The 115,343-nt window shown below is 40.4% G+C and carries 105 protein-coding genes and 2 pseudogenes (2 of these 107 running past the window's edge); 42 read left to right on the forward strand and 65 right to left on the reverse strand.

The window, feature by feature from the left end; translation table 11 throughout:
• The 8 genes from EHQ64_RS17330 to EHQ64_RS17365 all read left to right on the forward strand — a co-directional run.
• On the forward strand, positions 1-172 hold the end of the coding sequence (locus EHQ64_RS17330) for a TonB-dependent receptor plug domain-containing protein (protein ID WP_135651055.1). 2,366 nt of this gene lie to the left of the window's left edge; the window shows 172 of its 2,538 coding nt (coding positions 2,367-2,538); its start codon lies beyond the left edge, outside the window; it ends in the stop codon at positions 170-172.
• On the forward strand, positions 172-669 hold the full coding sequence (locus EHQ64_RS17335; protein WP_135651056.1) for a hypothetical protein: 498 nt from the start codon (positions 172-174) through the stop codon (positions 667-669). The genes EHQ64_RS17330 and EHQ64_RS17335 overlap by 1 nt, the downstream gene beginning before the upstream one ends.
• 79 nt (positions 670-748) lie before the next feature.
• Entirely contained in the window at positions 749-1,366 is a 618-nt protein-coding gene (locus EHQ64_RS17340; RefSeq protein ID WP_135651057.1) for a MotA/TolQ/ExbB proton channel family protein, read from the forward strand.
• 27 nt (positions 1,367-1,393) lie between these two features.
• On the forward strand, positions 1,394-1,798 hold the full coding sequence (locus EHQ64_RS17345) for an ExbD/TolR family protein (RefSeq protein ID WP_135651058.1): 405 nt from the start codon (positions 1,394-1,396) through the stop codon (positions 1,796-1,798).
• 9 nt (positions 1,799-1,807) lie between these two features.
• Positions 1,808-2,464 (forward strand): energy transducer TonB, encoded by a 657-nt coding sequence (locus EHQ64_RS17350; RefSeq protein ID WP_135651059.1) that lies wholly within the window; start codon positions 1,808-1,810, stop codon positions 2,462-2,464.
• A gap of 143 nt (positions 2,465-2,607) precedes the next feature.
• Complete coding sequence (locus tag EHQ64_RS17355; protein WP_135651060.1) at positions 2,608-3,183, forward strand: SCO family protein; 576 nt, start codon at positions 2,608-2,610, stop codon at positions 3,181-3,183.
• 158 nt (positions 3,184-3,341) lie between these two features.
• Positions 3,342-3,794, forward strand: a complete 453-nt coding sequence (locus EHQ64_RS17360; RefSeq protein ID WP_135651061.1) for an LIC_20196 family exoprotein — start codon at positions 3,342-3,344, stop codon at positions 3,792-3,794.
• Between the two features lie 14 nt (positions 3,795-3,808).
• Positions 3,809-6,235 (forward strand): C1 family peptidase, encoded by a 2,427-nt coding sequence (locus EHQ64_RS17365; protein WP_135651062.1) that lies wholly within the window; start codon positions 3,809-3,811, stop codon positions 6,233-6,235.
• 226 nt (positions 6,236-6,461) lie between these two features.
• Here the strand turns inward: EHQ64_RS17365 and EHQ64_RS17370 are convergent, their stop codons facing one another.
• From EHQ64_RS17370 to EHQ64_RS17395, 6 genes and pseudogenes are all read right to left on the reverse strand, one after another.
• Positions 6,462-7,811 carry an EAL domain-containing protein gene (locus EHQ64_RS17370; protein WP_135651237.1) on the reverse strand — a complete coding sequence of 450 codons (1,350 nt, stop codon included), beginning with the start codon at positions 7,809-7,811 and terminating at the stop codon, positions 6,462-6,464.
• 80 nt (positions 7,812-7,891) lie between these two features.
• Positions 7,892-9,322, reverse strand: coding sequence for a UTP--glucose-1-phosphate uridylyltransferase (locus EHQ64_RS17375; RefSeq protein WP_135651063.1), 1,431 nt, complete (start codon positions 9,320-9,322; stop codon positions 7,892-7,894).
• Complete coding sequence (locus tag EHQ64_RS17380) at positions 9,310-9,714, reverse strand: hypothetical protein (protein WP_135651064.1); 405 nt, start codon at positions 9,712-9,714, stop codon at positions 9,310-9,312. Before EHQ64_RS17380 ends, EHQ64_RS17375 begins: the two co-directional genes overlap by 13 nt.
• A gap of 91 nt (positions 9,715-9,805) precedes the next feature.
• Entirely contained in the window at positions 9,806-10,354 is a 549-nt protein-coding gene (locus EHQ64_RS17385) for a CsgG/HfaB family protein (protein ID WP_246048826.1), read from the reverse strand.
• A 14-nt stretch (positions 10,355-10,368) separates the two neighbouring features.
• Positions 10,369-12,510, reverse strand: a pseudogene (locus EHQ64_RS20540) (7TM diverse intracellular signaling domain-containing protein).
• Positions 12,511-12,535: 25 nt separating this feature from the next.
• A complete protein-coding gene (locus EHQ64_RS17395; RefSeq protein ID WP_246048827.1) occupies positions 12,536-13,741 on the reverse strand; it encodes a TraB/GumN family protein in 1,206 nt (401 codons plus the stop codon).
• 287 nt (positions 13,742-14,028) lie between these two features.
• Between EHQ64_RS17395 and EHQ64_RS17400 the strand changes: the two genes are divergently transcribed.
• The 4 genes from EHQ64_RS17400 to EHQ64_RS17415 all read left to right on the forward strand — a co-directional run bounded on the left by EHQ64_RS17400 (position 14,029) and on the right by EHQ64_RS17415 (position 17,063).
• The gene (locus EHQ64_RS17400; RefSeq protein ID WP_135651065.1) at positions 14,029-14,535 is read left to right on the forward strand and encodes a chemotaxis protein CheD; all 507 of its coding nucleotides are present in this window, start codon (positions 14,029-14,031) and stop codon (positions 14,533-14,535) included.
• A 6-nt stretch (positions 14,536-14,541) separates the two neighbouring features.
• Positions 14,542-15,393: an HDOD domain-containing protein gene (locus EHQ64_RS17405; RefSeq protein WP_135651066.1), complete on the forward strand. Its 852-nt coding sequence runs from the start codon at positions 14,542-14,544 to the stop codon at positions 15,391-15,393.
• Entirely contained in the window at positions 15,390-15,929 is a 540-nt protein-coding gene (locus EHQ64_RS17410; RefSeq protein ID WP_135651067.1) for a shikimate kinase, read from the forward strand. Before EHQ64_RS17405 ends, EHQ64_RS17410 begins: the two co-directional genes overlap by 4 nt.
• 240 nt (positions 15,930-16,169) lie before the next feature.
• Positions 16,170-17,063 (forward strand): tyrosine-type recombinase/integrase, encoded by an 894-nt coding sequence (locus EHQ64_RS17415; RefSeq protein WP_135651068.1) that lies wholly within the window; start codon positions 16,170-16,172, stop codon positions 17,061-17,063.
• Positions 17,064-17,073: 10 nt separating this feature from the next.
• Here the strand turns inward: EHQ64_RS17415 and EHQ64_RS17420 are convergent, their stop codons facing one another.
• The 7 genes from EHQ64_RS17420 to EHQ64_RS17450 all read right to left on the reverse strand — a co-directional run bounded on the left by EHQ64_RS17420 (position 17,074) and on the right by EHQ64_RS17450 (position 25,212).
• The gene (locus tag EHQ64_RS17420) at positions 17,074-18,489 is read right to left on the reverse strand and encodes an MFS transporter (RefSeq protein WP_246048828.1); all 1,416 of its coding nucleotides are present in this window, start codon (positions 18,487-18,489) and stop codon (positions 17,074-17,076) included.
• Between the two features lie 87 nt (positions 18,490-18,576).
• Positions 18,577-19,866 carry an alanine racemase gene (locus EHQ64_RS17425; protein ID WP_135651069.1) on the reverse strand — a complete coding sequence of 430 codons (1,290 nt, stop codon included), beginning with the start codon at positions 19,864-19,866 and terminating at the stop codon, positions 18,577-18,579.
• A 45-nt stretch (positions 19,867-19,911) separates the two neighbouring features.
• A complete protein-coding gene (locus EHQ64_RS17430) occupies positions 19,912-20,532 on the reverse strand; it encodes a trimeric intracellular cation channel family protein (RefSeq protein WP_135651070.1) in 621 nt (206 codons plus the stop codon).
• A 1-nt stretch (position 20,533) separates the two neighbouring features.
• The gene (locus tag EHQ64_RS17435; RefSeq protein ID WP_135651071.1) at positions 20,534-21,340 is read right to left on the reverse strand and encodes an SDR family oxidoreductase; all 807 of its coding nucleotides are present in this window, start codon (positions 21,338-21,340) and stop codon (positions 20,534-20,536) included.
• An 8-nt stretch (positions 21,341-21,348) separates the two neighbouring features.
• Positions 21,349-22,455 (reverse strand): MBL fold metallo-hydrolase, encoded by a 1,107-nt coding sequence (locus EHQ64_RS17440; protein WP_135651072.1) that lies wholly within the window; start codon positions 22,453-22,455, stop codon positions 21,349-21,351.
• A gap of 71 nt (positions 22,456-22,526) precedes the next feature.
• Positions 22,527-22,895 (reverse strand): hypothetical protein, encoded by a 369-nt coding sequence (locus tag EHQ64_RS17445; protein ID WP_135651073.1) that lies wholly within the window; start codon positions 22,893-22,895, stop codon positions 22,527-22,529.
• Positions 22,896-22,947: 52 nt separating this feature from the next.
• Complete coding sequence (locus EHQ64_RS17450; RefSeq protein ID WP_135651074.1) at positions 22,948-25,212, reverse strand: adenylate/guanylate cyclase domain-containing protein; 2,265 nt, start codon at positions 25,210-25,212, stop codon at positions 22,948-22,950.
• A 208-nt stretch (positions 25,213-25,420) separates the two neighbouring features.
• Between EHQ64_RS17450 and EHQ64_RS17455 the strand changes: the two genes are divergently transcribed.
• Positions 25,421-25,900 carry a peroxiredoxin gene (locus tag EHQ64_RS17455; RefSeq protein WP_135651075.1) on the forward strand — a complete coding sequence of 160 codons (480 nt, stop codon included), beginning with the start codon at positions 25,421-25,423 and terminating at the stop codon, positions 25,898-25,900.
• Between the two features lie 3 nt (positions 25,901-25,903).
• Positions 25,904-27,676 carry a M61 family metallopeptidase gene (locus EHQ64_RS17460; RefSeq protein WP_135651076.1) on the forward strand — a complete coding sequence of 591 codons (1,773 nt, stop codon included), beginning with the start codon at positions 25,904-25,906 and terminating at the stop codon, positions 27,674-27,676.
• On the opposite strand, the gene EHQ64_RS17465 is transcribed toward EHQ64_RS17460, so the two are convergent.
• Positions 27,663-28,421: an SDR family NAD(P)-dependent oxidoreductase gene (locus tag EHQ64_RS17465; protein ID WP_135651077.1), complete on the reverse strand. Its 759-nt coding sequence runs from the start codon at positions 28,419-28,421 to the stop codon at positions 27,663-27,665. The genes EHQ64_RS17460 and EHQ64_RS17465 overlap by 14 nt on opposite strands.
• 76 nt (positions 28,422-28,497) lie before the next feature.
• On the opposite strand from EHQ64_RS17465, the gene argB reads away from it, so the two are divergent.
• Both argB and EHQ64_RS17475 read left to right on the forward strand, forming a co-directional pair.
• Positions 28,498-29,370: an acetylglutamate kinase gene (gene argB / locus EHQ64_RS17470; protein WP_135651078.1), complete on the forward strand. Its 873-nt coding sequence runs from the start codon at positions 28,498-28,500 to the stop codon at positions 29,368-29,370.
• A 119-nt stretch (positions 29,371-29,489) separates the two neighbouring features.
• On the forward strand, positions 29,490-31,238 hold the full coding sequence (locus EHQ64_RS17475; protein ID WP_135651079.1) for a GAF domain-containing SpoIIE family protein phosphatase: 1,749 nt from the start codon (positions 29,490-29,492) through the stop codon (positions 31,236-31,238).
• A 9-nt stretch (positions 31,239-31,247) separates the two neighbouring features.
• Here EHQ64_RS17475 and EHQ64_RS17480 read toward each other — a convergent pair whose 3' ends face one another.
• Positions 31,248-32,543 carry an ATP-dependent 6-phosphofructokinase gene (locus EHQ64_RS17480; protein ID WP_135651080.1) on the reverse strand — a complete coding sequence of 432 codons (1,296 nt, stop codon included), beginning with the start codon at positions 32,541-32,543 and terminating at the stop codon, positions 31,248-31,250.
• A gap of 120 nt (positions 32,544-32,663) precedes the next feature.
• Here EHQ64_RS17480 and EHQ64_RS17485 point away from each other — a divergent pair, with 120 nt between their 5' ends.
• Both EHQ64_RS17485 and EHQ64_RS17490 read left to right on the forward strand, forming a co-directional pair.
• A complete protein-coding gene (locus EHQ64_RS17485; RefSeq protein WP_135651081.1) occupies positions 32,664-33,695 on the forward strand; it encodes an LIC_20087 family outer membrane protein in 1,032 nt (343 codons plus the stop codon).
• Positions 33,696-33,745: 50 nt separating this feature from the next.
• A complete protein-coding gene (locus EHQ64_RS17490) occupies positions 33,746-34,369 on the forward strand; it encodes a DUF3157 family protein (RefSeq protein ID WP_135651082.1) in 624 nt (207 codons plus the stop codon).
• Between the two features lie 68 nt (positions 34,370-34,437).
• On the opposite strand, the gene EHQ64_RS17495 is transcribed toward EHQ64_RS17490, so the two are convergent.
• The 11 genes from EHQ64_RS17495 to EHQ64_RS17545 form a co-directional block, all read right to left on the reverse strand.
• Positions 34,438-34,752, reverse strand: coding sequence for a hypothetical protein (locus EHQ64_RS17495; RefSeq protein WP_135651083.1), 315 nt, complete (start codon positions 34,750-34,752; stop codon positions 34,438-34,440).
• Between the two features lie 6 nt (positions 34,753-34,758).
• Positions 34,759-38,496 (reverse strand): methionine synthase, encoded by a 3,738-nt coding sequence (gene metH / locus EHQ64_RS17500; RefSeq protein ID WP_135651084.1) that lies wholly within the window; start codon positions 38,494-38,496, stop codon positions 34,759-34,761.
• The gene (locus EHQ64_RS17505) at positions 38,493-38,792 is read right to left on the reverse strand and encodes a DUF362 domain-containing protein (RefSeq protein ID WP_135651085.1); all 300 of its coding nucleotides are present in this window, start codon (positions 38,790-38,792) and stop codon (positions 38,493-38,495) included. The genes metH and EHQ64_RS17505 overlap by 4 nt, the downstream gene beginning before the upstream one ends.
• Before the next feature lie 17 nt (positions 38,793-38,809).
• On the reverse strand, positions 38,810-40,123 hold the full coding sequence (ahcY, locus tag EHQ64_RS17510; protein WP_135651086.1) for an adenosylhomocysteinase: 1,314 nt from the start codon (positions 40,121-40,123) through the stop codon (positions 38,810-38,812).
• Positions 40,123-41,157, reverse strand: a complete 1,035-nt coding sequence (locus EHQ64_RS17515) for an ArsR/SmtB family transcription factor (RefSeq protein WP_135651087.1) — start codon at positions 41,155-41,157, stop codon at positions 40,123-40,125. The genes ahcY and EHQ64_RS17515 overlap by 1 nt, the downstream gene beginning before the upstream one ends.
• Positions 41,158-41,254: 97 nt before the next feature.
• The gene (locus EHQ64_RS17520) at positions 41,255-41,785 is read right to left on the reverse strand and encodes a DUF1564 family protein (protein WP_135651088.1); all 531 of its coding nucleotides are present in this window, start codon (positions 41,783-41,785) and stop codon (positions 41,255-41,257) included.
• Positions 41,786-41,870: 85 nt separating this feature from the next.
• Complete coding sequence (locus EHQ64_RS17525) at positions 41,871-42,605, reverse strand: FecR family protein (RefSeq protein WP_135651089.1); 735 nt, start codon at positions 42,603-42,605, stop codon at positions 41,871-41,873.
• A gap of 104 nt (positions 42,606-42,709) precedes the next feature.
• Complete coding sequence (locus EHQ64_RS17530; RefSeq protein ID WP_135651090.1) at positions 42,710-43,774, reverse strand: DNA-methyltransferase; 1,065 nt, start codon at positions 43,772-43,774, stop codon at positions 42,710-42,712.
• Between the two features lie 109 nt (positions 43,775-43,883).
• Positions 43,884-44,447, reverse strand: coding sequence for a hypothetical protein (locus tag EHQ64_RS17535; RefSeq protein ID WP_135651091.1), 564 nt, complete (start codon positions 44,445-44,447; stop codon positions 43,884-43,886).
• Between the two features lie 63 nt (positions 44,448-44,510).
• Positions 44,511-45,536, reverse strand: coding sequence for a FecR domain-containing protein (locus EHQ64_RS17540; RefSeq protein ID WP_135651092.1), 1,026 nt, complete (start codon positions 45,534-45,536; stop codon positions 44,511-44,513).
• 35 nt (positions 45,537-45,571) lie between these two features.
• A complete protein-coding gene (locus tag EHQ64_RS17545; protein WP_135651093.1) occupies positions 45,572-46,096 on the reverse strand; it encodes an RNA polymerase sigma factor in 525 nt (174 codons plus the stop codon).
• Positions 46,097-46,518: 422 nt separating this feature from the next.
• Here EHQ64_RS17545 and EHQ64_RS17550 point away from each other — a divergent pair, with 422 nt between their 5' ends.
• Complete coding sequence (locus EHQ64_RS17550; RefSeq protein WP_135651094.1) at positions 46,519-46,827, forward strand: hypothetical protein; 309 nt, start codon at positions 46,519-46,521, stop codon at positions 46,825-46,827.
• Between the two features lie 46 nt (positions 46,828-46,873).
• On the opposite strand, the gene EHQ64_RS17555 is transcribed toward EHQ64_RS17550, so the two are convergent.
• From EHQ64_RS17555 to EHQ64_RS17570, 4 genes are all read right to left on the reverse strand, one after another.
• A complete protein-coding gene (locus tag EHQ64_RS17555) occupies positions 46,874-47,152 on the reverse strand; it encodes a TIGR04454 family lipoprotein (protein WP_135651095.1) in 279 nt (92 codons plus the stop codon).
• A gap of 151 nt (positions 47,153-47,303) precedes the next feature.
• Positions 47,304-49,205 (reverse strand): glycoside hydrolase family 5 protein, encoded by a 1,902-nt coding sequence (locus EHQ64_RS17560; RefSeq protein WP_135651096.1) that lies wholly within the window; start codon positions 49,203-49,205, stop codon positions 47,304-47,306.
• Between the two features lie 6 nt (positions 49,206-49,211).
• Entirely contained in the window at positions 49,212-50,093 is an 882-nt protein-coding gene (locus tag EHQ64_RS17565) for a patatin-like phospholipase family protein (RefSeq protein WP_135651097.1), read from the reverse strand.
• A 510-nt stretch (positions 50,094-50,603) separates the two neighbouring features.
• Positions 50,604-51,821 (reverse strand): MFS transporter, encoded by a 1,218-nt coding sequence (locus EHQ64_RS17570; protein ID WP_135651098.1) that lies wholly within the window; start codon positions 51,819-51,821, stop codon positions 50,604-50,606.
• A gap of 309 nt (positions 51,822-52,130) precedes the next feature.
• Between EHQ64_RS17570 and EHQ64_RS17575 the strand changes: the two genes are divergently transcribed.
• The gene (locus EHQ64_RS17575) at positions 52,131-53,246 is read left to right on the forward strand and encodes a GGDEF domain-containing protein (RefSeq protein ID WP_135651099.1); all 1,116 of its coding nucleotides are present in this window, start codon (positions 52,131-52,133) and stop codon (positions 53,244-53,246) included.
• On the opposite strand, the pseudogene EHQ64_RS17580 reads toward EHQ64_RS17575, so the two are convergent.
• The 4 genes and pseudogenes from EHQ64_RS17580 to EHQ64_RS17595 all read right to left on the reverse strand — a co-directional run bounded on the left by EHQ64_RS17580 (position 53,211) and on the right by EHQ64_RS17595 (position 61,860).
• A pseudogene (locus EHQ64_RS17580) lies at positions 53,211-54,630 on the reverse strand (high affinity choline transporter 1). The gene EHQ64_RS17575 and the pseudogene EHQ64_RS17580 sit on opposite strands and share 36 nt — an antisense overlap.
• A gap of 85 nt (positions 54,631-54,715) precedes the next feature.
• Positions 54,716-59,983: a trifunctional serine/threonine-protein kinase/ATP-binding protein/SpoIIE family protein phosphatase gene (locus EHQ64_RS17585; RefSeq protein WP_210410881.1), complete on the reverse strand. Its 5,268-nt coding sequence runs from the start codon at positions 59,981-59,983 to the stop codon at positions 54,716-54,718.
• A gap of 68 nt (positions 59,984-60,051) precedes the next feature.
• Complete coding sequence (locus tag EHQ64_RS17590) at positions 60,052-60,732, reverse strand: transmembrane-type terpene cyclase (RefSeq protein WP_135651101.1); 681 nt, start codon at positions 60,730-60,732, stop codon at positions 60,052-60,054.
• A 3-nt stretch (positions 60,733-60,735) separates the two neighbouring features.
• Entirely contained in the window at positions 60,736-61,860 is a 1,125-nt protein-coding gene (locus tag EHQ64_RS17595; RefSeq protein ID WP_135651102.1) for an oxygenase MpaB family protein, read from the reverse strand.
• 99 nt (positions 61,861-61,959) lie between these two features.
• Here EHQ64_RS17595 and EHQ64_RS17600 point away from each other — a divergent pair, with 99 nt between their 5' ends.
• Positions 61,960-63,342 (forward strand): OmpP1/FadL family transporter, encoded by a 1,383-nt coding sequence (locus EHQ64_RS17600; protein WP_135651103.1) that lies wholly within the window; start codon positions 61,960-61,962, stop codon positions 63,340-63,342.
• On the opposite strand, the gene EHQ64_RS17605 is transcribed toward EHQ64_RS17600, so the two are convergent.
• A complete protein-coding gene (locus tag EHQ64_RS17605) occupies positions 63,339-63,809 on the reverse strand; it encodes a hypothetical protein (RefSeq protein WP_135651104.1) in 471 nt (156 codons plus the stop codon). The two genes, EHQ64_RS17600 and EHQ64_RS17605, sit on opposite strands and share 4 nt — an antisense overlap.
• Positions 63,810-63,944: 135 nt before the next feature.
• On the opposite strand from EHQ64_RS17605, the gene EHQ64_RS17610 reads away from it, so the two are divergent.
• The gene (locus EHQ64_RS17610; protein ID WP_135651105.1) at positions 63,945-64,697 is read left to right on the forward strand and encodes an enoyl-CoA hydratase/isomerase family protein; all 753 of its coding nucleotides are present in this window, start codon (positions 63,945-63,947) and stop codon (positions 64,695-64,697) included.
• On the opposite strand, the gene EHQ64_RS17615 is transcribed toward EHQ64_RS17610, so the two are convergent.
• Positions 64,694-65,596 (reverse strand): haloalkane dehalogenase, encoded by a 903-nt coding sequence (locus EHQ64_RS17615; protein WP_135651106.1) that lies wholly within the window; start codon positions 65,594-65,596, stop codon positions 64,694-64,696. The genes EHQ64_RS17610 and EHQ64_RS17615 overlap by 4 nt on opposite strands.
• A gap of 161 nt (positions 65,597-65,757) precedes the next feature.
• Between EHQ64_RS17615 and EHQ64_RS17620 the strand changes: the two genes are divergently transcribed.
• Positions 65,758-66,882 carry an MBL fold metallo-hydrolase gene (locus EHQ64_RS17620; protein WP_135651107.1) on the forward strand — a complete coding sequence of 375 codons (1,125 nt, stop codon included), beginning with the start codon at positions 65,758-65,760 and terminating at the stop codon, positions 66,880-66,882.
• Positions 66,883-67,041: 159 nt separating this feature from the next.
• Here EHQ64_RS17620 and EHQ64_RS17625 read toward each other — a convergent pair whose 3' ends face one another.
• A complete protein-coding gene (locus EHQ64_RS17625; protein WP_135651108.1) occupies positions 67,042-67,653 on the reverse strand; it encodes a LuxR C-terminal-related transcriptional regulator in 612 nt (203 codons plus the stop codon).
• A gap of 3 nt (positions 67,654-67,656) precedes the next feature.
• Positions 67,657-68,850: a sensor histidine kinase gene (locus tag EHQ64_RS17630; protein ID WP_135651109.1), complete on the reverse strand. Its 1,194-nt coding sequence runs from the start codon at positions 68,848-68,850 to the stop codon at positions 67,657-67,659.
• Positions 68,851-69,329: 479 nt separating this feature from the next.
• Here EHQ64_RS17630 and EHQ64_RS17635 point away from each other — a divergent pair, with 479 nt between their 5' ends.
• The 3 genes from EHQ64_RS17635 to EHQ64_RS17645 are packed head-to-tail and all read left to right on the forward strand — an operon-like array spanning position 69,330 to position 70,123.
• Positions 69,330-69,668 carry a hypothetical protein gene (locus tag EHQ64_RS17635; protein ID WP_246048829.1) on the forward strand — a complete coding sequence of 113 codons (339 nt, stop codon included), beginning with the start codon at positions 69,330-69,332 and terminating at the stop codon, positions 69,666-69,668.
• 10 nt (positions 69,669-69,678) lie between these two features.
• Positions 69,679-69,903, forward strand: a complete 225-nt coding sequence (locus tag EHQ64_RS17640) for a VOC family protein (protein ID WP_135651111.1) — start codon at positions 69,679-69,681, stop codon at positions 69,901-69,903.
• A complete protein-coding gene (locus EHQ64_RS17645) occupies positions 69,893-70,123 on the forward strand; it encodes a hypothetical protein (protein ID WP_135651112.1) in 231 nt (76 codons plus the stop codon). Before EHQ64_RS17640 ends, EHQ64_RS17645 begins: the two co-directional genes overlap by 11 nt.
• Before the next feature lie 10 nt (positions 70,124-70,133).
• Here the strand turns inward: EHQ64_RS17645 and EHQ64_RS17650 are convergent, their stop codons facing one another.
• The 3 genes from EHQ64_RS17650 to EHQ64_RS17660 all read right to left on the reverse strand — a co-directional run bounded on the left by EHQ64_RS17650 (position 70,134) and on the right by EHQ64_RS17660 (position 72,745).
• Entirely contained in the window at positions 70,134-70,652 is a 519-nt protein-coding gene (locus EHQ64_RS17650; RefSeq protein ID WP_135651113.1) for a hypothetical protein, read from the reverse strand.
• An 84-nt stretch (positions 70,653-70,736) separates the two neighbouring features.
• Positions 70,737-71,417 carry a class I SAM-dependent methyltransferase gene (locus tag EHQ64_RS17655; RefSeq protein WP_135651114.1) on the reverse strand — a complete coding sequence of 227 codons (681 nt, stop codon included), beginning with the start codon at positions 71,415-71,417 and terminating at the stop codon, positions 70,737-70,739.
• Positions 71,414-72,745 (reverse strand): hypothetical protein, encoded by a 1,332-nt coding sequence (locus tag EHQ64_RS17660; protein ID WP_135651115.1) that lies wholly within the window; start codon positions 72,743-72,745, stop codon positions 71,414-71,416. Before EHQ64_RS17660 ends, EHQ64_RS17655 begins: the two co-directional genes overlap by 4 nt.
• 108 nt (positions 72,746-72,853) lie before the next feature.
• Here EHQ64_RS17660 and EHQ64_RS17665 point away from each other — a divergent pair, with 108 nt between their 5' ends.
• The 5 genes from EHQ64_RS17665 (at position 72,854) to EHQ64_RS17685 (ending at position 79,942) form a co-directional block, all read left to right on the forward strand.
• Positions 72,854-74,869 (forward strand): protein meaA, encoded by a 2,016-nt coding sequence (locus EHQ64_RS17665; protein ID WP_135651116.1) that lies wholly within the window; start codon positions 72,854-72,856, stop codon positions 74,867-74,869.
• A gap of 3 nt (positions 74,870-74,872) precedes the next feature.
• Positions 74,873-75,826 (forward strand): P-loop NTPase family protein, encoded by a 954-nt coding sequence (locus EHQ64_RS17670; protein ID WP_135651117.1) that lies wholly within the window; start codon positions 74,873-74,875, stop codon positions 75,824-75,826.
• A gap of 84 nt (positions 75,827-75,910) precedes the next feature.
• Entirely contained in the window at positions 75,911-77,620 is a 1,710-nt protein-coding gene (locus tag EHQ64_RS17675) for a hypothetical protein (RefSeq protein ID WP_135651118.1), read from the forward strand.
• 69 nt (positions 77,621-77,689) lie between these two features.
• A complete protein-coding gene (locus EHQ64_RS17680) occupies positions 77,690-78,922 on the forward strand; it encodes an ankyrin repeat domain-containing protein (RefSeq protein WP_135651119.1) in 1,233 nt (410 codons plus the stop codon).
• 213 nt (positions 78,923-79,135) lie between these two features.
• A complete protein-coding gene (locus tag EHQ64_RS17685) occupies positions 79,136-79,942 on the forward strand; it encodes an acyl-CoA desaturase (protein ID WP_135651120.1) in 807 nt (268 codons plus the stop codon).
• Positions 79,943-79,993: 51 nt separating this feature from the next.
• Here the strand turns inward: EHQ64_RS17685 and EHQ64_RS17690 are convergent, their stop codons facing one another.
• A complete protein-coding gene (locus EHQ64_RS17690; RefSeq protein ID WP_135651121.1) occupies positions 79,994-80,473 on the reverse strand; it encodes a hypothetical protein in 480 nt (159 codons plus the stop codon).
• A gap of 391 nt (positions 80,474-80,864) precedes the next feature.
• On the opposite strand from EHQ64_RS17690, the gene EHQ64_RS17695 reads away from it, so the two are divergent.
• The 3 genes from EHQ64_RS17695 to EHQ64_RS17705 are packed head-to-tail and all read left to right on the forward strand — an operon-like array spanning position 80,865 to position 84,536.
• Positions 80,865-83,246, forward strand: a complete 2,382-nt coding sequence (locus EHQ64_RS17695; protein ID WP_135651122.1) for a SpoIIE family protein phosphatase — start codon at positions 80,865-80,867, stop codon at positions 83,244-83,246.
• Between the two features lie 47 nt (positions 83,247-83,293).
• Positions 83,294-84,196 carry a diacylglycerol kinase catalytic domain-containing protein gene (locus EHQ64_RS17700; protein WP_135651123.1) on the forward strand — a complete coding sequence of 301 codons (903 nt, stop codon included), beginning with the start codon at positions 83,294-83,296 and terminating at the stop codon, positions 84,194-84,196.
• Positions 84,189-84,536, forward strand: a complete 348-nt coding sequence (locus EHQ64_RS17705) for an STAS domain-containing protein (RefSeq protein WP_135651124.1) — start codon at positions 84,189-84,191, stop codon at positions 84,534-84,536. Before EHQ64_RS17700 ends, EHQ64_RS17705 begins: the two co-directional genes overlap by 8 nt.
• Before the next feature lie 150 nt (positions 84,537-84,686).
• Here EHQ64_RS17705 and EHQ64_RS17710 read toward each other — a convergent pair whose 3' ends face one another.
• The gene (locus tag EHQ64_RS17710) at positions 84,687-86,354 is read right to left on the reverse strand and encodes a PhoX family protein (protein WP_135651125.1); all 1,668 of its coding nucleotides are present in this window, start codon (positions 86,352-86,354) and stop codon (positions 84,687-84,689) included.
• 112 nt (positions 86,355-86,466) lie between these two features.
• On the opposite strand from EHQ64_RS17710, the gene EHQ64_RS17715 reads away from it, so the two are divergent.
• Positions 86,467-86,961: a hypothetical protein gene (locus EHQ64_RS17715; protein WP_135651126.1), complete on the forward strand. Its 495-nt coding sequence runs from the start codon at positions 86,467-86,469 to the stop codon at positions 86,959-86,961.
• Here the strand turns inward: EHQ64_RS17715 and EHQ64_RS17720 are convergent.
• From EHQ64_RS17720 to EHQ64_RS17800, 17 genes are all read right to left on the reverse strand, one after another.
• Positions 86,942-87,463, reverse strand: coding sequence for a hypothetical protein (locus EHQ64_RS17720; RefSeq protein WP_135651127.1), 522 nt, complete (start codon positions 87,461-87,463; stop codon positions 86,942-86,944). The two genes, EHQ64_RS17715 and EHQ64_RS17720, sit on opposite strands and share 20 nt — an antisense overlap.
• A 56-nt stretch (positions 87,464-87,519) precedes the next feature.
• Complete coding sequence (gene htpG / locus EHQ64_RS17725; RefSeq protein ID WP_135651128.1) at positions 87,520-89,349, reverse strand: molecular chaperone HtpG; 1,830 nt, start codon at positions 89,347-89,349, stop codon at positions 87,520-87,522.
• The gene (locus EHQ64_RS17730; protein WP_135651129.1) at positions 89,346-90,944 is read right to left on the reverse strand and encodes a BatD family protein; all 1,599 of its coding nucleotides are present in this window, start codon (positions 90,942-90,944) and stop codon (positions 89,346-89,348) included. Before EHQ64_RS17730 ends, htpG begins: the two co-directional genes overlap by 4 nt.
• On the reverse strand, positions 90,941-92,647 hold the full coding sequence (gene batB, locus EHQ64_RS17735) for a VWA domain-containing protein BatB (RefSeq protein ID WP_135651130.1): 1,707 nt from the start codon (positions 92,645-92,647) through the stop codon (positions 90,941-90,943). Before batB ends, EHQ64_RS17730 begins: the two co-directional genes overlap by 4 nt.
• On the reverse strand, positions 92,644-93,588 hold the full coding sequence (gene batA / locus EHQ64_RS17740; RefSeq protein WP_135651131.1) for a VWA domain-containing protein BatA: 945 nt from the start codon (positions 93,586-93,588) through the stop codon (positions 92,644-92,646). The genes batB and batA overlap by 4 nt, the downstream gene beginning before the upstream one ends.
• Positions 93,585-94,487, reverse strand: coding sequence for an LB_053 family protein (locus EHQ64_RS17745; protein ID WP_135651132.1), 903 nt, complete (start codon positions 94,485-94,487; stop codon positions 93,585-93,587). Before EHQ64_RS17745 ends, batA begins: the two co-directional genes overlap by 4 nt.
• Complete coding sequence (locus EHQ64_RS17750; RefSeq protein WP_135651133.1) at positions 94,484-95,308, reverse strand: DUF58 domain-containing protein; 825 nt, start codon at positions 95,306-95,308, stop codon at positions 94,484-94,486. Before EHQ64_RS17750 ends, EHQ64_RS17745 begins: the two co-directional genes overlap by 4 nt.
• Positions 95,309-95,323: 15 nt before the next feature.
• Entirely contained in the window at positions 95,324-96,334 is a 1,011-nt protein-coding gene (locus EHQ64_RS17755) for an AAA family ATPase (protein ID WP_135651134.1), read from the reverse strand.
• Between the two features lie 11 nt (positions 96,335-96,345).
• Positions 96,346-96,951, reverse strand: coding sequence for an LIC20036 family protein (locus EHQ64_RS17760; protein ID WP_425460445.1), 606 nt, complete (start codon positions 96,949-96,951; stop codon positions 96,346-96,348).
• A gap of 144 nt (positions 96,952-97,095) precedes the next feature.
• Positions 97,096-98,382 (reverse strand): LIC20035 family adhesin, encoded by a 1,287-nt coding sequence (locus EHQ64_RS17765; protein ID WP_135651136.1) that lies wholly within the window; start codon positions 98,380-98,382, stop codon positions 97,096-97,098.
• A gap of 512 nt (positions 98,383-98,894) precedes the next feature.
• Positions 98,895-99,983, reverse strand: coding sequence for a DUF1574 domain-containing protein (locus EHQ64_RS17770; RefSeq protein WP_135651137.1), 1,089 nt, complete (start codon positions 99,981-99,983; stop codon positions 98,895-98,897).
• A 45-nt stretch (positions 99,984-100,028) separates the two neighbouring features.
• Positions 100,029-100,394 (reverse strand): PLU-1-like domain protein, encoded by a 366-nt coding sequence (locus EHQ64_RS17775; RefSeq protein WP_135651138.1) that lies wholly within the window; start codon positions 100,392-100,394, stop codon positions 100,029-100,031.
• Between the two features lie 154 nt (positions 100,395-100,548).
• Positions 100,549-100,968 carry an SRPBCC family protein gene (locus tag EHQ64_RS17780; RefSeq protein WP_135651139.1) on the reverse strand — a complete coding sequence of 140 codons (420 nt, stop codon included), beginning with the start codon at positions 100,966-100,968 and terminating at the stop codon, positions 100,549-100,551.
• A gap of 14 nt (positions 100,969-100,982) precedes the next feature.
• Complete coding sequence (locus tag EHQ64_RS17785) at positions 100,983-101,795, reverse strand: SDR family NAD(P)-dependent oxidoreductase (protein ID WP_135651140.1); 813 nt, start codon at positions 101,793-101,795, stop codon at positions 100,983-100,985.
• A gap of 48 nt (positions 101,796-101,843) precedes the next feature.
• Positions 101,844-103,127, reverse strand: coding sequence for an NAD(P)/FAD-dependent oxidoreductase (locus tag EHQ64_RS17790; protein WP_135651141.1), 1,284 nt, complete (start codon positions 103,125-103,127; stop codon positions 101,844-101,846).
• Positions 103,120-103,635, reverse strand: coding sequence for a low molecular weight protein-tyrosine-phosphatase (locus EHQ64_RS17795; protein WP_135651142.1), 516 nt, complete (start codon positions 103,633-103,635; stop codon positions 103,120-103,122). Before EHQ64_RS17795 ends, EHQ64_RS17790 begins: the two co-directional genes overlap by 8 nt.
• A gap of 10 nt (positions 103,636-103,645) precedes the next feature.
• On the reverse strand, positions 103,646-104,410 hold the full coding sequence (locus EHQ64_RS17800; protein ID WP_167882428.1) for an SDR family NAD(P)-dependent oxidoreductase: 765 nt from the start codon (positions 104,408-104,410) through the stop codon (positions 103,646-103,648).
• Between the two features lie 137 nt (positions 104,411-104,547).
• Here EHQ64_RS17800 and EHQ64_RS17805 point away from each other — a divergent pair, with 137 nt between their 5' ends.
• The gene (locus EHQ64_RS17805) at positions 104,548-105,561 is read left to right on the forward strand and encodes a GGDEF domain-containing protein (protein WP_135651144.1); all 1,014 of its coding nucleotides are present in this window, start codon (positions 104,548-104,550) and stop codon (positions 105,559-105,561) included.
• Here EHQ64_RS17805 and EHQ64_RS17810 read toward each other — a convergent pair whose 3' ends face one another.
• From EHQ64_RS17810 to EHQ64_RS17825, 4 genes are all read right to left on the reverse strand, one after another.
• On the reverse strand, positions 105,562-105,960 hold the full coding sequence (locus EHQ64_RS17810; protein WP_135651145.1) for a Crp/Fnr family transcriptional regulator: 399 nt from the start codon (positions 105,958-105,960) through the stop codon (positions 105,562-105,564).
• A 286-nt stretch (positions 105,961-106,246) separates the two neighbouring features.
• Positions 106,247-106,852 (reverse strand): NADPH-dependent FMN reductase, encoded by a 606-nt coding sequence (locus tag EHQ64_RS17815; RefSeq protein ID WP_135651146.1) that lies wholly within the window; start codon positions 106,850-106,852, stop codon positions 106,247-106,249.
• A gap of 98 nt (positions 106,853-106,950) precedes the next feature.
• Complete coding sequence (locus EHQ64_RS17820; RefSeq protein ID WP_135651147.1) at positions 106,951-107,652, reverse strand: ParB/RepB/Spo0J family partition protein; 702 nt, start codon at positions 107,650-107,652, stop codon at positions 106,951-106,953.
• Entirely contained in the window at positions 107,636-108,562 is a 927-nt protein-coding gene (locus EHQ64_RS17825; protein ID WP_135651241.1) for a ParA family protein, read from the reverse strand. The genes EHQ64_RS17820 and EHQ64_RS17825 overlap by 17 nt, the downstream gene beginning before the upstream one ends.
• A 188-nt stretch (positions 108,563-108,750) precedes the next feature.
• Between EHQ64_RS17825 and EHQ64_RS17830 the strand changes: the two genes are divergently transcribed.
• From EHQ64_RS17830 to EHQ64_RS17855, 6 genes are all read left to right on the forward strand, one after another.
• Positions 108,751-109,845, forward strand: a complete 1,095-nt coding sequence (locus EHQ64_RS17830; protein WP_135651148.1) for a putative porin — start codon at positions 108,751-108,753, stop codon at positions 109,843-109,845.
• Between the two features lie 104 nt (positions 109,846-109,949).
• Positions 109,950-111,047, forward strand: coding sequence for a ferrochelatase (gene hemH, locus EHQ64_RS17835; protein WP_135651149.1), 1,098 nt, complete (start codon positions 109,950-109,952; stop codon positions 111,045-111,047).
• A 91-nt stretch (positions 111,048-111,138) separates the two neighbouring features.
• Positions 111,139-111,498 carry a YciI family protein gene (locus EHQ64_RS17840; protein WP_135651150.1) on the forward strand — a complete coding sequence of 120 codons (360 nt, stop codon included), beginning with the start codon at positions 111,139-111,141 and terminating at the stop codon, positions 111,496-111,498.
• Between the two features lie 31 nt (positions 111,499-111,529).
• On the forward strand, positions 111,530-112,753 hold the full coding sequence (locus EHQ64_RS17845; RefSeq protein WP_135651151.1) for an RNA polymerase sigma factor: 1,224 nt from the start codon (positions 111,530-111,532) through the stop codon (positions 112,751-112,753).
• An 18-nt stretch (positions 112,754-112,771) separates the two neighbouring features.
• A complete protein-coding gene (locus EHQ64_RS17850) occupies positions 112,772-113,689 on the forward strand; it encodes an alpha/beta hydrolase (protein WP_135651152.1) in 918 nt (305 codons plus the stop codon).
• A complete protein-coding gene (locus tag EHQ64_RS17855) occupies positions 113,670-114,074 on the forward strand; it encodes an SRPBCC family protein (RefSeq protein WP_135651153.1) in 405 nt (134 codons plus the stop codon). Before EHQ64_RS17850 ends, EHQ64_RS17855 begins: the two co-directional genes overlap by 20 nt.
• Here EHQ64_RS17855 and EHQ64_RS17860 read toward each other — a convergent pair.
• Positions 114,071-115,343, reverse strand: partial view of a protoporphyrinogen/coproporphyrinogen oxidase gene (locus EHQ64_RS17860; protein WP_135651154.1) — the 3' portion only. Its footprint extends 29 nt past the window's final position; the window shows 1,273 of its 1,302 coding nt (coding positions 30-1,302); the start codon falls outside the window, past its right edge; its stop codon occupies positions 114,071-114,073. The two genes, EHQ64_RS17855 and EHQ64_RS17860, sit on opposite strands and share 4 nt — an antisense overlap.

Here is a 115,343-nt window from a genome sequence, read left to right on the forward strand (position 1 = left end):
CTTGGAGATAGTAAACGTATACCTAAGAGAGAACGTGGGGGGAGAAGATTTCGATAATACGAAACCTTATTCCAAAACGAACCCAAGTCCTAGCCCGACTTTCGGAACCATTCCTTTACCGGGCGGAGTTGTGATCCCATTCTTCAACGTAGGTATCGAGGTGAAGTTCTAATGACCGCCCGGAGTTTAAGAAAATCGTCTGCACATTGGCTGGGTTTGATCTCCGGCCTAGTTGTGTTTTCGTATTGTTCTTCTTATTCTCCGGAACCGAGTGGAGAAGCTTCTATTGTTCTACAATCTTTACTCAATTATTCGGCGAATCCTTCCTCTGCTTGTAAATCATCTATGCAAGAGGCAGAAGATTGTTTGAAAAATTCCCAAGATCTACAAGGAAGCGGAGAAACTGAAATTTCCGGTATATTCTCCGGAGGAACTTCCCAAAATTACGAATCCTATTGTAGCAAAGTCCTAGAACAGGATAAAATAGGCGGGTTAAATACGAAGACCCAAGAATGTATTTTTAATTGCAATGAGGCATACTGGTCCAAGGTCCAATCCGAAACAGATTGTAGCGGAGAAGGTTCCGAACTCATCTCGAATTCCGGAATAGAGACCTTGAATTGTGTGAGAAACTGCAAAGAACTTTATTCACCTGAACCAGAATTTTAAGTCCGAAAATTCGGAACAAAAACAGAATGACTGGGATCGTATCAGGCAAAAAAACAGAAATTAAGAAGGATATACTGAAATGAGTTTTGAAATCGCGATTGGGTACATGGAAACCGCCATCTTCGTAATCATGGGGATCGCGAGTATTCTTGCAGTTGCCGTAGTTGTAGAAAGAGCAATCATATTCGTAAAAAATACTAGAGACTCCTCCTTTGTGCTTCCTGAGATCATCAAAACCGCAAGAAACGGAGGACTTTCCGGAGCTCCTAAATTTTCGGAAACTTATCCTGAAAATGTATATGCTCGTTTCGCGGATTTTTCTTCCGAACATTCCAAAGGTGGAAAAGAAAGTTTAGAAGAGCTTATGGATGGCCAAATGATCGGAGAGAGAGTCGCTTTCGAGACCAGACTTTCCATCCTGAATACTTTAGGGAACAATGCTCCATTTATCGGATTATTAGGAACAGTATTCGGTGTGATCAGCGCCTTCTATAAATTAGGAACTCTTGGAAATGCAGCTGGAGAAGTTGTAATGAGAACTATCTCCCAAGCGCTTTTAGCAACTGCAGTAGGTTTGGCGGTCGCGATCCCAGTGGTAATGGCAAATAACTATTTCACAAGAAAACTAAAGATCATCCAAGCTAATCTGGAAATTCTATCCAAAGAATTTTTAGCAAGCCTGTCTCGGAAAAACTAAAACCGGGATTTCTATAAAGGAGATAGCATGGCAGGACAAAGTTCTTCCGGAGACGGCGAAGAAATAGGGAGTATAAATATCACTCCTATGGTGGACGTCATTTTGGTTCTTCTGGTGATCTTTATGGTTACCGCGAACTTTCTAAAAAAAGAATCCATCAATATCAATCTTCCAAAAGCGGACGCAGTAGATTCCAATTTGGCAAAAACCGTTCAGGTTGCATTATCTAAGGACGGAAAAGTTTTCCTAGAAGGGACAGAAACCGATATTCCGAGATTAGAAGCCCATCTTCAAAAAGAGGCAAAGATCCGTCCGAATATGAGGATCACCTTATCCGCAGATTCTTCTCTTCCTTATGGTAAGATCGCGGAAACTATGGGAAAGATCAAAAAAGCAGGCGTGCATCAAATCGCATTATCCGTTAAAAGGTAACTCGTTCGGATGAACCCTACTCTCGAAAAAGTCAAGACCGACGTGATCCAGAAACTTAAAGAGTTATCTCTTTGGGAGATATGCGTATACGGTTCCTTAGCTTTTCATATTTTTATATTCGCAACATATTATTATATCACTCATAGAGAAAGAGAATTCGTAGATAGCGAACAACTCGATATGAGCGTAGAAGTGGATATCGAGGACATTCCTCCTGAATTACTCGGAGGAGAGACTTCTCCCACTCATAAGGATCCGAACGAATGGGTAGAAGGTGCCAAAGAGGACGGAAAAGACCCCGATCCAAACGAGATCAAAGAAAATGAGATCAGCGGAGACGGAACTGATAAAGACGGATTCTTATTCGCATTTTACGGTGATCGGGCCCCTACTCCTATTATAGATTTTTCTCTTAGAGATTATTTTCCTGAAAGTGCCCGAGCTCAAGGGATCTCGGATGCGATGATCTATTTGGAAGTCCAGGTGGATGAAAAAGGGAATCTCATCAACGCAAAAGTAGTTAAGTCTTCTATCAAAGGTTATGGTTTCGAAGACGCAGCAGTAAAAGTGATCCGACTCGCTCGTTGGAGTCCAGGTTATGCAAAGGGAAGACCTACTCGCATGAATCATAGGGTCCCTGTCCATTTCGAATTAGACGACGATTGATCCGGACGTTCCGGATCGACTAAATATTTCCATACTTTTCACAATGGAAATATTTTTCTGAGTAAGATTCCTTATAAATCTAAGCCCTTTTTTCAAGAATAAGACTGCGGTTTTGGGCGCCCATTCGTCCATTGTAATTAGAGATGGAAACCGGGCGCTGGAAAATCGTATTAACCGCAATGGCGGCTTTAATACCCATTCTGTTCTTTATTTCACATTCTGATCCAGGAATGATCCCTGCGGAAAAAGAATTACCGGAAGAAAGCATCCTGCTCGTCGGGAAAGCTGAGAAAACTTCTTTAAGATCCATATTCTCAGGAAAACAAACTTTCTTGTATTTCGGTTTTTTGAATTCATCTAAGAAGGACCAGGAAGAACTAAAAAATTTCCTAACTTGGTTCCATTCTTCCTCTCTCAGTCATTCTCAATTCGTTTTCATCAGTCTAGATCCGGAAAAAGATAATCTTCAAGATTTGAAAGATAAATTTGGCAAATTAAGCGAGAAGATCTTACTACTAAAACCGGAAAGTTCTAGCTCAGCGTTGGAACTTGCAAGATCTTTCGGGATCCAAGCATACATTCTTCCGGAAAGCGGACTGGAATATAAGGCTGCTCTTATTTGGGTAGATGATTCTCCCAAGATCAGGGGGATTTTTCCTAAATTCCCTGAAAAACCGGACTCGATCTCTATCCCTAGTCTTTTAGTAGAGACCAGATAGTTCCCCAATTCTGTAAAAAATTTCCCAACCGATATATTATTTTACATCGTAAGTTCTCAAAAACGATCCCGACTAGAACGGAAAATCGTTGAAAAAGAGTATTGATACGAAGTAGAGTGGAAAGCCGCGTTAACAATTTGTTTCCGGAGCTTATCCAAATGCAAAAACGTACCTATTCGTTTTTCCTTCTTTTGTTTATACTTTTTACACTTCCTTTATTCGCTTTAACTCCCCCTCCCAGTTTGGAGTCTCAAGTTAATTCGTCCAATTTTATCGCATTAGCAAGACTTTCGAATGTAAAAGAGAGCAAGATATCCTCAAACTCTATCTCGGTCACAGCGAACGTGGAGATATTAAAGTCTTTAAAGGGAGGAAAAGATCTTCCTCAAAGATTCGAGATCGCATTTTTAGTATTCCCTGAACTTTTCGGGAAATGGCTAAAAGCCGCTCCTCAAGAGGGAGACTATATTCTTTTTCTAATAAAGAAAAAGGTAAAGGATAGCAAAGGGAACGAATCGGAAGTGATCGGTTTGTATGAGCCTCATCCTTACGCTTTCCGAGAATACACAAAAGAGTTAGAAGACAATATCTTATCCATTACTAAGAACTAAAAGGTAAATTTAAAATGAGATCTTACTTACGTTTATCCTCACTTTTCATATTATTCATTTCATCGGCTGGAATATTCTCTCAAACTCCACCTGGACTCGGAATGAAACAAGAACCTGCGGAACTTTTGGCTTCATTTAAAGAAGCGAATCCGAATCGTATCTCTCATCGTGGACTTTCTTCTTTCGTAGATTTATCCGATTCTATGCCTCCAGTAGGAGATCAAGGACAACAGAGTTCTTGTGTAGCATGGTCAACAGCTTACGCTACAAAATCCTATCAGGAATATACTGAAAGAAAGGATAGAGGTTGGAAATTGAGTGATTCGTCGGGAGGTCCGAATTACTCCAATATTTTCTCCCCTGCATTCATTTATAATCAAATCAACGGAGGTAGGGATAATGGTTCCTTGATCTCTGACGCGATGAGACTCGTTGTAGAAACGGGAGCGGCTCCTTGGTCCACTATGCCTTACGACGAGAGAAATTATCTTGCTCGCCCTTCCCAGGCTGCATTCAGTGCAGCTTCTTCTTACAAGGCCAAAGAATTTTTAAGGATCAGACAAACGGATCCGAACGAACTCAAAAACCAACTTTCCATGGGAAGACCCGTAGTTGCAGGGATACTAGTTTATGAAAACTTTATGAACTTAAAGGGCAAGGAGATCTATAAAGAAGGGATCGGCAAAACTTACGGAGGCCACGCGATCGCGATCGTTGGTTATGACGACTCTAAGGGTGTATTCAAATTTATCAATTCCTGGAGCACTCAATGGGGAGATAAGGGTTACGGTTATATCGATTATAGATGGTTCACCAAAGTTTGCCAATCTGCATTTGTTTTAGTAGACGATGTTGCCCCTGCGACTACGACCACCACGACAACACCCACTACTACAAATACAGAAACAAATGTTCCTACAACCACGGATGTAAAACCTGTTCCTCCTGAAAAAGTAAAACCGCTAGCTCCAAAAGAGATTGCTGCTACCCAAGGTTCTTTTTCCGACAAAGTAATATTAACTTGGGAATCCGTTTCGGTCGCAATCGGATACGAAATTTATAGAAAAGGCCCCGGAGATTCTTCCTTCTCTAAGATAGGTCTTTCCCAAACAAACGGATTTACCGACGACGGGATCCAAAAAGACGTCGCATATTCTTATAAGGTTGCAACATTAACCGACACAGATTCTTCCGATCTATCCCAAGGAGAAGCGATCGGATATGCAAAAACGGAAGAAGCCAAAGCTCCTCCTAAAGTAGTCGGGGTCAAGGCTAGCCAAGGTTTATATCCGAATAAGATCGATATAGTCTGGGAATCCATTTCAGGAATTTCAGATTACTCCATTTACAAATGGAATTCAGTGCAGAAAAAATATCTCTCGGTCGGAAGGGTAAAGAGTACTACTTATACTGACAATGCAGCCGCAAGAAACGGAGTAACTGAATTTTATGTGATCGCCGGGATCGGAAATGGAAAAACGGGAGATGCTTCCGATGCTGTTTCAGGTTTTACTCTAAAAGCGGAAGCAAAACCTCCTAAACCTTTCGGACTTACTGCAACAAAAGGATTATATAATAGTAAAATAGAAGTTCGTTGGCAAAAAGTTTCAGGTGCTTCTAAATATCTGGTCTATCGTTACGATGTAACCGGTCTCTTCGGAGGAGGAGCCTGGTCCAAAGTTGGAGAAGAGGCCAAAGAAGCTTATGTAGATGAAAAACTTTCAGGCCAATACGCATTTTATGCCGTAGCAGCCGTGAATAAGGATGGGCAGTCCGGACCATTCTCCGATTATGCGTATGGTTATATAGATCCAAACAAACATAGGGCAGCAAAACTTCCCTCTCCTACAAATCTGAAAGGGACTTTAGATCCTAAATCAGGTAAAATTGCACTCAAATGGGATCTTGTAAAAGGTGCGAACGAATACTATGTTTATAGAAAGAAGAGAGGATCTTCTGACTGGGCTTTCGTTTCAGGCACGAATGAAAAAACAGCGACCTATACTGCGGATGTTCCTGAAAAAGAGATCTTATATCTGTATTCGGTAACTTCCAAAACGGATCTTGGTGGAGAAAGTGATAAAGCTACTCCAGTGTCTGCAGTTCTCTCTCAAGCAAAACCTGCAAAAGTAATGCGATCCTTCGGAGGAGATTCTAGTTTAGAAAAGTTTAAAGGGCCTTGGACTGCGATGTCTTGGGATGGATCCAAAGGAGTAAACCAAGTTCTTTTGGAGATCGAAAGCCAAGACAATGTAAACTACGTGGTTAAGTTCAATAAGCAGAAAATTTTCGAAGGTAAGTATATAGAAAATAGTCCAATTATTGACAAAGAAGGAAAGTTCCGGATCGAAATAGAGAATACTGGAGATGCGCTCCAAGTAACTCTAAAAGACAACGGGATCATTAATCAAAAGTCTACTCTGAACTTTCTGAAAGAGTAATTTAGTTCTAATCGGATCGGTCGCCGCAAGCTGGCGGCCGATTAATCTCTATAAATCTCAAAAGTTAAATCCCGTTGTAGGAGCTCCTACAAAATTTATCCTCGGAAAAAACGTTTGTTAATATTGGTTTTTTCTGATATGCAAATCTCAGCTTTCCCACAAGCCTCTCCCCCCAATCCCAATGCAGGGTGGGGGTAAGTTTGAATTGAGTAGGAGTTCCTACAAATTAGAAAAGATCGACTTCTTTTGCTAGAACGAAAATATTTCCGATCTCTTTGAGTCTCTGAGTTAATTCAGGCGAGCTTAAAATTTTAGTGACCGCAGTTTCCGGCAGCTTCTGCATTTCTTTGAATCTTTCCTGGTAATCGTGGATCCAAATCTTACGACAAAATAAGTTCGCTTGGAAATAGTAGACTTGGTGGGTGATCAGGAAGTTTAAAGAATCTATATCTTCCAAAGCTTCCGCTGTGATGATAGCTTCTCGGTTATCAGAAAGTCTTCTGCAATAATCTATGAATGCGAGGTTATCCAAAAATTTGGTTAAATCCTGATCTGCCTTAAATTTGAAACTGATCGGGTCCAACTTGAATTCTTTGATCATTTCTCCCAGATCCAAAACCACCTGGTGGCTTTGGCTTTTTACTCCAAAATCATCTGCAGCAAAGCTGATCCCGAAATTCCAGAATCTTCTACAGACTGATTTGAGAGTCGCTTCCCCTTCTTCGTAAGGTTTTTCGATCAATTCCATACGAACGTTTTGAGGATTCAGATTTTGTTTTAGGAGTAATTCGTGAAAGCGGGTCACCTTCTCGTCAGTATCGAATGTATCGATGAGAGTTTGAGGAGAAATATTGAACTTTAAAAGCCCGGGAGAACCGCTGCAGGACATGATCAATTTTTCTAAGATCAAAAGTTCGATACGATTCAGATCTTGATCATGAGGAATATCTCGGATCAGGTCCGCATATCCTGCGTAAGCCTCTCCTCCTACGAAAACTTCCCCACCTTTCATGGAGAAAGTATGGTCCCTATGATTATAATGGATAATCGGTTGTATAACTGCGTCTGCTCTTTCGCTTGCGAAATAATCGTTTACTCGATTTAGATAAGTCCAGCTCCAACGAACTAAATTATCCTTTAAATTTTTTAAAGAAGAAGTTTCCAGCTCTCTAAATATCTCTTCTACATAAGAGATATAATTGCATTGGGTCCTTCCGATCCCGAAATCGAAATTTAATGTGCCAGTGCGAACAGCATGGTCATGGAATCTTCCCATAGCCGCATCGAAATTGGCTAAGTTTACCATGCCGGAATTGTCTAAGGGAGCCACGCCTATCAGAAGATTCTTCTTATCTCCGTAAGCATAATAACGAAATAGCTCCCTATGTGAAGGTTCTATGTCCGCGATCCTTTGTGGTATGAGTTGTATGAATTCTACTAGAGAAACTGTGGAAATATTCTGGAATCTAAGGAGGAAGATTGGCTTTCCACGATTTTCATTAATGAATACCGTCTTGAACTGTTCTAGATCCCCCATATCAAAGGATCTTAGCTTTAAGTCATAAGCATCGGTCATTTCGTTTGCGACATTAATCGGCATAGGGAGGGCTTCGCATGCGGGCAAGCCCGTGGACTGGATTTTAAACGACTGTTGTTTTATGTAAAGCGGAATCGTAAACTATCGTTCGCAATTCGATCTACACCCAATTCGGATAATTTTCTCTGTCCTGGCCCTTGGTTTACTAAAGTAACATCTCCTTCGATAATTACTTTCTTATCAAACAAAATATCACCTTCCACTTTCAAGGAGGTGCAGCGCACTAAAGAAGGGATCACTTGTAATCTATTACTAAAATCTTTGACCTTCTTATAATACGCTTCATCTAAAGAAACAACAAGCTCTCCAAGTCCTGCCTTCTTTCTTTCTTCCGACATCGTTACGGAAAAATCAGGATTCAAAGCATATGCATCCGATCTTCTAACAAGATAGTCTTCACATTTTTTTACGGGAGCGAAACGATCTCTTGGAATAATAAGTCCCTTTGTGTTCGAGAAGTTTTGGATCGCGGAACCCATTGCAGTTTCTAATTGTAGAACTTCCTTCCCTTCTACCTTTTTAGGATTCACGATCAAAGAGAGTTTAAATGATCCTGATAATAACTTCTCTTTTAAAACATCTAATCGTATCCAAAGATTATTTGTGGAGAATGTTCTAAATTTACCTAAGCCCTCGAATTCGTGCATATGATCCGGAGGGACTTGAGCAGTTTCTAATAATTGTAAGTTCTTCTTTTGCCCGTTTACGATCCTTCTGAAAATCGCTCCACCTTTCTTATCGGCGAGAGTTTTAGGGGTCATCTCCATACAAAAATCCAGATTTTGTTTCAGAATATATTCTAATATTCCTGCATGAACAGTAGCGCCTAAATTATCTCCATTGGAAACGAATGCGACCTTGTATCCTTTTTCTAAAAGTCGATCCAATAATCCGGTTTCGAGCAATGTAAACCAAATATCTCCATGGCCTGGAGGGCACCATTCCTCCGGATTATCTTTGGAGATTTCCAGAGGTTTTAATTCCGGCACAACCAATCTTGGAACCTTATGTTGTAAGAAGCTTGTAGGATAGTTCTGAGTAAATTTGATCTTTTTCAGTTCTTCCTGACTTTCGTCCTGAGTACTGAAACTATCCATTAGAATAAGTGGGATCTCTATTTCGTATTTTTTTCGGATAAACTCGATCTGCCTACAGACAACTTCTAAAAAGCTCATCTGGTCCTTAATCTCTATCAAGGATTTAGGACCGGAAAGTCCCATGCTGGTGCCGAGGCCGCCGTTCAATTTGATAACGACTAACTCTTTTAAGTATTTAGGATCTCCTGGATATTCGGACTCGATCTGCTCTAAGGAAATCTCGTCTTTACTTGGATCCAAGTCTCCGACTTCTTCCCATTTTACGATCCCGGTTTCTCCGTTTCGGACTTCTTGGATCTTAGAAATAAAATCGGAAGTGAATTCCTCGGATAGGCCCTCACCTATCATCTTGGTCCTTACCAATTTTTCAGATTCAGAATTTATCGGATCCATCTTATAATCCCTTTCGCATCAAACATTTCATCGAACTCGCCCAATTCAATCGTATACTTTTCTTCTTTGGAAGAAGGGTCATATATAAGTTTTAATTTCACTTCCCTTCCCCCTTCCTTCTGTACAGGCTTTTCGTTTTGCTCTCCGTATAACGGAAGAAAAACGAGATAAGAATAGATATACACTGATTTTTTGGCATTCTTTCTATAATATAAAATACCTTTCTCTGCCAGATCCCGTTTTAGGATTTTTGTATAGGGGACTGGGAACGTTTTATTCCAAACGGACAATAAAGTTTTGTCCATCTCGGAATATTTCGGGACATCGGAATACAATTGAGTTACGGAAAAAAGACAAGTCCCAAAGACCAGGAAACGAAAGAGGGCTTTCATAAACTTTCTAGACAGTCTAGGAAATCGAACGTATTCTTCAAGTAATTACTGATCGAAGATAAAGGCTTAAGTTCCCCGAGAAGAAAGGAGCTTATTTAACGGATTCTTTATATTTAGAATAAGTCTCGTTATCCGAATCGAACACTATGTCCGCGGTTGCACAGATCACTCCACCCAAAGAGACAATCCTCACATTCAGTAGGAACTCCTGGTCTTGAAATACCAATTGACCTAAAGCAAGATATTCAGCCCCGGAAAGTTTACCGATTGATACGATTTGGTCGTTTAGAACGAGTCCGCTTGCCTGAAAATCCTGCTCTCCTATCACACGGTTCAGCCTATCCCTTTCCAATAATTGAAAGGTTTTCGGATCGAATAATTCTTTTCCAAGTCTGTCGGTAACAAGCCTTCCTAATTGGGAATTACTTCCATCCTCGTTGACGATGTTCAGGATGGCGAGTCTTGCGGGAAGTTTCCCTCCTTGGGCCTTTAGAGAAGCCAGGAATTGATATCTAAGCTCGGATGAGATAGTCGCCACACCCGAATTCGGATCTTTGGCTTTCTTTTTACGTTCGGGAGAAGAAGCACATGCCCCCAACAAAAATACCAATATTCCCGAAATTAGGATCCTGCTTTTCATCTTCTCTTCCTATATTAAAAATATTTAATTAAAGTGACCTGATTTCCGGTACTATTGAATTTTACCAGGTCGAATGTGGACAGTGTTAGTGTTAAACCCCTGCCATGAGTAATTCCTTCCGAATTCAGCTTTTCCATGCTGCTTTTCAGAAGCCTAGCATGATTAAAACCTTTTCCCTCGTCGGTGATCCTCACACCCAATCTATCTCTGGAGAGTGAATACTCTACTTTTACCTTTTTAGATTTATAATAAGGATCCTTTTGTCTTTCCTGGACGAATCTGAAATAATTCCCTTCGGCCATCGCTCTAGTTTTCTCTTCGAAACTGATATTCAAATTCCCGTGCTCGATCGCATTAATGATCATTTCTCTGAGACAATTTCTCATAGCAGTGATTGTGCTCGGATCCACGAATCTATATAAATTTGTGGTCATTCTTTGGCTAAGCAACTCGGCATTCTGAAGATAATTGTTCGCTGAATAGACGGTCTTCTCGTCATCTACAAATCTAGACATTAAGTCTTGATCCGGCTCGTATGCTCTTCCTAATATTTCTCTTTGGCCCTCATATTCCAAAATTTGGAATTGTACCTGTAGTTCTTTCGGTTCCCTCATATATTTTTGTAGGAACTCCCCTAAAAATCTTACCGGTTTTCCTTCAGAAGCGAGTTCTTCCAATTTTTCTAATACATATAATTTTTTATAAGCGTCCTGTAGCTCTCCTGCTTTATAGATCAACTCCATAAAGTTTTTGCCGATGACTTCTTGCGGCTTAAAACCCAAGTGTTTGGACACTGATTTGTTCGCTGCGAGTATGTTCCAGTTTTGGTCCAAAGAAAAAAGAAAGTCCTCTTCTACTTCGAAAAGGCTTCTGTATTTTGCTTCCGACTCTTCTGCTTCGTTCCGGATCTTTCCGAGCTCTTCTACCCTACATCTTAACTGATCCGAAAGTCCTTTGATACGATCCGCTAAACCTAAAGAAAGAAGGCTTACTTCCATCACTGATCCGACCTGGATCCCCCAAAGTGTGAAAAAATTATTCGGTAGAACTCCGAAAGATTTTAATCCGAACAAAAAGCTAAAGAGCAAAAACGATGACCAAGCTAGTAAGAAATATTTAGCCTCTCTTCTTCCTGAAATAAGAGATTGTACACCGTTCAAGAGTATAAAAGGCAGAGCGCAGAACATAAGGACCAAGCTGCACATGATCGCAGTCCTATATTCCCAGAAGAACAAAGTTGAGAACATTCCGCCTAAACAAAGAGCAAATAGCACATAATAGATTTTAGAAGTCTTAGGGGTATATTCCGGGGCATTTAAAAAGGAACGACTAAAAGCTCCTGCGGCAAGTAACACCGTGAAAATGGAGAACGGAAGGCTGTAATTCGCCCAGAAGACAGAATTTCTCCATAAATACTGAAAAGAGAGACCATTCAGGGTAAATTGAAATAATATATAAGATTATATATAAAAAAGATAATATAGATAACTTTTATCACGAGTAGAAAATAATAGAAAAAGATTATATACCACCATGATGAGCATGGACCCGTAATACAAACCTAATGCCAGTTGTTCTTCGAAAGCATGCTCGGAGAATTCGTTTTTGGAAAACGCCAAGAATGGAAGTAAAATGGAACTGGAACTAGCGATCCGGAAATAGATCTCTCTTTTGGCGCCAGGCTCGTCTGTGAAAGGATATGCAAAATTTCTATGTTCTAAAGGACGAGAACCGAACTCTCTTAAGTCTCCGGAGAAATTAGATGCAGAACTGGAGTTTCTTCCCACATAAAGATCTACAAAATCCAAAAGTGCATAATCTATCTCAAGGATCCATTCTATAGTTTTGTCTTTTAAATTTTCAGTTCTTAAACGGACCCAAATCGCAGATTTAGAATATCCTAAACTATTTTGAGAGATCTTTTCGGATTCTCCCCGATCGAAAATTTTTAGTATTTCAGGAAATGTTTTTTTACCGGACTCATCCTGGATTACGGATAGATAAGGCAGAAGAGGCACCCCGTCCATTTTCTGCTCTAAGAAAAGCCTATCCTTTTTTTCATAGGCCTGCCCTTCTCCCCAAACCGAAAGAGAAGAAAAAAATACGATCACAAGAATAATAAAAACTTTAAGTTGATTCCGTATTTTTTTCCGCATAGGGGTTCAAGATCGTACGCGATTATTAGAAAAAAGCGCCTATAAATTTTATAATTTTATCAAAAATCTGTTTGGATACTATAAAAGTCCCGATGCTACTTCCCAACTGAGGAAGCATGAATACTAAAAAGATCCGAGTCACCTTATTCTTCCAATATCCGCTGAAAGTTTCGGTATCTTCTCCCAATTTTTCAAAATCTTCGACCAAAGGTTTTCTAAACCAAGACTCGGATAATGCTGCGACCCAACCAGGTTTAATGATCGGATTAAAATTACCGATAGGCGCGGCGATAAAAGCAAGTAAAATGGAAATAGGATGAGCCAAAGCGATGATCGCCCCAAGAGCGGCAAGTCCACCCTTCACAAGGATCCAACGAACCAGGAATTCCTGCCCCTCTTCTTTTCCTCCGAACCAATACAATGCGGTAAACGCAGAAATAATGATCGCAGGAAATAATAAAGGTCGAACAATATCCCAAAAACCTTTTGTAGGAAGAATATCCAGATGTTCAATATTTCGATCTTCCGAAATATTCTTCATGATCCCTTCTAAATGTCCCGCTCCGACCACTGCAAAGATCTTTTTCCCTACTGCAGCTTGTTCCCTTATTCTTTGAGCAAGATAGGAATCTCTTTCGTCTATGATCACATTTTTAACGGACTGATATCTGGAAGGAAGTTGGGAGAATAGATCTTTTAGCACGTCGTCGGATTTCATCTCTTCGATCTTCTCGGGAGAAATTTCTTCTTTGGCGATCAAAGAACTAACGAGTGTAGAGAATAAGAACATTCTACTCCAAAATCCCACGTTCCACCATGCTCTTTTTAAAGTGGTCGAGATTTCCCGATCCACAGGAACGATCTTAGCATGGATCTTATTTCCTTCATCGATCGCTTTTCTCATTTCGTCTCCAGGACGAATATTTCCATGGCCTAATTTTTTTTGGAAAGAAGAGAGAATGAGACTGGAAAGAAGAAGCCACATCTTTCTTTCCTTAAACACTTTAAAAATATCCAATTTTTTCCAATGATCTGGATCCTGAACGGATCTCATTCTGGAAGCGCAAAGTTCCACACAGACAGTATCAGGTTTTTCTTCTTGGATGATCCTGGATACCTCATCGATACTTTTTTGGCTGATATGAGCAGTCCCCAGTATGATAATTTGAGAACCGTTTAATTCCAAGCTGCGGATCGGTTCGGATGATGCGATTGTTTGCAAGAGAGACATTTTCCTTTGTTTACATACGTTCCCTCAAGCTGAATGTTATGAAACTCAATTTTTCTAAAAAGAGTAGGAATTCCTACGGGAATTTTTTAGGGAAAAATCGTCACATAATTCGGTTCCATTACAAAAGAATTTTAGATAAAAAAGATTTGATGGAACTGACATGATCCTGGAATACTAATCCGGCTCGTCTTTTTCCGAAGTCGGGATTTTCGTAGATGGGATCGGTTTTAAAACGACCGAATTTAGATTTTATTAGAACTAACTGAGTTTTTAACTGACTATAGAATATGCTTAATAAGGACGTAAAGATTATAAACGTCGGGATCGCGGATATTCAAGGCGGCCAATCGCCTTCCGTGATCCGCACCACATTAGGCTCCTGTATCGGAGTCGTCTTATATTCTCCGGAGAAAAAGGTCGGAGCAATGGCTCATATCATGTTAGCCAAGGATCCTTCCGGAAAAGATGCTTCCAAAAATCCGCATAAATATGCGGAGACTGCCCTGCCTGAACTAGTAAAAAAAATGGCGGAGTTAGGTTGCACTAAGGGAGAATATTTTGCTCGTCTATTCGGCGGCGCATCTATGTTCAAAGGAATGAACTCCAGTTTTCTCCAAAACATAGGCGATCTAAACGTAACTGTTGCTAAAGAATTTTTAGATAAAGAAAAAATAACGTTACTCGTAGAAGAGGTAGGCGGTCATGAAGGAAGAACGATCAGCCTCTATTTGGACGACGGCAGGATCCTTTTAAAAAAAGGCGGATTCGAAAAGTACCTTTATAAGGTCAGGTAGGCACGTATGAAGGAAAAGATAGACCAACTTTTTGAAAACGAAGCCCAGCTTCCTAAAATTTCCTCCGTTGTAAGTAAAGTAATGGAGATGGTAGGAAAACCGGACGTTGTCATTGCGGATCTTGCTAAGGAAATTTCGAAAGATCCGGGATTAACCGCTGCGGTTATCAAACTTTCCAACTCCGCATATTTTCGCCCTGCAAAACCTGTAAAGACTGTACAAGAATCTTTAATGACTCTAGGAATTAAAACCGTTAAAGAAATCATTCTACTGAACGAAACCAAAGGGATCTTAAAGAAAGAACTGAAAGGTTATCAAGTTGAAGGAGAAGCGAACTGGCTCCATTCCTTGATCGTCGCGGAACTTGCGATGAGGATCGCTGTTCAGAAAAAATTAAAGATAGATAAGGACGTAGTTTTTACCGCAGGACTTTTGCATAATATAGGCAAAGTGATCCTTTCTGAATTTTTCCCTACTGTGCTTATGCAATTTAGGACCGAGTTACAGACTTACGAAGGACCTTATACGGATCTTGAAACAAAGTTTTTCGGTTATACTCACCAAGAAGCGGGAGCAAAACTTTTATCCAAATGGAATTTCCCTCAGGAATTGATCGAGGTCGCTAGCTTCTACACTGAACCTGAAAAAGCGGCCCAATTCCCAGAACTTGTTTCCGTAGTTCATATCGCAAACTGTATTGTGATCCTTGGCGGAATGGGAATTGACATAGGCGGTTTGAAAATTCCACTCTCTCCTAAAGCCTTACAAAACGTAGGTGTGTCAGAGGGAGATCTGCAAATGTATTACACTCTTTTACCCGAGATGGCGAAACATATCGAAGAGTTGATCTCGGTTTGAAAAACATTGCACTGATCGGTCCTAGAGGCGTCGGAAAATCTAAAATCTCCCGTAAACTTTCCAAGCTCACAGGCAAACCGGTTGTTTCTACCGACATGATAGCTGTCTACCTGACAGGTGGCGTTTCCATTCCGGATTTTGTAAAATCACATTCCGGAAATTGGAAGCCGTTCCGAGACTTGGAATTCGAAATTCTGAAACAGATATCGAGTTCTAAAAATTTGATCTTGGACTGTGGAGGTGGGATCTTATTCGATCAGGACGATTCCGGTAAGGAAATCGTAAGCGATAGAAAGGTTAAGATCCTAAAGGACACCGCGACAATCATTTCCCTTTCTAGAAAATCGGAATACTTAGTAGAAAAAATCCAGAATGATCCTACAAGACCTCCCTTGAGCGCCGTTCTGTCTTATAAAACGATCTTAGAGTCCAGGCTTCCCCAATATAGAGCCCATTCCGATTTCCAAATTGCTCTAGATGACCGCAGCGTAGAAGAGGTTTGCGAGGAAATCCTACGCAGATCCGGCTGGGCATAATACTAAAAGGGCGTTCTGCCCTTTTCTTAAACGCCCTGAATTTTAGGAATATTCCAAAAACAGAAATATCTTTACGTCTTTCTAATGGAATTAGAACCTTCGTAATAGCCCGGATAAGAAAAAAATCGATTTTATTGCGTTCCCGGTTTGTAGGAATTCCTACAAACCTAAACAAATCTCTTTAAGATCGTTCGGGTTTATAAAAAAGAAAAATGATACAGTTAGAACTAGAGGTCCGAGATGATAGAAACGGAGGTCCCGAGGAAGAATAAAGCTTCCTTCGAGAAACTGGTAAAAGTAATTCGGCAGAGAAATTATAAAAAAGCGACGGAATATACTTATCTTAGATATAATTTAGACTTCCTCTTATTCGCGGATAAACCCGCTGAAAAAGTGGTCACAAAGGATATCGAAAAATACATAGAACATCTGAGAAAGAAGAAGGTATCTTCTTCTACAATCCAGATCAATATTAGCTCTTTAAAAATGTTCTTCGAAGAAGTTCTGGATATGAACGTATTCGAGGACTTTAGAAGACCTGCGAGAGAATATAAAACTCCTAAGGTTTTAAGTCAAAAAGAGATCTCTTTACTTTTAGAGACTGCTTCAGAGTCCCCTAGATCACATCTTCTTTGCGGGCTTGCATATTATGCAGGATTACGTGTAGGTGAGATCATTCGGCTTAAATGGGGGCAATTCGATCTTTCTAAAAAAACGATCAAAGTGGATTCTCCGATCCCCACTCAAAATCGGACTGTGTCCATGGATCCTGAACTTCAGAAAATCCTAAAGAAGTTTGAAAAAGAAGTCGGAACGGAAAAGACATCTTTCTTATTTCCTGGAAAATACCAAGGTACACATTTAACTTCTAGAAATGTGGAAAGACTTGTAGGAGATCTTGCAAAAGACGCTGGAATTAAAAACCAAGTGACCCTATTTACTTTGCGCCATAGTAGAGCGATCCATCAATTGGCGGAAGGAAAAAGTTTAGAAGATATCAGAGAGTTTTTGGGGCATAAGAGCCTGGCTACCACAGAAAGTTATCTTCCGATCCGAAAAAACCTGAGACCTCAGGTTCGCCAAAAGCATATACAAGATGCTTTGAAAGAGATTAAGAAGAAGTATAAGTACTAAGTTAAGATCCTTATCCGGCGGAAACGCCGGATCTTCTTGTTTCTCTAATATTTCGTTTTTTTAATAGAAGAGTTTGTATCCTAGAATGGACTTCAGGAGTTAGTCCCATTCTAGAGAATACGATTGCCCCTAGAATGAAAAAAGTCCCTACTATCGGTCCGAACAATAAAGCGAGTCTCCAACCAAGCTCCGGTTCCTGGGCCCCGGCCCCCGTTTTGTATCCAATCTCTTCTAAAAGAAATCCTAAAAATGCAAAACCGATCGCTCTAACTACTTTAGTGGCCATTTTCCAAAATCCGAAGTAAGCACCTTCTCTTTTTTGCCCGGTTAAAAGTTCGTCGTAGTCTACAACATCGGCCACCAAGGAATCGAAAAGTAAAATGGAACCTGCGAATATTCCCCCGAAAAAAGAGGCGAATAAAGGAGCCTCATACGAACCTTGAGGAAGGATCGGATACAGAAATACAGTCATCACTCCTAAGAGCAAACTCCCCCAGAACGCGGGCCATTTTTTGCCGAATTTTCTAGCTAAATAGATCCAAAACGGAATGGATATCGTAAGAAAAAGTGCAAAGGGCAGAAGTATCCGGACTACCACTTGAGAATCTTCCAATAATAATCTTTCTTTATAATATAATAAACCGATCGAAGAGTTCAATGTTCTCGCAGCGGTCGCTATTATGAACGCCATAAGCAATGGGAGAAAATAACGATTTTTTAATATGGATCTTACGGATCTAAAAAAATCCAAAAAGTTTTCCGTCGCCGAACTTTCTTTTGTTTTTTCTCTTATATTAGGTTTGTCTTTTCCTTTTGTGGAAACATAAGAAAGTAAGGATACAAAAATAAGAATGACCGCAATCGTAACGGAAGATAAACTCCTAGAGGCAAAGGAGCTATTCTCTCTCGAACTCCAGATTGCAGGCAGAAGTAAGCCGGATAAAAGTCCCAGATTCGCAAAGAATAATCTCCAACCGAAAATCCGATTTCTTTCTCCGCCAGTGAAACTGATCTCTCCTCCTAAGCTAATATGAGGGACTGCGATGACTGTCATAAACGTATTCACCAAAAAATACGTGGCGACTAAGTATAAAAATTTAGAAAATTGTGATGCAAGTTCTGGAGGCGAAAATAAAAAATAGGCCCCGAGTCCCAGCAAAAACCCGCCTGCTAAAATATAAGGCCTTCTTCTTCCGTTTGAAAATCCGGTTTTGTCCGAAATATATCCCATGATAGGATCGCTGATTGCATCCCATAAGATCGCAATGAGCATTGCGATCCCAAATAAGGAAGGTTTTAAGCCGACTACGGAAACATAAAAATCCAAAAGATAAATTTGGGCCATCGTTTCAACGGCAGTGATCCCTGCTTCTGCAGACGCGTAACCTGCCATCGTACGATTGGAAAGTGTTTCGTTTTGAATCATTCGGTTAAATTTTAAAAAAGCCGAAGGTGACTTTCGGCTTCTCTGTTAGACTGATCCAGATATAAGATCTAAAATTTTTGACCCGATTTAGTTAATAAAACATTTCCAGGTACCGCTCAATTTTCCGGATCTGAGTAGATGGATTTCTCCCATCTCCGCCATTACCTTCTCGCTTTGTGTAGGTCGGAAGAATACATAATCGTCAGGCTCAAGCTCCGTTTTTTTGGATCCGTTTAGGATACTTTGGTTCGTGCTAGAACCGAATAAGGAATTATCTTCTAAACCTCTAGGAGATTCCTTCTTTGCCGAGTAGGCTCCTCCATAGATAAAATAGGTGATCTCTTGATTTGGATTCCAGATCGGGAATAAAAAGGAAAAGGATTCTAAAAACGGGATCTTCGTTCCTTCCAATTTTTTTAATACAGGAGTAGCTATAAAGACTGCGGGAGAATGTTCTTCTAAACTTTCCACATCGAAATCTGTTGGTTTTACAAGAGCAGATCCAAGAGATACATCGTTTACTACACCAGGATTTTTTTGGTAGAAGCCATAGGTTTTACTTCCTCCCCCGTTATATACCAACTCTTTCTTGAATAATGTCGGATATTTGATTTTTCCTTCTTCGATAAAAGAGGAATATGTTTGCAAAGAACTCTGGAGAGATTTTTCCATAGCCGCAATTTTATTTCCAAAGATCACAGGAACGGAAGCAACATGTGGTTCGTATCCCATATATCCTGAAAGTTCCAGGCTTTGTGGATTATTTTGTATGAGTTCCAACAATGACAGAGAACTCTCAGGTTCAGGAAAACCTCCTCTATGTAGGCCTATATCGATTTCCAAACTTAATTTTAACTTTATATTCTTCTCTTTTGCAAAACTAAGATATTGTTCTACCCTTTTAGAAGTATCCACAAGCCATTGTGCAGACTGGAAATTTTCTTTTTTAGTTTTGGAATAGATATCTTCCAAAGCGGAAACAGGCATCGGTTTTCCTAAAAGAATATCAAACTTTTGGAATTCAGGATCATTCAAGAGCATTGCGACATCTCCCGAATGAAACACCATGAGTCGTTTAGATCCAGTAGATCGAACAATGTATTTTAGAAGATCCAAAGATGGAAGGGACTTTACCACGACTCTATATTCTAAAGGTGGTTTGATCTTTTCTTTTAGAACTTTCAAATTGGAATCTAAACGGTCCAAGTCCAAAAGTACGATCGGTTTTCCTGGACCTCTTTCTTTAAGTTCCAAATTTAAAGTATGAAAATAAGGAGTATATCCAGCTCCGTTGTCCTTAGGTTTCATAAATAAAACCACTAAAAGTAAAACTGCAAAAAGCCAGAGCATTCTAGGATTAGAACCTTTTCTATACATGTATTCTCTCCGAAAGAAATCCGATTCGGATTTTAAGAAATGGATCTATTCAGGCAAACGGAATTTAGGGAGAGAAAGATTAAATCGAACAGCGATCATTCGAATTATAATTACGCTTAAAGCGGAAATTCCGGTATTCAAACTTCCGTCCACACCGAACCGATCCAGAATAATATACAAGATCGCACCTGCTAAACATGCAGTCGCATAAATCTCTTTCCTGAAGATCATAGGGACTTCGTTGATCAATGTATCTCGGATTACTCCTCCGAATACTGCAGATACCATTCCGAGTATTGCAGAGGCAAAAGGATTTACTCCACCTAATAATGAAATACGAGTCCCGATCACTGTGTAAATCCCGATCCCTACAGTATCAAAAAAGAAAATCCCTGTTTTCATTCGGATCAGATACCTAGGAAAAAGAAATGTAATCGCAAAACCTGCAAAGATCGCCCAAAGAACATTCGAATCTGAAACCCAAGAAACTGGGTAATTTCCCAGAGTGATGTCTCTTAAGGTTCCTCCACCAATCGCAGTGATAAACCCTGTGAAAAAAACGCTGAACGCGTCTGCGTGATATGTTTTCTTTTCGGCGGCTGCCAATGCGCCGGAGACAGCAAACACTGTAACTCCGGCCAAATTGATGAAGTAGGAAAGATCCACGTTATTTTGTTACGTAAGTGGTCTGTTTCTTTCTTCCTTTATTTCTGAGAGAAGGTCCAAGAAGTGCATTCGCTCCCGGGAAAAAACTTCCTATCTTTGCCAAAAATCCTCTGGAACCTGGGATCAACACTTCCAAAGGTTTTTTAGGGATCACTTTGTTAAATATGATCTCAGTAACATCTTCCGTTTTTAAATATTTGTTCCCTGAAAAAGTCATAGAGGCTTCTTCATAATCTTTTTGTAAATCAAGCATTGGAGTTTGGATCGCGTCAGGACAAACCACGCTCACAAAAACGTTTTTAGGTTTTAGATCCGCAGCAACCGCCAAGGAAAATCCTCGAACTGCAAACTTAGAAGTGGAATACAAAGAGATCCCAGGAATTGGAGCGACTCCTGCCAAAGAAGCGATATTAATAATATGGCCATTGCCTTGAGCAATCATACGGATGGCAGCTTCTCTTGTTCCATACATCAGACCTTTTGCATTGATGTCCATATGCCTGTCTATGTCTTTGGGAGAAATATTATAGATGTATCCAGGTAAAAGATATCCTGCAACGTTCATTAGGATATCCAACTTCCCCCATTTTTTATAGACGAAGTCCATTGTCTTCTTCCAATCGGAAGGAGAACTTACATCCAATTTTGCGGTGAGCACTCTGTTTTTATCCCATTTCTGTTTGGAAACGTAGTCTTTGAGTCCTTTTTCGTTCAGATTCGTCAGAACAATATTATGACCTAAAGAATAGGCTTTCTCCGCGAGACTTTTTCCTAAACCTCCGCTTGCACCTGTGATGAGTATGTTCATTTATATTCCTATTTTACTATGAGATTTCCGAATTCCAATTGTCCGAAGGAGAATGTTGGGCTTGTTCCTGGAAATAACCAAAACCCGCTCATCTCCGAAGAAGGCATAACGTTAAAGAACTCAGGATCCCGTAAAGAAGGCCCTGCAATTTCCTTTTCCAATACCATGGAGATGTATTGATCCAATCCTATCTCCAAAGTGTTTCCGTTTAAGATGACTTCCATTCCGGTATTCTTCGCATATTTCCTGACTCCAGGGATCCTGGATTTTAAAGGGTTATAATTGTCTGCGCTTACCCCGTTCTCGCTGGTTACAAAGATCCCTTCGGGAGTGTTTGCGACCAAACTGTGATTCCCGTATGTATGCCCAGGAGTTTTGATAAGAGCTACTCCCCCACCAAGATCAGTATCCGCGTCCAGTAAGACAACTCTGTCCATGGAAATTCCTCCGGAACCATTTGGACAATACCAATCCGATTGAGGAGGAAGAAGTCCTTGGATAGAATTCCATTCTTCTTTCATTACTAAAAGTTTTGCGTTCGGGAAATATCCAGGCTGCCCGTTTGCACCTAACCATTTACGAAGATCTTGGGTATGCAAATGGTCGAAGGAAATATAGTCCACTTGTTCAGGAGGAAGTCCTACTTGTTTCAAACATTCTTCGACCGTATTTAATGTGGGAGCCATGATCTTTCTTCCAAGGTTCTGGAAAGGACCGAAACTTTGAGAAAGCCTTTTGAAAAAAGGAGTTTCAGCATTTGCATCCACATCGGAAGGGGAAAAGAGTAAGGTCCTGATCCCGTCGGAAGTTTTGTATTGGATGATGAACAATCGATTGATGATATGAAGGAAAGGTGTGGGAAGACTAAATGCGTTCAAAAGAGCGTATTTTGTAGGATAAGGGACTCGGACTAAATCAAAAGATTTATAATATACTACCTGGGGTCCCGATAAAAATTTATCTCTAAATCTTCTGGCCCTTCTGCGAACATCTTCCAAACGATCTACCGGGGCTGGAAGACTTCTGGAGCCGATAAAATCTTTGATAGGTTTGATCGCGGAATCTTTTTTGGAAGCCGGTTTTTTACCGGATTTGGATGGAGTTACCTTAGCCATATTATTCCCTCATGTTCATTTCCGTTTCGATACTCGAATCGGATCTTTATTTAATTCAATTCTCTAAAAACTTAAAACGGTTTATATAATGCTAAATAAGCGGAGAAAGTCCCGAGGATCGGTAAACCATACCATAAGATCTTTGCAAATTCAGGTTTTTTGTAATATGCAGTCAATAGACCACCGAATACCAACCAAATTACGATCTTTGCAATTACCCAACCAGGAAAACTTGTGAGAAGCCCGATCCTTGCAAGCATCCCAAAACCACCGACCAGTATGAAGGTCATTCCGAGTCCGTGAGCGGATGCGATTAATTTTTTAGGAGCGTTCTCTTTTGTGCCTCCTCCAATTACGTGAAGAGCAAGACCGCCGTAAGCTGAAAATAAGAATAAAATTCCTAAGATATGGATCAGTTTATAAACTGGATAAGAAATCATAGGTGCTCATTCTCAAGATCTTAGGATCTTCTGGAAAGCGAAAAACGAGAATCTACTTTTCTAAAAGATGTTGTACTCCGACCCAATTACCTACAGGAGGAGATTCTATATATTCTTGGCAACGTTTTCTGTATAAGATCGCCACTATATCTTCCGGATATACTTTTAAGGCTTGTTCGAAATTCTGCAGAGCTTCCTTAAAATTCCCGACCTTGTATAGAATAATCCCTCTGGAAATAAGCGCGATCGTAGCATCCTTCAATTTGCGAATATGAGGATCGTCCGATTCGTATACTTCGTAAATTACGATCGGCTGGCTTTTTCCTTTGACCACTACGGAATCCACTTCTCTGATCGCGAGTTCATCCGCGATGGTAAGACTAGATAAAGTATGTTGAGTAATTAATATGTCCGCCTTATACAAGTTTGTAAGACTTTCCAATCTGGACGCAACATTGACCGTATCTCCGATCACTGTCGTATCTAGTCTATGAGAAGATCCTACAGTCCCGAGCATCAAACTTCCGGTGTTGATTCCTATTCCGATCCGAACACCTTTCACATGTCCATGAGCTCCTACGACCTCTTCCTCCAATTCACGAACCCTTCTTCTCATATCGATCGCAGCAAGGATTGCCCTGTCTGCGGCGGATTTTCCTTCCCAATGATTTTCCGAATGGATCACTCTTTCTGCCGAGAATAAAGCGAGGATCGCGTCCCCCATAAACTTATCCACAAAACCTTCGTACTTTTGGATCAGCGGCTCCATTTTCGCCAAGTATCCATTGATAAACTTGAAGTTTTCTTCAGGAGTCATCTTCTCAGAGATCGTTGTAAAAGATCGAATATCCGTAAAGAGCACACTCATCTCTCTTAATGCGGAATCTCCTAGATTTACATCTACTGCAGAATCTTTTCCAAGCACGCTTAGAAACTGCATCGGAACAAATCGGAAGAATGCATTCTTTTGACGCGCGAGCTCAAGTTTTTGATGACTGAGTTCTATGTTCAATTCTTCGGACTGTTTGTATAGATCGATGAATCTGTTTGCGAGAATTGTAGTTAAAGAGATCACAAATAGAAGATATGCGAACTGAGTGAACCGGATCCCTGATTGGAAGAACATAGAATCCAACACATCGTAGCCGGATATAAATACGATGATGAACATACTGATCGCCATGAGAGAAGCGTCTTTTTTGCGTAAATAGACCGCTTTTCCCATGAAGTACAATAGATAAATTAAAGAAGGAAGAATAGAGATCTGCCATGCTCTTAAGCTTGTAATTAAATATTGAAAAGGAGCAAAGAAGGAGAAAAGAAAGATCAGAAAACTCCAAGAACTGATCGTTACGATCGCTGCATTCGGCCAAGTGGAACCGTAAAAATAATCATGCAAAAAAAGTAGGAACAAAGACGCAAGTAGCGCAACAGAACCGTATTCGATCCGAGTAATCCAGGTCGTATCCTGAATAAAATCGAAGATGATCGTGGATCTACTCAAAGAATACACTGCCATCGAAATGGAGAATACTCCGAAGTACAGATTATACTTATCCGTTCTTCTTTTAGAAAAAATGAGAAGATGATATAACCCGAAAAAAATATAGATCGTATTTAAACTTAAATTGAGAAGTACTCCGACCTTTTTTGAAAAATCGTATTCTACTCCTAAAGTATAATCCCCATCCAAATAAAATCCCAGATCCACGTTCGTAGGAGTGAATATAGAAGAGAGTGTAGAATATTTTTCTTCTGAAAGTTGGATCGCAGGAGCATCTCCTAGTAAATGGAAAACGATCCGATTCTCCCCTTCTTTCAGAAGACTAGAATCTACTTGGATCTCTAGATCTCTCAGAGTTTTGCGGATCTGCATTTTCCCATTCTGATCCAAATGGATCTCTTTTTGAAGAAGATGTCCGTTTAAGTAGATCTCCCAGTTTTCGCCTATAAAATTTAAATACAAACGGATCGGATTTAAAAATGCCTGAGTTTTAGGATCGAAACCTAAATTAAATTTTGTCTGAACGGTAAACTCTTGTAGTCTTTCCGACACTGGAGTTTTGTATAATTGGTTCAGAACGATCGGAAATTTTTCGATCTTCAGAAAACCTTCTTCTTCCGATCCAAATCCGTCCTTAAACTCTTGCTTAAATCCCTTTACGGATTCCCATTCCAAACGTTTCAGATCCAGATCTTTCCAGCCTGGAGCCGGCTCTTCTTCTTGAGAGGCCAAAGATTGAAAAACAAATAGGAATAAAAAAAGGAAGAATAGGGACTGGAATGTAAAAGCTGAAATTTTCTGTTTTTGGATCATGCGTTATTCGCCTATGATAGGCTTGTCGAAAAAAAGTCGCCGACATACCTTTGTATTCGCAGCTCCGGTTTTGAAAATCGAATCTCAAAACGAAGCAGTATATTTGATGAGAAAAACTGCAAGAATTCGAGTTTTTTAGCGGATTTTTTCCTTTTCGATAAAACCTTTTCGGTTGAAACTATCCGGATGGGAAATAGGAGGAAACTTTATGTCCGACGCTTGGGAAGGTAAAAAATTACCTGAAGTAAGTTTATCCAGTTCCGAAGGAAACACTGTCGCTCTTCCAAAAGACTCCGCAGGATCTTGGACCTTATTGTATTTTTATCCAAAAGATGATACCCCTGGTTGCACCAAACAGGCATGCTCGTATCGGGATAATCTAGAAAAATTCAAAGAGGCAGGCGCCAAAGTTTATGGGATCAGCTCCGATTCATTGGATAGTCATAAACAATTCATTGATAAATTCAATTTGAGTTTTCCACTACTCTCTGATCCGAAACAGAGTTTGAGCGGGCCTTTGGGAGTTTACGGAGATCAGGAATGGCAAGGTAGAGTGTTCAAAGGACTTTCTAGGGATAGCTTTTTGTTAGGACCTGACGGAACCATTCGAAAAGTTTGGAGAAAAGTAGATCCTACAAAAACGGTCGCCGAAACTTTAGAGGCGATCTTAAAAGAGGCCGGTGCCTAAGGCGTGATCGTAAAATATAGTTTAGATACCTATCAACCTCATAGAAATTTATTAAAGGTGGAAATGGAAGTCCACCCTGACAAACAGGAAACCCTTTTAAGTATTCCGAATTGGTCCCCTGGTTCCTATAAGATCAGGGATTATTCCAAATCCATCCACCAAGTAAACTTCGTCCAATCCAAATCAGGCTGGCATATAGAACAAATCGATCTGGATACTTGGAAAGTTTTCTCCAAGGGAGAGACATTCAAGATCTCTTATATTGTTCACGGATTCGAACATACTGTTCGGACGAATTTTTTCACAAGTGAATTCATTTTAGTCCATCCACCTGCGACATTTTTATACCCGAAGGATCGTTTAGAAAGCGAGATTGAACTCAGTTGGAAAAATCTTTCCCCTTTTCGCTATTGTTACACAGGGCTAAAAAAGAAGGAAGGTTCCAAACAGACTTGGAAAGCCAAACATTTTGACGAATTCTTTGATTGTCCGATCCTTCTTACGAATGAAAAACATATCTCATTCTCTACCGAGGGTTGTAATTTCGATCTGGTAATTTTGGGAGATCTAGAAACTAAGGATAAGAAGAAAATTTCCAAGGATCTAGAAACGATCGTCCAAACCCAGATCAAACTTATGGGTGGAACAGAGAATAAGTATTACTTATTCGTTTTGGACATGACGGATAATTTATACGGTGGATTGGAACACCTAAATTGTAGTATCAATCAATTCGATCCGAACGGTTGGTCCAGTCCGGACAATTATAGGACTCTGTTGGAACTCCTATCTCATGAGTATTTCCATCACTGGAATGTAAAAAGGATCCGACCGATCGCATTAGGGCCTTTCGATTATCAAAAACCGAATTTAACAAAAGAATTATGGATCGCTGAAGGAGTTACAAGTTTCTTCGATGCGTATTTTCTTCTTCTTTGCGAGTTGTATTCTCCCCAGCAATATATTGCAAAACTTTGGAAGGATATCCAAGAGTTGGAAGAGTCCCTGGGAGAATCTTGGATGAGCTTGGAAGATTCCAGTTTTACTGCATGGACTAAATATTATAACAGACCATTTGATCCGAATTTTTCGAATACCGGGATCTCTTATTATACAAAAGGGGCGATCCTTTCTTTAGGTATGCATCTATATATTCTAAAGCAAACCAAAGGGAAAAAATCCTTAGTAGATATCATGCAGGCCTTAAACAAACAATATCATCAGGAGAAAAAAAGAGGATTTACTAAGACCGAATTCTTCCAAACAGCCAAGAAGGCCACAGGCCTGGATCTAAAATTGGAATTCAATCCTTATATCTCGGAACCGAAACGGATCCCGATCGAAAATTATCTTTATCTGATCGGAATAGAAAGAACTCCTTCCAAACCGAAATTGGAAACAGGTTTTAAGGTGAAGGAAGAAAAAGGAAGACTGATCGTAAGTAAGATCCTTCTAACAAAATCCATTAAAGAAACTGATATTAACATCGGGGATGAATGGATCGGATTAGACGATAAAAGAGTTCTTCCGAGTAATTATAAGGAAATATTAAATCAGTACGGGTCCGGCAAAAAAGCGGAACTTCTACTTTCTAGAAGAGGCAAAATACTCAAAAGAAAGATCAAATTCGATTCTTCTCCTTCTACAAATGAACTCTGGATAGATGAAAAAGTTAATGGAGAGAAAAAAGAACTGAGAGAGATCTTCCTACATTTGGGACAAGGATCTAAATCTTTAAAACCTTCTTCCAAAACTAAAAAGACTAAATCGAAGTAATTCCCCCGTCGACAGTCCAATTCGCTCCGTTGATATAACCGGATCCGGAAGAGATCAAAAAAGAAACTACTCTTGCAATCTCTTCCGGAGAAGCGATTTTTTTAACCGGAGTCATCTCTATGATCTTTTTACGATGATCGTTTACCTGATCTTCTTGGATCCCCATTTTGGTTTCCATATATCCGGGACTGATCGCGTTAGAAGTGATCCCTTTTTCTCCCCATTCTGCTGCGATCGATTTCATAAAACCTATGATCCCATGTTTGGAAGAAGAATATGCAACCGACAACGCACTTCCTTGTACTGATAAGGAAGAAGCTATATAAACGAGTCTTCCGAAACTATTCTCCGTAAAAATAGAAAGTAAAGACTTTGTGATCTGAAATGCGGAGCGAAGATTGATGGAGAAGATCCTGTCCCATTCTTCTAAAGAAACTTCAGTGATCTTATGGTAAGGTCCTCCGTAACCTGCGGAATGAACAAAACCAATCAGGCGAGAAGAAGAAGCCCCGGAACGAAAATTTGCCTTTAAGATCCCGCAAGCCTGATCGAGTTCAATAACGGAAGTGAGATCGATCTTTAAAAAAGTCTCGTGAGACTGAACTTGATCCGGAGGAGTTAGATCCCAATTGATGACCTTGTATCCTTGGTTTCCTAATTCGGAAACGAGAGCACGACCAAGCCCGCCGCTTCCTCCGGTAACTAAAACTGTTCCGGCATTCCCGGGAATTTCATTCTGATCCATTACGTTATGATTTCAATCATTCGATCGGAAGGATTTCCAATCGACGTACAAAGGGGGACTGATTTCTCTGTTTGGTATGGAACATTCCTTCGAGAGGGTCAACAATATTCTGGAGGCCCTTCCCTATATCACCAAATACTCAGGGAAAACCGTGGTCATCAAATACGGTGGGGCCGCGATGGCAAAGGCGGACTTAAAGGAATCCTTTGCAAAAGATATTGTTCTTCTTAAATATGTAGGGATCCATCCGATCATCGTGCATGGTGGTGGACCGGAAATCAATCGTCTCTTAGAAACTCTGAATATTCCCACTGAATTCGTGCACGGTCATAGAGTGACCAATGCAGAAACCATGGATGTTGTGGAAATGGTCCTCACTGGTAAAGTGAATAAGCAGATCGTTTCCATGATCAATAAGGAAGGTGGGAACGCGGTTGGTCTTTCCGGAAAAGACGGAAATCTGGCAGTCGCTTCCAAAACAAAAATAGAAGTGGATGTGGAAGGAAAAGCTTCCGAACTCGTGGACGTTGGCCTTGTAGGAAAAATCGATAAAATAGATCCTACAGTCATTCTTTCTCTAATGGAAAAAGGTTTTATCCCGGTCATTTCTCCGGTCGCGGAATCCGAATCCGGAGAATCTTTGAATATTAATGCGGATACTTTTGCGGGAGAATTAGCCGGAGCCTTAAAGGCAGAAAAGCTTATCCTACTTACAGACACGAGCGGGATCCTGATCGATGGAAAACTTGTCACAGGTTTGAACAGAGCCTTGGTCAAAGATTATATTCGAAAAGGTGATATTACTGGAGGAATGATCCCGAAAGTGGATTGTTGCCTTTCCGCGATCGATCAGGGAGTGAGAAGGACTCATATTATTGACGGAAGAGTGCCTCATTCTATTCTGATCGAAATCTTCACTGACCAGGGAATCGGTTCCTTAATCGAATAAAACTCTCTGTCTATAAAGAAAGCCGAAAGTTTCGAATCTCCTTGACAAGCAGGAGATTTGGGCTTGAATAAGCCCTCCGATTTGAAAATCTTTCAAAAAAAGAAGTATTCCCGGACCAAATGAGTTTCAAACAGCTCTCTCTAGCTCTCATCTCTGACATCACAGCCAGGATCAACTCTACGGACGATCTGGAAGAACTTTTAGGGATCATTATAGAAACAACAAAGGATGTCCTAAATACGGAAGGATGTTCTCTTCTTCTTTATGATAGAGAAGAAGACTGCCTGGTCTTCCAAGTTGCAAAAGGAGACAAGGGAGAATCCCTCACAGAGTTAAAAGTCCCTAGAGGGAAAGGGATTGCAGGAATGGTTCTGGAAAGTCTGGAACCTGTGATCGTAAACGATGCTGAAAACGATCCTAGAATTTATAGAAACATAGACGACGCGGTAGGATTTACTACAAAAAACCTGATCTGCGTTCCGATGAAGGCACAAGGAGAGATCCAAGGAGTTCTGGAAGCGGTCAACTCTTTGGAAAGACCTGAATTCACAAATAAAGATATTAAAATATTAGAATATCTTTCCGATCTTGCTGCGATCGCGATCCGGAATAGAAGATTGATCCGGGACTTAAAAGACAGAGCAAGAGAATTAGACTGTCTTTATCAGATTAGCCAGGCGATCTCAAATATCAGCGAGCTGGATCAATTCTTAAATCTTACGGTAAACTCTATTTCGGATGTTTTAGGCGCGGAGAGAGTTTCTTTGATCTTCCAAAATCCTAGAACGAAAGCATTCGAACTTTCCAAATCCATAGGTTTCAGTTTGGAAGAAGAGTCTCATCTTGTGGACGAATCCAGAGGGATCCTAAGCGAGATCCTCGCACAAGGAAAAGCACTTTTAGTACAAGGGCAAACGGATATTAATCCTGACCTTCTAAACCCGAATCGTTATAAGACCAGATCCTTCGTTTCCGTTCCGATCAAACAAGACGGGACTATCATCGGAGTTTTAAACGCTGCGGATAAAATAAGTGGGGATAGTTTTTCTTACCAGGATCTTTCCATCTTAAGTACGATCTCGAATCAGATTGCAGAGGCTTATAATAGCTTACTTGCTAAGAATCAAAAAGAGAAACTTACTTCTATCAGAAGAGATATGCAGATCGCTTCTCAGATCCAGTTGAACTCTCTTCCGAATATTCCTAAAAAGATGCATCTTTTGGAGATCGAAACTTCCTACACTGCATCTAAAGAGATCGGTGGAGATTTTTATGATCTAATCTATCATAATCCTGACGAAGTAAGTATCTTGATCGCAGACGTTTCCGGAAAAGGGATCGCTGCTGCGTTATTCATGGAATTTTCTAAAACGATTATAGCGGGCGAAGTCGCTCGTAATTCTTCTACAAGTATTAGTTTGATGGGAGCGAATCGGATCATCCAGGAGAAGTCCGGTTATTTCATGTTCGTAACTGTGATGCTCACTCGGATCAATATGCTCAAAAAAAGGATCCGCTATTCAAGTGCAGGTCATAATGAGCAATTATTATATAAGGCAAAAGAGAAGAAGGTGCATCTTCTTTCCGGAAAAGGAATGCCACTCGGGATCAAAGAGTCCGAGATAGAAGAGCATGAGGTAGAATACCAACCGGGAGATCTTTTGGTTCTGTATACGGACGGGGTAAGCGAGACCAACAACGAAGCCGGAGAAATGTATTCTCTAGAAAACCTCGCCAAACTGATCGAAAGGAACGGGGACATGCCTGTGGAAAATCTAAAAGAACTAATTTTAGATACCACGGATGCTTTCCGAGGTGAAGCGGATCCTCATGACGATTACACTCTGGTAATGGTCCGACTCAATTAGATTTTTCTACTATTCCGCCACCATATGAGCGGGCTGACCGGTCGATGCAAGTAAGGTCCTCCATAAAGTACTCCTAGTAGGTTGTAGTACTTTTCTTTCCTGGATCGCAATATCGATAGGAAGATGTGTGAACACATTATTCCAAATACCTATGACCAGATCCGTTTTACCGGCCATTCCTGCATGCACCGCATTCTGGGCTAAAAACCCGCAGAAAATAGAATCTTCCGGATTTGCGGGAATTGAACGAATGATATAACTAGGGTCGATGTATTTTACGTTCGTCTCAATCTTCTCCGATTTGAAGAAGTCCTGGATGGAATTTTTGAGATAAACCCCGATATCTCCTAGTTTCAAATTCCCGGAAGCATCCCTTTCTTCCGTTTTGCCGAAAAACTTTTGCCCCGCTCCTTCTGCTACTATGATCACTGCATGTTTTCTTTTCAGGATCCTTTCTTTCAAAATATCTAAGAATGCACCTTTTCCATGTAGATCAAAATCCACTTCAGGGATCAGACAATAATTCACGTTTTGAGAAGCAAGAGCGGCATTCACCGCGATGAATCCTGAATGTCTTCCCATTAATTTTACAACCCCGATCCCATTCGGAGCGCCTTTTGCTTCCACATGGGCACATTCAACCGCTTCCATTGCTTTGGAGAATGCGGTAGAAAATCCGAATGTCTTTTGAACATAATTGATATCGTTGTCTATCGTCTTAGGAACTCCTACAACAGAGATCTCTTCTCCCCTTCTATCTATCTCTTTTACGATCTCTTTTACGCCTCTAAGAGTTCCGTCCCCCCCGATACAAAATAACATTTTCACTCCATATAAGGAGAGCCGATCTACCATGTCTGAGGCGTTTTGATTACCCCTGGAAGAAGCGAGTATTGTTCCACCATCCCTTCCTATATGTGCTACATTCTCAGGATTCAACTCAATGGGTTTATGATCGAACTTTTTGACTAAACCTTGGTAACCGTATGGAAATCCGAGGATCCGTTTTACCCCATATCTATAATTTAATTCCATCACGATGCCTCGGATCACATCGTTGATCCCAGGACATAAGCCCCCACAAGTAACGATCCCTGCAGTTACTTCCTTTGGATCGAAATAGATCTTCTTTCTAGGTCCTGCTTGTTCGAAGAACTCTGCTCCGGAGCCGAGATATTCCTTCCAATTGTCTTCAGTTTCAAAAACGGTCTTAAAGACTACCTTAGATTCATCGGGTGTATAATATTCATAAGCAGCGGGGCTCTCTATTTTACAGGGCCCGAAATTTCTAATCTCTGTGTTCATTTTTCCTAATTCCAAATGAATTCTCGAAAGGTGGATTTTTTGACAAATATAAAGGAATTTTCATTGGCAAACTAGATTATTCCGTCATATATCAATATTAGTAGGATGAGAAAGACGAAGATGACATATGACTCCAAATCTCGTCCGAAACGCAGAGGGTCTATTTTCAGAAAAACCTTCCCCGCACTTGTCCAAGTGTTTTTCCCCTTTGTCGCAAGCCTTTCCGTAATCTACGGAGAAAACAGTTCTACTTTTTTCTGGGATTCTTTCGACAATTTTTCTAAAAATAAGGCCTTATTTTCCGAAATCCATCCTTCTGAAAAAGAAATCCCTAAAGAAGAAACCAAGGTCCAATTTCTTTCCGCGCTTACATTCAAATATCCTTATGAAATGAAAGTGTTTAGAGAATATCTTCCTACTGAAACGAACTCTTTCGAGACAGTTCCCGGAGTGACTTCTAAATTACCTGGCCAGCCTCGTGTTCATATGCAAAAAAGAGAATTTTTCGCATTATATCCTGCGCTTGGTAGAGAAGAAGTTTTCGTAATGGCCTTAAGTATGGGCCAGAATAAGGACCCAAAATCGGAAGCTTATGTAGGAGCTAATACGGAAAGAAGAGCCTTCGATTCTTTGACCGATGTAAGAGCGACTTCTTCCGTAATGCCCGGTCTAGGTTCGAATCTTTCTAGAGGTGTAGATAACCAAGCCGGGAATCTTTTATTCGGATACTTGCTCGGAAGAGCCGGGATCCAAATGGATCTAGGTTGGAGAATGGCCGGTAATAACGTAGGTTTGGCGATCCCAGAATCGGCAAAGTCTTCGATCGGGATCAGTTACTCTCTTATTTCTAATTCAAGCAGTTTGAACAAGATGGATTTTTTTCTACAGGTTTCCGGGATCAAACGATTTAACGACAAAAGTTTATTACCTATAGAAGCTCCCCAAGCATTTAAGGGTTGGCAACAAGGTTACGAATACTACGTAAATCCGGGTTTTTCCATTTCTACAAAAAACCTAAGCTTCGAAGGTTTGGTAAGATTACCTCTTCACCAACCATTTCCGAACACGGACGGTTTGCTTACTCCTGAGATCCAAGGTATGTTAGGGGTAAAATACAAGTTTTCCGACAGTTCTCCAAGCCTTCAAAAATAATATTATTCTTTTTTAATATACTCTCATGCCCATTTAATGGAGAAATACCAATGAAAAAGTTCCTATTGTTGATATTATTATCCGGAATTTCAGCCCTTTTTGCTGATGAGGTTGTTTACACAAAAAATGGTAAAAAAGTTTTATTAAAGGATAACTTTACCTGGCAGTATGCACCCGATCAAAAACCGGATCCTAATAAAAAAATAACTACCGGCAGATCTATCGTCAAATCTGCGGATCAGACTAGTGTAATCAAAAGTAAATCAGGGGTTTATTCGGTTTATTATAATTCTGCACAGTGGACAAGTATCACTGAAAATCATGAATTTGCTGAGTTCCATTTTGTGAACGAATCCAGAACAGGAAATGCTCTAGTCATTTACGAAGGTCTGGAAGTCCCTATAGACGCTTTTGCAGAATTGGTTTTATTAAATGTAACTAAGACGGATCCGGATGCAAGGATCCTGAATATCGAGGACTGCTCAGTCAATAAGGTGCCCGGTAAAATGGTCACCTATACTGCCCAGATCAAAGGTTTAAGATTTATTTTTTATTCCTTCGTAACGAGCGGGTCTTTCGGCTCTCTACAATTTTCCACTTTCACTTTAGAAAGCCAATTCGAGAAAGAGAAGGCAAATTTTGAGAAGGCGATTGCTGGGTTCGTTTTGAATTGATTTTTGTAGTAGCTTCGACGCTTTTAGAGGGTTCTCCCGGCCTGCGATGGGGTTTTTGGTCGAAGTTACTACAGATTCCGGCTTTTTCTAAGGGAAAGTTCCAGGTCCAGTTTATTAATTTGCTCTTTTTTACGGCCAAATCTTAAGAAGGAAACGGTTTTCCCGGAATTCGTATCAATTACCTCAATCCGAGTCTCGGTAACCGGACAAGAAGGCTCCTCGCAGCTAATTTCACTTAACTGCAAACGGAGATCTTCCCTGCCTAATTTTTCTCGAACCTTCGACGCCAACCAAGGATGGAAGGGAAATTCCGTTCCTGGAGTAGATACATCCTTATATTCAGGATGGATCGGATTTGTAGTAACTTCGACAAAAGATTTCATTAAAGATTAGACTCTCGAAACTGCCTCAATGGGATCGTAAGCGAGATTCGGAGAAAGCCATCTTTCCACCTCAGTAATATCCATTCCCTTTCTTTTGGCGTATTCTTGGATCTGGTCCTTATTAATTTTTGCCACGGCAAAATATTTAGAATCCGGGTGCGCAAAATAAAGACCGCTTACCGAACTTGCAGGCATCATAGCAAAATGTTCCGTAAGAGAAATTCCGGTATTCTTCTCTACTTCCAATAGATCGAATAAGGTCCTTTTTTCAGTATGATCCGGGCTCGCAGGGTAACCTGCGGCAGGACGGATACCTTGGTAACGCTCTCGGATCAATTCCTCGGCAGAAAGGTTCTCATCCGAAACATATCCCCAAATTTCCTTCCGGATCTTCAAGTGCATGTATTCTGCAAAAGCCTCTGCAAAACGATCACCTAAGGCTTTCGCCATAATGGAATTATAATCATCTAAACGAGAATCGAACAAGGAAGCAAACTCTTCTACCCCATGCCCAGCTGTAACAGCAAATCCGCCTATGTAATCGGCAATCCCGCTTTCTTTCGGAGCAATATAATCCGCCAAACAATAGTTAGGCTCATCTTTATCTTCTTTGCTGATCTGTTGACGAAGAGTATGAAATACCGTTTTTACTTTAGTTCTGGTTTCATCTTCATAAACCTCAATATCATCTCCCACACTATTTGCGGGGAAGATCCCGATCACGCCCCTTGTTCTATACCTTTTATTAGAAATGATATCTTCTAGTAGTTTTTGAGCGTCTTTATAAAGTTCTTTCGCCTGCTTACCGTATGTTTCACTTTCCAAGATGGATGGGAAACGTCCTTTTAATTCCCATGCCTGGAAGAATGGAGACCAATCGATATAAGGAAGTAATTCTTCTAAAGTAATTTCGTTATCAAAGACTCGAACACCTGTAAAATTAGGTTTTGTAACCTTGGTTACATTCCAATCGGTTACGTATTTATTCTCTCTTGCATCTTCAATGGAAACTAACTTACGATCACTTCTGGTATTAAAATAAATCTCTCTCTGGGTCTTTTGTTCTTCCCGGATCTGTTTTATATAATCTTCTTTTAGAGAAGGGTTTAGAAGTTTTCCTACAACGTTCACAACCCTGGAAGCATCTAGAACATGAACAACCGGCTGGTCATACTTTTCTGAAATTTTTACGGCAGTATGTGCAGAACTTGTAGTCGCTCCTCCTATCAAAAGAGGAATATCGAAACCAGTACGTTTCATCTCGGCTGCGACATGGACCATTTCATCTAAAGAAGGAGTGATCAATCCCGACAATCCGATGATATTCACCTTTTCTTTCTTTGCTTCCTCTAATATCTTTTCGCAAGGAACCATCACGCCAAGATCAATTACTTCGTAATTATTGCATGCAAGAACGACTGCTACGATATTCTTTCCGATATCGTGAACGTCTCCTTTTACAGTAGCGATCAGGAATTTTTGTTTAGTGGATGCCTGCGCCTGTTTACGATTTTCTTCTTCCATGTACGGCAATAGATAAGCTACGGATTTTTTCATTACCCGAGCACTCTTTACAACCTGTGGTAGGAACATTTTACCAGATCCGAACAAATCGCCTACGACCCTCATTCCATCCATTAAAGGCCCTTCGATCACCTGTAACGGTTTATCGTATTTTAATCTGGCTTCTTCCGTATCCTGATCGATATATTCTACAATTCCTTTTACGAGAGAATATTCTAATCTTTGTTCTACAGTACCTTCTCTCCAGGCCTCTTCTTTCTTTTCAACCTTGCCACCAGACTTGAAAGATTCTGCGAATTCAATCAATCTTTCTGTAGCATCGGATCTTCTATTTAGAAGTACATCTTCTACACGCTCTAAAAGATCTTTAGGAATTTCTTCATAAACTGCAAGCATACCTGCATTTACAATGGCCATATCCATTCCGGCTTTGATCGCATGGAATAAGAAAGCGGAGTGCATTGCCTCACGCACCGGATTATTACCACGGAAAGAGAAAGAAATATTACTCAATCCTCCGCTAATCTTTGCGCCAGGACAAAGGACTTTAATTTCTTTGATGGCTTCTATAAAATCTACCGCATAATTATTATGCTCTTCAATTCCTGTTCCTACGGTAAGAATGTTCGGATCGAAAATAATATCGTATGGGGAAAACTCCGCTTTTTCTACGAGAAGATCATAAGCTCTCTTGCAAATGCGAACCTTATCGTCCTTCGTAGCAGCCTGCCCTTGCTCGTCGAACGCCATTACGATCACAGAGGCTCCGTACATCTTTACTATACGAGCTTGTTGAAGAAATTTTTCTTCTCCTTCTTTTAAGGAAATAGAGTTTACGATCGGTTTTCCTTGGATACATTTCAAACCTGTTTCCAAGACAGACCATTTAGAACTATCGACCATAAACGGAACCTTTGCTATATCCGGTTCCACCGCGATCAAATTCAGGAATTCTCTCATGGAAGCTTCTCCATCCAATAGAGCCTCATCGAAATTGATATCGATAACGTTTGCCCCAGCTTCCACTTGTTGAAGCGCAACAGAAACAGCTTCTTCGAAGTTTCCTTCTAAGATCAGTTTTTTAAATTTCGGAGAACCGGTTACGTTCGTTCTCTCTCCTATCAAGACGAATCCGGTTGCCTCATCTATATTCAAAGGTTCTAATCCGGATAGTTTCGTTTTACCTTCTATACTTGGAATAATCCTAGGTTTTTTACCCTGAACTGCCTTTGCTCCTGCATTAATATGTTCAGGAGTAGTTCCGCAACAACCGCCGGCTATATTCAGCCAGCCTTGAGAAGAGAAATCGTTTATATACTGGCCGAATTCTTCTGGAGTTTGGTCATACCCTCCGAACGCATTCGGTAAACCCGCATTTGGATAACAACTAATATAACAGCCTGAAATTCTGGATAATTCCTCGATATAAGGCCTCATTTCTCCTGCGCCTAAGGCACAGTTAATCCCGACAGACAGCGGATTTGCATGATAGATAGAATTATAAAATGCTTCTATAGTCTGTCCGGACAAAGTCCTTCCGGAAGCATCTGTGATCGTTACCGAGAGAGAGACCGGGATCCGTACATTCAAATCTTTGAATACGTTTTCAATCGCTACGATGATCGCTTTTAAATTCAAAGTGTCAATGTTCGTTTCGGAAAGAAGAATATCGACTCCCTCTTCCACCAATGCACGCACTTGTTCGTAAAATGCTTCTACCAATTCGTCAAAGGTCACCGCTCTGAATGCAGGATTATTTACGTCAGGAGAAAGAGAAGCGGTCCTAGTTGTAGGTCCAATAGAACCAGCGAGAAACAAAGGTTGGTCCGGATGGGTTTTCGCAAACCTCTCCATTGCAGAACGGGCGACTCGGACTGCCTTTCGGTTCATCTCATCTACATATGCTTCCGCATTATAATCCGCTTGAGAGATACTATTGGAGCTGAATGTGTTTGTTTCTAAAATATTCGCTCCGGCTTCTAAAAATTTATAATGTATTTCTTCGATAATTTCAGGTTTCGTAATTACCAAAAGATCGTTATTCCCCTTTAGTGCAGAAGGGTGATCCTTTAATCGATGATCCCTAAAGTCCTCTTCTCCAAGGCTATATCTCTGGATCATAGTTCCCATAGCACCATCAAGAACGAGGATTCTTTCTTCTAATAATTTCAGAAGCTCTTGAGCCTTAGGATTCGTATATACGGGAAATCTGTTTTTCATAATTCTTTAATATTGCAGTCTTTATCTAATAGAGGTTTTTTAAGGTCATTGATCATGGGCATTTTTTTCGACTCTTTTGCATTTAGATCGATCCAGCCCTTCCACATTACCGGAACCTCATCCTCCGGGTATATGGCATTCACCGGACATTCGCGTAAACAATCGTTACAATTGATACAAATGTCCGGATCAATGATTAAATAACTTTTCGCTTCTCTAAAAGCTTCCACCGGGCAAGCTGCGGCACAGTAAGTAATTTTACACCCGACACAAGGTTCGGTCACTACGTATGCCACAACTTCTCCCTTGTTGCTTAATAGCGATAATGTTCTGGTTTATACGGTCCTTCTATTGGAACTCCGATATACTCAGCTTGTTTCGCATTTAATTCGGTCAAACGAACGCCGAGTTGCTCTAAGTGTAGAGCCGCGACTTTTTCGTCCAACTTCTTCGGTAGTCTATAGACTCCGATCTCGTATTTATTGTTCCAAAGTTCGATTTGAGCAAGAACTTGGTTTGTGAAGGAACAAGACATCACGAAAGACGGGTGACCAGTCGCGCAACCTAAGTTAACCAGACGACCTTCAGCAAGAACGATAATCGATCTTCCATTCGGGAAGGTGTATTTATCTACCTGAGGTTTGATCTCCTTTTTGATAACACCTTTCTCTGAATTGAGTCTGGACATTTGGATCTCTGTATCGAAGTGGCCGATATTACAAAGGATCGCGCCGTCTTTCATTGCTTTCATATTTTCAAGAGAGATAATGTCGTCGTTTCCGGTCGCAGTTACTACAATATCCACGAATTCGATCGCGTCTTCTACTCTTAGAACTTGGTATCCTTCCATTACAGCTTGAAGAGCACAAATTGGATCGATTTCTGTCACGATCACCCTTGCACCGAAATTGCGTAAAGAAGCAGCAGATCCTTTACCAACATCGCCATATCCACAAACTAAAGCGGCTTTTCCAGCTAACATTACGTCAGTCGCACGTTTGATCCCGTCTGCCAAAGATTCGCGGCAACCATATAGATTGTCGAATTTCGACTTTGTAACGGAATCGTTCACGTTGATTGCAGGAAGTTTCAGTTCGCCCTTCTTCAGGAGTTTTTCGAGACCTTTTACTCCTGTAGTAGTTTCTTCAGAAACCCCTTTGATCTCAGCGAGAAGTTGTGGATATTTTTCGTGAACGTACATAGTCAAATCGCCACCGTCGTCCAGGATCATATTCGGGCCTTTTCCATCTTCAAAGAATAGAGTTTGCTCAACACACCACCAATATTCTTCTTCAGTCTCCCCTTTCCATGCAAAGACTGGAACGCCTGATTTTGCAATCGCGGCAGCTGCATGATCTTGAGTAGAAAAAATATTACAGGAAGACCAGCGAACTTCAGCTCCCAATTCGGTAAGGGTCTCAATCAAAACAGCAGTTTGAATTGTCATGTGAAGAGAACCTGCGATGCGAGCTCCTTTCAAAGGTTGTTTACCTTTATATTCTTTGCGCAAAGACATCAATCCTGGCATTTCTTTCTCTGCCAGAATAATTTCCTCGCGTCCCCAATCCGCGAGTGAAATGTCTTTTACCTTATATTTTAAACCTTTATCTTGTATTGTAGCGGACATTAAAGTCCTCCTCTTTTCTTAGCTTTAATTATTAATACCTTGAAGTATTTCTGAGATTCTATCTCCTCAATAGACTCTAGATTGAAACCCGTATGTTGTAACCAATCCTTGAGAAGTTCCGACTCAAACCCAAGCCATAAGTCGGCAAAATTATCGCGCATAATTTCCTGGTTATGCTTTAGTAGATCTACGATTATAAAAACGCCATCATCCTTTAAAACTTTATGAATCTCTTTCATAGCTTGAGGTGGGCTTGATAAGTGATGTAATACCATCGAAGCTACGACAGAATCGGCCGTCTGAGTTAAATTTTCAGGCAGAGTTTCAATTTCGGATCTCAAAAGATGTACTTGCGGATTGTTTAAAAAGGCAGATTTGGCCTCATTGATCATTTGTTCAGAAGAATCGATCCCAATGACTTCCGTACTCTTCATTAAGAGATATGGAATTAACCCGCCGGGGCCGCAACCCAAGTCTAAGATACGACTAGATTGATCAGGTAATAAATCTAGAATTTTGTTTCTATAAAGAACAGGATCTAAGACGTTACTTTGAATACTTTCCCAATTTCGAGCAACATCATCAAAGTATTTTGACCTTTTCAAATCTCTTAACTTCAGAACATGTTTTGTTTTCGTAAAGTCTTGCTCCGAATAAGGCAGCCCTTTCTCAAACTTCAAAAGTAAAGAATGAAAATCTGCTGCAAAATCCAAAAATTCATTATTTGAAAGTTTCGGACTGTAATAAACCCAAGATCCCTCTCGGAGAGACGACAGAAATCCTGCATCAGCTAATATTTTCAAATGCCGAGAGATCCTAGATTGCCCCATATCTAAGACTTCTGTGATTTCTTGAACATTCAAAGGAGCAATAGATAGTATTCTTAAAATACGAATACGCGTTTCGTCAGCCAAAGCCTTAATGGCTAAAAGAATGTCGCGATTTGGAGAGCCATCATTTTTAAGCTGCTGATAATCCCCAGCTTCATAAGAAACAGGAGACTCTCGATCAATTTCCAAATCACGCAATGCCATAAGCTTTCAAACACAAGATATCAAGATATCTTGATTTCTTCAAGTAAAAATAGAAGAAAATATAGCTATTTTATGTCTCATACGGTAAGCACTCCACCTAAGCCCATCTCGGTGATCCCCTCTCCAGAAGGAATCTGCGTGGCCAACCGATCAGCTGAATTATAATTTCCCGCTTCTCTAAATTCAAAACTCTTCGAGCATCTAAGATCTTAGAAGATGGAGGATCGAGTTTTCTCCAAAAATAAGAAAGAATTCTTTTGCTTATCTCCAATAATTCCCACTGAATCATCAAAGTAATAATGTAATTCATCGAAACGCCATGTGCTAAGGCCAAACTCCGAAGCTCTTGGTAGCTTTCTTCCTTTGGTCTATAGCTATAGCGGATCAAACTTTGCCCTTTTTGCTGGAAAGATGTTCTCAATGGGCTTCTACCCAAATATCTTTGAGATTGAATGAGCAGGTTATATTTCTTTTGTAGAGATGCTAAATATTTGGGAAAATTCTTTTTACTTTCATACGGAATCTGCTTCCATAGAGTTTCTGGAATTAGAGCGGTAGATGGAAAAGGATGCTTAACGATCTTTCCTCTTCTTTTGAGATTTTCGGTTTGAAAAACTGTAGATATCATTCAATTTTCGTGTCTCCATTCGCATGAAGTGCGCGCGAAAAAATGAAAATTTTTCTATTTTGTCTAAGATACTACAGTAAGATTATTAAATATCCTGTTTAGTCTGATTCAATAATTCCTGATTTTGTAATTTCTGATCCCTTAAAATTTTATAATTTTCCTCCATGATTTTTTTGAAGCCATCGAGGATCTTCATTTTCTCCCGCATAAACTCTTCAAGGGGCTGTTTTAATAAACCTTGTGGAGATACTACAGCTTCTTCATCCTTCCTTAAGGAGAGATTTTGCCCTGTCCCAGTAGTAACTCCGACTTCGCCCTCTTTAACAAAGATCCCATTCGGAATATCAGAATCTTCATTTTCAGGATTGTTCTTGCGCGTCGAATCGTTTTCTTCACTTACTACAAATTGTGTCCCTCGAACCCCCGCGTTATAGGAAGGCGAAGTAATCGTAAAATCTTCTTTTTTAGATCCTTTATCCACTCGAGCAAAAACCTTGCCGGAAACAAGCTCTAACTTTGACTTATTCTCTTTCTTATCAGAACTCAACTCCGCAATTCGAATCTTTGTGAAAGCTGCGATCCGAACTACAGCGGCGGGCCCAATTTGTAAATCGATCTTGCCGTCTTTGGTTTCTAACTCATCTTGCTTCTTCAAAATAGAATTTTTCTTTAAAGCAATTTTTTTGCCATCTTGGATACCTTGCACATCGCCCACTACAAAGAGAACAATCGCAATTTCTTCTCCAGCAAAAAGCGAAGATTGAAAAACACTCAAAAATGAAAAAACAACCAAGAAAAATGCAAATGCTCGAGATCTCATGCGAAGAAGGTTCCTTGAAATTATACTTTATATGTCGAAGACAAAAAGAATCTACTAATGCTTCGATATTATCAACAATTTAAACCGAAGTTTTTCAGCTAAAATCAGTGATTATATCGAGAATATTGTGCGAAGATAGAAACATTTTCCTTTTCGGAAATAGATTCGACCATTTCAAAGGTCAATTCTGCCTCTTGAGAAGTAATTACTGGCATTTTATAGTATTTGTTCTCATGAGAATTTTCTTTCCCTTGTTTCTCTCTATCTGCGATAAAATCGAAATGACTTTGCATTCTATTTTGTAGTAGCTTCGACGAAATTCCCTTTGCTCCCAAAAGCTTTTTTCTGGCAATTTCGAGAATACCTGTATCTAAATCATAACCAATACTGTTTCTGGAAGAAAGTAAGGCTGCAAGAGAAGTCGTCCCAGTGCCCAAAAACGGATCTAAGACGGTATCTCCTTTTATGGAGAACATATTGACCAAACGATAAGCAAAGTCTAATGGGAAAGCCGCCGTTCTTTCCCGCGAAGCTCCTACGTCCTTAAAAATCTGTCTCTCACCTTTCAGATCCCATACGTCGGAAAACCAAACATTTCGTTCTTCCCAAAAGAATGCACTATTCCGTCGTAACTCCGTCTCTATTTTCGAAAACTTTCTCAAACCGCCTTTCCGGAAAACCAAAATATATTCGTGCTCATAGGTCACATACGCCCCTACGGGGAACATCCCAGAGCCCATAAATTTTGTCGGAGAATTGGTTTGCTTTCTCCATAGGATATCGGGAAGGGAAACAAAGCCGAAGTTACGACAAGCCTGTAAAATCCGAGAATGATTCGAAAATAGACTAAACTCACCGCCGATACTTCTAGTCGCATCTCCAATATTCACAAGAAAAATGCCGCCCTGCTTTAGAACTCGAAAACATTCTTTCCAAACCTTATCCAATTGAATATGCATGGATTCGAATGCTTCATTTCCGAATTCGTTTAAAAGCGCAGCTTCCGTTTTTTTGTCCCAACTTTTGAAAAGGTCATCCCACATTTCTACCATCGGGTATGGAGGAGAAGTTAACACCAGATTGACACTTTCATCTGAAAGTGGATCCATTTTTCTCGAATCGGAATTATGAAATATATGAGAAGTTTCCGGAACGAGTATATCTTTCATACTTGTTCCGCATGATCAAAGAAGAAGCAAATTTGGCTATTCAAATTTAAAAATAGCCCGAAAGATCGCAAAGGAAGATCGGCCATTATTAATAATTATCTAAAGTGCCTTAGTTCTTTTTACCGTGAATCTTTTTATCGATTAACTCATTTAGCAAATCTGCAAGGTCTTGAAATTCGTCTCCACTTCGGATACGAATTTTATCCACATCTTTACCTTCTAAAAGTAACTTTAAATTCTTTTTAATATTATAGATCGGACCCGCCATTTTATGCGAATACACTAAAACAAATACCGCTGAAAGTAAAAGATACAAAAGGGAGAATAAAAGGATCCCTTTGAACTGGATTGTAAAAAGATCCAACCCATGATCGTAATCAGGAAGAGCAAGTTCCTTCTCTACAAACTTATCCTTCTCTTCTCCATTTACGATCTCAAAACCTTTTTGATAGACCTTTACAGTATCTTGGCGTAGTCGGAAAACTACTCCTTTATCATACTTGGTAGAATGTATCCAAAATAGAAATCCAAGTGTGAGTAATAGACCAAAAATGAACAATAAAGAGAAGTTTAAGAAAAACCTTAATTGGAAGTCCTTGTCGATTAGATAATTAGCAAGATGTCTTTTGTATCGTGGGGGTTTTGCAGATGGATTTGCTGTTTCTTCGGACATGGAAATTTGCCTTCTTTGGTAGAATTTCTTTAAAATTCCCAGCATGTCAAAAATAATTCGTTTTTAGCGAAGTTGAATCACCTCCATTACTGAATCTCTTTGGATCTTTATTTCCTTTTCAAGAGTTTGCAAATACATAAAATTTTCGTCCATATCGACGATCACACCTTCCAGAGTTTCTCCTCCGGAAAGTATTACCCTTTCTAATCTTTGGTATTCGTTGAACAAGTCTTCCTTATTAGAAAAAGCTTTTTCAGAATTTCTAGGGATCTCATCTACATGCAGTTCAGAGAACTTTACGTTTAGATCTTTTTGCTCGTTTGCAGAAAGAAAAGACCGTTGAAAACCTTTTACCTCTAACCTGATCTTTTGCCCAGGCTCTAAAACCTGCTCACCGCGATTTTGCTCGGTAGCACTCTTCGCAGCGACCCTTCCTTCTAAGACAGAAACAATCGTGCCTTCTTTGGAATTTTCTCTGACTTCGAACTTAGTACCTCTCACTTCAACCAATCCGGTTTCCGTAAAGATCCTAAATTCATCTTTCTTAAGATTTTTATGCAAATGAACTAGAATACTTCCTTCTCGAAGTCTGAAAGATTGTTTTCCCTCTTCAGAAATCTCGAGTTCAGTAGACTCTCCTAGGATCATTCCTTCGCCTTTTGCAATTGATAGAAAAAGTTTGGATCCTATTTCGGTCCTGATCCTTTGTCCATATCCTACGAGTTCTCCCTCATTTAATGCCAAAAGTTTTTCTGAATCTTTGGAGAATAAATATGCCTTTCCGATAATTTTCCTTATGGAAACGTTATATTCATTTTGCGCAGGCGCTTTAGGAGTTTGTAAAATGAATAATCCAAAGGCCCCGACAAGGATGGCTGCCGCCGCTGCTATACTATAAAATAATGGCTTACTGAAAACGGCGATCTTAGTTGATTGCGCCTTCTCATATATTTCTTCGAAAGAAATTTCCTTTGGAGGATTTGCCCAGGATATAGAAAGAGCTTCGGACAATTTCTCGATAGAAGAACTATATTCGTTCTTTTCTCCCTCGATTGCCTTCTTTATCTTTTGTTCAAAACTTTCTTCCATCTTCCCTTCAACAACTCGCTCTTAATCTACCCGAACTACTCCATCGGCAAAATCTGTTTACTCTTTGCGATTTCCAAAAGTTTTCCTGTTGCTTTTACGACCAATCTAGACGCCGTTGCAACCGAAATCTCCATGACTTCCGCGATCTCTGCCAATGTATATTTTTCTATATTCTTTAAAACTAAAGCGTATCTCTCTCCTTCTTCCAAATCACCCAAACATTCCATCAACCTTGATTCCAAATCTGAAAGTTCCGTTTTTCTTTCGAAACTTTGACCTTCTTCCCGATAGGTCCCCATATCATCGGTTCCGGATTCCTTCACCGTGGAGAATTTTTTGGCATGGTTGATCGATCGATTTCTCGCGATCGTATATAAAAGTTTTAGGGCTTGTTCTTTATTTAGATCAGAATTGGAATACTTCTTAAAAAAATTAAGAAATGTATCCTGCATTAGGTCAGAGGCGGTTTCCGGATTTCCGGTATATTTATACAAGAAATCAAAAATTCTCCCGTTGGATTCCCGATACAGGGTTTCCATAAAATCTTTTCGGGATGCCATTGCACAAAGATTCCAACTCGAAACGCTAATTCAAGTAATTTCCGACGGCTGATCTACTCTATACCCTTTTCTCCTCTTCGCGAATGGGCTTTGATTGAATTAACAGATCTGTCTCGGCTTTTTTACATGAACGATCAAAATTTATGCCGATTTCCGTATTTTTTGCGGATAAGTTTTTGGAGAAATGAAAACGAAAAGAAAAAACAAAATGATCAGCGAGCCGGTCGAGTGAAAGAGAGATTATAATGTCGAGTAAAGTTTTAGATGTGTTTTTGTAGTGGCTTCGACAAGCACCTTTCCCACCAATCCCCTTTATCATGCAGGTAACGAAATCCTAATGCGACATAACTGAATGTGTCGCTTATACAAATATCGGATCTTGCCGATAAAATTCTCAGTATCCAACTGCAATTCTGATTAAAATGAACTCTCTTCCTCGAATCTTACTCTATATTGTCGTAACTTCGACACTCCTCCCCTCTCCCAATCTACACCCATCGCCGGATCTAGCCTTTCCCGGAGAAACACCCGACGTAAAACCCTTATTACGCGTACTTCCTGCGTTCAGGAAAGAAGAATGTGATTGGGCGATCCGCTGGGACGTTTGTTTAAGATGTGTATCGAATCGATATCGATACGCTCAGAGGATACATTTTTATCCTTCCGGGCAATATAGAGAGCATGGATGTTACTCTGAAGAAAGAGGATTTTTTCTGATTAATGAGGAATGAAAGGAAATAAAGAGCCGAGAATTCGGCCCTTTATTAGAACAAGAAATTACTTCTTACAAGTCGCAAGAGCTGCGAGAGTTTTAGAAGATTTTAAACAAGTTAGATCGTATTTTCCGGTCATACATTCTTTTAAAAGATGTGCGGAAATCTGACCTTGCATTGCTTTCAGTTTTTCAGCTTGTTCTGGAGTTTGGCCAAAAGAAAGATTAGAGATCAGTTCGTTTACAACTGGATCACATTCTGCTTGGCTCACTTTTGCTCCACCGCAAGAAATAAGACCTGCAAAAAGTAGAAGCGTAAGGATTGAAAAAAGCGCGTTTTTCATGTAAAACCTCTGCGAAATTTTAACTCTATGTCGCTAATACTAGCCCGAGTCGAATCTCTAACTAAAACAAATCGAAAAATTCCAAAACGTTGGAAAATCCCGTCAGTTTAACGACGAGGGCCATTGTATCCATTCCCATTCTATAGAAAAGTTATTTTTTACTCGGGAAAATGGTTATGCCGTAATAAGAGACAGACTTCTCCCCTTTAAAAGTGAGGACCCTTTTTTTAGGATCGAATTTCCAGCTACCTGCATTCACAAGAACATCGAAACCTTTTCCATAATGAATTGCAGGAAGAAAGATCTCCGTAACAGGAATTTCTTCTCCTTCTTTCCTAAAAGAATATTTAAACATAGATTTCTCCATGTCGAAACTGATCGCTTCCGGATTTCCTTTTGTTCTAATCGGGAAAGGTCGTGAAAAAGCTCTAACGGCTCTTCCTCCATCTTCATCAATATTCTTTGGAGTATCCAATGAGTATAAGGAAAGGTCTTCTTCGTTCCATCTATCACCCAAACTTTGAGTATTGTCAGGAGTATAATTCCAAAGAGTATAATGTACAAAGTTCTTCTCGATAGCGTTTATGATCCGATCCAATGAAGCTTCTAAATGAGAATAATCTTTAGTTCTATAAGCTAATTTTCCATTCATATCCATCGGTATCCCAGTCTCTCCGATCACGGTAGGACAATTATTCATCCTCTTAACTGAGATCTCTTTGATCATTCGGATCGTATCTTCGTATGCCTTTTCTACATTCTTCTTTCCAAAAACCGGAATTTGTTTGAATATATGAACTCCGAACCAAGGGATAAAACGTTTGAACATTAGTATTGAAACGTCATACCAATGGGTTGCATTGATTACGGTCCCCTCTCCCTTATTCGGTTTTTCCTTCCATTCTAATTCCAAACTTCCAGGATCAGTCTCTACAAATACGGAGAATTTTTTCTGAACGGATTGTAGCTTGGTTTTGAATCTTTTAATGAATGGAAGCATGAATTCAGGATAGAATTCGATCTGTCTTCCTCTATACTTTCTAAAATAATCTGGGCGAAGAAGCATCGGAGCCCCATTCGGATCATAATCCCAAACTCCGTGCTGTCTCCAAACACAGGATTTCCCTTCTTGCCAAAGACGGACTGAATTCGGATTTAATTTCTTTTTGCCGAAATGGAACCCGGAGAATCCAAGCATATATGAGATATTCGCCCTCACAGTTCTTCCTTCGGACAAGAACATCTCCTGAAATGGAGAGGTAGTTAGAAGTTTTCCGAACCCCAATCCGGAAAATTCTCCCAGATTCTTTTTGCCGATCCAACCTGGAGAAGGTTCATTCAATGAATCGAAACCAATTACGTTTTTATATTTAGAGACTTTTTTGGCGATCCTACACATCGCTTCTATAAAATGATCCTGCAAGAAAGTCTCTACATTCTTTCCATGTATGTTCATCTTAGGAGCGAAAGTTTTTCCGCCGAAAAAAAGTGTGAACATAGTAGCGCATGCATACTTTTGGTAATTCAAAGGCCAGGACATTCTCTGGTAATTTCTACCTTGAAAATGATGAACGATCGCAGTATCCGAATCCTTCAGATTCTCGATATTCATTCCGACTTCTTCCAAGGTCCAACCAGGAGCACCGTCGCCTCCGGTAAATCTTGACCACACGTCTTGGTGGGGATCGATAAAAACGTAGAATCCTTTCTTATCCGCAAGTGCGACCATTCTTTCTATATAGTCTAGATATGCTTGGTCGTATTTTCCAGGACCTAAATGTTCTACCGCTTCCCAAGTAACTAAAAAACGTAAAAAATTAAAGCCCCATTTTTTTAAACGGTCTAGATGTTCTGCTGCTTCTTTTTCTTCTAGAGGTCTTCCTACAAATGAAACCTTTCTATGATCGTGAAATGATAATGATTGATCGAAATGAGTAGTTCCGTCAGGTTTAAACGGAAGTTTAGCACTCCCGGATAAATTTACTCCTCTCAATTGGAGAATATATCCTTCCGAATCTATAAAATTCCCGTCTTCTACCTTGATTTCCAACATGAGATGTTAATCTTCTCCGAATTGAATCTTTGCGTCTTCATATCCGCGGCTGATCAAATAATCAGCTTGTACTTGCGAAAAATTTAATATACTTCCGAACCCCAAAGAAGTCCTGGGCCCGATAACTCGGATCTTGTAATCCGTTTTTTCGGGTTCGGAAAAAGAAAGTAACGATTTAGAAAAACCCTTCTTCTTATCCTTTTGTTTCTTCTGATATTGAAGATTAGCCATAATGGTTTGGAAGGAACCGATCAAAGATAACTCGAATACTCTCTCCAATGCGTCCCTTCTACTTTTCGGTAGCCCCATATTCACTCCTCCTACGGGAGAAAGTAAAACTACCACGATCTCTTTTGCGCCCCTTTCTACTGCAGGAAGGATTGGCACGTTCGCCATCACCCCCCCATCCCAATGAGGTTTTCCATCTACATATTGCCAAGGAAAGATAAGAGGGATCGCAGAAGACGCCATTACATGTTCGATGTCTATGTCCTTATTACCAAAGAATACAAGTTCTGCAGTTAGTATATTTACCGCGGTGATGATGATCTCCATCGGGTTCTTACGAAGATTTCTAAAATCGAGTTGGGAATAGAGAAGGTATTTTAAAGGTGTAGTATCTGCGAGAGGAGAAAATCTACGAAAGATCAGATCCAAAAAATCATTCCAAATGGAATACTTCATTACTTTCTGGACTTCGATGGATTTCCAAAGTTCTATTATTTTTGCTGCGTTCATTCCGCAGCCTAGGGCTGAAGCGGTAATAGCTCCTACAGAAGTTCCGCAGACTACATCCGGTTTGAATCCGATTTCTTCTAAATATTTTAGCACTCCGGCCTGATAGGCTCCTCGAGCACCTCCTCCGGATAAGACTAAAGCCCTCTTCATTCCAAATAAAATCCTGCCGGGGTCAATCTTAGGTTCTGCAGGTAAATTTCAAGACGGAATATGGATTGGGTTTTTGTAGTAGCTTCGACCTTTCGGAGCGCAAAGCTCCACGGTAGGAATTCTGTAAGTTCGAAATCAGATACAAAAGTTGAGAATGGGGAAATGGATTTTATAAATCGTTTGTCGAAGTTACTACAAACGGGAGAGAAAAAGGAGTTAAAACCTTCTGAGTGTCTGCGTCTAGCATCGCTAAATGCCCGAAAGTGACCAATTCTCGGAACTCAGAAAGGCCAGTGGTCTGATGGTATTGCAATAGGTCCAAGAGGTCCTTTTGCAGGGGTCTGGGCTATTGCTCAGCCACCTCACAGGTCATTTTCTTGCTGCAACTGTCGCTACTCAACTAAACCACCTCCTTTAACGTGTGGCCAGACAGTATTCTGTCGCATTAAAAAGTCAAGAAATGTCCGTATTTTTTTACGGATTTCAGAAGTTCCTCTCCTTTAGAAAATCTCAGGAGACTACTTTCACTTTTCTGGAGAGATAAATCGCGAGAAGATTGAATCCTACCGCAAAGTAACCTACTACATCAAATCTTTCGAAAGTTCCATCCGGCAATTGAACCAAAATTGCGCCTCCAAGAAGAGCTCCAATCCCAGTAGCAACGCTCTGTAGACTCGCATTCACCGACATAAAGCTTCCTCTCATCTCTGGACGGATGGCAGAAGTCAACAAAGCCATTGATGGAATTACCCGACCGGATACTAGCACCATAAAAACTGTCGTAACTCCGAGGGCAAGATGCACGGGTAGATCCTGAGGCAAATGAGTAATCGCAAGGATCGGGATCAAAGCCAGAAGTACTAGAATGAGAAAAATCTTATGTTTCCCGAATCTATCCGACAAAAACCCAATGATCCAAGAAGAAGCAAACGTACATATTCCGCCAATCTCGTAAATATGGCTGACTTCAGACTTGGAGAAGCCCATATTCCGTTCCATATAAACAGCGATCGAAGTTACGACAGTTAGTCCTCCCAAGATCACACTCATAAAGAACGCTAGAGCGAACAAATTATGGCGATCGGAGAGAACTTTAACTAACTGGCTGAAATCCGCTACCTTCTGTTTCTCCATTTTAGAGGGAAGACTAGGCAAGTAAAGAGCAGCCAAAACTAGGATCGGAAGTCCGAGTAAAACGATAAAGCCAAAGGTATAATTCCAACCATAATGCATTGCGATACGGATACCAGAAGGAACTCCTAAAACGGAAGCGACGGAAAATGCACCCATCACACCACCCATCGCCTTCCCTCTTTTTTCGATCGGGAACACATCACCAATGATGGATAGGATCACTCCAGTGATCATTCCACCGAAGATCCCTGCAGTAATTCGAGCGAATAGAAGGAAGGAATATGTATGTGCAACTGCACAAAGTGCGGTTCCGATCAGAAAACCTATATATAAGAATATGGCGGCAGATTTACGATTAAAACGATCGATAAAATTGGCGCCGATCAAAGCCGCAATTGCTGCAGCAAAAGAATAAGAAGAAAGAACGAATGAAAACCTTGCAGTATCGATCTGAAATTGTTTCAGAAAATAATCCTGCAGAGGGAACATGATCATGAAGTCCATGATATTTGTAAATTGTACGCTCGCTAAGAGAAAGATGAGGAACAATTCATTGCGAACTAAATTTGTTTTTGAGAGAGTCGCCGCTTGCATATAGTACCAAGTTTTTTGAAGCAAGTAGGAAGGAGAGAAATTTTTTGATCGGAGTAATTTTCTACATATAAAATTCCTCTTACAAAGTTCCGCTCCAAAACTAAGTCAGACCACTCGTCTAGAATTGGGTTCAAGAAATTTCCAGTTTCTTCAAATCGGACTTTAAGGCAGAATTTCGATGACGAATGCACTCATTAGATTCTTTCCAAATTAAGGAAATAATTTTCCGATTTTTAGTTCTTAGTTTTTATACTTCCTGACAGCAATGCGTATAAACGGAAATCTTCATCCGTCTATCTGAGTATTCTCATGAAGATCAAAAAGTATCTATCAGAAGACTCATCTTATTCGAAATCAGGAGAGATCCGTAGACTTCGTGCGATAGACAACGACAAGTCTATTCGGATCCTAAGCGTATTTTCCCTTTTAATATCGTTTGTTCTATTTATGCAAAATATAGTTTCACCGGGAACTCCACACGGCGGAAAGATCCAATTTATGTACGGGTTGAGTTTTGGGAGTTCCGCGCTATTTTCGGGACTTATGTTAGCAATCCTTGCCTTAAAGGACATAAAGGGAAAAAGATTATCTTACTTTTCTACGATAGTATATGTTTGTCTTCTCACCTTGACTACGACCTTTGCGACAATAGTCGACCAATTCCACACCTCCGACTATTCCGCATTCTGTTTCGGCCTTTTACTTCTACCATTATTTATCAGAGCAAGCCTTCAAACATATTTAAGTATAGTATTCATTAACATTTCTTGGTTTATATTCGGTTATATTTATATATTAGAAAATGAATTAGGTTCCGCGGTATTAACTCCGATTTTCGCATTCTCTATCGCAAGTATAGGAGCGGCGATCAACGTAGAAAGCACCCGCCTAAAAGGAAATATTCTGCAATTACAGTTGGAAGAATCTAATAAAAACCTAATGGAACTTTCCCATAAAGACTCCTTAACCGGTCTCTTTAACAGAAGACATTTGATGGAATCCTTAAACACTCTTCTTTCCGCATCTAGAAGATACGATTTCCCTCTATCGGTCCTCCTTCTTGATCTGGATCATTTCAAAAGGGCGAACGATTCCTTGGGCCATCATGTTGGGGACAAACTATTATCCACGATCGGAAGATTACTTTCCGGTCTAGTCAGGGATTGTGATGTCGCGGCCCGTTACGGGGGAGAAGAGTTCTGTGTCGTTCTTTCAAACACAAGCATAGAAGGTGCAAAATTCGTAGCGGAAAGGATCCGGGCTCGGATCGAGACCGAAAGTTTCGAAGAGATCCCTTGGAATATCACTGTAAGTATAGGAGTCGCTTCTAGAGAAGAGATCGACAATCCGGAAGATTTCCTAAAAGCTGCGGATAAAAAATTGTACGAATCAAAGGCCGCCGGCCGCAACCGGGTCTCCGCTTAATTCCTGCTCGAATAAAGAAATTCTAATATATTTCCCTACAAATTGGCCCAAAAAACTAACCGCCAAGGCAGGGATCGTGGGTGGCAACCATTGAGGGCCGAAAAATTTTAAACCAAGCCAAACGATCATTCCGGAAAACATCGCATAAACCGCACCAGTTGCATTCGCCTTCTTCCAAAAAATGGCCGCAACCAAGGGAACAAACAAGGAGACTAAACTGATAGAAGAAGAATCAGCCACAAGCTGATAGATATTCGTTTCACTCAACGCCATTCCAGTAGAAACGATCGTCACGATCAAAACGGAGAATCTCATCACCTTCAATAATAATTTTTCAGAAGGACTCTTGAGAGTGGGCTTGATCAAGTTTTCCCCCAATACGGAAGCGGGAGCAAGTATCGCGCCGGAAGCGGTGCTTAAGATCGCTGATAATAATGCCCCGAAAAATAAGATTTGTATTAGCAAAGTAGAATGTACAAGCACCACATGTGGAAGGATCATCTGATTATCCCCTGCGGCAATCTCAGGATAAACTCTTCTTGCAAAGTAACCGGCCAATAAAGGTAAAAATGCTACTGTTAAATACAATCCACCTCCCAGGAAGGAAGAATAAACTGCAACCTTCTCCGATTTAGAGGACATGACTCTTTGAAAAATATCCTGTTGAGGAATGGACCCTAACCCAATTGTTATCCATGCGGCAATATAAGCTAGCACCGCTTCTGTTTCCATCGGAGGGAAGAAGTTAAAGAATCCGGGCTTTGCGGTAGCGATCACGGTCTGAAATCCACCCGCCTTATCCTGTAAATCCCAAACAAGTACGAGTAACCCCACTATGATAAGTATGGTCTGTAAGAAATCCGTAATGGAGATCGCCCACATTCCTCCGATGTATGTATAGATCAAAACCACCACGGAGGCGAGAAGTATCCCCACGTACATATCAAAACCGAATAAAGAATGGATTACGATCCCCATCGCGACTAATTGTGCAGCGATCCAACCGAAGTAAGAAGGGATCATAAATAATGCGGAAAGAAATTCCACCTTACGTCCGAAACGATTTTTATAAAGATCTCCAAATGTAAGAATATTCATCCGATACAAAGGTTTTGCAAAAAAGATCCCTACCAAAAAAAAGGCATAAGGCAGCCCCGAATGGATCCTCGATGACTGCTAAGATCCCTCCATCCACAAACTTGGATGAAGCCCCCATCAAGGTCTCGGAACCGAACCAAGTTGCAAATAATGCGGAAGAAGCTAAGACCAAAGGAAGTCTTCTCCCTGCAAGAACGTAATCCTGAGAACTTTTAACGAACCTAGAGGCCATTGCCCCGATAAGAATGGTTATGAATATGTATAAGATTACGAAAACACCCAGCAATTCCGGAACATCCTAAAGAAAAATCTGTAGATATGATCTTGAAAATCGAAGAATGGAAGGCAAGCGTTTATAAAATCTAAACCGACTAATCCACATCCAAAATCAGAAGAGTAATATCGTCTTGGACCGAAGCCTTAGAGATAAAATCCTGAAGATCCGAGATGATCTTCTCCGTCTGAGTCTTCGGTTCGAATTGAAGGCTCGATCGGATCGAATGCAAGAATCTCTCTTCTCCGTATTCTAATTTATCTTCATTGAACTGTTCGTAAATCCCGTCTGAGAAAAGGAAGATCCGATCTCCTGATTCTATCTTATACTCTTCGTTCCGATAAGGATAATCTTTTACGAAACCCAAAATAGCCCCGGTCTTAGGCATTTCTTCTGCTGTATAAGAACGCATTAAATATTGAGCAATATGTCCTGCAGAAGCGAATGTGAGTTTTCTTTCGGCGAGATCTAAATCGCAGATCGCCCCCGTAAAATAAAGAGTTTTATATTTATTTAAAATAGAATTATTTAATTCGGAAAGAATTTCACCTGGGGTAGATAATGAATTCTTTAAACCTTCGTATTCTCCTTTGATCGCCATAGTCACAAGTGCCGCTTGAACTCCATGGCCGGTCGCATCCGCTAGGAAGAAACGATATCTCCCATCACTTAATCTATTGATATCGTAAAAATCCCCACCTACTTCGTCCATTGGCAAATAACTTACCGAGTAGCGCAAACCCGGAAGGGATTTATGCTCCGGAAGAATACTTCTTTGGATCTTTTGAGAATACAACATATCCTTACGAATAATGGAAAGTGATCTCGCTAACTCTTCGGTTCTTTCGTTTACCTTTCTTTCCAATTCGGAATTCATACGAGTGATATCTTCGTATAGTTTCGCATTCTCTAAAGAGATCGCCGCCTGAGCGGAAAGGATCTCTAAAATTTCCAATCTATGTTCGTCGAATATTCCGGCTGTTAATCGATTTTCCAGATAAAGAACACATAATGTTCTTCCTTGTTTTGTAATCGGCATGCACAAGAGAGATTTAGGTTTAGTTCTTTTCACATAAGGATTTACCGAATAGAAGGAATCCTTAGCCGCATCTGAAATCAAAACTTTCTGGCCTGAACGAAAACAAAAATACACAACCTCCAATGGAAGAAGATGTCCAGCTTCGTCCAAAGAGATCGGCTTAGGCAAAAATCCAGGCTCTTCTATATCGGAACCTGCCATCAGATACAATTCCTTATTTTGAGGAAGGATCAAGAACCCTCTTGTAGCCGCCGCATTTTCCATGATCGTTCTGATCAACTGCCTCAATAATTCGTTTAGTTCTATCACTCCCGAAATACTTTGAGAGGCCTTTAATACTGTTCTAAGATCCAGACTAAAGGAAGAAGAAAGTACGGAATCCGCGATGATCTTCTCTACGGAACGTTTTGGGATCCCTTGGGGACGAAGTAACTCTCCGTATTCTTCTCTAAGCAAATTCACAATGGATTTGGCTCCCCAAGATCCATACAAACGTACTGAATTCTGTATTAGATATTTTCCGTAGGAGGTCCTACCCTGTTCCAAATTCCAGATCGCTACATGCTGATACACTACGGCTTTTCTGAAATCGTTCGGCTCGGATTCCACTAATTGCATTGCCATATCGAAATATTTGGAAGCGGTCTCTTTTCTTCCCGCATAGTCCTCATATAAGCCGGCTAAAACGAAATAGAATAATTGAAAACCAGGTGGATAGATCCTTGACCAAAGTTTAAACAGATATACTGAATATCTGAAGAAAATTTTTTCAGTTAATTTCAGCTTCTTCTTTCTGAGTTTAAGAAATCCTAAAGACCTATAAAATCTATATTCAGAATACATAAACATGATCCTGGATTTCTCCAGATCTGCCTGATAATTCTTGAATATCCTCTCCCCTTCAGAATAATAGCCGGATAAATACGCAAGAGAACCGAATAAAGTGGCATACCAAGAATTGGCAGTCCCATTCCCCGCGGATCCCAAAACATTGGATTCAAATTCAGGATCCGAATAAAGAGTGTCCTTATACCGGATAGTTTCAGTGGATTTCCCCTCTAAACGATCCAAATAGGAATCGGAAGAATGCAGAAGGATCATTAAAATATCATAATTTAATTTGGATCCCCTCTCCATATTTTCTCGGATCTTCTCTCTGTAAGATAAAGAGTTCTCCGCGGAATAAAGCTGGTTTGTGTTCTGTGAAAAAAGAGCAAATGCCGCCCACAGATAATCCCCATATTGAAGGCATTTATGATATGCTTCTTCCGTATAGTCCACGATAGAGCGGAAAGGATACATGAAATAATCCAAGAGGATCGTTCTTCCGAATACGAATCTTCCGTAAAGATCATCCGACCTGAATTTTTTTAGAATCTTTTCGGCAAGTGTCCAATATCTCATGGACTGTTGAAAGTTACCCGTGATTGAAAGGAGTATGGATCCGAAACCTGCATATCCGAAAAAGCTGAAAGGAGAATTTCCTTCCTTTAAAGTCAGGTTGATCAGCTTAAGATAAATATAAGCCATCACTTTCAGATCCATATGCTTTCCGTAATTCAGAAGGTTGACTAATATATTCAACGCCTCCGTCTTATATGGATCCTTGCTATCTTTGGCTTGGACTAATTTTTCAGGAGATCTTCCCCTACTGTAAAAGATCATCTTAATCACTTCAGTAATTACAGAAAAAACTCCCGGCCTTTCTTTAAATCCGATCCCTAAGGATTGTAATGCCTTGATCCCTATCTTAGAAGCAGAATCCAGATCGTTGAATACGTTCATCACCTCTAATTGCATAAGGTATACGTCCGCTTTCTCCATCGGGTTTTGGATCTTAGAAAGAAGTTCGGAAACGATCTTATCCGCTTCTTCCCTTCTAGATAAATAGTACGCGGACTCGGCCAAGGACTTCAGAATATGGATCGCGTTTTTACGATCCTTCTGCCAATGTACATCCTTTAATTGAAAAGCAAGTAGACTGAAAAAAGAATAGGCCGACTCATAGGCCGCACCTGCTTTCGCGGAGTTTCCCGCTAAAATTGTATAATGAAAAAAGTCTTCGTTCTCATTTCCGTTCAAATGTAATTCCCTGGAACGGAGTAAATGATTCGCGATGTCTAAGATCAGTTCAGAACTTCCGGAAACCTTCTCTCTTTCTATCAAAAGTTTCGCGAGTGTTTTATGGATCTTCGCCTTTTCTTCCGAATCGGTAGCATCCAGAATACTTTGGATCATTCTATCATGGGAAAAATGGAATTGGATATCGGATAAGGCGGAGAACATTCCGGACTCTTCCATCTTCTTTTGAGCGATATACTGTAATGCTGGAAATAACATATTTCCGGACTCACGATAGAATACGATCCCCTCTCGGATTGCTTCTCTGATCCCTCTCGCCAAAACCCCAGGTTTTTCCTTAAAGAAATCGTACATTACTTTCAGATCGAATTTAGCACCGATACAAGCACCTACTCTTAAAACGGCCAAGGTCTCATCCGGAAGTTTTCCGACCCTATCTATGAATAGATCTAGAACATTATCCGTAACTGCTCTTTCCGAAAGCCTATCCCAGTCCACTTTATGATAAGAACTTTTAGGATCGAAGCTTAGGCATCCTTCTTCATATAAAGATCTTAGGAATTGATGTAAGAAGAGAGGGTTTCCTCCGGTTTTAGAGATCAAAACCTCAGCAAGACGGTTTGCATCTTCAGAAGAGACATGGATACTATCCAAAACATATTTTAATACGCTATGTTCATTCAAAGGAGAAAGACGGATCTCTCTCAGATCAAGACCGAAGGAGCCGTTCTTAACTTGAATATTCGGGAAAACATCCACATCTTCGGAACGACTCGTTAAAACGAATAACAGACCTTCCCAATCTTCACTGTTTAGAATAAATTCCAGAAGAGCCAAAGAAGCGGGATCCGCCCACTGAAGATCATCAACGAGTATGATCGCAGGGTTTTTGCGGTCGAAACAAAGCGTCAAAAATCTTAGTGCAACGGCGAATAAGGTTTTTTCATCCTTCTGCCTTTTGCCTGTCTTAGCTGGGATCTCTATTCCTAAAGTTTTGCCTAGATCCGGAAGGAATTGAGTTAGGATCTCTATATTATCGCCTAATGTATCCTTTATATAATTCTTAAGTATTACGATCTCTTCTTCTTTTTTTTGAAGGATCCTTCTCAAAAGATCATCCATGATCTGGCGAAAAGCGTAGTAAGGGATCTCTTTCTTATCTTCTTCGAATTTCCCCCGTAAGAGTACCACCGAATAAATATCTAAGTAAGTGATCGCATCTTCTACTAATGCGGTTTTTCCTGTACCGGATTTGCCTCCGATAAAAATAGCGGACCTTCTGCCGTTTGTGACATTGACCACTCCGGCCTCTATTTCTTTTCTCTCCCTTTCTCTATCATAGATCCTGGAAGAGTCCCTGAATCCTACCTTTCTTTCATAAGTTCCGGGAACAAACTCCGACAATTTTCGTTTGGACTTTAATGAATCCTTAATACTCCTTAGATCATGGATCAAATTGTCTAGAGAAAAATATCTTTCTTCAGGCATCTTAGAAAGAAGTTTGTCCACTAGAGTGGAAATTGCAGGAGGAATATCCTCTCTTCTTTTCAAAAGAGAGACTGGAGATCTTGCGATATGATAATGCACTAACTCCAAAGGATCCTCAGTTTCAAAAGGAGGAGAGCCTGAGATCATCTTATAGAAAAGCGCGCCCAATGAATAGGCGTCCGATCTAAAATCCACAGGACGATTTAGCCTTCCAGTATTCTCAGGAGAACAATAAGGTAGAATATCGTATGTATATCGAAGAGGCGCATAACTTCCTTTCTCGGAAAGAAGAAGAGAAGCTCCACCTAACCATGCCAGTTTTGTTTGTCCGGTACTTGGATCGTAGAAAAAAGCCCTAGGAGAAATCTGATTATGCACGATCCCGAAAGAATGTAGCTTTGCCAGATTTTCAGTGATCGCGAGTGCAATCTCTAAAAAAGTTTCCAGAGGCATAGGCTCTGGCAAACTCTGATGTAATAATTGAGAAGGAGTGTTTTCATATACTAGACAGATCCCATCGGAGTACTCGAACATATCCTCCGGCTTGAGAATACTAGGATCCGTAACTAGTTTTCCTAATTCGAATTCATTCAGAAAATAAACGGAAGAAGTTTCTCTTCCTTCCGGTTTTTGGACCCGAATGATCTTTGGAGTCCTATCTCTTCCGAATTTTCCTCGATAGGCTTGCGAGAAACTGTCTTCGTACAGTAATTCCCCGAGCTCGTATGGAATTCTGTCTGTAGAGACTTCCTGCATAAAATTCAATCCCTATCCTACCGAAATCGAAATAGATCTCGGTAGGACTTCCGACCTAAAATGAAAGGTCACACCTTAGAGGGCGAATTTTTTTGGCGTGTAAAAAGCCAGACATAATATATGTCCGCTACAGTTCCGAGCCCGCTCAGGACCTGAACGAAGTATTTTTCCGGAAAATATAAAAAGATGAAGATCGTAAAGAATCCGTTCCCTAAAAATTTTGCCCAAGATACCGAGTAAGAAAACAAGCTCGGATTCCCAGTTTTTAGGAATAAAATCGGATACATCACCGAAATGATCAGACTTAATATATAAGCCGAATTGGATCCGGTGAAAAGATCATAACCTCCTATGTAGAAGGTGTAGATCAGCAATCCCCAAGAAACCACCAAAATGCCCAGGAGAAATCTATATCCTTTGTCGGATATTGGCAAGGAAATTTGTTTTTTACCAAATCGGATCACTTGGTAGAAAATGAATATATCGAGCACAAAACCTAAACGGTATCCCCAAAGTAATATTGCGCCCATCGGCTCTTTAAAGCAGAAGCCCCATAATAATTCCCAAATAATATTCCCGCAGGCGATAAATACGGGCATTTCCACGAATTTTTTCTTGAACGGTTCTATTAGAAGAACTGCATACATATACGCCCAAAATACCACACCGAGTAGCAGAAATATGTTCTCGAGTAGCGTATAACGTCCGAAATATTCCGGATCGGTAGCTAACGTTTGCCAAAAACTCATCCTTTATAGTCTCCAATTCTCTCTTAACGAAGGCGGGATCCAGAATCTTGCTTTTTTTCCGCCGTAATAGAAATGATCCATAGAAAAAAGGAGTTTGGAAGCAAAATAAGCGACTAACTTTCCGAAACCCCCGTCGTCATCCATATGACCGTCAAAGTCGGTAAATATTTTTTCTATAAAATAACCTAAAGGATTTTTAGGAGGCCAGCCGATGCCTAAGACTTCGCTTGTCTTTTGTCCCATATAAGTTTGTAAGAAGAACAAAGGAAGATGATCGAATAAATTTCCGGGAAGCATATATTCCATAAAGTCCAACAAAGATTTTGCAAGTTCATGCCCCGCGTCGGAAGGTTTTTGCTGATCGTTAAAGATAGATTCTCCCATTGCATGAGCAGCATCATATCCTTCCGGACATAGTTCAGGTTTTACTCCGATAAAATGCCCAGCTACTCTCCATAAATGAATGTATGCATCTTTTTCTTCCGGAGTAAGTTTAAGAGAAGATTGGCCAAGGCCTTCTATTACTAAACTGGAGAAGGATTGCAGAGTTCCTGCCATATCTTCTTGATTGATCGGTTGTCCCCAAGCAGGATCCCAATCTTTTCCTTTCCCTAGAAAATAACGAATAGAAGCATGCATGAGTCGTACTTTTTGAGCGGTACGGATCCCTTTTCCCTGAGGCCCTAATCCGTCCTTTTGAGCGACTGAAATTACGAATTGAGTGGTTTCCATCAATCTTCGATTTACACCGTCGATCACTCCGTTCTGCTCGATCAATCTTCCAGTCTTATACAATACCTGGGCCCCATCCCCACAGGAATACGCCATAGGAAGAGACTTTACACAAAGCATCATGAGTATCTGGGGACCATAGACTGTAAAGAGTTGTTCTCCCTTTGCGATCTTGTTCGGATCTGCCCAGCTAGGAAGAGATTCCGTCTCATAAAAATATCTTTCTAAATAATCAGGCAATCCTGCAGGAATAGGATCTGAGTTTCTGGAAAGTGCATCAAAGAAGAGAAGAGTTTTACCTCTATCAAAAGCCGACTCGGTAAAATATTTTGTGACAATTTCATCCGCAAGTGGATCGGTTTCTTTCCGCAATGCGCGTAACTCGTTGGAATTCATCCTTAAAACTCAACCTCGTCCCTGGAATTCGCCAGTTTTATATTACGAATTTTAAAAAGAAAGCACTTGTAAAAAAAACAGTACCGAATTACTTGAAGCATGCTCTATCGATTCAGGAAAAAATTTTCTCTACTTTTCGTTACTGCAATTTCTTTCCTAACTCCTAAATTAGAAGCTGTAGGACTCTTTCAACCCTCTCATAATGCGAGATATGGCGGAATGGGTGGAGTTAATCTGGCGATTGGCGGTTCTCCAATGGATATTGGGACGAATCCGGCAAATCTAAGCGTAAAAAAACAAAAGGAGTTGGAGTTCGGAGTCTCCTTCCCGTACATTCGCACAGTATACAAAGACCGATTTTTAGATTCGGACCCCAATCTATATTACGAAAATTCGGAATCCTATAACGTGCTCGCCCCTCTTCCCTATTTTGCGATCCGGATCCCGTTAAATGAAAAATGGACGTATGGAGGTGGGATCTATATTCCAGGCGGTGGAAATGGAGAAGTTTCCGGGATCACAAGGATTACGCCTAACGGTCAAAGTTTGAACGATTGGTCAGGTTTAAAACTTCCAGGACCGATCGGGGATTCTAAAAGGATCCACGAAGGATACTCTTCTACTTTTTATCTAGTCAAATCCACTCATGCTCTCTCTTATAAGATCGGAGGGCTATCGATCGCGCTCGGGGTGGAAGGGATCTACTCTAGACAGATAGCTCATCAAAAATATTATGATATAACAGGCACGATAGAGATCCCAGGACAAGGTTTCGATTATCGCAGTAGAAATGCGTACTCACTCGGTGGGATTTTCGGAACTACGTATCAAATCACAGACACGATCAAGGCCGCTTACTCCTACCAAACTTCTGCAAAAATCCCATTGGATGGTTCCATGCAAGTGGGGGCGTATCCGAGTAGAACGGGAGTTTCTGCAACTTTCGGAATACCCGAAAGACATGCTTTAGGTTTTTCTTATGGAACAGAAACCTTTAAGATCGGGGTGGACGCATTATATTATAATTATTCTTCCTACACTTCTACTTATAAACAAACCTTAGAAACTCCTATCTTCCCGACTGCATTAGGACAAACAAATGTAATCCCTCAAAATTTAAGTTATCATGATTCTTGGGCCTTAGGGATTGGAGGAGAATGGATCGTAAACGATTGGACTTACCGGCTCGGGGCAAGGCATAATTCAGGGGTATTGAGATCGGAGGGAACAAATGCACTCCAAGCGGGGATCATGGTACAAGATCTAGTGTCCGGAGGATTCGGTTATAGTGTTGGAAAATGGAAATTCGATTTTACTCTCTTATATTATCTTCCTGTAAGAGTGTATAATAACGGCTCAGCCGATTGGAACTTTAATCATGCTGTATTCTCCAAGGATGATATCCGAATTTCAGAATTCAAACATTCCTTAAAATCGGATATCCCAGCGATACTACTTGGAGCAAGTTTTTCTTTTGATTAAGATTTCTGAATATCTTTTACGATCAGAACAGAGAATACCAATAAACAAAACGCCAAGAAGTCGAAACTAAATGCTCCTAGTTGACCGAATTGCCAAGCAGCTCTTAAGCCAATCCAATTTTCCGGGATCGTTTGGGAAGCTGTCCAGGCTTGGATCTGTTTGGCAGCAGGAGCAACGAATAAAAACCAAACTCCCAAAGAAAAAATAAAAGAAAGCCCGCTTAAGATCGCATAACGAAAGGATCTTGTTCCTTTTAGTTGGAATGCTAAAATAGAGATCAGAAGAATAGATCCTATTTGTAAAAACGGCCCTACGATCCCGAAATATTTATACAGACTTGTTTGTACCTGAAAATAAAGTTCAGGAGACCAATGTAATTTTGGTCCGGCTTCCATCAGATGAGCGAACCTCATCCCCAATGTCAATGCTGCAAAAATTAAAGCGAAAAATCTCAGATAAGAAATCATATAAACCCCTAACAACCCTAAAGAATTTCTATTTTAAATAGTTTTCTTTCCAAATGAAAAAAGGTTACAGATTTTATTCCAACTGAGCCTAAATCTATTTACAGTTTATAGGATCTCCCCTATCCTCTTTGCCAAATGGAATACAAACATCTAAGCATTGAAAATCGAAACGATCTATTAATCGTTCTTTTAAATCGGCCAGAGGCACATAATGCTTTGAATGTGAGGATCCGAGACGAATTAGAATCCGTCTTTTCTGAGTCCAAAAAAGACCCGAATGTGAAAGGGTTACTTTTAGGAGCAAACGGGAAAAATTTCTGTAGCGGCTACGATCTAGAAGAAGTGATCGAAACCAAATTAGAATCCTTCAAACATCGTATTTTAGAATATCATTATGCGATTTATTCTTATCCAAAACCAATCGTATGCGTGCTAAAAGGTTTTTGTTCCGCAGGAGGTTTCGATCTGGCACTTTGTGGAGATTACATTTTAGCTGAGAAAAAAACATTTCTCTTTCGACCGGAGATCCGTTTTGGAGGACCACCTTTAATCACTACCTTAGCAAGAAAAGTAGGTCCAACTAAGGCTCTATCTATCACATTACTAGGAGATCCTATTCGCTCGGCGGAGGCATTAGAACTAGGAATTATAGACGAGGTCGTGACAGAAGGAGACCCCATTCAAAAAGGACTGAAAGTATTGGAAAAAATGTCCCAGTGGGATCCGAAATTAATCTCCGCGGAAAAAGAGATCTCGAATAATTTTTTCCAAGGAAATCTATATGAAAATTTAAGAAAAGAATTCGATCTTTTTAAACAATTTTTGGAAGATCCGAATTTCTTCCAAAAAGTCTCAGAATATGCGAAGTCTATTCAACAGAAAGTTTAAACCGGATTGTCTTTAATAAATTGAGAAAGAAGTTCCGCGAGAAGTTCTCCCTTCTCTTCTTGTAAAAAATGCCCGGCGCCCTCTATGATAGTATGCTTCTGCCCTTTTGCACCCGGCACCATTCTTCTGAAAAAAATATCTCCTCCTTTCGTGATTGGATCCGAGTCGCTAAACATAGTAATAAATGGTTTCTTAAAACTTTTATAATATTCCCATGCCTTTCGGTTATTTTCTGATTCAGGATTATCGGGAGTGATCGGAACTAATGTCGGAAATTTCCTTGCACCGGCTTTATAAGACTCATCCGGAAAAGGAGAATCATATGCCTTGATCACTTCAGGACTTAGTTTAGTTACACATCCATTCTGTATAATCTTACCTACCGGTAATTTACTCACTTCTTGAGAGAAATGGAGCCATTTCAAAAATTCTTCCTTAGGCGGAATATCTCCCGTAGGTAAAAATGTATTAGAAGCACAAACTCTAATAAATCTAGGGTCCAATTCATATACCGCTCTAAGTCCGAGTAAACCGCCCCAGTCCTGGCAAAACAAGGTGATCCTTTGCAAATCTAAACTTAGAATAAAATCTTTCAGCCAATTCACATGATTCTTGTAAGTGTATAATGTGGGATCGGTAGGCTTATCCGATTTCCCAAAACCGATCAGATCGGGGGCAATCACTCTATAATCTTTTTCTGAAAGAGGAAGGATCATCTTTCTATATAAATAAGACCAACTAGGTTCTCCATGTAAAAGAAGAACAACTTCCTTTGCATCCTTAGGGCCTTCATCTACATAATGCATTTTGAATTCACCTATGGAAATAAAATGAGGAGAAAAATTATAACCCTGTAAATTCTCAAACGATCCAGTAGGGGTTTCTAAATAAGTTTGCATATCAAATTAATCCTTCTCCAAGTAGATCTTATGGAAGGTAAATACATGATCTCGGATAAAAGTTTGTCAAACCACTTAGAGAAAAACTCGTTCTAGGATTTTTTGACTTCCTATTATGAAAAAATAGGATCCAGTAGGACCTCCTACCTTTCGGAGTTATCATGTACATAAAGCGTCGCTCCAATTTCACTATCTATACTATAACGATCCTTATACTCCTGAGTATTCTTGTTTTATTTCAAACTGCATGCCTTAGTTCTTTCGGTGGGACACCAAGCGGCGCTAGATTGGAAAGAATGAAAAAGTCCAAAATGTTCCATGACGGACTATTCGAAAATGATCCGTTCGTTCCGAATTTATTCGCTAGTTATGGAACGGTAATGAATAGGCAATTTTTTGGATCAGAGACGAGAGTTCCCCCTTCACCGATCCCTGTACTGAAGCCGGACAAAAGCCTATTCTCAGATCCGGTTGCAACCGGGATCAGAGCGATCTGGTTCGGCCACGCATCCGTTCTAGTGGAAATCGACGGGATCAGGATCATGACTGATCCGGTATTTGCCGAAAAAGTTTCTCCGTTCGAAAGTTTGGGCCCTTCTAGATTTTTTCAACCCCCATTAAGTTTAGCAGAACTTCCTAATATAGATGCGGTAGTAATTTCGCATGATCATTACGACCATCTGGATATGGAGACTGCAAAATTTTTGACGTCAAAAGGCACGAAATATTTCGTTCCACTCGGGATCGGAGCTCATTTGGAGACCTGGGGAATTCCGGAAAATCAGATCATAGAATTGGATTGGTGGGAAAAAGGAAATATTAAGAATATTGAAATTATCTGCACCCCCGCAGTCCATTATTCCGGAAGAGGCCTATTTAATAGAAAATCCACTCTTTGGTCTTCTTGGAGTATTGTAGGACCAAAACATAAATTTTTTCATAGCGGAGACACCGGATATTCTCCTCATTTTTCGGAAATTGGAAATAAACTCGGTCCTTTCGATCTTACATCCATTAAAGTTGGTGCCTATGACTGGACCTGGGAAGGGATCCATATGAACCCGGAAAGTGCAGTTCAGGCTCACCTGGATTTGAAAGGAAAGGCGATGCTTCCAGTGCATTGGGCGACCTTTAATCTTGCCATCCATTCTTGGGAAGAGCCTATTGTCAGAACGAAAGAAGGAGCGAATAAAAACGGGGTCCGATTATTCACCCCTAAGCCGGGAGAATTGGTCGATGTAGAAAAAGGTTTCGAATCCGAAGCATGGTGGGAGAAAGTAAAATAATATTTTTATAATATTTTGAAGATTCGGCAGGGGGAAGCTTTCCCCAGTCGCAGCATCGAGAAGCAACAGCGGTTGCTTCGGATGCGAGACTATGACCTGGACGAAGCCATTGCGAAGTATAGAGTCCTTCCGCTACCCCTATCGGAAATAAAGCAGTGCTTATGAAAATCTCCTTACAAGATCCAATCTGGAATTCACATGCAATTTTCTAAATATACTTTTGATCTGGACTCTAACTGTTCCTTCTTTAGTGCCTAAGGACGCAGCGATCTCTTTCGTTCTTTTACCGTCAACGATCAGATCCAAAACTTTTTTCTCACGATTGGAGAGTATCTCTGTTTCCTTTTTACTTGGCTTTCGAAAGGACTGGATCACTCTTGCCGCAAGACCGGGAGAAAGGATCCCTCCCCCTTCCAAAAGAATTTCCGTTTTTTCTTGGATATCTTCCGAATCCTTTTTCAGAATATATCCGATTGCACCCGCTTTTAATGCTTTAAATAAGGCCTCTTCCGATTCAAACGCGGATAAGACGGCGTAATTCGTTTTGATATCGATAGAATATCTTTCTTGGATAAAATCTAATCCGCTTTTTCCGGGCAATTCTAGATCCACAAAAACCAGATCGTAGGAAGAGTCGTTCTGCTTAGGGAATTCCTCAACAGAAGAAAAAACATCCACCTTTGCTACTCTATTCAGTTTTTTTAATTTTTCTCTGCAATGGTTCGCAAAAGCAGGATCGTCTTCTAAAATCGCTATTTTAAATAATTTCAAGGATCAGATCCTCCCTAACTGATGAAGTGGCACTTCCAACAGACCGTTAAAATTCCGATTTTCCAAATTTTCTTTCCATTCTCCTTGTATAGCAGAAGTCCTGAAGCGAATCGTTTTATTCCCTTTAGAGCCTATTCTCATCTCTTGAAAATTACTGCGAGTCTGTATGGAAATTTCTAAAAAGTCCTTTTTAGGAGAAAAAGTCCACTGAGAAGTTCCAGAACCGTATTTAAGATCGTTAGAACAAATTTCAGTGATAATCCCCAGGATCTGTTCAGCATTCTCCGCATCAATGCTGAAGTCTCCGTCCCCTTCTCTAGTGAACTTCACTCTTCTTCCCGCGTTCCCGTATCTTCTTAATAATAAAACACGGATCCCACTCCAGACGTCCTCAGAGATCAGCTTAACATCACTCATACTCGCAGTAATCTCTCGGATACCTTTGAAAATTTCTTCCGAAAGTTTTTCCAACCGTACCAAAGAATCCATATCTCCGCTCGTATAACCCTGTATAGAACGTACTAACAAATTTAGATCCGTAACTTTCGCTCCTAGGTAATCATGGAGATCTCTAGTAATGGATTCCCTTTCATTATATAATCTTTCCTGCAACTTCTTGTTCTTCTTTAGATATTCGATCCGATATCCGTACCACCAAGCATTGAATAGGGAAATAAAAATTTGGAGAGCAGTCATATTGCTGATTTGCACCCAAACGGTCCTATCCGAAAAATAATGCAGCCCTTCAGGGAAGATCCGTCCAACATAAAATATTAATATTGAAAAAGAATAGATCGTGAAATAAACAGGCCTTCCGTTAAAAAACGCACTCACTAAGAAAAGGATCACTTGGTTTGTGATCCACATATTGTTTTCGTAAAAATAAAACTCGTTATCGTGAAATTGGGTCTCCACTTCCAAGAGAAGAAGAACAAATAGACCACCAAAAACAAAAATATTCTTCCGAGTAAAATCTCCGGAATAATATTTAATAATACCTAAACTTAAAATACAAACGACAGCTGAGATCAGATCCAGATTGAGCAGAAGAAAATTGGATCTAACATATTCTAAGATCGCACCCCAAACCGTTATCCCAAATACAATAGCGAAAAAGTATACGGCTACTCTGTAGTTTTGGGAATAGAATTCTTCCTTTGCGAATTTATCAGGATCTTTTTCCTTTAAGGATTCCATCTTTCGGGTTATACTAGGCCAAATCGTTTGTTTGGAACATAGTGAATAGCTAAAGAAAAAACTCTATTCGAATATTTACCTATCCTCTCATTTTCGGGACATAGAACTCGTTTTTTTGTTTTAAACAAAACCATGACTCACCAATGACATAGAAATCCCAAACGCCAGCCATAACACTTGAGTAATACGACATCGTAATTGCGCCTAGGCCTAAAATCCGATAAAACCAACAGTCATAAATAGGGACAATATATAATATTAATTTAATATTATATAACGAATGGACATCTACATTCGTTCCCGGATTGCCCTATAAAATCTGATCGGGCTATAATTGGAATTACGCAATTCTCGAATTCAATAATTACTTTGCAATCATTCCAAGATGTATATACTTGTTCTACCAGGATCAAATGAGAAAGCTCAATCTTTATTTCGGCATTCTATTGTTTATCGTATTCCTTATCTCAGGATGGTATATGAAAAATATCTTCCGTCCGGAACATTTGAACGATCTCGCTGCCAGGATGGAGATTCGTGCCAACCATATTTATATTCTGTTCATTTCTTTACTGAATATTATAGGATTTACGGTCGATATCCAAACTCAGTCTTCCTGGCTGAGTAGAATAGACAAAGGGTCGAGGTTATTACTTATCGCTTCCGGGATACTTTCTCTGTTCGCTTTTGTGATAGAACATTCAGGCACACTTCAGAACCGGTCTCTTACTTTCTATAGCGTCGTCACTTCCCTAGCGGGAGTAGTTTTATTGACTTTTTCTTATATTCTCTCAGCTAGAATAAATCGTACAGTTTGAGCATTATAGGATGGAAGTAGACCATTTTTATATCTTCATTAAATATCCGAAAGAAACTGGGGATATTTTAGTTCAATTTGGCCTTGTCGAAAGTTCTTCGAATGTACACCCGGGCCAAGGAACGGCAAATAGAAGATTCTTTTTTCATAACTCGATGCTTGAATTATTGTACGTGGCAAATCCGGAAGAATTAAACGCCGAAAAGATCAAAGCAACAGGATTGTATGATCAATGAACCTATTATTCATCATAAAAAATTAAAATATATTGCGAAATACACGGTCTATTCTAAAGATCTAAGACAACTTAGCAAAGCGGGAGAAATAGTCCAAATACTGGATGAGGTAACGCTTCTGTCTAGAAATGAATTCTTACTTGTGATTGAATTTGATGATAGGAAGGAAGATCAGGCTCAAGACTTTAGACCTGTTCTTCCTCTTGTTTTCCATTGGTGAATGAAACCTATTATTTTAATCTATTGTTTATGTGGAGATCTTTCGGATCCACTTTTACACATACGAAATAGACCCTTGCTAAAGGGGTATCCAATTGACTAATTCCACCATCCGAAGTAATAAAATGGAAATATCCAGTCGCTTTAGTTGGTTTGTGACCAGTCCAGACCTGCGAATTTTTAAGTTTATAATGATCCTCTTTAAACTCACCCGCTTCAAAAAGATCATTTAATTCAGTTATAAAGGGAATCACCATCCCGTATTTCGGACAAATGTATCTCACTCCATCCAAATTTGTCGCGATTCTTGTCCCAACCATATATGTTTTTCCCTTAACAGTTACATTCCGGAATTGACCATCTGATTCCAGCTCTTCGTTAAATTGAAGACTGGTTGGGTCGTCAGGACTAATATCAGCTGGAAGATTTTTGAAACGCCCAACGTTAGAATTCGTTTTGCAGAAGGAGGAAAGTAATAAGATTACTAATAAAAAACCTAAGAAAAATTTACGATTGGCCAAAACTTTCATATTAGCACAATGATGAAATTATTTGACTAGAAGGAAAATCTTTTTTCGAAGTTGTAGAACTGGATTTTTGCTATTTAAAGATTTTTAATCATCCACAAACAGCTCGTCACTAAAAGGGCTGTCCTTAGTAATTCTACTTTCCAGAAGATTAAATGCCACCCTTCTGAAATAAGGACGGATCAATTTTTCGTAATCCTTCTTGGATCTTTGGTGTGCATAAGGATCCGTAAAATAGATCTCTTTTTTCATCCGAATATAGTCATTCTTGGTCGGAACAGTGAAATATAAATAATTCGTGATCTTATGCAATTTCTCAAAAACTTTCGGAAGATGTTTATCTTCTATATACTGGACCACCGAATTACAGATCCCAAGAGTAAACGGGGGCATATGAATATGTTTTAGTTCGAGGTCTTGGATCGTAGAATGTAGAAAGGAAAGATTATATCCTCGGATCCATTTCTGTTTTGCGATCGAGTCTATCATATCTTCAGAAGGATCCACTGCAAAGATACGATTCGGTTGGAAAATCTTCACGAATTCTTTTAATAAAAGAGCCTTTCCGAAACCGAAGTCCGCGATACTTCTGGGATGCAACTGCATTAGATCAAAAACGGACTTTATGTATTTTGCATGTTCCTTAGCATTAAAGGAAGCATCCACATCCTTCCCGCTACCGTAGATCTCGTCCCAGTAGGAAGTTTCAAATGGTAAGCCATTGGCTCCGTATGCGATATAGTCCGAATCGTTCGGCTTTTTTCTCATACCTCTGGGGCCTTTGAAGAGGCGAGAATGGAAATAAGATATGCTTTTAAACTGTCATACCCTTTCTGGTCGGACAATTCGGATCTAGCTTCTATAGATCTGGTCTTCAGAGTTTTTAAGCTAGGATCCGCTTGGATCCTTTTCCAAAGAAATCCGTTAATCAATATTCTTTCTCCGGATAAGAATAGATAAATATGATTTTTCGTTTTAATCTCTCTTTGAAGTAGCTTTCTATCTACTGCCCAAACTTCGGACAAAAGGATATAATCTTTGTCCCTGATCTCTTGGTGGTTGGAAAAATCCAATTTTTGTTTAGAAGTAAAATATAAATAAGAAGCGGTCTCCGGTGAAACGTAGATCCTTTCGTCCTGATTTACGATCGCCCTTCCCCTAAGAGAAACCAGATCTTTTCCCAAAGCTCCTAATTTCACTTTATCTAATCCAACAATCGGTTTTATAGTAAAATATCCGGAAACCGCGATCAATGCAAATATCCCGATGGACGCAGCGATCGTATTCAGTTCTTTTTCGGAACGTAATAAGAAGATCCCTATAAACAAGATCAAAATGAAAGAGCCAAAACCTAAAAGGTATTTCCAAACGGACTCACCCATGAAAGAAAAGGAATGAGCTCCATAAAAATTAAGATTTCCTAATAGAATGATCGCTAGGACAAATAAAGACAAGTACCCGAATAAGAATAGTTTCGGTAAATTTCTTCTTTTAAAGAAAACGGATTGTTGTTTCTTCTTCTCCCTGATCCCTACTGTTCCGGCTTTGATCACGAATATAGTAAATCCGATCGTAAAAAAAGTAAAATGAGAGAAAAATCCCAGAATTGTAAAAAGAACCAAGATCAGAAGATCTATCACAGTTTCCATTCGGAAGGAAAGAAATAGCACGAGTAAAAAGGAAAAACTTACTAATTCTCCAAGCATATGAAGCGGAACCGAATACGAAAACGGATTAATCGCAGCTAAATAGCAGAAGAGATAATGATTTAATTTCCAACTCTCTCTTTCCATCACATACGCGCAAAGATGTATCCCTAAGCTCAGGAAAAAAGCTCCGAAAGAAAGATAAGCGGGTATATAATTCAATCCTAGGATCGATTTCCAAACGTATAAAAGCAAGAAAGGAAGAGGTTCTTGGAAGGAGAAAAATTTTCCGTCCTCGGAAAGGGAACGTAATTCGGCCAAAACCCCGAAACTTTCTCCGTTGGACGGATCTCCATGCCAGGAATACAGCAGGGTCAAAAGTCCGGTAAGAAACAGTGTAGAAAGTAAAATGAGCGCGGGGTTTGCTTTTCTGTTTCTTTCCAAGTCCATGCGGCGGAATTCTTCTCCAACGGATTTCGGAGCTACGTTAAAAATTTAGGTGAAATTATACCAACACATTTTGAACTAAACTAAGAGGCATATTCCGAGGGCAAGAAGATGGAAAAAAAAGACCATATCCTTTATGATAAGGCCGGAAATCCGAGCAAAGAACCAGCTTGGATTTTCAGAACTTACGCAGGTCACACAAACGCAAAGGAGTCCAACGAACTCTTCAGAAAAAACCTGGCAAAAGGCCAAACGGGCCTTTCCATCGCCTTTGATCTTCCTACACAATGCGGTTATAGCTCAGATCACCCAATCGCAAAACCGGAAATCGGTAAAGTAGGAGTTCCTATCAATACTCTCGAGGACTTCCGGATCCTTTTCGATCAAATCCCTATCGAAGAAATGAACACTTCCATGACCATCAATGGTACTTCCATGTGGTTACTTTCGCTATACGTGGCTTTGGCGGAAGAAAGAGGAGAGGATGTTTCTAAACTCCAAGGAACCACTCAAAACGACATAATCAAAGAATATCTAGCTCGAGGGACCTATATTTTCCCACCGGAGCATTCTATCCGGATCATCGTGGATATGTACGAATATTGTTTGAAAAGGATCCCAAAATGGAATCCGTCCAATATTTGTTCCTACCATTTGCAGGAAGCTGGAGCTACTCCGGTTCAGGAATTAGCCTTCGCTCTCGCGACAGGTATGGCAATCTTAGATGCAGTAAAAGAAAGAAACTGTTTCACTCACGAAGAATTCGAACAATGCGTTGGTAGGATCTCCTTCTTCGTAAACGCAGGGATCCGATTTATCGAGGAAATGTGTAAGATGCGCGCATTCTCCGATATGTGGGAAGAGATCACCGTCGGGATCTACCAAGTTAAAAACGAAAAATATCGCCGCTTCCGTTATGGAGTTCAAGTAAACTCTCTCGGCCTCACCGAAGAACAACCTGAAAACAACGCTTGGAGAATTTTGATCGAAGCTTTAGGTGTGACCTTAAGCAGAGATGCAAGATGTAGAGCTCTTCAACTTCCAGCTTGGAACGAAGCACTTTCTCTTCCTCGCCCTTGGGACCAACAGTGGTCACTTCGTTTACAACAAGTCCTTGCTTACGAAACGGATCTTCTTGAATATCCGGACTTATTCGAAGGTTCCAGAGTTATAGAAAGCAAAGTAAAAGATCTAGTAGAGAACGCAAACAAAGAGATCCAAAAGATCAAAGAGATGGGTGGAGCGATCAAAGCGATCGAGAACGGTTACATGAAAGCTCAGCTCGTTAAGTCTCAAGCGGAAAGACTCGCTAAGATCAATAACGACGAACTTATTATCGTAGGTAAAAACAAATGGAAGGAAGGAATTCCCTCCCCTCTTACAAACGATCCGGATGGAGGGATTTTCAAAGTAGATCCTAAATCCGCAGAACAAACCTTAAAAGTTCTCGCAGATGTTAAAGCAAGAAGAGATCCAAAAAGAGCGGCAGAAAGTTTAGCTCGATTGGAAGACGATGCTCGAAACGGCAAAAACTTAATGTTTGCATCCGTAGAATGTGCAAAAGCATTAGTAAGTACAGGAGAATGGGCAGACACTCTTAGAAAAGTATTCGGAGAATATCGCCCGTCTACCGGAGTAGAAGGACAAAAATTAAATCTAGAATCCGACAAAGTCGTAGGCGTTCGAGCTAAGGTGGAAAAATTCCAAAAATCTACCGGTGCAAGACCTAAGATCGTAGTCGGCAAACCAGGGTTAGACGGTCATTCTAACGGAGCGGAAATGATCGCAGTTTCTGCGAAACATGCAGGCTTCGACGTGATCTATTCCGGAATTCGCCTCACTCCGGAAGAAATCGTTCAATCCGCTGTGGAAGAGAATGCAAATGTGATTGGAGTTTCTATCCTTTCCGGTTCTCATGTGGAACTCGCTGAGCAGATCTTTGCAGAATTAAAACATTATAAAGCGGATATCCCTGTTGTGTTCGGAGGAATTATCCCTCAGCCTGATTTCGAAAAATTACATTCGATCGGCGTGAAGGCGATCTTTACTCCGAAAGATTACGACTTAATGGACGTGATGGATCGTATCATCGACATCGTTTCTAATAAAGTCCCAGCTTCCGTATAAGGTATGACCGTACGGTTCGCAGGTAACGAACTTAAAGAACTGATCTTAGAAGCTTCCCAGGGGGAAAAATATCCCCTGGCGAAACTGATCAGCGAGTTGGAAAGACCGGATTCATTCGAATTTCGTAAAGTATTATTCCAAGAGATCGAAAGTCTTGGCTTTAAATCAGACAGATCTGTAACAATAGGTTTTACTGGAACCCCGGGTGCAGGTAAATCATCTCTTTTAGGAGAGATCTCCACACAATTTTTAAGCCAAACCTCTGATAAAAAGATGGCGGTCGTTGCAATCGATCCTTCTAGCCATATCAGTGGGGGTTCTCTTTTAGGAGATCGAACCAGGCTTTCTTTACCGGTCCGAGAAAAAAGGATCTTCTTCAGATCTCAACCCAGCCAATTGGAATTGGGAGGATTAAATCCTTATACATATCATGTAATTCGACTTTTACGCTTCTTTTTCGATTTTATATTCGTGGAAACAGTAGGGATCGGACAAAACGAGATAGAAGTATCCAAACTTTCGGATCTTTCCTTCTTAGTAATGGTCCCCCTAGGCGGAGATCAGATCCAATTCATGAAAAGTGGGATCATGGAAGTCCCGGATGCATTCATATTAAATAAATGTGATGAAGAGTCACTTGCTAGAGCAAGCTATCATACTCTTTCCACTACTTTAGAATTCCTAAGAGATATTTCTCCCGGAGGCGCGATCCCTCCGATCTTTCTCACTAGCGTTAAAACGAAAAAAGGGATCGGAGAATTATTGGATTTTATTTTAAAGAGTAATCCTCATTCAAAAAGAGAATTCGAGATCAAGATCCAGATCGAAAAATGGATCAAAACGGAATACGGAAATTTCGGCTTAGAGATCGCAAGACAGATAGATCTTAGTTCAAAAAGATCTTTCGAAGAGATCGAGAGCCTTGCCAAATCCGAGATCCAAAAAAGATATAAGTAAGATATTCTTATATTGCTGGCATTTTCATTTGCCTAAACAGAATCCTACTTGAAAATTCCTTCGAAAGGATCAATTTACCAAAGAATGAATAAATCCGAGATCTACAGCAAGTTCGAAAATCTAATCGGCTATCTACACAGATTAAACGTTAACATCGAACTCTGGAGCCCAAGATCTGCAGACATTATCATCCCGATCTTTGTCTTTATATTCGGTTTCTTTTATAATCTTCATTTTGCATTGATCGGTTTTCAACCTCTAGACGGTTCGATAGTCTTTGATGGAGGCTGGAAGATCCTGAATGGACAAATCCCATTTCGAGATTTTTCATCTCCCGCCGGAACGACCCCGTCCCTAATTCAAGCTATCTTCTTTTTATTCGGAGTAGGATGGATCCAATACTTTGCTCACTCTTCTTTTTTTAACGGGTTATTTGGAGTGATCTCATATATCTGGTTCAGAAAAGAAGGAGGAAATATTTTACTCTCCGGATCCTTATCTTTTCTTTCCGTACTATTTTTTTATCCGCCGGTTGGATTTCCTTTCATAGAGACACATTCTATCTTCTTCTCCATTTTGATGCTACTTATGGCAAGCCTAGCCGTCAGAGAGCCTCGGTTTATTTATATATTTGGAATATTCTCTGCATTCCTTTTAGGTTTTTTAAGTAAACAAATCCCTATTACAATACTTGCCTTAGGGGTTCCGATCCTACTCATTAGAGTAAAGTCGAAAGATCTAAAAAGGATCCTCTTATACTCTGCCTATTCGATAATCATTCTGACTGTAGCCATTTTTTTGATCAATTGGATCTTAGGCATCGATTGGAGAGAAGAATTCTTTTATCTTTTCCAAATCACATTCGGCACGGGACAGGATCGATTTTCAGGAATACAGGCAATCACCCAAAACCAAAGCTCAGGAAGTTTAAGTATAAAATCCGCATTTGTAGTGCTTAAATTTTTATTCGACTTTATCCTTGTATTCGATCCTCATAAATATTCTGTAAAACTTTTCTATCTGCTCCTGATCTCAACCGGAGTTATTCTATACTATCTTAAAAAGAAAAAGGATCGTTTCGAAGTTTCGGAAGAAAGGATCAAAAGTATTTCACAGATCTTACTTGCCCTATTATTTTTCTCCTCAGCCGTTTTCTATTCTGCGGTTAGTAAAAATCAACCCCAGATCGGGTTCGTTCAATTCTTCTTCTTTTTCGCATTTATTTGTTTAAGTTTTTCTAAATCTACAAGGACCCCTTATTATCTCATACTTCTTATCTTATCGTTTTTGATTACGAAAGAATTCCATTCGAATGTGAACAAGACCAGAATGGCAAACGATATGATGTATGTAGAGCCGACGGAAAAGATCGATCTAGGATATTTTGAATTCAAATGGAGATTGCCGGATATATACGAAAAGCGGGTCTCTTATTCCGATTATAAAAGTTTTACTGAATTTGCAAAAAAGAATCCGGAGAATATTCTCTATTTAGGGGACATGACTGCGTTTCTTGGGCTCTCCGGAAAAAGATCTTATTTCCCAGCGCTATGGTATCATACGGATCTTAGTATTCCTTCTTCCAAATTCAAAACACAACATGAAACTTTTCAAAAGAAAGTCTTAGAAAATATAAGAACATATCAGATCAAATATATAGTCTTCGAGGGATCTCAGGATAAGTTCTCGGAGATGACCAGTTTAAAAGATCTGGAAATGATAGAAGAGTATATATCAAAGAACGAAAAAGATAGATCCAAGATCGGAAATTTGATCATCGTCCGGATCTTCTAATAAACTTTTGGCAATGATTTACCGGACTTCTCTCTTGACATAGAAAGAAATCCGTGTAGGATCTTTCGGATGAAATTTATTTCCAGAGTTTTCCTACCAAATCTAATCGTATTCACCCTTATATTTTTCGGATCTGATCAGATATATTCCCAACCGGTCCATCCAAAATCTGCAATCGGAGAAACTCTTGCGGGGATCAAAAAAAGAGCGGAACTTCCCTCCCCTACTGTTTCAGGTTCCGGGCTTAAAGCGGTAGCGATCGTAGGGGAAGTGGATGGAAATGACGGACCGAAAACCAGGGAATATGTTAATAATATAAAAGGCCTCGTAAAAGTTTTAAAGGACAGAGGAGTTTCCGTAAGCGAATTTTATCCTCCTAATAATCCCTGGTCAGGCATACAAGAAGCATCAAGAAATGCGAATATAGTTTTATACGCGGGTCATGGTGTAGGAACAAATCTGAACAATCCTCCTTATGATCAAAAATCAGTAGGTGGTTTTTATTTGGGAAAAGAATTCGTTTCTAACGAACAGATCTCTTCCGGATTAAAACCGGTCCCAGGTGCAATCGTCCTGTTTTTAGGAGCATGCTTTACCGCCGGGAATATGGCCTACGATATGGGAGTGATCCGGGACGAAGAAACTAAAAAGCGGATCTCCATGTATTCTTCTCCTTTTTTGGAAACTGGCTTTAAAGGTTATTATGCTACTTGGGCTCCCTGGACTGCTCAAACAATCCTAGCATTATTATTCACGAATAAGAATTACGGAGACGTTTACTTTAGCCAAACAAATCCGGGAGAAGTTACTAAAATTTCACATCCAAATTCTTCAGGTTCCGTTCTATTCTATCATACAAAACCTCCTGCTTCCAGACCGATCTATGATTACGCTTTTGCAGGAGATTCTTCCGGAGTTTTGAAATCGGAAAATTCAAATACCGAAACTGAAACAAAAATCTCGGAAGAAGAAAAACAAAGACAGAGTAAGATCCTGATCTCTGCCATTTACGATAAGAACGAGGAGAAATCATTACAATCCCTAACGAATGGAGCGGATCCAAATGCTGATTATCAAGGTTGGAGGCCGATCCATCTTGCGATCGTTTTCGATCTCCCGAATGTAGTGAAGGAACTAGTAAAAAGAAAAGCATCGATCAATGCTCAAGCGGAAGGATATACTCCTCTATCGATGGCACTTGCATACGAAAGAAAGGAAATCTCAGAATTTTTGGAAAAAGAAGGTGGCACAAGAAGTAGAGCTGCATTCAAAAAACCGAATATTCCGAATTTAAAAAAATAAATCTTTAAACTGGAAAACCCAGGCCGAAGATCTCGATCTGTATTTTTAAAAAGGGCCTAAAAATCGGCCCTTAGGACATAATTCCTGCCGAAATCCGGTTTTTTACGACAATTTGTCCCGAAAAAAGCCGCCCGGATCCGGGCAACTTTCCCATTTTTTGCAACCTGGGCTCCCGAAATCGCTCATATCAGTTAGAAAAAAAGGGAGCCCTTCATGGCAATCATTCTTAGTTTTTTTGCGGCACATTGGATTTTAGCCGCTTTCGTTCAGTCGTTTTTCTTACATCGTTATTCTGCTCACCAAATGTTCAAACTCAATCGTTTTTGGGAAAAGTTCTTCTATCTATTCACATTCGCGGTTCAAGGTTCTTCTTTCTTGAACCCAAGAGCTTACGCGATCCTTCACAGAAAACACCACGCGTATAGCGACACCGAAAAAGATCCTCACTCTCCAGTAGCTTCTAAAGGTTTCTTGGATATGATGTGGACCACTGCAGTCGTTTACGAAGATATTCTAAATCGTAAAGCTGAAGTTGAGAAGGAGTTCAAAGGAAATTATCCTGAGATGCCAACCTTCGATCGTTTTGCGGATGCTTGGTTTGTTCGTTTATTCTTCGGAACAGCTTACACTCTCTTCTATATCGCTTTTGTTCCGGAAGGAGCAACTTGGTTATACGCTTTATTACCGATCCATTATCTAATGGGACCGACTCACGGTGCTGTAGTGAACTGGTGCGGACATATGTATGGTTATAGAAACCATGCAAAAAATCCGGATAATTCCAAAAACACATTGCCTGTGGACTTCTTGATCATGGGAGAATTATACCAAAACAATCACCACGCTCACCCGAATTCTCCGAACTTCGCGTTCCGTTGGTTTGAATTGGATCTTACTTATCAAGTAATGAAGGTACTACATTTTATGGGGATCATTACTATCCAAAGAGCAGTGTGGACTGAAAAAGGAAGAAAGGAAGTTCCTGGAACAGTTCCTTCTCCTTTAGCTGATGTAGCTTAATTTTTTCTAAATGCTAAAAGTAGAAAGCCGCTTGGAAAAAGGCGGCTTTTTTTATTCTTCTTTCAGTTTATCCAGGTCCCCTCTCATCTCTTTATCATACTCATCCATTAATGTAGGATAAAATTCTGGACCTAATTCTATTTTATTGTTTAAGACTAAGGAGAAGATAGAGCGGACTAATTCTTGTTTATCAAAACCTGTAAAGATCCATTCTAATAATTCCAGGGCTAAATCTAATCTGCCCTCTTCCGAAATTGTTTTGCGGAAAATTTCTATAACTTCTTTTTCTTTTCCGGATTCCAAAAAGCCCCTTAATTCAACAGGCATACTCTGTAGTAAGATCTGCTTCTTTGCATTTGGTGTGAATAGGAACTCGGGTTTACCGTCCGGCAAGAGTGAATGGATCGCCTTCTCTATTTCCGGTTTAGAATGCCCCAATTTTATAAGAGCCCGGCCGAATACCTCGCCCAGAACAAAATCTTCCAGAGGATGAAAAGGAAACCCCGGCTTCTTTGACTCCTGATCTTCCATTCTGTTAGAGTTCCTACCGACCGCATTCCGGTCAAGTATTAGGAGACGCAGAGATGTAAGAGAAAGATGCGAAGGTTTTGGTCACGCGGAGCCGCAAAGTCGCTAAGAATTCGCGAATACCTAACTCTGCGTCCTCCGTGGCCTCTGTGCGAAATTTATTTTTGCATTTTGGGTTCGCACAGAGAGCACTGAGCTCACAAAGCTTTCCTAAACTCTGCGCCTTCTATCAATTAGGCGGAATATTTTTGTAACCTGAATTTCACGAAACCTTAGTACGAATGGGATCTTCTAATTGTATGTTTTAGATCTCTTTTTCTAGGAAAAGAATAGGCTAAAAACACAAAGTGCCTGCCCCGACCCTTCGGGGGATCTAAATTTCCGGAAACGAACTATGAGTTTCAGACAAAAAATATTTCTCATCTTAGGAGCAAGCCAGCTTCTTCTAGTACTTATCTTAGCGATCACCTTCATTCAAATGATTGACCAGGTGAAAAACGAACCGCAGGACAAGAGAGCATTAGACCGCTCTCTGGAGTTCCGGAAGGAACTCAAACATAAGGAAGAGGTAATCCGACTTCTTCTGAAAGAGATCGAAAGAAACCAAAAAACACTTTCTATCCTGGAGAACGGCCTCGGTAACAGAGGGATCCTCCAAGGTAATTTGGAATATATCAAGGGGATCATGACCCAATACGGTCTCTCTATTTTTGAGATCCATGATAGAACGGGGCATGTGTTCTTCAGATTTCATAGGCCGGCAGATTATGGAGACGATAAGTCAGGGCAAAAGATCGTACAGGAAGCTTTGCAAGGAAGGATCGCTTCTACCTTAGAGATCGGACATAGCGGTTTAGGGCTTAGGGTCACAGCCCCTCTGAAAAACGGAGGGATCATGATGGTGGGTCAGGTAGTGGATGATAAATTTATCCAAACCATCACGGGTTCCGAAGATGTTCATTTGGCGATCTATGAAAAAGGAAAATTGATCTCCTTTTCGGATCCAACGATCTCCAAATATTTGGGAAATAGAAAACCGGAAGATATGGCCGGGATCTCTAGATTCACATTCGAAGGCAGACATTTTTATCTTACACAGGTCCCATACGAAAACCAGGGCTTAAGCAATCTGAAATTAGATTTTCTTCTCATGATCGATGAGACGGATCTGTATGAATCTACTCGAAACCTTTGGTTGTATTGCGGGCTCATCGCACTTGCTGTATTCGGCGGGATCTTATTCGCTTCCTATAGGTTTTCCAGAGATATTATAGACGCAGTCAAAGCATTGAACTTCGCGATGCAGAATCCGAGCGAAGATGAATCCAAGATCGTGGATGTAGATCGTTCCGACGAATTAGGTGAAATGGCGGAAGTCTTCATCCAAATGAAGAAGGACTTGTTAGACCACCAAATGTTCCTAGAAAAGAAGGTAGAAGAAAAGACAAAAGAGCTTCAGGAAACCTTGGATGATCTAAGAGCTCTTAAAGAAAAACAGGATGGGGATTATTATCTCACTTCCCTACTACTCCGCCCTCTCGCGACCACTAAATATGAAAGTGCCAATACTAAGATACGAGGCATCTTAAAACAAAAGAAAACATTCGTATTCCGCAAGAGAGAAGCTGATATCGGAGGAGATCTGGTCTCTATTAGTGAGATCACCTTATACGGGAAAAAATATCTGAGCATCATGAACTCTGACGCGATGGGAAAATCCATCCAAGGAGCAGGTGGAGCCTTGGTAATGGGAACGGTATTCAAGGCGATCGTAAGTAGAACACAACTCTCCAGGACCAACCAGAAAAAAACTCCGGAAAAATGGCTGAAAGATTGTTATACTGAATTGCAGAACGTATTCGTAACCTTCGACGGCACAATGCTTGTATCCGCATTACTTTGTCTTTTAGACGAGGAAACTGGAGCATTATATTCTATTAATGCAGAACATCCGAATATGGTATTGTATAGGGATGCAAAAGCTAGCTTCTTAGATTCGGATTTCCCGATCCGCAAATTAGGATTTTCCGAAAATACCACAGAACCTTTAGTAAGGGTGGATAAACTGGAAGCTGGAGACAGGATCTTCTTAGGCTCTGACGGAAGAGACGATATTCTATTATACGATCCGAATCATTCCGAACCAGTGATGAATGAGGACGAGTTCCTATTCTTAAGATTTGTAGAACTCTCCGTCGGAAATCTGGAAGATCTAGAAAGATTGATCGTAGCTGCAGGAGAAATTTCTGACGATTTAAGCCTTTTAAGTATAGGTTATAAAGAAGCGGAAACTTCTAATTCAAGATCCAAAACGATCCCGGAAGAATACAATAAGCTCCTACAGATCGGGATCAAAGAATACAAGAAAGGAAATTACGAAAAAACCAAAGAAGTATTCACACAGGCACTTGCGATCGACGATACTGATCCGGCACTCCATAAACAGATGGCCAGGATATGTATCAACGCTAAAGAATTCGAAGAAGGCGCAAAACATTCGGAAGCGTATCTCTCCAAGATCCCGTTCGATAACGAGTACATCTTCTACCTATCTTATTGTCTCAGAAAAACGAAAGATTATTGGAAGTCGTTAGAATATGCCGAAAAACTCAGATCCAGAGAACCTGAGAATATTCGAAATCTAAAACATTTAGTTGCATTGTATAGATTGACCGGCAATCGGATGAAGTTCCGTTCGACCATGTCCGTCCTAAAAATGATCTTAGCGAGCTCAAATCCGAAGACAAATAATTCGTCTGAGCCTGCTTTAGTCTGATTTTTTTCGTTTTCTAAGAGCCCTAGTTCTGTCCAAATTGGTAATCCATGTCGGCAGAAAAGCGAAAAAAGATCGAGTCTGTACTTGTAGTTATCAAAAGAACGAAGTACGAGTTGGATCTAGAGAGTTACGGCTCTCTGGATGAACTCAAACGGATAGCAAGTATCCAAAACGATTCTTTTACTAGAGTTTACGAATCCCATCAAAGACAACTCCAAAGTAGGGAAGATTTAAAACTAATCTTCCCACATGGAAGATTCATCTTCAGAGAAGACCTGGAGAATATAGATATTTCTGAATATGATTTGGTGATCGCTCTCGGCGGAGACAATCATTTCACCTATGTTGCCCACCATGCTTTGGAAAATCTAGTACTCGGCTGTAATTCAGATCCAAGCACGTCTGTAGGAGCTCTTCTCTCCTTTCACACAGCGGATATAAAAGAAGCAGTTTCTAAAAATTGGGAAAATACTTCTATAGAAGAATGGCCTAGGATCAACGTTCGGATCGAATATCCGGATGGCCAAGCGCTCGAGACCTTTCAAGGTATCAGTGAGATCTCTATTCGGAATAATAGCCCGGACCTAACGAGTAGGTTTTTGATCTCTCATGGCAAAGATGCCGAAGAACAGAAATGTTCGGGCCTTCTGGTGTATACCGGAGCGGGTTCTACAGGTTGGGTTATGTCTTGCGAAAATAAAGACGTAAGCTTTGACAAGCAGGAGCCATATTTCAAAGTGTACTGTAGAGAGTTGCGTAAAAAGGAAAGTTTCAAATACAAGTTGGATCATTTCACAGTTCGCGACTCATTCCGTCTAATTTCGGAGATGCGTGGAGGGATTTCCATCGATTCCCTTGCGGAACGCATATACGATTTTCCTCCCGGAGCCAAAGCGGATTTCTCCGTTTCTCCGGAAAGATTGCGGGTGGTAGTGAAAAAACATGGATAGTTTAAAAATTCTAGAACAGGAAGCCGGCAGCGAGATCAAAGTATATTTGATTTCAGGTCGCCTAGACGAATCTACCTTTCCCCTATTTAAAGAAAAAGTGTTGGATGTGTCCCATGCTTCCAATACTGTCCTGAATTTATCCGATCTGAAATACGTTTCCAGCTCAGGCATTCGTGCCATCTTCGAACTGAAAAACAGACTTACTAGCGAAGGCAAAAAACTTCTTCTTACAGAAGCTGGAGAGAAAGTAATCCAAATATTCAATCTGCTCGGGCTATGGAAACCGTTTGCCCACTTCGAAAAAGAAGAAGACGCGATCGCGGCCTGTCTTAAGAATTAAATTCTTCTAATATATTGCCGCGCCCTTCGGGCCAGGCTCTACGCTACAATCAGCAAAGCACCATTCAAATCATCTTCAATATTGGCTTTTTTCGTAGCACTCATGGTGCATTGCCGGATTTCCGCTACGATCCTTCGCGGAGAAGAAGACTTATATTTTTTCCTTCCTGATCGCAACCACTCCAGGCCTAGGCATATCTCCTTTCTTGATCCCAGGCCAACGACTTGTAGGAAGATCATAATCTTTAGTATCTTCTCCGGGATGTTGCACAGAAACGAATAAAAACTCTTCATCAGGAGTAAACCAAGGACCGGTCAATTCTGCCCCAATAGGTGCAGATGCAAATTGGAATGCTTTACCCGCATCTTCTCCACTTGTAGGAATAAAGAACAACCCGTTGTTTCCGAATTTTTTGAAGATGGATTTACCGAGTAATTTAGTAGTCATATCGGTAACCATCCAAAGATTTCCGGAAGAATCGAATGCAAGATTATCCGGAGAAGAAAATCCACTCTTCCCTCCCCCTGCAACAAAAACTTCAAACTCGAAACGAACGGATTCCGCATCGGAATTTTCTTCTTTGATCCTTACAATCTGTCCGTAAAAATTTCCATGTGAGTCGTTATTCGTAAAAGAAACATATATAGACTTATCTAAAGGATGTACTTCCAAATCCTCCGGCCGATCCATAGGAGTTCCACCCACGGTTTTTGCGGCTTCTCTACATCTAATAAGTACATCTGCTTGGGTTTTGAAGAGGGGGTTCCCTTCTTTATCCTTAGCATTTTTTAATGCAGGATTTGTTTCCAGGTCCAGAGGAACCCAAACACCCTTTTCAAAATTACCCACATATAATATTCCAAAATCTAAAAGTTCAGAATTCTTTTTTCCCTTTTTAGGATCGTAATTCTGTTCCGACACGAATTTGTACACGCATTGGTCTTTCGAATCGTCTCCCATATATACCACAAGTTTTCCGGAAGAAGAGATCGTTAATGCTGCGTTCTCATGAGAGAATCTTCCGAGAGCGGAATGTTTGATCGGAACGGAAGAAGGATCAAAAGGATCTATTTCTATGATCCAACCGTATTCTCGAAGATCTTCTAACTTACAATCCTGGACCACCATCTCGAAGTTTTCTTCGCAAGAAAGCACCGTATCCCATAAGGTTTTTCCTCCGGAACAATTCGCAAAAGTACCGAACACTTTTGTTTTTCCGGAAATCGCTTCCGATCCGGAAACCGGCCCTTTTAATTCAAATTCGGTCCTTCCATGGATCCTTCTTCCATGTTCGGAATTCGGGTCCAAGGCCCAGATCCCATTCTTCTTACGTAATCCAATAACGGAACCTCCTAAAGAATACAGATACATCTCTATCTGTTCAGGAGTTCTTGTATTCGGACCTTTTGCATTATAATCGTATCCAGTAACATAATATTCTAATTCGTTTAAATATTCGTGATTGGTCCAAAGAAGAGCGCGGTTCGGATCATTTGGGAATTGGAAGAAACAATTAAAATCCGCTGCGTAACCGAATGTATCTCCCTTAGGATTGATACGATCCCCGTAGACTGCGATCAGATCATAATGAAATCCATGTGGTAAGATCAGATCGTCTTCTGTAGTCGGCTTTACAGGTTTGAAATTATTGCCGGGAATTTTAAAAGAGTTTTGTTCTTTCCTATTCGAGGAAGATGATTTAGTTTTTGGTACCTGGATCTTTACAGGCTCGGAGAACAGATCTAAATTCCGGACCGCAGTCAGGGCAATCATTCCCTTTCCCATATATTTTAAAAAGTCCGACCTAGATATCTTCATATCCTAAGAATATCCTCCCTGATTCTTCGGACCATTCGTTTTTTCTTCCTACAAGAAAAGGAAACTTGGTTGTAATATTCTCTATCCGGAAAGATGATACGAACTGATTCGAATGAAACCGAACTCTACCCCATTCTACAAAATTCTTTTCATCATGGGATGGGTCTCTCTTGCGTTTTTTCTTCCCCTTTCAGGCGCGGTGTATTGGGAAAATAAAAGTTTAGAATCGATATACAAGAATTTATCCCTTCCAGGAAACAAAGAATTCGGGGTTTTGGTAGAGAACACAAAACTACACAAACTAGGCAGTACAGTAAATGTGTACACTTATCTAGTTCCGGACGAACTTGGCAAAAAACATGAAGTCACTGAAGAAGTGGACCAGCTTACAAATCGTAGAATGAGAGTCGGGGACACAGTGCAGGTCCGCACTTTTGTCTGGAGTAGTTTCGGAAAAACGAAAGTTTTAGGAAGGATCGTAGGCAACACCGCCCCTCCCCCCGGTTTCAATTTTATGCAGGAATTTTTCCTTTTCGGGATCCTGTTCTCTATAGGACTTGTAGTCGTCAGTCTTTACTTCAGAACGTTTAAGGCTGAGGCAGAGTAGAATTGTAATTATTATCTCTCTTAAAGATCAATTGTACTTGGAATGGAGTTTGGATATATCTGGACGGATTCATTTCGTAAGAGATAAAACAGTAATACTTATCATAAACGATCACATACATATAATCTTTAAAACGTAAATGACCCATTTGTTTACGAATACCACGCATCCAAATAGAGTCCTCGAATACCCTTTCGTAGCGCACTGATCTCGAATTTACTTTTTTTAATTCTTCCGGATTCATCTTTTCCGGTTCAACCTTTCTCAATTCGAATTTTAAAGAACGGATCAGGTTATATTCTAACTTCTCTTTTTCTATGATATCGGTGTTTGGGAGAGTTTTGAAATAATATTCGTAATATTCCTTATCCAAGGACTTCAGGTCGCTATGGACCTCGCCCTCGGTTTCGACAGGTTTCCCCTTAGCTGCTTCCTGAGAATATAGATCTCCTGCGAGCAATAAAATGGATGTGATCAGAATCGGGAAAATCGGCGTTCGCATACCGTACCAATAAAGATATCGGTACGATCTCCGATTTCCCCCCTTTTTTTTCGAAATTAGCCTGAGGAAAGATCTTCCAACAGATCTCTTTGACGTCGGATCAGATCGCTTAACTCGTCTTCTCCGATCAGCTTGGCGCCGAGTAGAGCAAGGTCGTACACTGAACGGGCTAATTTTTCGGCCTTCTCCGGATGTACCCCTTTAGACAATTGTAGGATGTTTTTCACGAGCTTAGATTTACGATTCACAAGCAGAGTATGATTTTTTAGAAAATCGGCAGGCTTTTGACCGTACATCTGGCCCATCTCCGCCAAACGCCTCAAATGTTCCGGTAAAAGGATTACAGAAGGTACTTCTTCAGACTTCAAACTTTCCGTTTTGATCTCCACCCCTTCTTTCGAGACTGCCTTGGTAAAGATCTCCTTTAGTCTGTCTTCAGTAGTTTTATTTTCAGAATCCGCTAAATCCGGCCCCGCTTCCTTATCTAAGACCTGATCCGCGAGTTCAGAATCCACACGTTGGAACTTCCAGTCAGGGTTTTTGCCCTCTAAAAACTGCAGGAAATGATTATCTATCCTAGAATCCACAAGCAGAGCTTCAAGTCCCTGGGATTTAAGAAGATCCATATATACGGAAGAAAGCTCGGCTTCCCCGGCATAATAGACTTTGCCGGAGTTCTTCTCCTTATTTTTATCCACGTATTCTTGCAAGGTCACCAAATCTCCGTTAGATGATCTGAAAAAGATCAGATCATTGGCGGATTCGTAGAATTTCTCATCCGTCATCATTCCGTATTTTACGAAGAGAGAGATCTCTTCCCAATTCTTACGGAACTCTTCCGGATCTTTCTTCCATTCTTCCTGGAGTTTGTCGGAAACTTTTTTAACGATATGAGAAGAGATCTTTTTGACTAAAGGATCGTTTTGAAGATAGGACCTGGATACGTTTAAAGGAAGATCAGGAATGTCCAGGGTCCCCTGTAAAACGGTTAGAAATTGTGGTACCAATTCCTTCGCTTCATCGGAAACGAAAACATGATTACAATAGAGTTTGATCCCCATTCGATTTGCATCTAACTCGTGTTTGAGCTTAGGGAAGTATAAGATCCCTTGTAAACGGAAGGGATAGTCTACGTTCAAATGAACATGAAAAAGAGGATCTCCAGCGAACGGAAATAGATACTGATAAAATTCGTCGTATTGTTCTTTCTTAACCGAAGAAGGTTGTTCACTCCATAAGGGAGTCTGCTTATTAGCCTTTTCTTCTTTTACATAGATAGGAACAGGCAAAAAGTCGCAGTATTTACGGACCAACTCCTTCAGTTTCCAACTATCCAGATATTCTCCGGAGTCTCCGTCCAAATATAGACTGATCTTAGTACCTCGATCCGATCTATCTCCGGATCTTAAGGTGAATTCTGTTCCGGATTCGCTTTCCCAAATTACTGGAGCGGATCCTTTTTTATAGGACTTGGTCTCTATTTTTACCTTAGAAGAAACCATAAAGCTAGAATAGAACCCTAATCCGAAATGCCCTATAATCTCGGGTTTATCCCCTTCCGACTGGTATTTTTTTACGAATTCTTCGGCACCCGAAAATGCGATCTGATTAATATAACGATTCACTTCCTCGTCTGTCATCCCGATCCCATTATCTTGGATCGTTAAGATCCTGGACTCTTGATCGAAATCGAGATCGATCCTGTAATCGGTTCCCCCTTCGAACTCTTCGTTCAAGGAGATCTTTTTTAGTTTAGAGATCGCGTCACAAGCGTTGGATACCAACTCTCTCAAAAATATATCTTTTTCAGAATATAACCATTTTTTGATAATTGGGAAAATATTCTCCGTTTCTACGGAAATCCTTCCCTTAACTTCTTCGCTCATATGATTTCATCCTCTTTCAATTTATCCGATAACCAACCAGCGATCCTGAGCAGAGTTTCTTTGGAAGGCGGGTCCAATCTTTTATAGGACTCATACAAAGAAATCGTGTCGGACTTCCAACCGGCGAGAAGAGAGGCTTCTTCCTCAGGTAAACCTTTGGCCATTACGGAATGTTTCAAAACAAAACCTCTTTTAGAACCTATCCATAGGTCAAGTCGTTTCAATAATCCTGCTCTTCCACGGCTCTTGTTCAAAAGAAGGATTAAATATCCGACCCCACCCGCTAAAAGACAAGAAAGGAAACCGATCAAAAATATAGATGTTCCTAAACTTTTTTCGGATCCGTTTATAGCAGTTTCCTGTTTCGGTTTAGGAGGTCCTACATTTAAAACTGGGAATTTAAGAGAAATAGATTCGTATTTGCCCGATTTAGGATTGAAGAAAGAAAATCTGAGATCATCCGGTTTCCATTCCCCTTCTTTTTTAGGAAAGACCGAATAATAATAAGAATAATTCAGATAAAAACCGAATTCGCCCGGACTCAATTCCCTGAAATCCCTTTGCTGTTTAAGTTGTAAGAAAGTCACCTCAGGATAACAAGAGCCTGGATCACAAGACGTTAATAATGGATCTTTAATGGAAGCAAGATTGCCGTTCCCGGAAATAGTCAGACGGAATTGGAAAGGCTCTCCCAAATTGACATTTTGGGAATAATCTTCCAGGACCATCTTAAAATTCCCGATCGCCCCTCTAAATTCTTTCGGAGACGGGGAAGGTAATTCTCTGACTGAAATTTTACTTGGAATCGTTTTAATACTTCTCATATGAAAGAAGGATTGTTGTCTTCCTTCCAAATGAAATACGGTAGATCCTAAAGAATATTCCCCGTTCTTCAACGGAGTTAATATAAAAGTTTCCTTACTATATACCGCCGTTTCGAATTCTAAACCTTCATAAATAGCCTGGTCCGGAATAAGTAGATTAATCCCGGAAAGTGCCTCGCTTCTAAAATAAGGAAATTCTATCGAACTGGAAAAATCCCGATCGATATAAGGGCGAAGCGCGTTTCTATAATATAATGTAAAAAATCCAAGAATAGGCTCCCCCACCCAAACTTGATCCTTAGTTGTCCTAAAGATCACTTTTAGATCCCCGTCTTCAGGACCTTCCGTTTCTTCAGAGAAAAAGTATCGATTGGAAAAAAATCCGGAAGACTTATTTGCAGCGGAATTTCTAGGAGAAATTTCCAAGGCCATCATTCCTGATCCTATTTTTTGCCCGTCTACTTCTACTTCGATTTCCGGAACGGAATAACGGCCAGGCGCAGAAGTAGTGAGCCTATATTTGATCAGTTTTTTACGAAATACTTTGAAGTTTACTATAGTAGTATTTTCTTCCGTACCCCAATAGACGGCCTTGATCCCTTGTCCGTTAAATTCTTTTTCAAGTAAACGGACCTGGGCACCACCCTCCGTTTCTAATATTATAAAAACTGCATCTCCTAGATCTGCTCTTGCTTGGCTAAGATAAAATTTAGAACCTTGAGCGGAAATCGAGATAGAAATGGCCAAAAAAAGAAAGAGGAAACGTTTCACCAAAACACCTCTTTATTCCTGGAGCCCGGACTTCTTCTTTTTACGGAATCCAGGTCCATTGACTCCATAATACGATCCAGTTCGTCTTCTGCCTTGGATTTGTTTTTATTTTTATTCTCTTTTTCGGAGCCTGATTTAGACTGCTTATCCGTCTTATTTTTTCCTTTAGAACCTTGCTTCTGGTCTGGGGATTTGGATCCTTTTTCTTCGGAGCCTTCTTGACTCTCGCTACCTTGATTTCCTTCCGGAGGAGGTAATTTACGGAGCCATTCTAAATTCTTTTTTGCTGCTTCGAGATCCGGATTTTCTTTGAGAGATCTTAAATAATGTTCTGCTGCTTTTTTACGATCCCCTAACTTTAGATAAGAATTTCCTAAATTAAAATGGGATTGTGCTCTCAATTCCTGATTTTTAGAATCCGTCGCCTTTTCAAAATGTCGGATTGCCTTCTCTATATTGCCTGACTTGTATTCTGCATCCCCGCGATTGAATTCTAAACGAGGGTCTTCCGGAAAATAGGGATCCGCTTCTTTATACTTTTCTAAAGAACTTTTATAATCTCCTTGGTCGTAGGAATTCCTACCTTCTTTGATCCTATTTCCCCCAGGATCCAATTCAAAAGAAAAAGTCTCTCTTCCCCATAAAGAAAGTAAGATCAATAAGGCGGGCGCTAATTTTTTGGAGGCTCTGATCAGATATTTTCCCAAAAATTCCAAAATGAAAAAATCGAATAATAAAATAAGAAGTGCTGGAATTAAAAATTTTCTAGCTGACTCTGCCTTTCTTAAATTACGGATCCTACTTCCCGTATTTTTTTCCATCGAACTCATCCAGGATCTTACATCCGCGATATCTGGGCTTTCAGAATCCAAGGATAAGAATCTACCGCCGTTTGCAGAGGCGAGTTCGTTCAAAAAAATAGGATTAGCTCTTGAAATGATCACACCCGGAGAATTTTCGTAAGGAGCCAAGGATCCGTCCTTCGTTAAAAATCCGTATACTCTGGATCCGTCTTCAGAATATCCGATCGGTCCTCCTGTAGGAGTTCCAACAGACCAGACCCAGACTTCCGCGGGGAACTTTTTGATCGCCGGAGAATCCATATCTTCTCCGTCAGAGATCAGTACTAATATCCGATTCCTCAAGACTTGGTTGGAATTTAAAACTTCTTCCGCTTTTTTGAATGCTGATTTCAGATCAGTCCCTCTATCTCCTACTATATCTACATCCAGGCCTCTAACATATTCGGAGAATGCCCTTGTATCAGAAGTCATAGGACAATATACGAAAGGGGAAGCGGCAAACACGACCATACCGAATCTATTTCCGTTCAACTCCGGAAGAAGTCTTAAGATCGTTTCTTTCACTCTAGAAATTCTGGAAGGATTTGTATCCACCGCCTGCATAGAAAGACTTACATCCACTAGGAATAAAAAATCCACTCCCTTAGATACTTCCTCTTCCTTAGACTTCTCTCCTTCAGTCTGTTGGTAAGAGAAATAGGATAGAGTCAGAACCGAAGCGAGTAAAACGATCCTAAGAGTTGCCAAATAAAAAGGTGGGACTTTGGATTCCCTTGGAAGTCCCGGATATTGTTTCTTCCAACGATTCCAATAAAAATAGAATACTAGCTTAAACAAAGAATAGGCGAAAAATATCAAACCTAGGGCGATCCAAAACGATTCTAAAAAGACTTCGCTCATAAATAGTACCGAAACACCCAGGACCTAAGTAGGAGGTCCAACCCGAGTAGAGCAAGTGCGTATGTGAGAAAGATCAAAGATTCGGATTCTCTCACTTCTTCCGGAGGAAGGATCAAAAGATCTTTTTCCAAGGAATCAATCGAAGCTAAGACCTCTCTCAATTCCGCTATATCCTCTGCCCTATAGAATACTCCTCCTGTTCGTTTGGAAAGTATATCTAAAATTTCGAAATTCACTTCATAGGATTGGTCTTCTTTTCCTATTCCGATAGAATATATTTTAACCCCGACACCTTTTGCGATCTCGGTCGCAGTAACCGGGTCTATTCTACCTGTGTTAGAAGCACCATCGGTGATCAAAACGATCACCTTGGATTTCGCAGGAGATTTACGAAGTCTGTAACAGGACAAAATTAACGCATCGCCGATCGCGGTCCCCTGCTCCGGAACGGTCTCTTCTTCCGCCTGGCCTAAAATTTCCTCTAATACGTCTCGATCGCTTGTTAAAGGAGATTGAAGATATGCTCCCCCTGCAAATACCACAAGGCCCAACCGATCATTTTCCCTTTTTCTAATAAACTCCTTCAAAAGTTTTTTAGAAACCCCTAATCTAGTTTCGGGTAAAAAATCCCTACTCTTAGACATGGAGCCGGAAACGTCCAACGCAAGAATGATATCCACTCCTTTGGTCTCGTCCGGAAGAAATCTATATTTTTTTCCGGGGCCCGCCACTGCGATAATAAACAAAGTCAAAACGATCGGTCGGATCAAAGGAACTAAATAAGAAACGAAACTTTTAAAAGAAAATTTTCCGAGTTTAACTGAACCGGGGATACGCAGCTCTATACCTAACGCTGGCTCATTCTTCCAATAAGAATAAAACGTCCAGATCCAAACCGGAATAATTATAAAAAGATAATATGGAGATTCCCATTCCGTCATTTAGACAAGGCCTCTTTCCAAAAATCCCATGCTCTTAAGGCTTCTCCCGAAGAAATTTCAACCTCTTCTCCAGAATACTGAGCTTTACGAAATGTATTTTCCCAATTACGGACTTCCTCTTCTTCCAAACCGAAAGAATCATATATACGTTGGAATAATTCCGCTTCAGTCAAATGTGCAAAAGGCGCATTCATCTTTTTAGACATATTCTCACGGATATAACCGGACAATATCCGATAAAAGGATCTGGCAAATACAGGAGGAGAATTGATAAGCTCGTCCAATTTACTTTCATAGATCAGGATCTTTTGGACCCAAGGATCCGCTTCTACCAATGCATCGATCGGGATTTTGGATCTTGTATGATCCAGATACCAGGCATAAAAAATACCGAATGCCAAAGCTGCCAGCGCAGCGAGGATCGCGGTTAATTTCCAACCGTACTGACCTGAAAATTCTAAAGGAGGAAGTATTTCCTCAGGAGTTTTATCTTTTTCTTCCAAAGAAGTACGAACCGAAAGAACTGCCTCCGAATAGACTGATTTATCGTCTTTGTCCTTCCAAGAAACAGGCAAAGAGAACTTCCCGGAATTATAATAGGTCACAGAAAGTTTGATCTTATTTCCCGAAGTTTCCGCAGAAATTATTTCGAATAGCGGAAGATCCGGAGCATCCGGATCCGGATACATACCTTTCAAAGGAATTTCAGGGGAGGAGATTTCCCCGTCTTGGAATTCTAAAATATATTCTGCCTTCTCTCCTATCCCTACTTCTTTAGGTTCCCATTTTTCTTCCCAACCGAAAACAGGAGTAATAAACAGATAAGAATAAATGCAGATGGTATAAAATAAAAATCTAATACGATTGGACCGTCTCAGGCGGATAATTGCCGCCCTCATGACATGGTTCTCCAATACTGAAGCAATTTATTCGGATCGCTCTCCTTCCCTTCCAGTTCCAAACATCTGGACTTAAACAGAAATTCCAAATTCTTACGTATATTTGTACCGGCAGGAGAAGGATATGACCCGGTTTCCGGATCTTTTAAGAGGAAAAATTGAAAGAATCCTTTGGGTGCATTCTCTTCCAAATGATCCTTGAAACGGATCGCATGTAATGTATGAAATTTTCTAAGACCTGTGAGTCTTTTTAAAGAAGGTAATTCATGAAAATCGGAAAGTATATAAGAATCAGTGTATCTTCTGATCCGATTTTTTAGAAGTGTAAATGGAAGTTTCGGATCCGTTTTCAATTTTCTATGGGGAAATTTACGTACCTTCTCCAATGCAGAAAGGGCTTCTCCCGTATTCTTTATATATCCTGTCTCCCATTCTAAACGATCCGAATAGAGTAGGATCTTAGCCAGATTCCCTTTTCGTACATAAAGTAAAACTAATAGAGCTAAAACTTGGAAAGCATTCTCCGCTTTAGTCCATTCTGAACTACTCCAATCCATGGATTCGGATACATCCAAAAAGAAAACTCCGAGCCTTTCTTTTTCTTCGTAGAATTCCCTTACATGTAATTCACCGAATCTGGAAGTGACATTCCAATCGATCAGCCTAGTATCATCCCCGATAGCGTAAGGACGAACATCCTTAAAGTCAACTCCCCTTCCCTTTCTGGAACTTGCAGCAGTACCTTGCCTACTTCGAAGAGAAAATCCTCTCTCCTTAAAATCCAAAAGTTGGATCAGGTTTTGATATTCTTTTCGGAACATAGATCTAATTTACGATCAGAGCACCTGAGTTGCGTCTGAAACGATCCGAACCACGGATTCTATTCCTACGTCTTCTGAAATCGCCTCGAACGTGAGTAAGATCCTATGACGTAGGATCTCCGGCAATACCGCTTTTACATCCTCGGGAGCAACATAGTCTCGTCCTTCCCAAAGAGCCTTTGCTTTGGATGCTTTAAGAAGACTTAAACTTGCGCGAGGAGAAGCCCCGTGTTTCACGTAAGGAAGAAGATCAGGGACTGTTTTTTCTTCAGGCCTTGTATTTCTTACCAAACGTACTATATAACTTTTTAATTTAGGCTCCACATGGACCCGGTCCACTAAAGAAGAAATTTTCAGAACATCCTTAGCAGTTGCAGTTTTCTTAATACGTTTCGGGCCTGCGGCAAGCCTGCCATGTTGCTCGAGGATCGCAAGCTCTTCGTCCATGTCAGGATAATCTACGAGGACTTTCATGAAAAAACGGTCCATCTGAGCTTCCGGTAGAGGATAAGTCCCATCCTGATCGATCGGGTTCTCGGTCGCTAAAACAAGAAAAGGTCTTTCCAAGGGAAAAGTATTTTCTCCGATCGTTACCGTTCTCTCTTCCATACATTCTAAAAGAGCAGACTGTACTTTTGCAGGTGCACGGTTGATCTCATCCGCAAGAAGTACTCCTGTAAAAATAGGACCCTTACGAGTGGTGAATTCTCCGTTTTTAGGATTAAATACCACCGTTCCGATCAAATCTGCAGGAAGAAGATCCGGAGTGAATTGAACTCTTTTAAAATCCAGATCCAAAGCAGAAGAAAGGGATTTTGCGAGTAAGGTTTTTGCAAGCCCGGGCATACCCTCTAAAAGAACATGGCCCTGACAGGCTAAGGATATTAAAAGATTCTTAACTACCGATTCTTGGCCTGTTATTTCTCCGGTAAGTTCCTGACGGATCCTATCTAAAGTGTCCTTTGCAAAATGAATATCCGATTCGGATAACGGAACATTTTCACGATCGTGAGAAGTGGATTCCATAGTATTCCTTTTTAACGTTCTGCGATCCAGCGGCCGGAACTATTTGTTCCTTGGTAAACGCCTGAGATTTTTTTGCCGTCCAGATCACCGGTATATGTTTGGTTAAAAGGAACATTACTTCCTATCTCTGAACATCTTGCGCCTGAGCAAGATCTTACGAATTTGATCGTTTTTCCAGTGACCTTGACTCCGAGAAGGATCTCGTTCGAACCTTTTCCCCAATTCGTAAACCGAAGGGTCGCGCCAATCCCGCCGGTTTTGCGAGGAAATATACTTAGGATCCCCTTATGAACTCCAACCTGCAGTTTATAAGTTCCTACAAACGGCTTTTCGGTGTCACTCAAAGGCACCTGGTTCGGGCTTAAACTTTGTGCGTCTTCTAAAAATTCGATCTTCTCGACCGTCTCGAGAGGAAGGGAAAAATCAGGATCTCTTAATATTACGTTTTTCGAATCTAAGGATACAAGAGTTCCTTCCGTAAAAGATCCGCTATAAGTGACTTTTGCCTGGCGATTTACGGACCCGCACCCTTTCATAAAATAGCCGAGTAAGAAGAATATGGGAGCTGCGACCAGGATCCCGAGACCGATTTTTTTGAAATCGTTATTGGTGAGTATCTTTTCCAAGTTTAGGATTTCCTTTTTAAACTATAGCCGGCCTATCGGCATAGTTTGGAAGAATGTTACGGATCTAGAAAAGTTTTTAAAGGAAAGTTCCGGCCCGGTATAGCCGAGCCTTTACCGAACTTTCGATTAAGAGATTTACTTACAGCCTTGCAGCTCTCCCATTTTGGCGTTTTCTTTACCGTTCACGTAATATTTTTTACCCTGAGGTGTAGTCCAACAATCGTTTTTTTGATTGGTTCCAGGCATAATCGGCCCTTGACCGATCTTGGCTCCGGAATCATCAAATTCGACCGCGGTCCCATTTGCAGCGATCTCAAAAGACTTTTTGCCGTTTTTATAATACGCAAAAGGGAAATCAGGCTTATACTTCGCCTTTAACTCGTCAGTTTTCTCGTCCATGAGTAAAAGATCGAAAAGAAGTTTTCCTTTTCCGAGAATGGTTCCGTCCTTATCGTATACTTCTGCGGAGCTCATCATCATTTCGTTCATCATGCTACCTTTGTATGCAGGATTTCCGTTGCTCCAATAGAAAGTCCAATCACCTTTACGGGTATGATCTCTTTGACCTTCTGCGAATAACTTTCCATTTTTATAATATTCTTTCCAAGCTCCGATCCTGAGTGATTTTTTATCGGTTCCGGTGCCCTTAGGAGCATAATTTCCTTCGGATTGAGGGGTCCCGTTATCATAATAGTTCTTCCAATAACCGGTCTTTAGATCGTCAGAATAACTTCCTTCGGAAGAAACGGTAGTCCCGTCCTTATGATAATTGGTTTCTTTTCCGACCTTCTTTCCGTCTTTATAATCGGTGATGGACTTTTTAGCACCGTCTTCATTATAATAATCTTTCCAGGTACCAGTTTTCTTATCGTCTATATAAGAACCTTCTTCACTTAAAACACCCTTGTCGGTTTTAGACCAGTATGGTCCGTTTTTCTTATCAGCTTTATAAAAAGTGCTTTCGAGTTGAGTCCCGTCTTTCGCGAGTTTTTTCTCTTCTCCTTCTTTCACACCCGCAACATAAGGAGATTCTCTTAGAGTTTCCCCAGTTTCATATAAAGTTTTCCAGATACCTTCTCTTTTGTCGTCCTTGTAATCTCCGACACGAGTCAGAACGGAGAGTTTATTCTTTTGGAGATCTTCTTTCTCCACATATTCTTTCCAAGAACCGTTTCTTTTGAATTTTTTGATCTGATCTGGAGTGAGTGCACTGATTTGATCCGGAGTACAAGGTTTGCCGGAACAATCCAAATTGACCGGACCTTCCGCTTTTAAATTAAAAGTTTCTTTGAACTTTTCGACTCTGATATTCGGATCTAAAATTTGGAACTCGGCAGCTTTACCTTTATTCTCTACGACGTTCGAAGCGGAACATCCTATCAAAAGAGAAATTGAAACCGATAGATTAATAATTTTTTTCATGGGTTCGCCTTTTGGGGAAATCTAACGAAGCAAAATTAAGGCAGATAATTCCTCTCGTCAACCTCCTTTCCCAATAAGCGTTTCCCATAAGTTGGATAAAAAATAGAACAAAAGGGCGACTTCTCGCTTCGCGATAACCGCGCTCTACGCTCCAATCAGCGAAGCACCATCATATTCTTTCAATGGAAGGAAGGACTACCGTAACGATAGTGCATCGCCGGATTTCCACTACGATCGCTGTCGCTTTAGTATTCCTATGTTTCACAGTTTTTCGAAACACTTTCTCTCACGCAAAGGCGCAAAGATAAGATGATAGGTATCGAAATCTTAAAAATCTCTTCTAAACTTCGCGGCTTCGCGTGCAAATATAAGTTTTTACAATTTTGGGTCGCACGGAGAACACAGAGGCCACGGGGAATTGTAGTGTTGGAATTCCTACAGCGCAACTCAAGACTTATACTATCTCAGTGTGCTCTGTGATCTCTGTGCGAAACATTAATGAAGGAAGGAGATTATTCTCCCGGATATCTCATCCTAAGAAAACGTAAAAAAGGTCTGTAACAGTCCACTGCCATATGACCGCTATCTGCAAAAGTATTACATGCGTAATCGGAAGCTTCTGCCATATCGATGATCGGGATCCCGAACTTTTCATTGATCGGACGAATTCTTTCCCACCATGGAGCGGGAATATTCAATTCTTTTAATAACTCTTCCAAAGGAAGGGAAACCTCAGGACGGACTACAAGTGTAGGAACTCCTTCCTTCTTCACTCTTTCCAGAATATCCTCGTAAAAAGAAAACTGCATTTCGGAAGGAGAATATTTGGGATAGATCCAGCCTATGGTACGGTTGGAACTAGCTTCCAATCTTCCGTAATCTTTCTCCATAAACCCGCCTGCAGGAGAGATCGCATTTCCCTTGTCTCTATGTAAAGAATCCACAGTGAGTTGTTTGATCAAGTCCGCTTGTGCGAATTTTTTATTGGTAAGATGGGAATATACATTGGTTAAATAAGGTTTATTCTTACTAACTCCGAAAAAGAAATTCGCGAGATAATAATTCACATTCTCCTTACCTAAATTCCAGGCATGGGTCAACACGAACCTAAGATCGAAACTATTTGCTAAATTCGATTTTTTGAATGTGGTGCTGTTCGCGTTGAATTGAAAAGGATCCGCTTCCAAGACCAGAAAATCGGGTTTTACTCCAGCTTCGAATAACCTTTCTAAAAAATACAGGTAATACGCAGGAGTAGTTACTGCAGAAGATAGATTATACACTTCCCAGTCAGGATAAAAATCCAGGATCTCTTCGTTCTTAAAATACAACATACGGGAGGAACCCATAAGAAGTACTAATTTTTTATCGGACTTTTTCTGAGCTCCGTTACCGAACTTAGAGATCATCTCCTTTAGAAGATCCTGTTTTACATCATAATAGATATAAGTTAATTCTACTTTAACGTAGTCGCGAACCTTATCCAAAAAGAAAATTTTGTCCAAGGCGAAAATGGATAAGAAAAGAATAACTGGATAAAAAAGAAAAGGATGGGTGAAAAAATTAATTTTTTCGTCAGGTTTAGGTTCGTTCTCGGACACGAACTCAAGACTCCCCGGCATTACCGGGGATGTCAATAGATTATATCAAGCGGTAGCTAGAGTTTCGGTAGCTCTACGACGCTTTTGAAGATCTGCCAACCACTCTTCGGTTGTTTTGCAATATCCGACTAAACGTTTTACGTGCATGCGACGCTCTGGATCTAAGATCTCTCTAGCTTCACGAACGATCTCTTCTACGATCTTAATATGAAAAGAGAAATGGCTGGTGAATAAATTGAAATACTCTTTATCTGTGTTAAGCCAATCTTTGGTTTGAATATCATGTAAGAAGTTTTCCATCTTATTGATATCTGAATCGAATTCGGAATCATACGGAGAATTTAAGATCGCAACCGTATCCGTGATATCCGTAAGACTTTGAAAGTAAGGGTCTAGTTCTGGAAAGTCCACTGTATACCGCCTTAAAAAGCAGCTCGCTATCCATTTCTCCCTTTCCGGAGAAGGGACCGCGAACACCCTATAATAGGGGCTCTAATGTCATCATTTTTTAGGGACTCGAGAGTTCAATCTCAAAATAGAATCAAAGACTTGCGAAAGAAGGCTCTTAGTTCTTCCTTAAGTACTGGAGAAGATGCATACTTTCTTCATCCCAACCTTCGGATGCAGCTTCTATCCAATGGTCGAATTTTTCTCCCAGCGGGTATCCGGAGTTAGTGAGCTTTAAGATCGTATCTTCTCCGTCTTTTTCAAACTCTAGTTTCAATTCGATATCACCTGCAGGATGATCTTGCCACTCTAAGATCAATTCTTGAAAAGGAACGATCTTCTTATAGATCCCTGTAGAAGTAAGTTCGCCTTCCGGACCTAAATTCCAAGTCCAAGAAAAAGTCCCGCCTAGTTTCGGACGACCTGTTACCTTATCCGCCAACCAATGGATCAGTTCTTCGTTGACAGTAACTGCGCTCCATACTTTTTCCAAGGGAAACTCATATCTAAATTCTTTAATAATGCTTCTAGTTTCCATAATTCTTAAGTCCTTTAATGAAAGTCCTTATAAAGTTTTTTAAATAATATTTTTTCCAAGAATGCAGGAGAAATATTTCTCATCCATTTTAAAAAAAGTCCGCTCTTATCCATGACTACAAGTCTTGAGTTCGGATCTTCAATCGATTTTATCATTCTATTTGCGACTTCTTCAGGAGTTTTACTCTTTCCCGAATAATGGGATTCACCCAGTTTTTCTCCGTCCCCGTCTATACCATTCGCTCTTAAATTCGTTTTGGTATACGGAGGACAGAAAATAATAAAACGTAAACCTTCTTCCGAAAGTTCTATCCTTGCAGATTCCATGACGGCATGCAACGCAGACTTGGAAGAAGAATAAGCGCTTCTTGCAGGGATCCCATACAAGCCACTTACTGTAGAAGTGACCATGACTGCTCCCTTATTCTTTTTTATATAAGGAAGAAGTCTCATCGTTAAAAAAACAGGTCCGAAAAAATTCACATCGAATGCTTTTCTAAACGCTTCTATCTGGCTCTGATCGAATCTAGAATGAGCGGTAATTCCCGCGTTATTGAATAGAACATCCACACCATCTACAAGCTTTGCCAATTTAGAAACGGCCTTATCGATCTCTTTTTCAGAAGAAAGATCCGCTTGGATATGGAAAATTTCAGCAGGACGTTTTTCCTTCTTCTTGGAAATTTTGCGCACCAATTCCGGCTCGGAACGAGAAAGATTGATCAGCTTACAAGGGATCCAGGACAGAGTTTCCAAAAGAGCTTCCCCTATCCCTGAGCTTGCTCCGGTAATCACAATCGTTTTGCCTGTCCAAAGATCCTTATTCATCGAGCTTATTCTTTAAATTCGTACGACCCATTCAAGGAATTTTCGAGGTCAATTCGGAACATTCGAATTTGTAGGAGCTTCCACTTCGTCCTGGATCAATCTTGCTTCCGCACGGAAAGCCATATAAGCCCAAACCCAAGTAATAAAAATAGAGATCTTATTTTTGAAACCCACTTGGTAAAAAATATGTACGAATAACCAAGCGATCCATCCTAGAAAACCTTTCATTTTAAAATTGCCAACTTGAGCGACAGCGTCCTGTCTTCCGATGGTCGCCATACTTCCCTTATCCATATAGTGGAAAGGTTTTCTTTTTTTAGATTTCAAATCTCCACGAATAAGAGAAGCAACATATCTTCCTTGTTGCATAGCGACCGGAGAGACTCCAGGTAAAGGTCTTTCTAAACCTTTTGAATAGCTAGCGATATCACCGATCACAAAAACTTCAGGATGAGATTCCACATTACAGTATTCGTCTACTACAACTCTTCCCATTCTATCGATCGGAACTCCCAAAGAAGCACCGATAGAATTTGCCTGCACACCCGCAGCCCAAATTACATTAGAAGAAGGGATCATTCTTCCTTCTATCTTGACGCCATTCTCGTCGATGTCTAGAACTTTAGTTCCAGTTAGAACTTCCACTCCCCTTTTCTCCAGACGTTTTTTTGCGAACTCGCTTAACTTAGGAGCAAACGCTGCAAGTAGTCTTGGAGAAGCCTCTATCAAAGTGATTTTAGCCAAGGCAGGGTCGATCGTATGGAATTCATTTCTTACGATCTCATGGGATAATTCCGCGATGGAACCTGCAAGCTCCACGCCTGTAGGACCTCCTCCGATGATCACATAATTCAAATGTTTTTTAGCGACTTCCGGATCTCCCGCAAGCTCAGCGTGTTCGAAAGAAGTTAGAATTTTTGTTCTGATAGAAAGTGCGTCTTTTAAGGACTTCAAACCTGTAGAATATTTTTTCCAATGATCATTCCCGAAATATCCGGATTTGGCGCCTGCAGCCAATATTAGATAATCGTAATTTTCTGCATGTCCCTGGAAATAGACTTTTTTGGCCTGGATATCTACTTTTTCGACCTCACCCAGATACACTGTTACATTCTTCTTATCTCCGATCAGTGATCTGGTCGGGATCGCTATATCCGCAGGGCTTAATACTGCGGTGGCCACTTGGTATAATAAAGGTTGGAATAAATGGTGATTCTTCTTATCTATCGCTACGATTTCCAAATTTTCGTCTTTGGAAAGTTTTTTGATGGCTTGTAATCCGCCGAAACCTACTCCGATAACAACTACTTTCTTTTTTTCACCCTTAGGCATTCTTTGCTCCGTTTTTAGTCAAAACAAACTCCAGAAATCCTTCCGAAGCTTCCGAAACGATCTGATGGACCTCTTCGAAGTCCTTTAAAGTTCCATAATATGGATCCGGAACTTCCGTATCCTTTCCTTGTCCCTTTTGGAACTTCCTGAACAAATGGATCTTTTTTCTCTCTTCTTCATTCGAAGCGAGAGCCCCCAGATCCTTATGATTGGATCTGTCCATCGCCAGAATAAAATCGTAATATTCAAAATCTGATCTTTTAAATTGTCTCGCCTTATGGGTAAGTTCTATTCCCTTTTTGCGAGCGGTTTGCCTGGTCCTAGGGTCAGCCAATTCTCCGATATGATAACGAGAGGTGCCGCAAGAATCCACTTCGAAGGAAGAAGAAAGGCCTCTCTTTTCCAATAGATCTACGAAGGCCCCCTCTGCAGCAGGAGACCTGCAGATATTTCCTAGGCATACGAATAATACCTTACAGATATTCGATGAAGAAGGAGTTCCTGCCATGCGAAAGACCTTATCTAGGTTCGATCTTCTCCCATAAAAATTCGGGAACCGAACGCATCAGAACTCCGATGAGTGCCCAAGGAAACCACGGCACAGTAGCGGATCTAACGCCGGATTCAATTCTATCGTAAATTTTTTTGGCTCCCTTCTCTGCGGAAACAAGAAAAGGACGGGTTTTTAACTTTTGATTGATCGGAGTATCGATAAATCCCGGATGAATTACAGTAACCTTCACTCCGAACTTTCTAACTTCTCCTCTTAACGCTTCTAAATAAGTGGAAACAGCCGCCTTAGATGTGGAATAACTCGCGGATCCGGGAAGTCCTCTAAAGGAAGCAACGGAAGAAATTCCCACGATCTGCCCTTTTTTCTGAGCACGAAACACGGACTGTAAAGAAGAGATCCCTGCCATAAGGCCGATCAAATTGGTATCGATCACCTTCTTATCCGCTTCGAAACTTTTAACTCCGAAAGACGAATTTGTGGAAATTCCTGCGTTTGCGATGAATAGATCCACTCCTCCCAAATCTTTGGCTAACTTAGGGAGAACCTTAAAATTATCTTCCGACTCGGACACATCTAAGGAAGCGATGATCACCTTTCCGCCTGCACCGAAGGATCGGATCTCTTTTGAGAGTTCTTCCAAGACTTTTTTTCGTCTGGAGGTAATCGCTAAGTCATGACCTGCTTTACCGTATATTAAGGCCAATTCCCTCCCGATCCCGGAACTCGCTCCTGTAATAATAACTTTTTTCTTATCAAAACCTTTTGACATAGGTGAAACCGCCGAGTAATTCATTAAATTAGTTTACCCCGAGGCGGGAAAAGAATTATTTTACCAGTATTGTATAACAAACCTTAAAAGATAGGAGTTCCTACCAAAAGACTCCTCTCTTTACGTTCGAAAACAAAATGCGGAATCCATCGGAAGAATTACAAGATAAAGAAGAGGAAATCAAAAAACTCAAAGAGTTATTGGAACTTTACGAAAGAGTTTCAAAGCTTGGAGAAGAAGAATTACTCGCCGCAGAACAGACCCTTAACGCTCAGGAAACCACTGCAAACCTTGCTCGAAACGAACTTATAGAAATGAGGGACCGGTTCAAAGGGATCGGCTCCGAAAGAAAGACCGCCATTTTAGAGATCGTAAACGATAGAGAAGTCCCTCTTCCAAGCCTTGCGAATAAATTCGAAGAGATGGGCAAAAAGGACGATTATTTCTATTCCGATTTTTTCAGAATGATCGCGAACCTAGACCTACCCGAATCGGAAGCCAAATCCTTATGGAAGGAAATATACAATCACGCAGAAGGTTTAAGTAAACAACTCGGCAGAAGTATGAACTTCGTCGTTGCTCTCTTGGATTATATTTATCTAAAGAATAGGCTAATTGAAAACCCTAAGATAGTGGATATTTATTCTTTCGAGGAGATCATCCTAAACGCAGTCATTGATGAAGGAACTGGAATTTATAACAGAAGATACTTCAACCTAGTCCTAAACAAAGAGATCACTAGAAGTAAAAGATATAGAAGGAATTTCTGTTTATTCATATTAGATTTGGATAACTTCAAGAAGATCAACGACTCCAAGGGTCACGCTTTTGGGGACGATATTCTAAAACTTGTGGCGGGAACTCTGATGTACGCATTCAGGACCGAAGATATCAGTTGTAGGGTCGGAGGAGAAGAATTTGCGGTTATTCTTCCGGAAACCACGAAGGACAATGCAAAAGTCGCTATCGAAAGATTCAGGACTTATTTAAGAAACTCATCCAAGAACGATTTCGGGATAGAAGTCACAGTATCGGGCGGAGTCGCAGAATACCCGTCGGACGCGGACGAAAGTTCTAAATTATACTCCCTTTCGGATGCAAAACTATACGAAGCGAAATTATCCGGAAAAGACAGGATCACTTACGGATGATCATTTTTCCTCTATCTGATATTCGATTTCTTTCGTAGTAATTTCGTTCAGTTTAGAGATCAAAAGTTCGTTCGTATTTGCAAGTCTGTCTGCAAGGATCCTTACCATCTTTGCCGCAAACTCAGGATTAGAGATCAGATATCTTTCCAATTGTTGTTTGGATTCTACCGCGACCATCTCAGTATCTAAGACCGCTCTTGCAGTTGCAGTTCTAGGTTTAGATCGGAAAAGAGCCATCTCTCCAAAGAAGTCCCCTTTTTTCATTAAGGCCAAACGAGTTGCAGCATTTTTATGTGTGAAGAAGATCTCGACCGTGCCAGAAGTGATAATATACATTGAGTTATTCAACTCGCCTTCTCTGAAAATAATCTGGCCTGCCTGGACATTAATTTTATTCATGAATTCCTAACTTTTCGATTTAGATCGGGTGATCCGATCATCGGTTCCCATATCGTTATCTGACTTCGAATCTGTTCTTTTCCTAACTCGAATCAGGCCCAAGTCCTAAAACAAAGCCCTTCTATCTATATCATCGGGTGGAAAATGCCAATCTTTGAGCCAATTACAGTGGAAGGAACTCCCCTCCCCTGTCTCGGATTTCAGGAATAGATGGACCATGGTACCATAGGAATTATGTCACATATTGAAAAAGGAAAACTCCCGACCATGTAGGAGTTACTGCCACTTAGGACATTCCGTTTTTAAATCTAGGGTCGTAGACTACACCAGATTCTCTGATCTCTGAAAGGGAATTCGAATAAGCGATAAGTATTCTAAGTGCGAACACACTTCTTTCTCGGATGAAACTATCCTCTGCAGAAACCGGCTCTCCACCATTGATCAAATGTTCCACATCCCTAAAGATAAGTTGTTCCGGAATATAACAGATCTTAGTGTTTTTATAACTGCTAGCTCTCATCTCATGGATCGGAAATGCACCACCTCTCCCGGAAGAAACAGAAACCAGCAACCCGGGCTTATGACCTAACTGAGGAAGACCTGCGTGAAGGAAAAAATTCTTAATAGCAGGACTCGCCATGCCACCATATTCCGGAGTGATAACAACAAATCCCTCCGAACTTTTTAGATTGGAATCTATAGGTCCCCAAAATTCGGACCATGTTTGATTTTCGTTCGTCTGATTCGAGTCCCAAATAGGAAGAGGAGTTTTTCCTAGGTCCAATGTCCATGTTTCTACGGACATTTCTTTCAATTTAGAATTTAAAAATTCTCCGACTTTGGCGGATTGAGATTCTTTTTGTTGAGACCCTACTATGATTCCGATTTTCATTCTATCCCTTTGTAGTGAAGACCTATTTGGAATATATTAATGGTCTCCGGATACAGGATGAAAAAACGGGAGTTTTCTCCAACGAGAAAAATTCCAACTTAACTTATTCCGTATTTTTTCTTCAGGCTCCCAAGTTCTTTTAAGAAAGAATCCCTGTTTTTAGAGGTCAGAGATTTCAGATCCAAAACGACCCTCTCGGCCGGCTTGCGGGGTGAAATCGTTTCACCCCCCCGTCCTTCTTTCTTTTTTAATAAATTTTCTAAATTTTTAACTGAAAGTTCGCTTCCACTTTTTAGAAGTTCGGAAACCGATCTTTGATCCAATCTTGCGATCGAGCTGAGCTGTTTTACATATCTTTCGGTATAACCTAAAATTTTACCAACTTCCTCTGCGGTTTTTTTCCTTTCCTTTCTAAGAAACTGGATCGCTCTTCCTACTTCCCAAGGATTCAGGCTTTTGCGTTTTTCGTTCTCAGCCAAGGCGATCTCATAACATCTGTCTTCGGAGGCTTCGGTCTCGACTACCGGAATGGATTTCCATCCTATCACCTTTGCCGCTTGAAATCTTCTTTCCCCCGCGACGATCTGGAATTTTTTTCCCTGTTTTCTGACAACAATCGGCTCTATCAGGCCGAGTCTTCTCATGGACTCTACTAGATCGCTTACGTCTTCTTTTCCGAAAACTCTAGGCTGATCCGGATTCGTAATTATATCCGAAAGTAAAATTTCTTTTTTGATGGATTCATCACCGCCAAACGCAGTCAATAAATCCAATCCCGCAAAATCAGACCTTTTTGCCATCTGCTCTCCTTATTACTTCTTCCGCTAAGGTTGAAAACATCTGCATAGCCTTCGGATCATATTCGGATAAAAGTTTACGTTTCGCCTGAGACTGAGGGATAGCCTCTCTTCTATATACTACAGAGTCGAATACCGGGAAATATTTCCTAACAGTATCCGCAAGGCCTGAAAGAGCCCTAGAGTCCTCATACTGATTTAACACTGCTCCAAGAAGACCCAAGCTAGGATTTGCTTTTTTCCGAATCTTCTCGATCGTTCCGTGCAAATCTTTCAAACCCTGAACGCTAAATGCTCTGGTTTGTATCGGAACTAAAACTAGATCCGCGGCGATCAATGCATTCTCTAAAATTAAACCAAGAGAAGGAGGACAATCTATAATAATATATTCGTAAGAAGAACGTACAGGTAATAGAGCTTCTTTCAGAAGATCAAAATCATCTCTTTCATACGGAGTCGTAAAATTCGCAAGATGAATGGAAGAAGGAACAAGATCCAAACCGGGAGCAAGATTGACTATGATCTCGGCAACTTCTACCTTATCTTCTCCCTTATATCCTAAAGAGTGGAATACTGATTTATCTGCCTGGCCTACATATAATTGAGTGATATTCGCCTGAGCATCCCAATCCAGGAGAAGTACTTTTTTGCCCGACTTGGCGAGTGCTTCCGCAAGACAGATGGATACTGTCGTTTTTCCTTCTCCGCCTTTTTGATTGGAGACGGCGATAATCACAGATTCGAATGAGTTTTTAACCTTCTTAGAAAAATACTTATCCAAAACTTCAGTCTTGTATTTACCTTTGCTGTCCTTTGGCAGGGACCATTTTTCCGCCTTCTCACGGAACTCGTCTTCCGAACTCAAAACGTATTCGGAAAGAACCTCTTCCACGCTTAAAACCTTAGCCTTCACTGCAGAACTTAACCCTAATTCTTGATCCACCCTAAGACTGAATTTGTCAAGAAAACCTATGTCTCATATGGGCCTGGAAGCAAAAAAACCGAATTGAAACGATAGGGGAGGGGGGAATGCTAAGGTCTCTCAACTGAAAAGGAATTCACTAGGGATGAAATCATTTCACCCCCAGACCTCAGGATGAAATGAAAATTAAAACCTACTTCATAAGCCTTCTTGTTCTCCTAATTTCATTCTCAAATTTATATCCCCAAGGATCAGAGCCCGAAAAACAACCTGAACCGGAGATCCAAGCACAGACAAAATCCCCCGATCAAACAACTATTCAAAAATTCTTATCCGAAATGATGACAAGGACATCGATCACAGGACTATTCGGGGAGAATGGGGGCCAACATATATTCGAATCGGGCACAAAATACCCGAATTTATCCGGGATCAAGGCAGGCTCCAGGATCACCTATAATCGTGAATTCCAATATGGAGGAATAGGGATCAAACACTGGTGGGAAGGCTGGGAGTTCGGACTGGAATATAGGACAACTTTTAAGAACCAACGAGCAGGGGAGGGGAGAGACGAGGACTTCTTTTTAGGAAGTGTCAGTAGAGAAAGAGGAACAAAGATCGATTTTCCGAATTTAAGTTTCAATGATACTCCTTATACCTTTACCGGAACCCAGAATTTTGCGGACGGTAGGGGAAAACTGAAAATGAAAGACGATCGGATCAGCCTCCAAGCCAGAAAATATTTCGGCACTGCAAATCCGGATCCAAGGAAGCCGGGTTCCGGTGTATACATTAGCGCGGGTGCTCATTATACTTTTTTTAAATACTACCTATACGATGTGACCCAGTGGATAGCAACCGCTCCTGTCACCTATGGTCCGATCGGCATCGGCCTAAGTTATTCCAATTCAACATGGGAATTACCTGTAGGCATCGGATATAGATACTCGGATGGGACCTGGATATTCGAAGCTGGACTTGCAGGAAATGTTTGGTATTCTCATTTCAGGGATTATCATTACCAAAGAAATTTGAATTTTATAGGGGATTCTTCCGGATACGGAATAGAAGCAAATTTAGGAGCGGGGTACGCACTCCCCTCTTGGCTATTTTATGTAAAATTAACCGAGCACAGATTGTATGGAGAAGGTAGTTTTAAAACACAAGGCGGGATCAACAGAGATGATATCATATCTAATTACTCCGGAATGTATAGGAATTATCTAAGCACAAAACAATTCTCTCTTGAATTTCAAGTGAGCCATTTTCTATAAAAATAGAATTTCTTTTGACTTGTGTGGAAGCGCAGAACAGTCAAACTTTGAAATAGCCGGACAAAAAGATCCGAAATAATAACCATCTACTAAAAGAGAATTTTTTGAAAAACAGACTTCTTCTTATCAATTTAGGCGGGCCAAGAAACGCCGGGGAAATCCCAAAATTCCTAAAAGACTTATTCGAAGATCCATTAGTATTCGATCTTCCTATTCCTGAGTTCCTTAGAATCAGGCTCGCAAGGAAGATTGCATCCTCTAGGGCAAAAAAAGTAGAAGAGACATACGCTTCTATGGGTTTTGGAGGAGGCTCCCCTCTCGTTTCCGAAACAGAAAAACAAGCGGAAGGTTTAAAAAAAATTTTAGAAGGTTCTGGAGAAGAATGGGAAGTGAAAGCCACAATGGTTTGCGGCTATCCTGATATAAGAGAACTTCCTTCCGAATGGACAAACCCTCAGGCAGGGGCAGTGCTTCTTCCTTTATTTCCTCAATTCTCTAGATCCACAGTTTTATCGACCGCAAAACTTTTAGAAAAACAGATCGGATACTGCCCTGCCTCTCATCCGAATTGGGTCAGACCATTTTCGGAAAGAAAAGAATATCTGGAGTCGATTTCAGATCTGATCTTGGACTTTTTCCAAGGAAAACTATCCGAGAAGGAATTCCTACATATAGAAACTAAATCCGTCCATGACTGGCAAAATTTAGATATAGTATTCAGTGCTCACGGAATTCCACTTCGCTTAATAAACAAGGGCGACAAATACACGGAAGAAATACAGAAGAACGTACAAAATATACATTCTCTATTAAAAACAAAAGGATATAAGGGAGAAGTCCACTTATCCTATCAGAGTAGGGTAGGGCCGAGCAGATGGACCACTCCGAATACTTTGGATAAGATCCAAGAATTGGGACAAAAAGGAAAGGAACGGATCGCAGTTTATCCCATCAGCTTTATCAGCGACCACCTTGAAACCTTGGAGGAGATCGGAGTTCAAATCCGCGATCATGCATTTCAAAATGGGATCAAAGAATATTATAGGATCCCTGCACCCGGATCTTATCCCGCTTTCCTGAAGGCTCTTGCGAAATTCGTTCTCGAAACCAAGTCAAACTCTCAAGATAGAATGTCTTGTATCTGCAAAACTTCCGGCGGATGGGACCCTAAAAAGGAAAAGTCCGTTTGTAAATGCGGTTAGATATTCTCTCCACATTTTTTCTTAGAACCTGTCCAATTCCCTAAAACTCAATTGATATAAGTATGAAAACGGATATTTCGAGGAGGAGAATATGGAAGAATATTTGATATTAATGAGGCTGGATCTGATCACAAAGGAGGCGCAACCTTCTCCGGAACAATTGCAGGTCTATATGAAGATGTATCAGGATTGGGTGGGGAAAATTATAGCACAGAATAAATTCGTAGGTGGCACCGGCCTTTCTACCGAAGGTAAAGTGATCAAATCAGGTCAACCGGTCACGGACGGTCCTTATGCAGAAACCAAAGAATCGATCGCAGGATTCATTACTATCAGAGCTGAAAGTTTCGAGGACGCGGTTTCTATCGCAAAAAATTGCCCTATCTTACAAGGAGAGGGGAATAGTGTCGAAGTGAGAAAGATCTCAGGAGTAGATAACTCTCACTCTTAAAGTGTATAAAACAGAAGTCACGCTTGGATCCATGAATACAGAAGATCTACTTCCTCATCTTTTCCGAATGGAATATTCTAAAATCGTATCCGTTCTTTGCAAATTGATCGGATTCGAGAATTTAGAGATAGCGGAGGAGATCGCAAGCGAGACTTTTCTGACTGCGATGGAAGTCTGGGGGATTAAGGGAAATCCAGAAAATCCCACTGCTTGGCTTTATAGTGTCGCAAAAAATAAAACGAAGAACCATCTACAAAGGAATTCTATTTTTGAAAATAAGATCCTTCCTGAATTAAAAAAACCAGTATCGGAATCTTTAGAATTAAATCTTTCGGAAACAAATATCTTCGACAGTCAATTGCAGATGATATTCGCGGTTTGCCATCCTTCTATTCCTTCCGAATCACAGATCGGACTAGCTCTTAGGATATTATGCGGTTTCGGGATAGAAGAGATCGCAGATGCATTTCTCACAAATAAAGAAACAGTTAATAAAAGATTATTCCGGGCAAAAGAAAAATTAAGAGAAGAAAAGATCCGGATTGGCATGCCCCCAGCGGAAGAACTTGAAACTAGATTAGAAACTGTACTTTCTACGATCTATTTACTTTTTAATGAAGGATATTATTCTATCAGCCAAAATAGAACGATCAGAAAGGATCTTTGCTTTGAAGCGATCCGGCTCTGCACTATGTTAGCGGAATCTAAAGAAACAAATTCACCTCAAGTGAACGCATTATTAGCCTTAATGTGTTTTCACTCTTCAAGATTAGAAGCACGCCAGGAAGAAAGCGGAGAACTGATCTTATACCAAGACCAAAACGCAAATCTATGGAACCGGGATCTAATACAAAAAGGACAGGTCTTCTTAGGACTCTCTGCGAACGGCACGAAACTTACTAAATATCATTTGGAAGCCGGGATCGCATATTGGCATACACAAAAGGAAGAAACAAAGGAAAAATGGGAGAATATCCTACAATTATACGATCAGCTGTTGCAGATCCAATATTCTCCTATAGCCGCTTTAAATCGAACCTACGCATTAGCAAAAGTTAAAGATAAAAGACTGGCGATCTACGAAGCGGAGAAGTTGAACGTTCAAGAAAATCATTTTTACTTCGCATTACTCGGTGAACTTTATATAGATATCGATCCTGTCCAAGCGAAGGAAAATTTCCAAAAAGCTTTCACACTTGCAAAGACCCAATTCGATAGATCCAGCATCCAAAAAAGATTGGAAACTCTTATCTAATCTTTTTTAATATATATAATGTTATTTCGTTTTTCCAACAAAAGAAATCTTTTCTTCTATACGATCTTAACCGCAATAATCCTATCTCCAATTATTCTTCATATTCTAACTCGAATCGTTCTTGCTCCCGTTCGAGCGGATCTATCAGAAATACAAACTTCCAACAGATTGGAGCCTATCGAAATTGATTCGAATGGAATTAAACTAAAAGCCTGGCGTTTAGTTTCGAGATCCGAAAAAGGGATTATACTCTTGCTACATGGGATCCGAGCAAACAAATCCAGCATGCTCCCAAGGGCGGAATTTTTAGCAAATGCAGGATATTCTTCTATACTTTTAGATTTTCAAGCTCATGGAGAAAGTGAAGGAGATCTGATTACGCTCGGCATTAAAGAAAGTGAAAATGTTAGAGATACAATCAGGTTTATAAAGAAGAATTATCCGAATAAACCCATCGGGATCCTAGGAACTTCTTTAGGGGGAGCTTCCGCTCTACTTGCAGATATTTCTGAAAATTTAGATTTTCTGATCTTAGAAGCGGTGTATTCCAGGATCGAAGATGCGATCCGAAACCGATTAAATAATCGACTTTTCAAACCACTTGGGCTATTTACTCCGATTGTATTAGTATGGCTTCAATTCGAACTTGATCTCTCGAAAACAGGACTTAGGCCAATCGATCATTTGCAAAATTTGAAATGTCCCGTATTTATCATTTCAGGAGAAGAAGATCCTTACACATTCACGACGGAAACGAACGAAATGTATGAAATCTCTCCTAATCCCAAAAAATTATGGCTCGTAAAAGGGGTAGGGCATGTGGATCTTTATTCATATTCCAAAAAAGAATACGAAAACAATATATTAAATTTTATTAATATATATATTCAAAAAATACGTCCCGGGATAAAAGATAATGAATACAAGACATATTAGCATAACAATCCCGCTTCCCAAGGAGAAAGTTTATCAATACCTTTCGAATCCTGAAAATTTTCCGGAATGGGCTTCCGGATTATGCAAATCCATTACTGCTTTAGAAAATGGAGAATGGTCCATTGATTCACCGATGGGGCAACTGACAGCCAAATTTACGGAGACAAATCCATTCGGGATCTTGGATCATTATGTAATATTTAATCCTGATAAAATCTCCTATAACCCTCTTAGAATTATTGATAATGGAGAAGGAAGCGAATTGATCTTCACCTTATTTCAAACGGAAGATATGAGTGCCGAAAAATTCGAAGAGGACGCGAAATGGGTCCGAAAAGACTTATTGGAGCTCAAGAATATTCTAATAGAAAAGTTTAAGACCTAAGATTCAGCCTTAGAGTAAGCCGCGTAAGCTCTTTCTAAAATGGATTTTAAACCGATCCCATTCCTGAAATTCCCTTCTACTCGTATTTCAGGAGGAAGTACACGATCCAAATCTCGATTGAACGCATGGAGTTGAGGGCCGTATACCGGCAGAGCGTCTTTCCATACGGTTACATAATGATTTAGCGGGACTCCGCTGCCCGGAAAAAGTTTTTTTCTATCTTCTTCTACGACTGTGATTACTTCTTCTTCAGTTTTAGAAGAGATCTCTCTATCTCCCGCGCCACCCAATATAAATGTTTCAGAATGAACTCCGTCGGACGTCCTACCGGAGAAAATAAAATCATTAAATAGGATCCCCCTAGATCGGATCCCTAACTCGGAAGAAAAACTTTTATGATCTTTTGGAAATAATACTCCGAATCCTTTCTTTCCATCCAAGATAGAATCTTTTCCGAATCGAGTAACGGTTACGATCGGTAAAGATTCCAACATTCCCTGATAAGATCTAAATTCCTTAAATTCGGATTTAAGAAATTTTAATGCAGTTCCTAAATTCGTAGCGATCGTAATTTTTGAATTCGGATATGTTGCCCTAAGTTCTTTTAAGCTGGAAATATCCTGGCCCAATTTGATCTTTCCTTGGGAAGAAACTCTCGCTTCCAAAGCTCCAAGCAGGGAACCAAGGCCTCCTCTAAAACTTACTGTACCATTTCTTCCAGGTTGAAGTTTAGGCTTTGTTTTTCTGGAATTTCGAAGATGAAGAATATTTTTCCAAAGTGGTCCTTGTTCCGGTAGGAATTTTCCGAGAACGAATTCAGCAGACATAGAATCCAGATCTCCTGCATAAATTCCTCCGAGGGCAGGCTCTAACACCTTCGCCATGGTTCTTTCGCCTAATACTCGTTTGCCCCATTGATAGATTGATTCTCCCGGGATCGGTTGGGATGGAACGGTCAATGAGGAAAAGAGTAAGTAAAGAATATCAAAAACGGAAAGAGGGTTTCTCCTCATCTTTCCATCCGAAAAAATATAACGTTTTTTAGCGGAAGGATTTGGAAAGAGTAAGTCCAGTCCTAATCTGGCCGATAAGTTTTCCAATTCCCAACAATTCAAGATCCCATTGGCCGCAGTTTCTACAATACCGTATTCAGTTCGAACCGATCGGATCAAACCACCAGGACTTTCTTTTTTTTCTAAGACCAGAACGGACTCTCCCTTTTCTAAGGACAGAAAAGCATGAGTTAAGCCCGTAAAGCCGGCTCCGATT

This window comes from Leptospira sarikeiensis (genome assembly GCF_004769615.1).
In the GTDB taxonomy this organism is placed as follows: domain Bacteria; phylum Spirochaetota; class Leptospiria; order Leptospirales; family Leptospiraceae; genus Leptospira_B; species Leptospira_B sarikeiensis.

What these genes read in the sequence shown, in the direction of transcription:
- EHQ64_RS17415 (WP_135651068.1), top strand. Translation starts at nt 16,170, where the DNA reads ATGATAGAAACGGAGGTCCCGAGGAAGAATAAAGCTTCCTTCGAGAAA.
- EHQ64_RS17375 (WP_135651063.1), bottom strand. Translation starts at nt 9,322, where the DNA reads ATGGATCCGATAAATTCTGAATCTGAAAAATTGGTAAGGACCAAGATG.
- EHQ64_RS17695 (WP_135651122.1), top strand. Translation starts at nt 80,865, where the DNA reads ATGAGTTTCAGACAAAAAATATTTCTCATCTTAGGAGCAAGCCAGCTT.
- EHQ64_RS17440 (WP_135651072.1), bottom strand. Translation starts at nt 22,455, where the DNA reads ATGGCTAAGGTAACTCCATCCAAATCCGGTAAAAAACCGGCTTCCAAA.
- EHQ64_RS17405 (WP_135651066.1), top strand. Translation starts at nt 14,542, where the DNA reads ATGAAGGAAAAGATAGACCAACTTTTTGAAAACGAAGCCCAGCTTCCT.
- EHQ64_RS17520 (WP_135651088.1), bottom strand. Translation starts at nt 41,785, where the DNA reads ATGATATCTACAGTTTTTCAAACCGAAAATCTCAAAAGAAGAGGAAAG.
- EHQ64_RS17370 (WP_135651237.1), bottom strand. Translation starts at nt 7,811, where the DNA reads ATGACCGATGCTTATGACTTAAAGCTAAGATCCTTTGATATGGGGGAT.
- EHQ64_RS17455 (WP_135651075.1), top strand. Translation starts at nt 25,421, where the DNA reads ATGTCCGACGCTTGGGAAGGTAAAAAATTACCTGAAGTAAGTTTATCC.
- EHQ64_RS17435 (WP_135651071.1), bottom strand. Translation starts at nt 21,340, where the DNA reads ATGAACATACTCATCACAGGTGCAAGCGGAGGTTTAGGAAAAAGTCTC.
- EHQ64_RS17675 (WP_135651118.1), top strand. Translation starts at nt 75,911, where the DNA reads ATGAATAAATCCGAGATCTACAGCAAGTTCGAAAATCTAATCGGCTAT.
- EHQ64_RS17685 (WP_135651120.1), top strand. Translation starts at nt 79,136, where the DNA reads ATGGCAATCATTCTTAGTTTTTTTGCGGCACATTGGATTTTAGCCGCT.
- EHQ64_RS17590 (WP_135651101.1), bottom strand. Translation starts at nt 60,732, where the DNA reads ATGAGTTTTTGGCAAACGTTAGCTACCGATCCGGAATATTTCGGACGT.
- EHQ64_RS17365 (WP_135651062.1), top strand. Translation starts at nt 3,809, where the DNA reads ATGAGATCTTACTTACGTTTATCCTCACTTTTCATATTATTCATTTCA.
- EHQ64_RS17560 (WP_135651096.1), bottom strand. Translation starts at nt 49,205, where the DNA reads ATGTTGGAAATCAAGGTAGAAGACGGGAATTTTATAGATTCGGAAGGA.
- EHQ64_RS17745 (WP_135651132.1), bottom strand. Translation starts at nt 94,487, where the DNA reads ATGAGGGCGGCAATTATCCGCCTGAGACGGTCCAATCGTATTAGATTT.
- EHQ64_RS17550 (WP_135651094.1), top strand. Translation starts at nt 46,519, where the DNA reads ATGAACTCTCTTCCTCGAATCTTACTCTATATTGTCGTAACTTCGACA.
- EHQ64_RS17525 (WP_135651089.1), bottom strand. Translation starts at nt 42,605, where the DNA reads ATGAGATCTCGAGCATTTGCATTTTTCTTGGTTGTTTTTTCATTTTTG.
- EHQ64_RS17495 (WP_135651083.1), bottom strand. Translation starts at nt 34,752, where the DNA reads ATGAAATCTTTTGTCGAAGTTACTACAAATCCGATCCATCCTGAATAT.
- EHQ64_RS17345 (WP_135651058.1), top strand. Translation starts at nt 1,394, where the DNA reads ATGGCAGGACAAAGTTCTTCCGGAGACGGCGAAGAAATAGGGAGTATA.
- EHQ64_RS17575 (WP_135651099.1), top strand. Translation starts at nt 52,131, where the DNA reads ATGAAGATCAAAAAGTATCTATCAGAAGACTCATCTTATTCGAAATCA.
- EHQ64_RS17630 (WP_135651109.1), bottom strand. Translation starts at nt 68,850, where the DNA reads ATGGAATCCTTAAAGGAAAAAGATCCTGATAAATTCGCAAAGGAAGAA.
- EHQ64_RS17855 (WP_135651153.1), top strand. Translation starts at nt 113,670, where the DNA reads ATGAATACAAGACATATTAGCATAACAATCCCGCTTCCCAAGGAGAAA.
- EHQ64_RS17850 (WP_135651152.1), top strand. Translation starts at nt 112,772, where the DNA reads ATGTTATTTCGTTTTTCCAACAAAAGAAATCTTTTCTTCTATACGATC.
- EHQ64_RS17570 (WP_135651098.1), bottom strand. Translation starts at nt 51,821, where the DNA reads ATGCAAGCGGCGACTCTCTCAAAAACAAATTTAGTTCGCAATGAATTG.
- batA (WP_135651131.1), bottom strand. Translation starts at nt 93,588, where the DNA reads ATGACGGAATGGGAATCTCCATATTATCTTTTTATAATTATTCCGGTT.
- EHQ64_RS17830 (WP_135651148.1), top strand. Translation starts at nt 108,751, where the DNA reads ATGAAAATTAAAACCTACTTCATAAGCCTTCTTGTTCTCCTAATTTCA.
- EHQ64_RS17670 (WP_135651117.1), top strand. Translation starts at nt 74,873, where the DNA reads ATGACCGTACGGTTCGCAGGTAACGAACTTAAAGAACTGATCTTAGAA.
- EHQ64_RS17765 (WP_135651136.1), bottom strand. Translation starts at nt 98,382, where the DNA reads ATGAAAAAAATTATTAATCTATCGGTTTCAATTTCTCTTTTGATAGGA.
- EHQ64_RS17750 (WP_135651133.1), bottom strand. Translation starts at nt 95,308, where the DNA reads ATGTTCCGAAAAGAATATCAAAACCTGATCCAACTTTTGGATTTTAAG.
- EHQ64_RS17820 (WP_135651147.1), bottom strand. Translation starts at nt 107,652, where the DNA reads ATGGCAAAAAGGTCTGATTTTGCGGGATTGGATTTATTGACTGCGTTT.
- EHQ64_RS17840 (WP_135651150.1), top strand. Translation starts at nt 111,139, where the DNA reads ATGGAAGAATATTTGATATTAATGAGGCTGGATCTGATCACAAAGGAG.
- EHQ64_RS17805 (WP_135651144.1), top strand. Translation starts at nt 104,548, where the DNA reads ATGCGGAATCCATCGGAAGAATTACAAGATAAAGAAGAGGAAATCAAA.
- metH (WP_135651084.1), bottom strand. Translation starts at nt 38,496, where the DNA reads ATGAAAAACAGATTTCCCGTATATACGAATCCTAAGGCTCAAGAGCTT.
- EHQ64_RS17445 (WP_135651073.1), bottom strand. Translation starts at nt 22,895, where the DNA reads ATGATTTCTTATCCAGTTTATAAACTGATCCATATCTTAGGAATTTTA.
- EHQ64_RS17660 (WP_135651115.1), bottom strand. Translation starts at nt 72,745, where the DNA reads ATGGACTTGGAAAGAAACAGAAAAGCAAACCCCGCGCTCATTTTACTT.
- EHQ64_RS17515 (WP_135651087.1), bottom strand. Translation starts at nt 41,157, where the DNA reads ATGGCATTGCGTGATTTGGAAATTGATCGAGAGTCTCCTGTTTCTTAT.
- EHQ64_RS17540 (WP_135651092.1), bottom strand. Translation starts at nt 45,536, where the DNA reads ATGGAAGAAAGTTTTGAACAAAAGATAAAGAAGGCAATCGAGGGAGAA.
- EHQ64_RS17605 (WP_135651104.1), bottom strand. Translation starts at nt 63,809, where the DNA reads ATGATTTCTTATCTGAGATTTTTCGCTTTAATTTTTGCAGCATTGACA.
- EHQ64_RS17555 (WP_135651095.1), bottom strand. Translation starts at nt 47,152, where the DNA reads ATGAAAAACGCGCTTTTTTCAATCCTTACGCTTCTACTTTTTGCAGGT.
- EHQ64_RS17790 (WP_135651141.1), bottom strand. Translation starts at nt 103,127, where the DNA reads ATGCCTAAGGGTGAAAAAAAGAAAGTAGTTGTTATCGGAGTAGGTTTC.
- EHQ64_RS17720 (WP_135651127.1), bottom strand. Translation starts at nt 87,463, where the DNA reads ATGCGAACGCCGATTTTCCCGATTCTGATCACATCCATTTTATTGCTC.
- EHQ64_RS17620 (WP_135651107.1), top strand. Translation starts at nt 65,758, where the DNA reads ATGTACATAAAGCGTCGCTCCAATTTCACTATCTATACTATAACGATC.
- ahcY (WP_135651086.1), bottom strand. Translation starts at nt 40,123, where the DNA reads ATGTCCGCTACAATACAAGATAAAGGTTTAAAATATAAGGTAAAAGAC.
- EHQ64_RS17600 (WP_135651103.1), top strand. Translation starts at nt 61,960, where the DNA reads ATGCTCTATCGATTCAGGAAAAAATTTTCTCTACTTTTCGTTACTGCA.
- EHQ64_RS17680 (WP_135651119.1), top strand. Translation starts at nt 77,690, where the DNA reads ATGAAATTTATTTCCAGAGTTTTCCTACCAAATCTAATCGTATTCACC.
- EHQ64_RS17385 (WP_246048826.1), bottom strand. Translation starts at nt 10,354, where the DNA reads ATGAAAAGCAGGATCCTAATTTCGGGAATATTGGTATTTTTGTTGGGG.
- EHQ64_RS17475 (WP_135651079.1), top strand. Translation starts at nt 29,490, where the DNA reads ATGAGTTTCAAACAGCTCTCTCTAGCTCTCATCTCTGACATCACAGCC.
- EHQ64_RS17665 (WP_135651116.1), top strand. Translation starts at nt 72,854, where the DNA reads ATGGAAAAAAAAGACCATATCCTTTATGATAAGGCCGGAAATCCGAGC.
- EHQ64_RS17585 (WP_210410881.1), bottom strand. Translation starts at nt 59,983, where the DNA reads ATGCAGGAAGTCTCTACAGACAGAATTCCATACGAGCTCGGGGAATTA.
- EHQ64_RS17780 (WP_135651139.1), bottom strand. Translation starts at nt 100,968, where the DNA reads ATGGAAACTAGAAGCATTATTAAAGAATTTAGATATGAGTTTCCCTTG.
- EHQ64_RS17785 (WP_135651140.1), bottom strand. Translation starts at nt 101,795, where the DNA reads ATGAATAAGGATCTTTGGACAGGCAAAACGATTGTGATTACCGGAGCA.
- EHQ64_RS17380 (WP_135651064.1), bottom strand. Translation starts at nt 9,714, where the DNA reads ATGAAAGCCCTCTTTCGTTTCCTGGTCTTTGGGACTTGTCTTTTTTCC.
- EHQ64_RS17360 (WP_135651061.1), top strand. Translation starts at nt 3,342, where the DNA reads ATGCAAAAACGTACCTATTCGTTTTTCCTTCTTTTGTTTATACTTTTT.
- EHQ64_RS17485 (WP_135651081.1), top strand. Translation starts at nt 32,664, where the DNA reads ATGACATATGACTCCAAATCTCGTCCGAAACGCAGAGGGTCTATTTTC.
- EHQ64_RS17490 (WP_135651082.1), top strand. Translation starts at nt 33,746, where the DNA reads ATGAAAAAGTTCCTATTGTTGATATTATTATCCGGAATTTCAGCCCTT.
- EHQ64_RS17595 (WP_135651102.1), bottom strand. Translation starts at nt 61,860, where the DNA reads ATGAATTCCAACGAGTTACGCGCATTGCGGAAAGAAACCGATCCACTT.
- EHQ64_RS17530 (WP_135651090.1), bottom strand. Translation starts at nt 43,774, where the DNA reads ATGAAAGATATACTCGTTCCGGAAACTTCTCATATATTTCATAATTCC.
- argB (WP_135651078.1), top strand. Translation starts at nt 28,498, where the DNA reads ATGGAACATTCCTTCGAGAGGGTCAACAATATTCTGGAGGCCCTTCCC.
- EHQ64_RS17810 (WP_135651145.1), bottom strand. Translation starts at nt 105,960, where the DNA reads ATGAATAAAATTAATGTCCAGGCAGGCCAGATTATTTTCAGAGAAGGC.
- EHQ64_RS17715 (WP_135651126.1), top strand. Translation starts at nt 86,467, where the DNA reads ATGAAACCGAACTCTACCCCATTCTACAAAATTCTTTTCATCATGGGA.
- EHQ64_RS17815 (WP_135651146.1), bottom strand. Translation starts at nt 106,852, where the DNA reads ATGAAAATCGGAATCATAGTAGGGTCTCAACAAAAAGAATCTCAATCC.
- EHQ64_RS17635 (WP_246048829.1), top strand. Translation starts at nt 69,330, where the DNA reads ATGAAAAATATCTTCCGTCCGGAACATTTGAACGATCTCGCTGCCAGG.
- EHQ64_RS17705 (WP_135651124.1), top strand. Translation starts at nt 84,189, where the DNA reads ATGGATAGTTTAAAAATTCTAGAACAGGAAGCCGGCAGCGAGATCAAA.
- EHQ64_RS17655 (WP_135651114.1), bottom strand. Translation starts at nt 71,417, where the DNA reads ATGAGAAAAAAGCCGAACGATTCGGACTATATCGCATACGGAGCCAAT.
- EHQ64_RS17710 (WP_135651125.1), bottom strand. Translation starts at nt 86,354, where the DNA reads ATGAAGATATCTAGGTCGGACTTTTTAAAATATATGGGAAAGGGAATG.
- EHQ64_RS17845 (WP_135651151.1), top strand. Translation starts at nt 111,530, where the DNA reads ATGAATACAGAAGATCTACTTCCTCATCTTTTCCGAATGGAATATTCT.
- EHQ64_RS17755 (WP_135651134.1), bottom strand. Translation starts at nt 96,334, where the DNA reads ATGGAATCCACTTCTCACGATCGTGAAAATGTTCCGTTATCCGAATCG.
- EHQ64_RS17425 (WP_135651069.1), bottom strand. Translation starts at nt 19,866, where the DNA reads ATGTATAGAAAAGGTTCTAATCCTAGAATGCTCTGGCTTTTTGCAGTT.
- batB (WP_135651130.1), bottom strand. Translation starts at nt 92,647, where the DNA reads ATGAGCGAAGTCTTTTTAGAATCGTTTTGGATCGCCCTAGGTTTGATA.
- EHQ64_RS17690 (WP_135651121.1), bottom strand. Translation starts at nt 80,473, where the DNA reads ATGGAAGATCAGGAGTCAAAGAAGCCGGGGTTTCCTTTTCATCCTCTG.
- EHQ64_RS17400 (WP_135651065.1), top strand. Translation starts at nt 14,029, where the DNA reads ATGCTTAATAAGGACGTAAAGATTATAAACGTCGGGATCGCGGATATT.
- EHQ64_RS17465 (WP_135651077.1), bottom strand. Translation starts at nt 28,421, where the DNA reads ATGGATCAGAATGAAATTCCCGGGAATGCCGGAACAGTTTTAGTTACC.
- EHQ64_RS17350 (WP_135651059.1), top strand. Translation starts at nt 1,808, where the DNA reads ATGAACCCTACTCTCGAAAAAGTCAAGACCGACGTGATCCAGAAACTT.
- EHQ64_RS17640 (WP_135651111.1), top strand. Translation starts at nt 69,679, where the DNA reads ATGGAAGTAGACCATTTTTATATCTTCATTAAATATCCGAAAGAAACT.
- EHQ64_RS17645 (WP_135651112.1), top strand. Translation starts at nt 69,893, where the DNA reads ATGATCAATGAACCTATTATTCATCATAAAAAATTAAAATATATTGCG.
- EHQ64_RS17545 (WP_135651093.1), bottom strand. Translation starts at nt 46,096, where the DNA reads ATGGCATCCCGAAAAGATTTTATGGAAACCCTGTATCGGGAATCCAAC.
- EHQ64_RS17565 (WP_135651097.1), bottom strand. Translation starts at nt 50,093, where the DNA reads ATGAAGAGGGCTTTAGTCTTATCCGGAGGAGGTGCTCGAGGAGCCTAT.
- EHQ64_RS17615 (WP_135651106.1), bottom strand. Translation starts at nt 65,596, where the DNA reads ATGCAAACTTATTTAGAAACCCCTACTGGATCGTTTGAGAATTTACAG.
- EHQ64_RS17335 (WP_135651056.1), top strand. Translation starts at nt 172, where the DNA reads ATGACCGCCCGGAGTTTAAGAAAATCGTCTGCACATTGGCTGGGTTTG.
- EHQ64_RS17700 (WP_135651123.1), top strand. Translation starts at nt 83,294, where the DNA reads ATGTCGGCAGAAAAGCGAAAAAAGATCGAGTCTGTACTTGTAGTTATC.
- EHQ64_RS17395 (WP_246048827.1), bottom strand. Translation starts at nt 13,741, where the DNA reads ATGTCTCTCTTGCAAACAATCGCATCATCCGAACCGATCCGCAGCTTG.
- EHQ64_RS17535 (WP_135651091.1), bottom strand. Translation starts at nt 44,447, where the DNA reads ATGTCCGAAGAAACAGCAAATCCATCTGCAAAACCCCCACGATACAAA.
- EHQ64_RS17795 (WP_135651142.1), bottom strand. Translation starts at nt 103,635, where the DNA reads ATGGCAGGAACTCCTTCTTCATCGAATATCTGTAAGGTATTATTCGTA.
- EHQ64_RS17340 (WP_135651057.1), top strand. Translation starts at nt 749, where the DNA reads ATGAGTTTTGAAATCGCGATTGGGTACATGGAAACCGCCATCTTCGTA.
- EHQ64_RS17450 (WP_135651074.1), bottom strand. Translation starts at nt 25,212, where the DNA reads ATGATCCAAAAACAGAAAATTTCAGCTTTTACATTCCAGTCCCTATTC.
- EHQ64_RS17355 (WP_135651060.1), top strand. Translation starts at nt 2,608, where the DNA reads ATGGAAACCGGGCGCTGGAAAATCGTATTAACCGCAATGGCGGCTTTA.
- htpG (WP_135651128.1), bottom strand. Translation starts at nt 89,349, where the DNA reads ATGAGCGAAGAAGTTAAGGGAAGGATTTCCGTAGAAACGGAGAATATT.
- EHQ64_RS17610 (WP_135651105.1), top strand. Translation starts at nt 63,945, where the DNA reads ATGGAATACAAACATCTAAGCATTGAAAATCGAAACGATCTATTAATC.
- EHQ64_RS17480 (WP_135651080.1), bottom strand. Translation starts at nt 32,543, where the DNA reads ATGAACACAGAGATTAGAAATTTCGGGCCCTGTAAAATAGAGAGCCCC.
- EHQ64_RS17420 (WP_246048828.1), bottom strand. Translation starts at nt 18,489, where the DNA reads ATGATTCAAAACGAAACACTTTCCAATCGTACGATGGCAGGTTACGCG.
- EHQ64_RS17800 (WP_167882428.1), bottom strand. Translation starts at nt 104,410, where the DNA reads ATGTCAAAAGGTTTTGATAAGAAAAAAGTTATTATTACAGGAGCGAGT.
- EHQ64_RS17650 (WP_135651113.1), bottom strand. Translation starts at nt 70,652, where the DNA reads ATGAAAGTTTTGGCCAATCGTAAATTTTTCTTAGGTTTTTTATTAGTA.